A 114,737-nucleotide genomic window follows, 5' to 3' on the forward strand; every position below is an offset into this window, starting at 1 on the left:
AGAACCTGTCTCGGCGTCAGCGGATGCGTACTTTACGGATCTCCTCCGGCCTTGGCAAGGGGAAATGTCGAAAAAGTGTCGCCGCGTTCCGGCGCCGGCGCTAGAGGCCACGTATGGCGGGAGTTACGCTGGCCAGGAGGAGACGTTGATTCACGTCCGAGCCAATGCGCGGCATAGTGGATGACATCGTTGTCACTCGAGGGAGTCGCCCGTGCCGCCATCGCCCCTGCGCCAGCCGCGCCTGGCCGACGTCATCACCCAGCGTCTGGAGACGCTGATTCTGGAAGGCAGCCTCAAGGCTGGCCATCGCCTTCCGTCGGAACGCGAGCTCGCCGAGCGTTTCGGTGTCTCGCGCCCATCGCTGCGCGAGGCCATTCAGAAGCTCGCGGCCCGCGGCTTGCTCACCAGCCGCCAGGGCGGCGGCACCTATGTCAGCGAACGGCTCAGCGACAGCTATGGCGACCCGATCATCGAGATGCTGTCGCGCCATGACGAGTTCTATCTCGATGTGCTCGAGTTCCGCGATGCCATGGAGGGAATCACCGCCTATCACGCGGCGATGCGCGCGACCCCGGCGGACAAGGAGATGCTGCAGCAGCGCTTCCAGGCCCTGCGCGACAGCTACGCCGACCCCGGCCAGCAGGGCGACGCCCTGCGCGAGGCCCGGGCGGATGCCGCATTCCACCTGGCGATCGCCGAGACGGCACACAATGTGCTGATGCTGCACACCATTCGCGGACTGTTCCAGCTCCTGGAGAAGAGCATCGTCGCCAACCTGGCGCGTCTGTTCGAGCGCCCCGACGCGCGCAGCCTGCTTCTGGATCAGCACCGGGCGCTGCTCGAGGCGATTCTGGAGGGTCGCGCCGAAGATGCCCGGCATCTCGCCCATGAGCATCTCGACTACGTCAAGGAGGGGCTGATGGAGATGCAGCGCGCCGAATTCCGTGCTCAGCGCGCCGAGCGCCGCACCCAGCTCCTCAAGGGCACGCCGCTACGCTGATCACTCGCCGCTGAGGTGGCGATCCTTGAGCTTGACGTAGTTGCCCGCGGTATAAGCAAAGAACTCGCGCTCCTCGGGCTTGAGCGGACGCAGGGGCTTGGCCGGGTTGCCGGCATAGACATGCCCGCTGGCCAGCGTCTTGCCCGGCGGCACCAGGGCGCCGGCGGCGATGATCACCTCGGACTCGACCACCGCGCCGTCGAGCACGATGGCGCCCATGCCGACCAGCACCCGATCGCCCACGTTGCAGCCGTGCAGCGTCGCCTGATGCCCGATGGTCACCTCGTCGCCGATGATCAGCGGATGCCCGCCGGGGTTGTAGTCGCTGGCATGGGTGCAGTGCAGCACGCAGCCGTCCTGCACGCTGGTGCGCGCGCCGATGCGGATGCGGTGGACATCGCCGCGAATCACCGCCATCGGCCACACCGAACTGTCGTCCCCCAGGGCTACATCGCCGAGCACCACACTGGTCTCGTCGACGAAAACCCGCTCACCCAGACTCGGGCTGATGCCCTGATAGCTTCTCATTGCCATGGATCGTACCCCCCTCTTCACTCGACTCGCTCGACGCCGCCCGGCGCCGATGGTCATGGATGATTTCTATATCAGGCTCGACAACAGCACCACCGCCGTCAACGGGATCGAGACATAGCGCACCACGCCGCGCCACAGCCGGAACCCAGCCGCGGGACCGCCCAGCGCCGAGGCGGCGGCTTCGGGCAACATGCGCCAGCCGGCGAAGATCGCGATCAGCAGCCCGCCGATGGGCAGGAAGATATCCGGCGGCACCGTGGAGACCAGGGCGAAGAAGTTCATCTCGCCGATCCAGTGCACGTCGGCCAGGGTCGAGAACGACAGCACCGAGAGCAGGCCCACGGCCCACACCAGCGCGCCGATCAGCAGCGCCGCCCGCCCGCGGCGCCAGCCGGCGCCGATCAGCATCGCCACCATCGGCTCGGCCAGATTGATCGAGGAGGTCCAGGTCGCCACCAGCAGTAGCAGAAAGAAGGCCCCCAGCCAGATCTGCCCACCCGGGAGCTCGCTGAAGGCGATCGGCAGCGTCACGAACATCAACCCCGGCCCCTCGGTGGGATCGAGGCCGTGGGTGAATACCACCGAGAAGATGGCGATACCCGAGAGCAGCGCCACTGCGATATCCAGCAGCGCCACCGCGCACACCGCCCGCGGCAGACTCTGCTCTTCGGGCATGTAGGCGCCGTAGGCCATCAGCGCGCAGGCCCCGACGGCGAGGGTGAAGAAGGCGTGCCCCATGGCATTGAGCACCACCTGGAGATCGATCGCCGCCGGATTGGGCGTGAACAGCCACGCCATCGCCGCGCCGAAGCCGGCGGTGGTGACGGCGTAGCCACCGAGCACGATCAGGATCACGTAGAGCAGCGGCATCATCACGTTGTTGAGCTTTTCCAGGCCGTTGCTGACCCCGGCGGCGACCACCGACATGGTCAGCAGCATGAACAGCGTGTGATTGAAGGTCATGCGTAGCGGATCGGCGAGAAAGGCATCGAAAGCCGAGCCGATCTGTGCCGGCGTACGCTCGACGAAGCTGCCGTTGACCGCATCGACCAGATACTCGATCGACCAGCCGGAAACCACCGAGTAGAACGAGAGGATGAAGAAGACGGTGAGCGCGCCGAACAACCCGATCCAGCGCCAGTGCGGGCTGGCGCCGGCCTCGTTGGCGAGATACGCCAGCGCCTGCATCGGGCTGCGCCGGCCGGCACGCCCGATCAGGATCTCCGCCATCATCATCGGCAGGCCCAGCACCACCACGAACAGGATATAGAGCAGCAGGAAGGCCGAGCCGCCGTTCTCCCCGGTCATGTAGGGGAAGCGCCAGATATTGCCCAGCCCCACCGCGGCGCCGGTCACCGCCAGAATGAAAGCACGGCGGGAGTGCCAGCGCTCCAGGGTTTCGTTCATCGTCTCGTCACCTTCTATCTTGGCGGGGCACCGTCGCTACAGGGCCGTCTTCACGCGGCCATCGTCACGGCGAAAGGAAGCGAGCCTATCAGGGCTCATCGTCCCGGCCAATCCTGGTATCGCACGGGCAAGGCCACGGCGATCGGCAGACTGGCCAGCGCGTTGAAAGGCACGGCCATCCCCCCCATATACTGTGGCATCGATTCTTCGTCCGAGGTGATCATGTCGCACAATCCGCTGCTCGACTCCAACACGCTGCCGCCGTTCGAGGCGATCCGCCCCGAGCATGCCGTTCCCGCAGTCGAGCGGATCATCGCCGACAACCGCGCCGCGATCGACACCCTGGCCAATCAGCAAGCGCCTACCTGGGACTCCCTCGCCGCACCGCTGGAGGCGCTCGACGACCGTCTCTCCCAGGCCTTTTCGCCGGTGTCGCACCTCAACTCGACGATGAACAGCGACGCCCTGCGCGACGCCTATCAGCAGTGCCTGGCGCTGCTCTCGGAGTACAGCACCTGGGTCGGCCAGCACACCGCGCTGTTCCAGGCCTTCGAACGCCTGGCCCAGAGCGAGGACTTCTCTGCGCTTGACGAAGCCCAGCGCAAGGCGGTCGACAACACCCTGCGCAACTTCCGCCTCGCCGGTGTCGACCTGCCGAGCGAGCAGAAGCGCCGCTACGGCGAGATCCAGGCACGCCTTTCCGAGCTGGGCAATATCTTCTCCAACCAGCTGCTCGATGCCACCCAGGCGTGGCACAAGACGCTGCCCGACGCCTCGCGCCTGGCCGGCCTGCCGGAAAGCGCACTGGAGATGCTGGCCGCCAACGCCGAGGCCAAGGGCGAAACGGGCTATCGCATCACCCTCGATGTGCCCTGCTTTCTGCCGATCATGACCTTCGCCGAGGATCGCGAACTGCGCCAGGAGGTCTACACCGCCTACGTCACCCGCGCCTCCGACCAGGGTCCCAACGCCGGGACCAACGACAATGCCCCGGTGATCGAAGAGATCCTGGCGCTGCGCCATGAGCTGGCTCAGCTACTCGGCTTCGCCACCTACGCCGACTACTCGCTGGAGACCAAGATGGCCGAGTCTCCCGATCAGGTCCTGGGCTTTCTCGACGATCTCGCCGAGCGTGCCCTGCCCCAGGCACGGCGGGATATCGGCGAACTGCAGACCTACGCCCGCGACACCCTCGGCATGGGCGAGCTGGCCCCGTGGGACATCGGCTTCGTCAGCGAAAGGCTGCGCCAGGCGCGCTATGACATCTCCCAAGAGCAGCTGCGCCCCTACTTCCCCGCGCCGCGGGCGGTGGACGGCCTGTTCCGCGTGGTCGGCAAGCTCTACGGCATCCGCATGACCGAGAACCCCGACGCTCCGCGCTATCACCCAGACGTGCGCTACTTCGACGTGCTCGACGGCGACACCCCGATCGCCGGCTTCTATCTCGATCTCTACGCCCGGGAAGGCAAGCGCGGCGGCGCCTGGATGGACGTCTGTCGCACCCGGCGCCAGCGCGAGGATGGTTCGCTGCAGCTGCCGGTCGCCTACCTGACCTGCAACTTCACCCCGCCCGTCGGCGGTAAGCCGGCGCTGCTGACCCATGACGAGGTGCTGACACTGTTCCACGAGTTCGGTCACGGCCTGCACCACATGCTGACCCGGCAGACGGTGGCCGACGTCTCCGGCATCAGCGGCGTGGCCTGGGACGCGGTCGAACTGCCTAGCCAGTTCATGGAGAACTTCTGCTGGGAGCGCGAGGGGCTCGACTTGATCGCCGGCCACGTCGACAGCGGCGACAAGCTGCCGGACGCGCTGCTCGACAAGCTGCAGGCGGCGCGCAACTTCCAGTCGGCGATGCAGATGATGCGCCAGCTGGAGTTCTCGATGTTCGATCTGCGCCTGCACCACGAGCTCGCCACCCCCAGCGCCGCCGACGTGCAGGCACTGCTCGATGGCGTGCGCGCCCAGGTCTCGGTGGTCCCCAGCGTCGACTTCAACCGCTTCCAGAACGGCTTCTCGCATATCTTCGCCGGCGGCTACGCTGCGGGTTACTACAGCTACAAGTGGGCCGAAGTGCTCTCGGCGGACGCCTACAGCGCCTTCGAGGAAGCCGGCATCTTCGACGCCGAGACCGGCCAGCGCTTCCGCAGCGAAATCCTCGAGCGCGGCGGCTCGCGCGATGCCGCCGAACTGTTCAAGGCGTTCCGCGGCCGCGAGCCGAGCATCGAGCCGCTGCTGCGCCATACCGGCATCGAACCGCGCGACGCCGCCTGACGGACGGCGCCGACACGCACCCAGGGGCGGGCAGGCGAACCCTGCCCGCCATCAGCGAGGTCAGCCATGACACACACACCCAAGCGCTTCATCGCCGGCGCCATCTGCCCGCGCTGCGCGGCCATGGATCGCATACGCAGCTGGGAGCAGAACGGTATCCGCTATCGCGACTGCGTCAGCTGCGACTTCTTCGAGCAGCTACCGGTGGAGGAGAGCGCGCAGGACGAACTGCCGACCCGGGTCAATCAGCCCCGCGAGACCCAGAAACCCGCGCGCGAAGAGATCAGTACCGTGAAGATCATCGATCCCGGTACCCGCCACTAGTCTCTATCGAATCCAAACCGCCTCATCCCGCCGCGACGACCTGGGCCATCAGCTGGCGCAGGTCGTCACCACGCCAGGTGGGTACCTGCTCCAGCGCCGGGTCCATCGCCTTGCCCGGGCGCGCCACGAAGGCGGTACGCATGCCCACCGCCTGGGCACCGATCAGATCCCAGCCGTGGGCCGCCACCATGATCATCGCCTCGGGCGCGACCGCCCAGTGCGCCGCCGCCGCACGATAGGGCTCCGGCGCCGGCTTGTAGCGCGCGACCCGATCGACGCTGAGAATGGCATCGAAATAAGCTGCCAGCCCCGCCTGGGAGAGCTGATGCTGCGCCGCCTCACTGGCGCTGTTGGTCAACGCGGTGAGGGTGTGGCCCTGCTGGCGCAGCCAGGCCAGCGCCTCGACGGCATCGGCGTGCGCCGGCATGGCGAGCACGCCGTCGACCAGCGCCTGCTCGTCGGCGGGGGTGATCGCAACCTCGTACTTGGCACCCAACTGGCGCAACGCACTCCTGGCCAGCTCGGCGAAGGGGGCGAAACGGCAGACCAGATTGGTGGTCATCCAGGTTTCCTGCAGGGTGAGGAACCACTCGCCGCGGCGCGCCTCGGTGCCGAACCAGCGCATGAACAGCGGATCCAGCGCGGCGGTGTCGAGTAGCGTTTCATTGACGTCGAAGACCAGATGCATGGGGCCTCTCCTTTGGGTGGTTGGCCCCTCAGTGTAGAACGCGATGCTCCAAAACGCGGGAGCTTAACGCCCCCAACCCAACCCCCATCCCAGTCCATGCGTCAGCACCTCCCGCAGCACTGCCAGCGGCGGCAGCCAGGCGATCAGATGCACCGAGGTGAGCAGCAGCATCAGCGAGCTGCCGGGAGCCTTCCAGTCGAACGGCTTGAGCGCGGTGCCGAAGGAGCGCTTGAGTCGCGCCCCGGTGAGATCGACGCTGTAGAGTTCGTCCAGCGCCAAATGGATGAGAAAGCCGAGTGTCAGCGCCAGGCCGTGCAGCCAGGCCAGACGCGCCGGCTGGCCGAGCAGGGTGAAACTCGCCGCCGCCGTCGCCAGCCCGCTGAGCGCGGCCGCCAGCAGCGAGTGCCACAGCCCGCGATGCACGGTGAAGCGGGCGAACAGCGCACTGGCCAGATAGCGCACCGCGAGATAGGTCGCGCCGCAGGCAGCGAACAGCTGCGCCGGCGTGACCCGATGCTGCAGCAGCAGCACCGCCACGACGATGGCGATCAGTGCCAGGATCTGGAAGATCAGACGCACCGCTCGGGAGTTGTCGGCATCGATGTCGGGCAGAATGCCGCCGAAGGTCACCAGACCGGCAATCGCCGCCGCCTGCCACAGCCCGTAGAGCGACGCCTGCCACCCCGCCTGGGAGGCTATCAGCCCGCCCACGCTGGCGACCCCGAAGTGGGTGCGAAAGTTGGCCATCGGTGCCGCCGCTCCAAGACTGGATAAATAGCCAGATTATGCGGCTTGCGACCTATGGAAAACAATAGCTTAGACAGCGGCGTTGCAAACATCGGCGTTATCCCGCGCGGATGCCGGCACTACCCTGGCGCCTCGCGCGATACCCCATGACGACACGGCCCCGCCGAAGCGGGGCCGTGTGGAGAGCCGAAGCCGCGTGACGCCACGCTACTCGATCACGCCGCAGGCAACGCGAGCCCCGCCGCCGCCCAGCTTGGGCTGATCGCTGTAGTTGTCGCCGCCTGCGTGGATGACGAAGGCGTGGCCGGAGAGATCGGCCTCGCTCAGGCGCGGCGCCAGCACCGGGGTGGTGGCATTGCCCTCGTCATCCACCGCCAACACCGGCAGATCCCCCAGATGGCCGGCATCGCTGTAGGGCCCCTGGTGGGAGTCGGTCTGCTCGGGGTCGAAGTGGCCGCCCGCGGCCCCCGCCGGCGTCACCTTGCCATCGCTCTCGCTGGGGTCGCAGCTGGGGTTGGTGTGCAGGTGGAAACCGTGGATGCCAGGTTCGAGACCGGCAAGCTCCGGCGTCAACAGCAGCCCATAATCGGTATCCCTGGCGGTAATCGTACCGATGGACTCCCCCACCCCCTGGGTGGAGACGCTGTGCATGTCGACCTGCGTATCGGCCTGTGCCAGCCCCGCCAGCGTCAGCAGCATACCGGCGCCCAGAGCGCTCGCTATCGTCCGTTGCATCGTTCACCTCCGTTTCGGCCATGCTGTCCGGCACGGGCCAGCCCATGGCTCGCCCATCGCCAACCCGTGGCTCTCACCCTAGTCGAAGTCGTGCAACGGCGCGACGTGAGCGCCTCAGGCCAGATTGTCGAGGATGCGCAGCGACGGGCCGGCCTGATTGAGCGTGTAGAAATGCAGCCCCGGCGCGCCGCCATCGAGCAGACGCTGGCAGAGCCGCGACACCATGTCGATGCCGAACGCCTGGATGCTCTGCTGGTCGTCGCCATAGGCTTCGAGCTGCTTGCGCACCCAGCGCGGAATATCGGCGCCGCAGGTTTCTGAGAAGCGTGCCAGCTTGCTGTAGTTGGTGATCGGCATGATGCCGGGCACGATCGGCGCCTCCACGCCCAGCGCGCGGGCCCGGTCGACGAAGTGGAAGTAGGCGTCGGCGTTGAAGAAGTACTGGGTGATGGCGAAGTCGGCGCCGGCCTTCACCTTGCGCGCGAAGTTCTCCAGATCGCGCTCGGCGCTCAGCGCCTGGGGATGCACTTCGGGGTAGGCGGCCACCGCGATATTGAAATGATCGCCGGTCTCGGCGCGCACGAACTCGACCAGCTCGTTGGCGTAGCGCAGCTCACCCGCCCCGCCCATGCCCGAGGGCAGATCGCCGCGCAGCGCGACCAGGCTGTCGATGCCCGAGTCGCGATAGCGTCCGAGCAGCTCGCGTATCGCGGCCTTCTCGCTGCCCACGCAGGAGAGGTGCGGCGCCGTGGCGACGCCGCCCTGGCGCAGCGCCTCGACGGTATCGAGGGTGCGCGCCTGGGTCGAACCGCCGGCACCGTAGGTGACCGAGAAGAAGCGCGGCGAACGCGCGCTCAGCGCATCCCGTGTGGCGTTGAGCTTCTCCCGCCCGGCCGCGGTATTGGGAGGAAAGAACTCGAAGCTGATGCCCAGGGGAAGATGCGTATTCATGCGCGCTTTTGTCTCGAAATCGGATCGGTAGGGAGAGGCGCTGGCTGGGGCCGTCGGACGCCCGTCGCGCCCCCTGTGTGCCTCTCTACGACATGGACCCATTGTGCCCGCCGCCTCCAGCTCCGGCCAATGAAACTTTCCGCGCCCGGGTATGAAAGCCGGTCACGTCAGCTCCCCGAGTGCATCGCGCCAGGTGCTGTCTGAAAAGTCGACGAGCGAAGGCCAGGCCGGGGCGCGCAGCTAAGGCAAAAATCGGCGAAAACGGACCGGGCTGGCGCTCCAGTTTACGGGGTGTAAATGAGCATTTTTGACCGGGCTGGCGTTCCAGCCGATTTTTAACGCCGCATGGGCGAGCGCAGCACTTTTCAGACAGTGCCTAGGTCTGCGCAGGCAATGCCAGGAGATGGGTTCAGGGATGGACGCCAGCGTGGCAGTCGCCACCGGTACGGCAGGCGGCGGTCTCGACCTGGAGGGTGGCATGGTGGATCGCGAAACGCGCCTGCAGCACACCATAGGCGCGCTCGATCACCGCATCGTGCTGGTCGGCCGCGACGATCACCAGATGCGCGCTGAGCAGCGGGTCCTGAGGCGTGAGCCCCCAGACGTGCATGTCGTGCAGCCCCTCGACCCCCTCGACCGCCAGCAGCGCCTGACGGATCTGGTCCACGTCGAGGCCCTCCGGGGTACCCTCGAGCAGGGTGTGGGTGGAGCGCCGCAGAATCGTCCAGGCCGCGCGCAGAATCAGCCCGGCAGCGAGCATCGAGAGCAGCGGATCGATCGGCGTCCAGCCGGTGAGCAGAATCACCACCGAGGCCACGATAGCCGCCACCGAGCCGAGCAGATCCCCCAGCACGTGAAGCAGCGCCCCGCGCAGATTGAGATTTTCCTGATCGCCACCGTGGAGAATCTTGAATACCACCAGATTGACCACCAGCCCGAGCACGGCGATGGTCATCATCGGCCCGGCCAGCACCTCCACCGGCTGGGTAAAGCGCTGGATCGCCGCGATGAAGATCCACACCGCGATGCCGAACAGGGTCAGCCCGTTGACGAAAGCGGCGAGCACCTGGAACCGCTGATAGCCGAAAGTGCGCCGGGTATCCGGCGCGCGACTGCCCATGGCGAAGGCGAACAGTGCCAGGCCGAGCGAGAAGCTGTCGCTGAACATGTGCCCGGCATCGGCCAGCAGTGCCAGCGAGCCCGAAATCCAGCCGCCCACCACCTCCGCCAGCATGAAACCCGCGGTCAGCAGCATCGCCCACTTGACCCGCTTGGCGCTGTCGGCGGTCACCTCGGGCGTATGGTCGTGATGATGATGGTGGCCGCCATGATCGTGATGATGATCATGGTGGTGGGCGTGGTCGTGATGAGCGGGCATGGCGCGCGTCCGTCTAGCGTGTCACTACAGGGTAGCGCACGCCCCCCACGCTATTGTATTACACCCCGACCCGACGGCGGCATCGCGGAGGGCCTACCCTGTGGGTCGCCTCAGAGGGTGTTTACAAATTCGACGAGCGAAGGCGAGACAAGGCGAAATCGGCCGAAAAGACGGAGTTTACGCGGTGTAAATGAGTACTTTGAGGTCGATTTCAACGCCGTATCGTCGAGCGCAGGCATTTTGTAAACACCCTCTCAGCGCCAGGGGCGCTGGCGCCAGAGATCCCAGGCGATGCCCACCGCGATACCGACCCCGATACCCCAGCCCCACTCGCCGCTGGCGAGCCATACCGCTACGCCGGCGACGATGCCGATGAGAGAGCCCTGCATATGACCTCCGTTGCGCTGAAAGGATCGACGCTTCCGCGACACGGAAAGCTGGCGCATGATGCCATGGGTAGCGCCAGGGAAGACAGTAAGGGCGCCGGCAGGAACACCTCTCGCACAGCGAAGCGCCCCGTCGCGAAGGGCTCCCAGCGCACGGCCACGGTTCGTGCCGATAGCGGCTATCGGGAAGAGGGAGTCAAAAAGAGAAAAAAGAAGCTAGAAGAGCGTAGGTAGATGAACGTAAGTAGCAGAGCGTAATGAGAAAAAGACGAGAAGCACTGGATGGGACCGATCGAAGGAGGACGTGAACCTTGCCCCCTCATCAGTGCTCACCCCGCAGTCCCTTGCGGTCTTGCCGCTTGGCTAAGTGAGCACGCTCAGCATGGACCGTTAGCCAGCCGTAACCAAGGCAAATATGATAATCCCCAAATCACTTTTGCTAATGGCAACACTTAAATTCCCTTAATCATGGAGTTATACCCGAACACACGTTCAATAACCCCTTGTCATTTTTTGTATCGCCGAAAAAGTCGCGAGAACAGCGACTTGCTACCCTTCCGAAAACGCTCTGCAGAGCATAGGCAGCGGCAGCTCGGACCTGTGACTCGCGCGAGATCGCGGAGACGGTAGCAGCCTGCAAGGAGGATGGCATGAGGGACGGCATGAAGGGTGGCGGAAGAGAGTGGGAGTCGAACCCACCAGGGACCGCTGGCAGCCCCTACAGGAGTTGAAGTCCTGGCGTCCCACCGGGGAACGATTCTCTTCCAGGCACGCAAGGTGTCGGACAGCGCCCAAGAGTATCAGGCGGAGCCAAAGCACCAGACGCGACCGACCGCGCAGGCGCGCGGTCAGGTGAACAGCATATCCTGTCGAATCACCTTGTGACCATCGCCGATGCGTCGGGTGAAGCCAATGCGGTCGAAGAACTCGAGAATCGCCACCGCCAGCTTGCGCCCGCAGCCGACCCGATCGCGGAACGCCGCCGCCGTGACCCCCGCCGGCGAGCACGCTGCGAGTTCGCGCACCCAGTCGGCCAGCTGGACCACATGCGGGGTGAGAAAGAAGTGATCGTGGCGCAGCTGGTAGACCTCGCCGAGCAGCGCCGTGCGCCGCAGCAAGGCCCGAGTCTCGCCCTCCTCCAGGCCCAGCGCCATGGCGATATCACGCACCCGCGGCGGTTCGAACGGCGTCTGCGCCAGCAGCGGCCGCACCGCTTGCCAGCGCGCGGCATCGGCCTCGCCCAGCGTCGCCCGGTGGTCGGCCAGGGCGATGAAGGGCCCGTGCTGGACGATCTCTCCCTCGGCCTTCCAGCGCTCCAGCAGCGGGCGGAACAGCGCCGGCGGCAGCGCCGGTGCACTCATCCGCCGCAGCCGGTCGATCTCCGCCCCGCGCATCGCCGGCTCCTCGGCATGGACCTGTGCCAGGCGCGCTACCACCGCAGCGTAGCGCGCGGCCAGATCGTCGACACGAAAGGCGTGGTGCGTGGCCGCATCGGCGGCGATCACCACCCATCCGGCCTGGGTGGCCGCCTCGTCGAGAACCGCCGCGGGTAGGTCGAGATTGGCCGCCAGGGCCACCAGGTCGACACTCTGGCCGCTGGCGAGGTGCGGCCAGAGTGCCGCCAGTTGCACTTCACCATCCGCCCCCGGGAGCATCGCCCTCAGTGCCTGCAGCCAGGTCAGGCGCGCCGGCTGGCGCGCACCACGCCGCGGTGGCGCCACGTCGAGCACGCGTGCACCGGCCAGGGTGCGGCTGGCGCCGTGGTCACGCACGATCAGCGCATCGCCATGGGTCGCATGTAGTGGCGCTGTCAGCACCAGCTGCGCCAGCATGGTCTGGCCCGGCGCCAGCGTCTCACCCTCCAGCAGCGAGACATGGCCGGTGACGTGGGCGCTGAGATGGTGCAGATGCACGGGGGTCCAGTGCTTGAGCGGCTCGGCCTCCGGCAGCAGTGTGAGGGAGACGTCGAGACGCTGACGCCCCTCGACCCTGGAGTCCGCGGCGACCACCCAGTCGCCGCGTGCCAGCGTGCCGCGCTCGACCTCGCTGCCGCTCAGATTGAGCGCGCAGCGCTCGCCGCGTCGGGCCAGCGCGACCTCGCGATTCTGTGCCCGCAGCGCGCGTATCCGCGCGCTGGCCCCGCCCGGCAGCAGGCGCACGCTATCGCCCTGACGCACCTCACCGCTGCGGATGGTGCCGGTGACCACCACTCCCGCGCCCTGCTTGACGAAGGCACGGTCCACCGCCAGCCGAAAGCCGCCGCTCGCAAGACGAGCCGTCTGCGCGCGCGCCGCGGCCCACAGCGCATCGCCCAGCGCCGCCTGACCCGCGCCGGACAGATTGGAGACGGCGAACAGCGGCGCACCGGCGAAGCGCGTCTTTGCCAGCCAGGCGGTGATCTCGGCACTCACCTGCTGCACCCGCGCGGTGTCCACGCGGTCGCACTTGGTCAGCGCGACCCAGGCGCGCTCGACCCCAAGCAGTTCCAGAATGCGCAGATGCTCGACGCTCTGCGGCATGATGCCGTCATCTGCCGCCACCACCAGCAGCATGGCGTCGATACCGGCCGCCCCCGCGAGCATGTTGGCAATGAAGCGCTCATGGCCGGGCACGTCGATGAAGCCGAGTACCGCCCCCTCGCTCCCCGGTGGCGGCGTGGGATAGGCGTACCCCGGCTCAATGGTCAGGCCGCGCGCCTGCTCCTCCTTCAAGCGGTCGGTGGCGATACCGGTGAGCCCGCGGATCAGCGCGGTCTTGCCGTGGTCGACGTGCCCCGCGGTGCCGACGATCATGCCGCCTCCCAGCACGCCGGCAGCGTCGCCAGCTGCGCCAGGAACGCCTGCTCGTCGGCGGGCTCGGCGAGACAGCGCAGATCGAGCCATAGCGCACCCTCGTGGGTACGTCCGATCACCGGTCGCGGCAGCGCGCGCAGCGCCCGCTCGAGACGGGCCAGATCGCGCCCGCGCGGCGCCCGCAGCACCAGCGCACGGCTCTCCAGGCGATCCACCGGCAGCGAACCGCTGCCGAGCTGACTGCGGCAGGCCTCATTCTCCACCGTGGCGATGCCGGCGAGTGCCGCCCGCAGTGGGTTCAGCAGACGCTCGGCCTGCTGTGCGATCTCATCCTCCGCACGGGTCAACAGCCGCAGCGTGGGCAGCTCGCGCGCCGGCGCCTCGCTATCGCGATAGATCCGCAGCGTGGCCTCGAGGGCGGCCAGGGTGAGCTTGTCGCAGCGCAGCGCGCGCTTGAGCGGGTGGCGCTTGAGACGCTCGACCAGCTCGCGCCGGCCGACCACGATCCCCGCCTGCGGCCCACCCAGCAGCTTGTCGCCGCTGAAGGTGACCAGATCGGCCCCGGCGGCGATCGCCTCCGCCGGCTGCGCCTCGTGGGGCAGCCCCAGGGCGCGGAAGTCGGTCAGCGCGCCACTGCCCAGATCGATCATGAAGGGAATACCGTGGGCGTGGGCGATCGCCGCCAGCTCCGCCTCCGGCACGCTGCTGGTGAAGCCGGCGATGGCGTAGTTGGAGGTGTGCGCCTTGACGATCAGACCGCTCTGCTCACCCAGCGCCTGGCGAAAGTCGCGCGCATGGGTGCGGTTGGTGGCCCCCACCTCGACCAGCCGGCAGCCGGCGGCGGTCATCACGTCGGGCATGCGGAAAGCGCCGCCGATCTCGATCATCTCGCCGCGCGAGATGATCGCCTCGCGGCCTGCCCCCAGGGCGCTCAACGCCAGCAGCACGGCGGCCGCGTTGTTGTTGACCACGGTCGCCGCCTCGGCCCCGGTGAGCTCGACCAGCAGCGCCTCGACCAGGCGATCACGGTCGCCACGCCGCCCACCTTCGAGATCGTACTCCAGCGCCGCCGGGTGGCGTGCCGCCTCGACCATCGCCGCAATCGCCGCCTCGGCCAACGGCGATCGCCCCAGATTGGTGTGGATCACCGTACCGGTTAGATTGAACACCGCGCGCAGGTTGGGCCGGGTCAGCCCGGCAAGACGCTCGTGTATGGCATCGATCAGCGCCTCCTCGTCGAGTGAAGTCGGCGCATCCGGCGCCGCCAGCCGGCGACGCCACTCGGTGAGCGTGTCGCGGACGGCCCGGGTGAGCACGCGCTCACCGTGCTGCACACGGGCGGGCTGCAGTGCGGCATGGGCAAGCAACACGTTGACGGCAGGCAGGTGGCGACGCAGATCGGTGCTCGCGGCAGAGGTCTCGGACATGAACGGCTCGACAGAACGGAGGATGGCCGGGGGCGACACCGGGCGTGCCCCCGATTTAAGCGTCGCCGCCACGCCAACACAAGTGACCCGGCGCCGCACGGCCCGGGTCGAGGGAGCAGCCACGGGTCGCCAGCCCCGCAGCGGCAGGCGAGCGTGGTATGTGAGAGAGGTAGGCGAGAGTGGCCGCGAACGTCGACACGCCCGCGCCACTGGCGCCATGAGCCGGTCTCAGCCGGCGTCGGGCGCGCCCAGCACCAGCAGTGGGTTGAAGGCCCGCCGCGCCAGCTCGCGGTCGGCGATCAGCATGTCCAGGGCCAGACTGGCGAGATCGTCGGCGAGCGGATCGGCATCGGCCTCCCACTCCTTCTGCACCACCTTGAGATAGCTCGCACAGTGATCGCAGGTCTCCGCCTGTACCGGCAGCACGCGCTGCCCGGCGTCGTCCTCGAGCCCGCAATAGTCGAGCGTCCGGCTATCGCCGCACTCGACGCAGCGCGCGCGCTCGGCGTACCACTCGGTGGCGCACAGCCCGCAGTGCAGGTAGCGCACCCGCGAGCGGGCCATGCCGATCTGGATCACGCTGGCCACCGCCGGCGCACCGCAGCAGGGGCACAGCGCACGCATGGCCTCGTCGGGGCGCCCCGGCGGCTTTGCCAGGGTGCGCGCCTGACGGGTCCAGGCGACCTGCAGCGCAGCACCCACCAGCGGCGCCAGCGCGGTCTGCTCGGGGTCGAGCGACTCACCGCCGAGCAAACGCGGCACCAGCGCCTCGCGGGCCGCGGCCGAGGCACCGCGCAGGGCCTCGAACCACTCGCGCTGCGCCGCCGGCACCTCGCCGTCGAGCTCGGCGATCAGCGCGTCGAGATCCTCGCGCCAGCTCATGTCGCGCCACAGCCCGTCGATCGCCAACGGCGGCACGCCGTGGGCGATCGCCACCTCGGCACTCGCGGTCACGCTCGCGCGGGGCTGCTGCAGCACCCGGTGCTGGGCGGCGACCACCTGCGCCATGAAGCGCAGGTAGTCGGCCATCGCCGGCACGCGTTCGGCCAGCCGCCGCAGGCGCTCGGCACGTTCGGCGAACAGCTTGCGGCCCGGCAGCACCACCATCGGCGGTGCCCCCGGCGAAGGGGGCGCCTGACCGAAAGCGTGACCGGGGTCACTGCCCGGAGGGCGTTCAGGGTTGCGGCTCACGGCGCTGCTTCTCCTCCTGTTCGCGGGCCCAGAGGCCATGGTGATGACGGGCCCAGGCGCGGGTCACCCAGCCCTGGGTCATCGAGCGGATCGAGCCCTTGACCCAGAGCGCGGCATAGACGTGGACCACGATGGTGACGATGGCAACGAACGCCGCCAGCGCGTGGACCAGACTCGCCAGCCGGATCAGCGGGATCGGGAAGTAGCCGGCGAACCACGGCCGCCACATGATCACGCCGCTGACCAACAGCGCCGCGATCGACACCACCAGCGCCCAGAACACCAGCTTCTGGCCCGGATTGTACTTGCCGATCGGCGGCAGCTTGTCGTCGCGATTGTCGAGCACGTCGCCGATCTGACGCATCCACTGCACGTCGTTCTCACCCAGCAGGTTACGGCTGACGTGGCGTACCGCCATGGCCACGAACAGCAGCACCAGCACCAGGCCGAGGAAGGGGTGCAGAATACGCGCCCACACCGGCCCGCCGAGGCTATGGCTGAGGAAGAAGAATGCCGGGTGGAAGAACGCCAGCCCCGACAGCGCCAGCAGCACGAACGCGATCACCATGGTCCAGTGATTGGCACGATCGAGCGGCGAGTAGCGTACGAGACGATCCTGGGAGCGCTTCATCGGTCACCTCCATGCGGGCGGTCGTCCGCGTCGTCGCGCCGGCGCGTGGCGTCGTAGCCGAGCGCGGTCGGGTCAGCGTCAGCGCTCTCCTCCGGCTCCTCCTTGGGCCCCTTGGTCACGTAGTGGATCACCCCGGCGAAGGCAGTGATGCCGATGATCGCCGCCATGATCGGTTTGGTCACCCCTTTCCAGGCGCCGACCAGCGGCGAGATACGTGGGTCCTTGGGCAGGCCGCTGTAGCGGTTGGGATCGTTGGCGTGATGCAGCACGTACATCACGTGGGTGCCGCCGACGCCGGCCGGGTCGTAGATGCCGGCATCGCGGAAACCCAGCGCCTTGAGATCGCCGACCCGCTTGGCGGCGCGGTCGAGCATGTCCGCCTTGGTGCCGAACTCGATGCAGTTGGTCGGGCAGGTCTTGACGCAGGCCGGCTCCATGCCGGCGTTGACCCGATCCGAGCACAGCGTGCACTTGTAGGACTTGCTGTCCTTCGGCGAGATGCGCGGAATATCGAACGGGCAGCCGGTGATGCAGTAGCCGCAGCCGATGCAGTGGTTGGAGTCGAAGTCGACGATCCCGTTGGCGTACTGCACGATCGCGCCGGGGGCCGGGCACGCCGTAAGGCAGCCCGGCTCGGCACAGTGCATGCAGCCATCCTTGCGAATCAGCCACTCGAGATTGCCATCGGCCGTCTCGTGCTCGCTGAAGCGCATCACCGTCCACGACTCGGCGGTGAGGTCGGTGGGGTTGTCGTAGGTGCCGTGGCACTCCCCCACCTCGTCACGCAGGTCGTTCCACTCCATGCACGCCACCTGGCACGCCTTGCAGCCGATGCACTTGGAGACATCGATCAGCTTGGCCACTTCCTCGACGTGGCTGCGTGCCTGCGGCGGCGGGGTCGTGGTGGCAGAGCGGGCAATGATGTTTTGCGAATTGATCATGGCGAGCTCCCTAAGCCTTCTCGACGCGAACGGTGAACGACTTGTACTCCGGCGTCTGGGTATTGGCATCACCGACGAACGGCGTCAGGGCGTTGACCAGATAGCCCTTCTTGGCCACGCCGGTGAAGCCCCAGTGCAGCGGAATGCCCACGTGGTGCACCTGACGGTCGCCGACCGTCATCGGCTTGAGCCGCTTGGTCACCACCGCCACCGCCTTGATGAAGCCGCGCTTGGAGGAGACCTTGACCCAGTCCCCCGCGGCCACGCCGATCTCCTCGGCCAGTTTCTCGCCGATCTCGACGAACTGCTGCGGCTGAACGATGGCGTTGAGCCGGGCGTGCTTGGTCCAGTAGTGGAAATGCTCGGTCAGGCGATAGGTCGTCGCCGCATGCGGGTACTCCTCCGGTGTGCCCAGAGCCGCGCGATCCTCGTCGAAGATGCGTGCCGCCGGGTTGTTGCGCACCTTGGGCTTGCCCGGATGCAGCAGGTTCTGCGGTACCGGCGACTCGAACGGCTCGTAGTGCTCGGGGAAGGGGCCATCGACCATGCTCTGCCCGGCGAACAGGTGTCCCACCCCTTCCGGCTGCATGATGAACGGCATCTGCCCTTCGGACGGCGCCGAGGTCGGCGGGAAGTCGGGCACGTCGGCACCGATCCAGCGCCCCTGCTCAGCGCTCCACCACACGAACGCCTTGTTGGCGCCCCACGGCCGCCCCTGCACGTCGGCACTGGCGCGGTTGTAGAGCACACGCCGGTTGGCCGGCCAGGCCCAGGCCCAGCCCAGGGTGTTGCCGGTACCATAGGGGTCGGCGTTGTCGCGCCGCGCCATCTGGTTGCCCGCTTCGGTCCAGCAGCCGGTGAAGATCCAGCAGCCGGCGGTGGTCTTGCCGTCGGCGGTCAGCTCACCGAAACCGGAGAGCTGCTCGCCGGCACGGCGCACCACCTGCCCCTGGGCGTCGGTCAGATCCTCCAGCGCATAGCCGTTGAACTCGCGCGCGAGTTCTTCCGACTTGGGCTCGTGGGGGATCTTGTAGTCCCAGGTCAGGTTGAGGATCGGCTCGGGGAAGACCCCGCCCTCCGTCTGGTAGAGCTGCTTCAGCCTGAGGAACAGCTCGCCCATGATGCGCGTGTCGGGGCGCGACTCGCCCGGCGGCGGCGCCGCGGCCCAGTGCCACTGCAGCCAGCGCGCGCTGTTGACGATCGAGCCGTCGTCCTCGGCGAAGCAGCAGGTCGGCAGCCGGAACACCTCGGTGTCGATCTGGCTGGGGTCGACGTCGTTGTACTCGCCGTAGGACTTCCAGAACTCGCTGGTCTCGGTGTTGAGCGGGTCCATCACCACCAGATACTTCAGCGACGACAGCGCGCGGGTGATCTTGGCCCGGTCGGGGAACGAGGCGAGCGGATTGAAACCCTGGCAGAAGTAGCCGGTCAGCTCGCCCTTGGACATGCGCTCGAAGGTATCGAGGATGTCGTAGAGCGGCCGTTCGAGCTTGGGCAACCAGTCGAAGCACCAGTCGTTGTCGGCGGTCGCGGCCTGGCCGTACCACGCCTTCATCAGGCTGACGTGGAACTTCTCGTAGTTCTTCCAGTAGGAGACCTGACCCGCCACCGTGGGCTGCTTGGTGCGCTTGTCGATATAGGCGCGGTACCCTTGCTCCTTGGCGTTGGCCAGGGTCATGTAGCCCGGAAGCAGCTGCGACAGCAGCCCCAGATCGGTCAGCCCCTGGATGTTGGAGTGCCCGCGCAGCGCGTTGACCCCGCCCCCCGGCATGCCCATGTTGCCCAGCAGCAGCTGGACCATGGCCGCGGCGCGGATGATCTGCGAGCCGATCGAGTGCTGCGTCCAGCCCAGCGCATAGAGGATGGTCATGGTCTTGTCGGGCACCGCCATCGCCGCGATCTTCTTCCAGATGCGCTGGATGTCGGCCACCGGGATGCCGCTGATGCTCGAGACCATGTCAGGGGTGTAGCGCGCATAGTGCCCGCGCAGCAGCTGGTAGACGCAGCGCGGATCGCTGAGCGAGTCATCCCGGCGCACGAAGCCGTCGGCGCCCTTCTCGTACATCCACGACTGCTTGTCGTAGCTGCGCGTGGCCTCGTCGTAGCCCGAGAACAGACCCTCCTCGAAGCCATAGCCGTCGCGCACGATCAGCGCCGCGTCGGTGTAGTTCAGCACGTACTCGCGCTGGATCTGATCGGTCTCGATCAGATAGCTGATCAGCCCGCCGAGGAAGGCGATATCGCTACCGGTGCGGATGAAGGCGCGATCCTGCGCCACCGCGCTGGTACGGGTAAAGCGCGGGTCGATCGTGATCAACTCGGCCTTGTTGTGCTCGATGGCCTCGGTGACCCAGCGGAAGCCCACGGGGTGTGCTTCGGCGGAGTTGCCGCCCATCGACAGAATCAGATTGGCATTGCGGATGTCGACCCAGTGATTGGTCATGGCACCGCGACCGAATGTTGGGGCAAGACCTGCCACCGTCGGTCCGTGTCAGACGCGTGCCTGGTTGTCGAACGCCACCATGCCCAGCGTACGCACCACCTTGTGGGTGATGTAGCCGGCTTCGTTGGAGGAGCCGGACGCCGCCAGGAAACCCGTCGTCGTCCAGTGGTTGACCGTCTGCCCCTGGGCGTTGCGCTGCACGAAGTTGGCGTCGCGATCATCCTTCATGTGCCGAGCGATGCGCCCGAGCGCCTCGTCCCAGCTGATCCGCTTCCACTCGTCGCTGCCGGCCTCGCGCACCTGCGGGTAGGCCAGACGGCCATCGCTGTGGACGAAGTCCAGCAGCCCTGCGCCCTTGGGGCACAGCGAGCCGCGGGAGACCGGGTGATCCGGGTCGCCCTCGATGTGGAAGACGTTCTGTTCGACGTTCTTCGCCCCATCGCCCTTGCTGTAGATCAGAATGCCGCAGCCCACCGAGCAGTAGGTGCAGGTGTTGCGGGTCTCCTTGGCGTGGGTCAGCTTGAACTGCCGGATCGAAGCTTCGGCGGGTTCCGGGGCGAACCCCATCACCGCCAGGCTCGACGTCGCCAGCCCCGCCCCGCCCAGTTTGAAAAACTGGCGCCGCGTGACGTTAATTGCCATGTGCCATCCTCATCGGATTGTGTCGTTACCACCGCCCTGGCGGTCCTTCCAGGGGAGCCTGCAGCGTCAGCCAGCACGCCCGGCGTTCAGGGGGTATACGGCGCTTTTGAGCAGCGCCTTAAGTCAACTTTATAGCAGGCTAGAAGCCAGGCGTCTCCCAGGTGCGACGAAAAGCCCAGACCAGACGCCGACGCCCGCGTGAGCGGGCGCCGGCGTGGCAAGCCCGTGCAGAGCAGGGGCAGAAAGGTATCGACGAAGCCTCGTCAGCCACCGCTCGGGGCAGGCTGCGCCGGCTTGGCCTTGGCCAGCAGGAACAGCACCACGGTGATCACCGCCCCCACGATGTCGCTGGCCAGCCCCGGGAAGATCAGCGCCAGCGCGCCGACTGCCGCCAGTATCCGCCAGAAGGGGTTGAGCGGCCGGCGCAGGTAGCCCTCCACCGCCACCGCCAGCAGCAGCACCCCGATCACCCCGGTGACGATCACCCACAGCGTGTTCCACAGGGTGGCGTCGATCATCAGCATGCTGTGCGCGAACACGAACATGTAGGGCACCACGAAACCGGCGATGGCGAGCTTCATCGCCTGGAAGCCGGTGGCATTGGGCGAGCCGCCGCTGATGCCGGCGCCGGCATAGGCGGCCAGCGCCACCGGCGGCGTCAGGTTGGCGAACAGACCGAAGTAGAACACGAACATGTGGGCGACGAAGATCGCGGTGTCGTTGCTCCCGGCCAGCTCGCGGAACAGCGGCAGGTTGAGCAGGATCGGCGCCGCCATGGTGCTGGTGATGATATAGGTGGGGATGCTCGGCAGCCCCATGCCGAGCACGATCGAGGCGACCATGGTCAGCACCAGGGTGACCAGCAGTTGAATCATCGGGATCGGAATCTGCTGGCCCAGCGTGACCACCGCGTCGGCGGCGTCCAGGGCGATGCCGGTCAGCGTGGCGATGCCCACGATGATCCCCACCGCACCACACGCCACGGCCACCGGAATGGCGTTGCGCACGCCATCGACCATGGCATCGCGGCAGTCGCCGACATCCATCTTCTCGGCCACCATGCCGAGCTTGGCACGCAGCGCATTGATCGCCACCGGCACCAGGATCACCAGGAACAGCGTCCAGCGGCTGGCCGGGAAGTTGGGCAGCGGGTTCCCGGCGAACAGCGCACGCAGCTGCGGCTCCAGGATCAGCAGCACCAGGATCAGGCCGAGCCCCACAGTGACCCGGCGGGTACCGCAGATCAGCACGGTGGCGGCGATCGACCAGAAGGCGGCGAAGAAAGGCGCGCGGCCGTCGAACAGCAGCCACAGCAGCACCGCCATCGGCACCAGCAGATGCCCGCGCTTGAGCATCACCGTCTTCAGCGGCGTCAGCTGGGAGCGCGGGATGCCCTCGAGACCGTTGCGCATGGCGCGCAGATGGACCTGGAACAGCACCCCGAGATAGTAGAGCAAGGCCGGAATGATGCCGGCCAGGATCACCTGGGTGTAGGGCACCGAGAGCACCTCGGCCATGATGAAGGCTGCCGCGCCCATGATCGGCGGCAGAATCTGACCGCCGACGCTGGCCGCCGCCTCCACCGCCCCGGCGAAGTTGGGCTTGTAGCCGGTCTTCTTCATCAGCGGGATGGTGAAGGCACCGGTGGTGACCACGTTGGCGATCGCCGAGCCGTTGATCGAGCCGAGAAAGCCGCTGGCGATCACCGCTACCTTGGCCGGGCCGCCGCGGGTATGCCCGGCGATCGCCAGCGCCAGATCGTTGAACAGCTGCCCCAACCCGGACTTGCCGAGAAAGGCGCCGAACAGGATGAACAGGATGATGTAGCTCGCCGAAACACCGATCGCAGTACCTAAGAGCCCCTCGGTGATGAACACCAGGTGCGAGACGATCTGGCGGCAGGTGGCGAGAATGATGTTCTCGTTGAGCGCCGGATAGAACGAGAGCTTGGCGTAGAAGCCATAGAGCAGAAACAGCGTGGCCAGAATGGTCAGTCCCCAGCCGGTAACCCGGCGAGTGGCGTCGAGCACCAGCAGGATCGCCACGAAGCCGACGATCATGTCGGTCTGATTGATACGCCCGGCAGAGGCGATCACCCGGTCCGACACCAGCAGCATGTAGACACCGATGGCGAACGCCGCCAGCGCCAGCAACGCATCGCCCCAGGGTACCCGGTCACGCGCGCCCTTGCGCGTCAGCGGGTAGAGGATGAAGGCCAGTCCCAGCAGCGTATACAGGTGGATGCTGCGCTGGGCCACGTCCACCAGCGGCCCCGAGAACGACGTATAGAGATGGAACAGCGCCAGCAGCACGCTGACCCCGGTGACGAACTGGAGCACCATTCGCGGCAGCCGGTCACGCACCAGGCTTTCACGATCGAACTTCTCCAGCGCCTCTTTGACCGAAGGGTCCTCGGGACCATCGGCGGACAGCACTACTTTTTGTTCTGACATACTCGATCCCCTAGGGCTGGTTGAGCCAGGGCAGCCACGGCCTCAGCAGCGCCGGGAGTACCTGCCACACAGGCGCTTTTACCATAGAAAAGGTCAGGATGGGGGGCGGATTGTGACGGGACAGCGGGATCACATGGCCGGCGAAGATCATCCGGTAGTGCTCCGCGACCGCCGCCTGGATCGCCAGCGGGTCGACCACCCGATCGATGCCGGTCATCACCACCCAGCCATCGGCGAGATGGGTCTCCTTGCCCGCATGGGCAGGCACGCCGGCACCAAAGGTCTTGAAGCGAGTGCCGGTGATCTCGATAGCGCCATCGGCAGTGATGCGGTACCACTCCTCCCAGTCTTCTTTCTCGACCGAGTGCATCCAGCGGATCTTGAAGGTGGTACCGGCCCAGCCCGGCAGCGCCAGACGCCACTCGGCGCCCTGCTTGACCGCCAGCCAGGGGAGCGGATACGCGACGGTGGCGATCCCGAGCAGGATCGCCACCGTCATCACTAGGCACCAGCACCAGCGCCGGCGGGTCATCCCCCGACCGCTGACGTCACGCCGCACGCGCTATCATCAGGACTGCGGTGCCTTGTCCTCGGCTTTGCCCTGGCCATCGTCGCTAGCCGAGGCTTCGCTGCCGGTGTTGTCGCTGCCCATGCCGTCGCTGGTCGACGCGTCGCTATCACTCTGCGACTTGGCGGCGTCACCGTTGTCGGCCAGGGTGGCGTAGTAGGCTTCGGCGCCCGGATGCAGCGGCACCACCAGGTTCTTGTTCATGCTGGCGGGGTCGAACTGCTTGAGCGCGCCGACGGAGACGTTGCCCGACTCGAGATAGTCGTGGAAGCGCTTGGTCAGATCCTCGGCGACATCGTTGCGCATGTCGCTGCCGACGATCATCACGTTGCGGATCGCCACGGTATCGACCGCACTGCCCAGGTCATAGCGCTCGGGAGCGCCGGCCGGAATCTCGTAGTTCTCGTAGTACGGGTACTTCTCCAGCAGCTTGCTGGCGACGTCGCCGCTCACCGGCACGAAGGTGATGTCGGTACTCTGCATCAGCCCGGTGATGCTGGAGTTGGGCACGCCGGAGGTGAAGAAGGCGGCATCGATGTTGCCGTTGCTCATGCCGGTGACGCTGTCGGCGTAACCGGTGTGGCTGACCTGGGCCAGATCGTCGTAGCTCAGACCGGCCGACTCGAGCACCTTGGACGCGCTTTGCTCGACCCCGGAGCCGACCTTGCCGACGCCGACACGCTTGCCCTTGAGATCGGCGATGCTGTGGATGCCGCTGTCCGCGGTCGCCACCACCTGCACCACGTTGGGGTACATGCCGGCCAGCGCCTTGATGTCGGCGGGGTTACCATCGAACTGGTTCTGGCCCTTGATCGCATCGTAGGCGACGTCGCTCATGACGATCGCGATCTGGTTGAGGCCGTCGGTGATGTTGTTGATGTTCTGCACCGAAGCGCCGGTGGAGACCACCTGAACGTTGTCGACCAGATCACTGGCTTCGAACACGCTCTTGAGTGCACCACCGATCGGATAGTAGCTGCCGCCGGTACCGCCGGTACCGAAGATCAGATTGACCGGCTGCGCCTGCTCCGCCGAGGCGGTGTCGCTGGAAGAGGACTGGCTGGTGCTGCCGTTCTCGCCCTGGGCGGGGGTCGACTCGCTCTGCTGCGAGGACGACGATGTCTGGCTCTCGCTGCTCGCCTTGTCGTCGGCATCATCGCCGCAGCCCGCCAGCAGCGCACCGGAAAGACCCAGTGCGGCAAACAGCATCCCTGTACGTAGCCTCATGGTATACCCCGTCTGTTGAGTGTGATCGCCTTGCATCCGCGCGTGATGCCGTCACTGGCCCACCCGCGGCGTTCATCCATGACCCGCGGGCCATGATTCATGCTTCGGACTCGGCAACCCCGGCCGTGAGCGACAGGCCCCAAGAGTAAGCAAGGCCCGCCCGCGATACCATGCCGGGCCCGGAGACTCCGACTAAAGTCTATATTCCCTACCGCTCCCCAGCCGCCAGTACCCGGCGCACCACCCGGCCGATGGTCAGCCCCTGTGAGACGATCGAGACCAGCACGATCAGGTAGGTGACGTTGAGCACCACGTCGCGCGCCTCACTGGGTGGCAGCGACAGCGCCAGTGCCACCGAGATGCCACCGCGCAGGCCGCCCCAGGCGAGCACCGGAATCGAGCCGCGCCGGAAATGGGTGTGCGCCAACGTCACCGGTACCGCCACCACCAGCCAGCGTACCGCCAGCAGCAGCAGGATCAACGGCACCGCGACCCACAGGTAGTCGACCCGGAACGGCAGCGCCAGCAGCTCGAGCCCGATGATCACGAACAGCAGCGCATTGAGAATCTCGTCGATCAGCTCCCAGAAATCGTTGAGATGCTGGCGCGTCTGCGGCGACATCGCATGGGTCCAGGCGTGGTTGCCCACCACCAGCCCGGCGACCACCATGGCGATGGGGCCGGAGACGTGCAGATGCGTGGCCAGGGTATAGCCCCCCAGCACCATCGCCAGCGACAGCAGCACCTCGACCTGATACTGGTCGACCCGCTTCATCAGCGCGTGCACGCCGTAACCGAGCAGCAGGCCGAACAGCGCGCCGCCGCCGGCCTCCTCGGCGAACAGCCAGATCGCGTGCCAGCCGAACAGCGACTCACCGCTCTCGGCCGCCGCCAGCAGCAGCGTGAACAGCACCACCGCGACGCCATCGTTGAACAGCGACTCGCCGACGATGCGCACCTCCATGTCCGCCGGCGCGCCGGCTCCGCGCATGATCCCCAGCACCGCCACCGGATCGGTGGGTGAGATCAGCGCGCCGAACACCAGGCACCAGGGCAGCGCCACCGGCGCCCCCAGGGCGGCCAGCAGCCAGTGCGAGGCAAAGCCGATCAGCAGCGTGCTGGCAAGCACCCCCAGGGTCGCCAGCACGCCGATCGAGACCCAGTAGTCGCGCAGCTTGGCGACATCGACGTGGAGCGCCCCGGCGAAGAGTAGAAACGACAGCATGCCGTTCATCAGCAGACTGTCGAAGTCGAGCGCTTCGACCCAGCCCCGTGCCAGCGATGCGGGGGCCTCCCAGCCCAGCGCTGCCAGCCCCTGCATCGCCAGCGACAGCAGTAGCGCGCTCAGCATCACGCCGATGGTGGCCGGCAGCCGGATGTAGCGTTCGTTGAACCAGGCGAGCCCGGCGGTCACGGTTAGAATGATCGCGGCGAGTTCGAGCACGAGGGTCTCCTAGTCATACGTAAATAGCCATGCGTGAATGGCCATACATGAATTGCCATGCGTGAAAAATGATAGCCGCGACGTAAACGGGCCCGCCGAAGCGGGCCCGTGGCTGCGTCACAAGAGTGAGTGTCTGACGCCCAAGGCTCAGAGCCCGGCGGCGGCGCGCAGCGCCTCGGCGCGGTCGGTCTTCTCCCACGGGAAGGCGGTGAAGGTCTCGGTCTGGCGCTCACCGTTGACGTCGGTCCAGGTATAGCTGGTCTCGAACGGCTCGCGCCCGAAGTGGCCATAGGCCGCGGTGAGGCGATACATCGGGTGCAGCAGGTCGAGCATGCGGGTGATCGCATAAGGGCGCAGATCGAAGTGCTCGCGCACCAGCTCGATGATCTTGGCCTCGGCGATCTTGCCGGTGCCGAAGGTGTTGATCGACACCGAGGTCGGCTCGGCCACGCCGATGGCGTAGGAGACCTGGATCTCGCACTTGTCGGCGAGCCCCGCGGCGACCACGTTCTTGGCCACATAGCGCCCGGCATAGGCGGCGCTGCGGTCGACCTTGGAGGGGTCCTTGCCGGAGAAGGCACCGCCACCGTGACGCGCCATGCCGCCATAGGTATCGACGATGATCTTGCGCCCGGTCAGGCCGCAGTCGCCCACCGGGCCACCGATCACGAACTTGCCGGTGGGGTTGATGTGAAAGCGGGTGCCGGCGTGGATCCAGGCTTCCGGGAGCACGTCGCGGATGATCAGCTCCTCCACCGCCTTGCGCAGCTCCTCCTGGGAGATCTCCGGGTCGTGCTGGGTCGAGAGCACCACCGCATCGACACCGTTGGGCTTGCCGTCGTCCCCATAGGTGAAGGTGATCTGGCTCTTGGCGTCCGGGCGCAGCCAGCCCAGGGTGCCGTTCTTGCGCAGCTCGGCCTGACGCTCCACCAGTCGGTGCGAATAGTGGATCGGCGCCGGCATGTAGGAGTCGGTCTCGTTGGTGGCGTAGCCGAACATCAGCCCCTGGTCGCCGGCGCCCTGGTCCTCCGGCTTGCTGCGGTCGACGCCCTGGGCGATGTCCACGCTCTGCTTGCCGATCAGGTTGATCACGCCGCAGGTCTCGCCGTCGAAGCCGACATCCGAGGAGGTGTAACCGATATCCAGAATCACCCGCCGCACCAGCTCTTCCAGGTCGACCCAGGCGGTGGTGGAGATCTCGCCGGCGACGATCGCCACGCCGGTCTTGACCAGCGTCTCACAGGCCACGCGCGCCTGCTTGTCACGGGCAATGATGGCATCGAGCACCGCGTCCGAGATCTGATCAGCGATCTTGTCGGGGTGGCCTTCGGAGACGGATTCGGAAGTAAATAGAGAGTATTCGCTCATGGCGTACAGTGATCCCTTCGTTCTCGGGTTGCGGCTCGCGGGCAAGGCCGCCTGACAACACAGCGGCGCCGTCGCTCGAATGAACGGATGGAAACGACGCACGGCATCCCCGCCCCGGCGCGCCGGGAGAGGGATCGAATGTTTGCACACAGAATAGCGACGCCCCGGGGATAAGCCAAGCGCGCGCCGCGGGGCGGTCATGACGCCGGCACTACGCCACCGCTACGCCTCCACTACGTTTCCACTACGCCGCCAGCGCTAGAGGGGTAAGACTCGATGGGTCAGGCCAGATGAGGCGGACTCGATGGGACGGATTAAATGTTCAGATCGTCCGCCGGCATCACGCGCCGCCATCACGGTCGTGGCCGGCGCCGTGCACCCGGGCCACCAGTGCGCGGATGCCACGCTCCGGGTCGTCGCGCTGCCAGGCGTTACGCCCGAAGATCACTCCGCGGGCACCACCCTCTAGCGCCTGGTCAGTGAAGCGCGCCAGCGCCGCGTCGTCGCCCATCGCCGCCCCGCCCAGGATCAGCACGGGTACCGGGCAGCTCGCCGCGAGCAGGCGCATGTCGGCGATCTCGCCGGTGAACTGCGCCTTGACCAGATCCGCCCCAAGCTCGGCGGCGATCCGCGCCACCCGCGCGATCCGCTGGGGGTCGAGACGGCCACCCTCGCGCTCGCCCCACACCACCGCCTCGACGATCAGCGGCAGCCCAAGCGCCTCGCAGCGGCGCGCGGTCTGCGCCACCCGGGCCAGATTGTCGGCCTCCCGCGCCGGATCGGCGTAGCCCGAGATCAGGCACATCACCACCGCATCGGCGCCCAGCGCCTGTGCCTCCTCGGGGGTCGCGAGCAGGCGCTGGTGCTCCTCGCCGGCGAGGGTGAAGTCGCCCACGCAGGGGTAGTCGATGCGCACCACCGCCGCCGGCGCCTCGCGGCAGGCGAACAGCGCCGCATTCTGCTTGAGCAGGCCCGGCGACAGCAGTACCGCATCGGGGCCGGCCGCCGTAATCGCCGCACATACGGCGTACGCATCCTGGGCGTGATCCACCGGCCCCGCCAGCAGGGTGCGATCGAAGGCGACCATGCAGCTGCGCCCGCTGGCGCGGCGGAACAGACGGCCACAGCGGAGCTGGGCCGCGCTCGACGTTGCGTTCATCGCGCTTCTCCTCTTTCAGACTCCGCTCCCGTTTCCACCTCCGACCCCGCCTGCGATACGCAAGCCGCAGACTCGGCGGCATCAGGCGAACCCAGACTCACGCCGTGGTGCTCCCAAGCGATGGCGTGGACCCGAGCGATCTCGGCCTCCCGCGCTGCCGCTGACCAGCCCAGCGCCGCGCCGCAGCGTGTCGCCACCTCCGCCACCACCGCGGCCGTCAACCGCGCCGACAGCGCGATGGGCAGGCGCCGGAACAGCACGTCGCCGAGCCGTTCGACACGCTCGAAGCGGCATACGAAGTCGATCTCTCCCGCCCGATAGTCGGGCAGCGAGGCCAGCGGCTGCTGACCCTCGGCGATGGCCTCGCAGTGCGCCGCCACCGCTTCGCCACGGCTGCCGTAGCGCTCGAGCAACGTGATCGCGCGGCGCCGGTCGCCGCCGCAGGCCGCCGCCACCCGGCCCAGCCACAGATCGCGGGCGGCCTCGTCCTGGGGATAGCCGTGGCCACCACCGATCGCCAGCTGCTCGGTGCTCAGGTCGCGCCGGCGTCCCAGCCGTGCCAGCACGTCGTCGGCCACCTCGGCGGCAAAGCCGCGGAAGGTGGTCCACTTGCCGCCCACCAGCGAGAGTAGCGGCACCTCGCCGAGGCGATCCTCGCGCACGGCGTGATCGCGGCTGATCTGGCCGGGGTCGTCGGCATCGCTGCGCGGCAGCGGGCGGACACCGCTGTAGCGGTAGCGCACCCGCTCGGGGCCGATATCCAGATCCGGAAACAGATAGCGCACCGCCTCCAGCATGTAGTCGCGCTCGTCGTCGTCGCACACCGCGTGGTCGGGGTCGTCGCAGCGGATATCGGTCGCTCCCACCAGCACGTGCTGCATGAACGGATAGATCAGGCAGATCCGCCCGTCGGGGGTGCCGAAGTAGATCATGCGGCCATCGAGCTGGCGCCGGATCTCGGGCACATCGACGATCAGATGGCCGCCCTTGGTGCCACCGATATAGGCCGTCTCGCGCCCCAGCAGCCGGTTGATCTCATCGATCCAGGCGCCGCCGGCGTTGATCACGATGCGCGGGCGCACCTCGAAGGCCTCACCCGCAGCATCGCTGAAGCGCAGGGTGGCACTCTCGGTACCGCCCTGCCCCACCTTCCCTGCCTGCTGGCCGGCCACGGGCTCGACGTTCTCGGAACTCAGGTTCACGGAGTCCAGGGTCGCGGAGTCCAGGGTCACGGAGTCCAGGGTCGTGTAGTTGAGCGCCAGCGCCCCGCGGTGGGCGCGGCAGCCGTCGTCGATCAGCTCGAAGCCGAGCCGCTCGGCCTGGGTGATCGCCGCGTCGTAATAGGTGTGCAGCGCCTTGACGTCGTTACGCACGTCCGGCAACGACTCGCGCACCCGCCGCCCGAAGAGCACCGAGTGGCGCGGCATGCTGCGAAAGTGCCGGCCGAAGAAATCATAGAGGGTGAGCCCCACCTCGCTGATCAGCACGCCGCGGTCGTCGATCTTGGCCGGACGCCGCAGGAAGCGCTTGAGCGACGGCCAGATGCCGCCGAACCAGCTGTGGGTCGGCATCGCCGTGCGCAGCGGGTGGACCACATGCGGGGCGTTGCGCAGCAGCAGGTTGCGCTCGCGGGTCGACTGCGCCACCAGCCGGAACTCACCGGTCTCCAGATACTTGAGCCCGCCGTGGATCAGCCGCGACGGCGCGGCGCTGGCACCGGCACAGAAGTCCTGCTTGTCGACGATCAGCACATCGACGCCCTGCAACGCCAGGTCGCGGAACAGCCCGGCACCGTTGATGCCGGCGCCGATGATCAGCACCTCGACGTTGGGGTCGTTCGCCAGGCGCTCCCGTGTGGCCTGGCGCGTATCAGCGTGATGGGATGTCATGGGTGCTCTCCCGGGGTGGGCGCAGAGGTAGCGGAAAGGGGGGCCGCGCCGTCCGGCGCGTCGGCACGCGTCGCGGCCTGGCTATCGAGCATGCCCCACAGCGGGCGCAGACACTCGACCAGACGCTGATAGCGCTCGAAACGCACCTGGCATGCCTGCTGGCGCTGCGGGTCGGGACGATAGCACTGCTGCGGCTCGCACAGCGCCGCCGCCGCGGCGATCGAGGGGAATACCCCGGCGCCGACACCGGCACAGATTGCCGCGCCCCAGGCGGCGGCCTCCTGGGTCCGCGCGGTCTCGATCTCGCGACCCAGGATGTCCGCGAACAGCTGCGCCAGACGCGGCGAATGGCTGCCGCCGCCGGTGATCCGCGTGCGTCGGATGGCAAAGCGCGAGGCCAGCGCATCCACGTGGACGCGATGGTTGCAGACCACGCCTTCGAGGATCGCGCGCAGCACATGGCCGCGCTGGTGCCAGCCCTGCAGCCCGAACAGCCCGGCGCTGGCCGGCTCCGCATACGGGGAGCCGTACAGGAAAGGGTGATAGACCAGCCGCGAGTCGCTGGCGAAGGCCTCTTCCAGGGCCTCCTCCATATCGGCCAGGAAGGCCGCGGTGCCGCCATCGCCGGGGCGCCCCCACTGGCGATGGAACCACTCGAGATTGCTCGACGACGCCGGCGAGATCGCCATGTTGAGCCACTGCCCCGGCCGCAGACCGTTGCGCGTGGCCCAGCGCGCATCGGGGCGCGGCACGTCGGAGAACACCTCGTTGATACTGAAGGTGCCGGCGGCGATGGTCAGGCTGTCGCTGTCGACGTTGCCCAGCCCCAGCGCGCTGGCGGTGACATCGTGCAGCCCGGCGGCCACCGGGGTGCCGGCGATAAGCCCGGTCTCGCGTGCCGCCGCCGCAGTGACCCGGCCGACGATCTCCTCCGGCATGCGAATCGGCGGCAGCGCCTCGGTGACCGGCTCGATGCCGAGCAGCGAAAGCCCCTCGCGGCTATAGCGCTGGGTGTGCACGTCGGTATAGCCGCTGCTCGCCTCGGTGAAATCGGTGGCGATCTCGCCGCACAGCTTGAACCGCAGCCAGTCCTTGCAGGTCAGCACGTGGCCGAGGGCGGCGAAACGCTCGGGCTGCTCGGCGCGCATCCACGCCAGCAGCGCCACCGGCGAGAACGCGAACGGCACCTGGCCGAGACGCGCCAGCGCCTGCTCGTGCACGCCTGCGTGGCACCAGCGCTCGACCACCCCGGCGGCGCGACTGTCGAGCGAGGTGATGCCCTTGCCCAGCGCCTCGCCGTGGCGGTCGACGGGGTAGAGCCCATCGCCGTGGGCGGTCACGCCGACAGCGAGAATCTCGCTGGCGCTCACCCCGGCCTGCGCCAGCGCGTCACGAATGGCCCCGGCCGCGCCGGCCCAGACCATCTCCATGTCGCGCTCGACCCAGTGCGCCTGGGGATGTTCCAGCGGTGAGGATTGCCGCCCCACGCCCACCACATCACCGGCAAGATCGAAGATCACCGCCTTGGTCGCGCTCGACCCGCCGTCGAGTCCCATCAGATAGCGTTGCGCCACGTCTGCCTCCTGCCCCGTAGAGACGCGTTGAGCACCGGCCGACGATCGACCGACTTCGGCATTTCTAACATCGAACTGTGAAGATAACGCCTTAGACAATGGTGTTAACGCCCGGAGGAAATAAAAATAATTTATTATTTTTCAAATACTTGAAAAAACACCCACTCCCCCTCTTCGAGTCTAGACCAAAGTCATGGCATCCAAAATCACGCCAAAATGTTATGAATGGACGTAGATTTTCAGGGTCGACTTCAAGGATCGACTTCAAGGAACGACCTCCAGGGTCCCTGCCCGTTCACTCATTCGGGAGAGCCGCATGCCAAGCCCCGCCTCCAGTACTGACGCCCGTCGCGCCGCCCCGCTGCCCGATACCATGCACGCCGTGGTCTGCCACGGCCCGGGGGACTACCGACTCGAGCAGGTGGCCACGCCGCGCCCGGGGCCACGGGAGCTGATCCTCAAGATTCATGCCTGCGGCATCTGCGGCAGCGATCTCAAGTGCCGCGACGGCGCCGCCATGTACTGGGGCGACGGCGAGCGTTTCGACGCTTTCGTCAAGCCGCCGATGATCGTCGGCCACGAATTCGCCGGCGAGATCGTGGCCCTCGGCGAGGGCGCCGCCGAACACTTCGGCGGCGTCACCCTGGGCCAGCGCGTGGTACCGGAGCAGATCATCCCCTGCCGCCAGTGCTTCTACTGCCAGCGCGGCCACTACTGGATGTGCGAGGTGCACCATATCTTCGGCTTTCAGGGCGGCGTCGCCGACGGCGGCATGGCCGAGTACCTGCGCGTACCCGAGCATGCCGTATTGCACCCGGTCGACCCGCGGCTGTCGGTGGAGGATGCCGCCTTTCTGGAACCCCTTGCCTGCGGCATCCATGCGGTGAACCGCGCCGAAATCCAGTTCGACGATACCGTGGTGATCGCCGGCGGCGGCCCGATCGGCCTGGCCATGGTCCAGCTCGCCCGGCTCAAGACGCCCAAGCGGCTGATCCTGGTCGACACCCACGACGACCGCCTCGAGCTGGCTCGGGAGTACGGCGCCGAACATCTCTTCAACCCGCATCGCGATGACATCGCCGGCGAGGTGCGTGCCCTCACCAACGGCTACGGCTGCGACGTCTATATCGACGCCACCGGCTCGCCCAGCGGCGTGATCCAGGGGCTGGAGGCGCTGCGCAAGCTGGGCCGCTTCGTCGAGTTCAGCGTGTTCAAGGAGCCGACCCAGGTCGACTGGTCGACCATCGGCGACCGCAAGGAGCTCGACATTCGCGGCTCGCACCTCTCGCCCCACACCTATCCGGTGGCGATCGACCTGCTCGCCCGCGGTCTGGTGACCACCCGCGGCATCGTCACCCATCGCGTGCCGCTCAGTGATTTCGAGCGCGGCTTCGAGATCGCCGCCCGGCGCGATTCGATCAAGGTGGTGCTGACCCAGGATGCCTGACACCCCCAAACGCCAACGGGACGCCACCGCGCGCCGCCAGGCACTGCTCGACTATGTGATCCAGACCGGCGCCGCACAGGTCGACGAGCTGGCCACCCGCTTCGGCGTCAGCCGCATGACGGTGCACCGCGATCTCGATGCCCTCGCTGCCCAGGGCATGGTCAACAAGCAGCACGGCGGCGTCACTACCCGCGCCTCCAGCGTGTTCGAGAGCAACTTCGCCCTGCGCACCCAGCTCGCCGCCGGCGAGAAGCGCGCCCTGGCCCGCGCCGCGCTGCAGGAGATCGCCGCCGGTGAGGCGCTGATCCTCGACGACTCCACCACCTGCGCCGCGCTCGCCACGCTGCTGCCGGAGCGCGCGCCGCTGACCGTGATCACCAACGGTCTGTCGAGCATCGAGCAGCTCAAGGCGACCAGTGACATCCGCCTGATCACCCTGGGCGGCGACTACCAGCCGCGCTTCAATGCCACCTTCGGCCTGCTCTGCGAGCAGACCCTGGCCAGCCTGCGCGCCAATGTGGCGGTACTCTCGGCGTCGGCGATCCTCGGCACCACCGCCTACGTGCAGGACCCGGCGGTGACCCAGGTCAAGCGCGCCCAGATGGCCGCCGCCGAGCGCCGCATCCTGCTGGTGCACAGCGCCAAGTTCGGCCACAGCGCGCTGCACCGGCTGGCCGATCTCAGCGAATTCGACCTGGTGCTGATCGACGCAGGTCTGGCAGCGCCACAGCGCGAGGCGCTGGACGAAGCGGGCATCCGCTATCGCTTGGTTCGACGCTAGCCCTCCCCCCAGCCTATCGAGTCGCAATCAGACATCCTTTCCCTAGTCAGCCTTTCACGCACCAACGCCAACGAACTCGCCGCGGGGGGATACCCGCGGCGAGAAGAGGTCACGACCGGCGGCCGGGCCGCCGGATAGTTACTGCTTGATGGTTACTGCTTGATAGTTACTGCTTGATAGTTACTGCTTGAGCACGAAGGGCGAGACGTACTTGTCGACGTTGTCCGGGGTGATCAGGATGCAGTCGAACAGGTGCTTTTCCCCTTTCAGGCCAGTGCTGCCGGTCTGGATGTACTTGTCGGCCATCTGCACCGCGGCCCGGGAGAAGATCGCCACCGGCTGCAGCACGGTATAGGCCAGCTCGCCGGACTTGATCGCATCCACCGCATCGGGGGAGCCGTCGAAACCGCCGACCACGACGTCCTTCAGCTTGCCCGCCTCCTTGAGTGCGGCGATCGCGCCGAGGGCCATCTCGTCGTTGCCGCTGATCACACCCTGAATGTCGGGGTGCGCCTGCAGCAGGCTCTGCATCTTGTTGTAGCCCTGGGTGCGATCCCAGTTGGCGACGTCTTCACCCACCTTCTGCAGGTCCGGATACTGGCTCAGCACGGTGCGGTAGCCGTTGGAGCGAGTCGCGGCGTTGTTGTCCGAGGGGGCACCCTTGAGCTCGACGTACTTGGCCGAATCGCCCACCGCCTGAACCCACTGCTGGGCGCCCACTGCCGCACCCTGGGCGTTGTTGGAGACCAGCTGCGCCTTGGCCAGACCCTGCTGGTTGATCTCGGCGTTGACCAGGAATACCGGGATGCCGGCGTCGACCGCCTTGCGCACCGCGCCCACCGAGCCATCGGCATTGGCCGGGTCGAGAATGATCGCCTTGGCCTTGTTGGTGATCGCGGTATCGATCTGGCGGCTCTCGGTGTTGGTATCGCCCTTGTGGGCACTGACGTTGGCCGAGTAGCCGAGCTCCTCGGCGGTCTGCTGAGCGATCTTGCCCTCGGTCAGCCAATAGGGGTTGGAGGGGTCGTTGACGATGATCGAGATCAGCCCCTTGTCCTGCGCCAGTGCGCTACCGGCGAGCAGCGGCGCACTCAGGGCGAGGGCTGCGATCAGCAGGCGTTTTCCTGTCTTGAGCATGATGGTCACCCTTCTTTTGCGGTTGTCTGTCGTTGTACGAGTCGTTGTCTGAGTCAGTGGCGTCGAGGGGTGCGGCCTGGCACCACCTCAATGCTGGGTTGCCGGCTTGGCGGCTGGGCTTTTCCCGTCGCCCGGGGCCTGCCCCGAAGACGCAGCGGGAGAAGAGGGCGTCGCGGACGTCTGCGCGGCTGTCTTGCGCCGTCCGCCGTACTGAATGCTGTTGAGCAGCACCGCCAGCACGATCACCGCGCCGGTGAACACGGTCTGCCAGTAGGAGGAGACCCCGATGATGACCAGGCCGTCGGACAGAAAGCCGATGACGAAGGCCCCCAGCAGCGTGCCGCGCACGCCGCCGCGACCGCCGGTCAGCGCCGCACCGCCGATCACCACCCCGGCGATCGCGGTCAGCTCGTAGGTGGTGCCCGCGGTGGGGCCAGCGGAGGTGAGCTGCGATGACAGCACCAGCCCGGCGATCGCCGCACAGATACCCGAGAGCACATAGACCGAGACCTGGACGCGCTTGACCGGCACCCCGGAGAGCTCCGCGGCGCGGGCGTTGCCGCCGGTGGAGTAGACCCAGCGTCCGAACGGCGTGCGCGCCAGCGCCAGCAGGGTGACCACCGCCACGATCGCCAGCACCCAGACCCCCACCGGCACGCCGAACAGGCGATTGAAACCGAGCCAGTCGAAGCCGGTGTTGCCGAGTGCCGGATCGCCGCCGAGGTTGTTGTAGGTCAGGCCGTCGGTCATCAGCAGGGCGACCCCGCGGGCGACGTAGAGCAGACCCAGGGTGGCGACGAACGCCGGCACCTTGAAGTAGGCGATCAGCACGCCGTTGATGGCGCCGATGAAGGCCCCTACCGCGCAGGTCAGAATCACCACCACCCACACCGGCGGATACAGCGTGACGCCGAACGCATCCAGCGTCACACCCTGCATCAGAAAGCCCGCGACCACGCCGCACAGGCCCAGGGTCGACCCCACCGAGAGGTCGATACCGCCGGTCAGGATCACCAGCAGCATGCCGATGGAGAGCAGCCCGAAGATCGCCACGTGGGACGACATGGTCAGGAAATTGCCGGTCGAGAAGTAGACCGGCGACAGCAGCGAGAAGATCACGATGATCGCGATCAGGGCGAAGAAGGCGCGCCCTTCGAGCAGCATGCGCCCCAGATCGAAGCCTCCGCCCTGACGCCGCGCTGTGTGACTGTGATTGGACATAAACGACTCCTTCATGAAATCCACAACGTCTGTCGGCGCGACCCGGCGCGTAACGCGCTCAGGCGGCCCTCGAGCGATCATCCGTTCAGGCGACCACCGACTCCCCGGAGGCGGCCATGATCTGCTCCTTGGAGACATCGGCGCCGAACTCGGCGGCGATGCGTCCCCGGCTCATCACCACGATGCGGTGGGCGATACTCAGGCACTCGCCGACTTCGGAAGTGGAGAAGATCACCGCCAGCCCCTGCCGGGCCGCGCCCTCGGCCAGCAGCTTGAACACCTCGGCCTTGGCCCCGATGTCGATGCCGCGGCTGGGCTCGTCGAGCAGCACCACCCTCGGGTGGGTCGCCAGCATCTTGCCGATCACCACCTTCTGCTGGTTGCCGCCGGAGAGTGAACCGATGTCGGCGCGCGGCCCATCGGTCTTGATGTGCACGCTGGCAATCGACTCGTCGATGACCCCGCGCTCGCGGCTGCCGGAGGTCAGAAGCCCCTTGGTGAACGCCTTGATGCTCGCCAGCGACAGGTTCTCGCCCACCGACATGGTCTGCACCAGGCCGTCGCGCTGGCGATCCTCGGGGACCAGCACCAGGCCGTTGTCGATGCGCTCGGCGATGCTCAGGCGGGAGACGTCGACGCCCTCCAGCAGCACCCGGCCGCCGCTCAGTGGCACGCGCCCGGCGATGCACTCCAGAAGCTCGGTGCGCCCCGCGCCCATCAGCCCGTAGATGCAGACGATCTCGCCGGCGCGCACCGTGAGAGACAGGCGGTCGACCACCGAGCGCTCGGGCACGTTGACGTCGGCCACGCTGACCTCCTCGATCGCCAGCGCCACCTCCCCGATGGTATGTCCGGTGGGCGGCGAGCCGAGGTCGAAGTTGTCGCCCACCATGTTGCGCACGATCCACTCAAGATCGATGTCGGCACGCTTGGCGTAGGCGGTCATCACCCCGTCGCGCAGCACCACGGCGTGATCGGTGATGGTCAGCGCCTCTTCCAGATGGTGGGAGATATAGACGATCGACACGCCGCGACTCTTGAGATCGCGAATGACCCGGAACAGCACCTCGACCTCGGAGGCCGAGAGCGCCGAGGTCGGCTCATCCATGATCAGAATGCGCGAGTTGACCGACAGCGCACGGGCAATCTCGACGATCTGCTGTTGGCCGAGACGCAGATCCTCCACTGGCGTGAGTGGATCGATCGGCTCGTCCAGCGCCTCCATCAGCGCCCGCGTCTGACGCGCCTCCTCGGCGAAGTCGATCCCCGTCGGGCCCTTGATCTCGCGGCCCATGAAGATGTTGTCGCGCACGCTCAAATTGGGCGCCAGGCTCAGCTCCTGGTGGATGATCGAGATGCCCAGCCGGGTGGCATCGGTGGTCGAGGCGAAGCGCACCGGCTCGCCGTCGAGCACGATCTCGCCGGAGGTCGGCTGGATCACCCCGGAGAGCACCTTCATCAGGGTCGACTTGCCCGCCCCGTTCTCGCCGAACAGGGTGGTCACCTGGCCGCGGAAGACATCGAAATTGACCGTCTTCAGCGCCTGCACGCTGCCGAAGGACTTGGCCACGTTGCGCGCCGAAAGCACCACTTCGTCGTCGCGCCGGGCGTCGCCGGCGGCAGCCGCGGGGGCCGGCGCGGTGCTGTCTAGGTGACTCATTCGACGTCCATCCTCACCGGCGTCACCAGCCAGTTCTTGGGATTGATCAGCTTGAACACGCCGGTCACCGTCACCGTCTTGCCACTCAGGTCGGCGGTGTCGATGTCCGCCAGCACGGCGGCCTTCATGGCATCGTTGATCGAGGCACCGGCGTTCTGGTACTCGATCTGGTTGGTGAACTCGCCGAAGCTGATCTCGCCGGTGGCATCGCGCAGGTCGGTGCCGTTGATCGCCGGGCCGGTCTGCACGCGAATGGTGATCGCCGCCGGCACACCCTCGACCGCCACCGTATAGATGCCCGAGCGCGCCTCGCCCACCACGCCGGTGAAGGTCACCGGCACCACCGGGCCGAAGCTGTCGCCGACGCCGTACTTCTGCCCGGCGGCGCTAGCATCCGCGAGCACCGCGGTGGCCAGCTCAGCGGCCGGCACCGCGCGCTGCTCCACGCTCTTCTGGATCGCCGGGAAATGCTCGCTGCCGTAGGTGGCGGCGGAGAAGCCGCCGGCCAGCTCCGCCTCGTGGCCGATCTCCACCACCGTGGTATCCCACGCCATGGCGGCGATGACCGCCACCACCACGGCCCCCAGGATCACCCGTCGGCGTGTCTTGCCGGGCCTGCGCGGCCGGGCTGCAACGGTTGCACTCATGACCAGAGCCCTCCTGTCAGGCGCTGTGCGCCGCCGCCCGCCGAGCCGGTGGGCGACGGTTCAGGTTCAAGGGATCAGCACGATCTTCAGCGACTTGGCCCCGCTCTTCATCAGCTCGAAGCCCTCTTCGTACTTCTCCAGCGGCAGCTTGTGAGTGACCACGCCTTCGGTGGGGAAGTCACCGTTGCGGATGCCCTCGATCACCAGCGGATAGCAGTAAGGGCCCAGGTGGGAGCCGAGCACATCGAGCTCCTTGCGGTCGGAGATGATGCTCCAGTCGACGCTGACGGGGTCCTTGAACACGCTGAACTCGACGAAGCGCCCCAGCTTGCGGATCATCGATAGCCCCTGCTCCACCGACTTGGGATGCCCGGTCGCCTCGATGTAGACGTCGCAGCCGTAGCCGCCGGTCATCTCCTTGATGATCGAGACCACGTCGTCGCGCTTGGGGTTGAGGGTGAGATCGGCACCGAAGCGCTTGGCCAGCTCCAGACGCTCGTCGAACAGATCGAGCACGATCAACTTCTCGGCACCGGCCTTCTTGGCCGCCCCGACCATGCCCAGCCCCAGGGTGCCGGCACCCGAGAGCACCACCACGTCGCCCAGCTCGATCCGGGCGCGCTGCACCGCATGCAGCGAGCAGGCGTAGGGCTCGATGAGAATCGCCTTCTCCAGCGGCAGCTCCTCGGGCACGTGGTAATTGATCGCTTCCTTGGTGAACTTCATGTACTCGGCCATGCCGCCGTTGACATTGTTCTGGAAGCCGTAGAGGTCGTGCTTCTCGCACATCCAGTACTGGCCGCGGTTGCAGAAGCGGCAGTTCCAGCACGGCACGATCTGCTCCGAGATCACCCGGTCGCCGGGCTGGTAGCCCTCGACCTGGGCACCGACCTTGACCACCCGGCCAATGAACTCGTGGCCCGGGATCATCGGCGCCTTGATGTAGGCGGGCTGGGTCTCGTCGCCCCAGAAGCTGGGCGCCCCGTCGTAGGACTTGATGTCACCGGCGCAGATACCGCACCCCTCGACCTTGACCAGAATCTCCTTGTCATCGATCTCGGGGACCGGCACCTCTTCATAGCGATAGTCGCCGGGGGCGTAGGCCACCACGGCTTTCATGGTCTTGGGAATCTCGCTGGCAGTCGCCTGCTGCGGGGAGGTGGTGGTGGATTCGGACATGATCGCCTCCGGGGCTTAAACACATGATCAATATTCGGTCATATGTTTTTAGCGCAATCGACGAAACCACATCAACGCGGAAGACCGCCATAGCGCCTAAGACTTTAGGCATACAATCATTAAGCTATTGTTATAAATGATATAAAAATAAGAATTCGACCGATGCATAGACCAAAGTTGCAGTTCCATGGCGTACTGCAGACACCCGCCTCAGTCCGTTTCCCAGCCGTACACAATGACCTATCACTGACCATATGTTCATCCGCAAACTTTGGACCATTGGCCCCGATATCGTCCCGTTATCTCAGATGGATAGCCATGGCCGCCGCCTCTCCGCAGACCGCCAGCGGGTTTTCGGTGAGCGCGAACGCAAGACAACAGGCAAGAAAAAGAGGCTGTCGGCATGCCGACAGCCTCTCTACCATGCGCCCCGAGGGCGCCATCCAAGCCTTACCCGATAGCACTGGATGCCTCTAGGTCACTTGGCGGTGTACCCCCCATCCACCAGCAGGTCGGCACCGTTGATCATCGCCGCAGCGTCGGTAGCCAGGAACAACGCCGCCGCCGCGACCTCTTCGGGTTCGGCGAAGCGCCCGCTAGGTATCTGTGCCTTCATGGCTTCCCCCTTCGGACCATCCCAGGCCTTGCGCCCCAGCTCGGTAAGGACGACGGTGGGCGAAATCGCGTTGACGGTAATGCCGTGCCGTCCCCACTCCAGAGCTAGCGTCTTGGTCATGCCGATGACACCGAACTTGGCAGCACAATAGGCCACATGCCCCTCGAGGGCGACCGATCCCGCCTGCGACGCGAGATTGATGATCCGCCCGCCGTGGCCGGACTCGATCATGCCTCGTCCGACCGCCTGAGCCATCAGAAAGCTGCCGGTCAGATTGACGTCGAGGGTCCGCGTCCAGGCATCTCTAGACAGCGCTTCAGCCGGCGCAAGATCGACGATACCCGCAGAGTTGACAAGAATGTCGACACTGCCGAAAGCCTCGATGGCAGCCTGCAGCGCAGTATCGATACTCGCCGGATCAGTCACGTCACACGCCAGAGCCAGCACCTCTGCACCCAAGGCGTGCGCCCGCTCCTTCGCGGCATCCAGGTTCATGTCGAGCAGCGCGACGCGCGCCCCCTGTGCCACATAGGCCGCAGCGATCGCCGCTCCGATGCCCGAAGCAGCGCCGGTAACGAGAGCGGTCTTGCCCGTCAGCGAAAACTCCCATAGCTTGCTCATCCTGCATCCTTCCCTTCAGGCACGTGAAGCCGCAGACTCGACGCCACCCGCGGGCCGCTCGCCCAGCGAGCGGCGTCGAGGCGCGACGCTACTGACGCTCGCTGAGCAGCGCATCGACGTTGTCCAAGGTTACCGGCGTCCAAGGCACGTCGTACTCCCGCTTGTCACCGTTGTCCCATGCCATGTCCGGGTACTTCTGCCAGACATTGGACATCGGCTGATAGCTCGGATCCACCGCCTTGATCGCAACATCGATGGCCCCCTGAGCCTGGGCCGCACCGTCCTGAAGGATAGTCGCCATCGAGCCCGCCTTGACCGCATGCAGCGCATCGGTGACACCATCCACGCCAGCAATGGCGAAATCGTCGACCTTCAGGCCGGCGGCCTTGATCGCCTCGATCGCACCCAACGCCATTTCGTCGTTCTGCGCGATCACCCCTTTGATGTCGGAACCGTGCGCGGTGAGCCAGTTCTCCATCAGGTTCTGGGCCTCGGCACGGGACCAGTTGGCGGTCTGCTTTTCGAGAACATCGACATCGGGGCACTCTGCCAGCGCCTTCTGGTTGCCCTCGCCCCGTTGCACCTGGGATGACTGACCGATCGGCCCCTCGATGATCACCACATCGCCCTGACAGCCCATCTTGTCGAGGACCGTCTTGGCTTCCATATAGCCCGCCTTGACGTCATCGGAGCCGACATAGGCAGTCAGCAGGTCGCTGTTCACGCGCGTATTGGAACCGACCACCGGGATACCGGCATCGTGCGCGAGCTGCACCGCGGTAGCCCCAGCATCGACATCGATCGGCACGAAGACGATGGCGTCGTAACCCTGAGTGATCATGGTCTCGAACTGATCCTGCTGAACCAGCGCGTCGTAGCGACCATCGAATACCGTGAGATCGACCTTGCCCGATGTCACCGCGGGATGCTTTTCGGCCGCATTGGCCCAGAGCTGCATGAATTCGGCGTTGAGACCGTAGACGGCTGCACCGATCTTGAGTTTGCCCTCTTGGGCATTGGCCGTGGGCACGGCCAATGCGCCGAAGGCGACGATACTGGCGACGGCTGTCAAAGTGCGAAGTCGCATGGCTCATTCCTCTCGTTGACTTGCTATTGGCTTGTTATTGGTATGTTGCTGAGTCGTGGTTGGTTTGCTGCTGGCTTAGCCACCTTCGGCCGTTCGATCCGACCGCCGGTAGAGAAAAGAGCGCGTCTCGAAACGCTAGGACTCGGTCTTGCGCGAGCGATCGAGCATGACGGCAGCCACGATCAGACCGCCCTTGATCACCTGCTGGTAGTAGGACTCGACGCCCAGCAGGTCGAGCCCGTTGTTCATCACGCCGATCAGCAACGCGCCAATGAGCGTGCCGCTTACCCGCCCCACGCCTCCCGCCAGACTGGTTCCGCCGATGACCACCGCGGCAATGGCATCCAGCTCGTAGGCAATGCCGGCCTGCGGCAGCGCGGAGCCGGTGCGCGCCGCCAGCACCATGCCGGCGACACCTGCCAACGCCCCGGAGATCATATAAACGTAGAGCCGTATCCGCCGAACCGAGAGACCCGACACCTTGGCGGCATGCGGATTTCCCCCCACGGCATAGACGTGACGACCAAAGCGAGTACGCGTGAGTACGAAGTGCGAGACGACGAACACCACGGCAAAGAGAATGACCGGCACTGGAATACCGGCGATGTCGCCGGTGCCGATCCAGCGATAGCCATCGGTGAGCGCCGGGATCGGGCGCCCACCGGAGTAGATCAGGGTCAGACCACGCGCCGCCGACAGCATACCGAGCGTAGCGACGAAAGCAGGAACGGCGTACCGCGCCACGGCCAGGCCAGAGAGCGACCCCACGGCAATGCCGGTGAGCAGGCCGACGGCGAGCGGCACCAGTGGCATATAAGGAGCGCCGGGAATGAACCCAGAGGCAGCGGTCGTGGCAAAACTCGCCGACACCACACCGGCCAATGCCACCACCGAGCCCACAGAGAGGTCGATCCCACGGGTCAGGATCACGAAAGTCATGCCGATCGCCAGAATGCCGTTGATGGACGTCTGGCGCAGCACGTTGATCACGTTGCGAGAACTGAGGAAATTATCGCTGACGATCGACAGCACGACACACAGCACGATCAGTGCGATCAAAATGCCGTAGCGCTGCGCCACCGGGCCCAGTCGGTCTGACAGCGTCTTCTTCTGCTCGGTGCCGGCACCGCCGGGCACGCGATCCTTGACTGACTGTTCCACGGCAGTGCTCCCCTTAGTTCGTCATGATAATGATCGATGTCACGAGCGCTCACCGATGACATCGGCGCCCGCTCGACTCCGCCTAGGCCGCCAGATGCAATAGCTTCTCCGCCGACATTTCGGCGCGCTCCAGCTCTCCCGCCAAGCGCCCGTCGCGCATGACCAGGGCGCGATCGGCCATTCCCAGAACCTCATCGGTTTCAGAAGAAATCATCACGATTGCGCCACCCTGCCGGGTGAAAGCTGCCATCACCTCGTAGATTTCGCGCTTGGCACCCACGTCGACACCACGCGTCGGCTCGTCGAGCAGCAGGACACGTGGCTGGGTCAGGAACCACTTGCCCAGCACCACCTTCTGTTGATTTCCGCCCGAGAGGTTGGAGACGCCGAGACGATCGGAGGCGGTTCTAATATTGAGACGGTCGATCATCTGCTCCGCCGCCCGACTTTCGGCCCGGACACTCATGACATTGGCGCGAGAAAGCTGTCCCAGCGTGGTGAGGCACAGGTTGTCGCGCACACTGGCGCTCAGCACCAACCCGGAACCCTTGCGATCCTCGGTCACGTAGGCGAGCCCAGCGGCGATTGCGTGCTTGGGATCACTGACATCCACCGACTCACCGAGGATCAAAATCTCCCCACCGCGCTCGTCGGAAAGGCCGAATAGACGATCCAGGATCTCCGTGCGCCCCGACCCCATCAGCCCATAGATCGCCAGGATCTCGCCTCGTCGCAGCGTGAAATCCACATCGCGCACGCCGCGATCGGCACACAGGCCACGCACCGTCAGCAGCGTTTCCTCCGCAATCTCCTGATCCTTGACCACGAACTCCTCGCCCAGCGGGCGACCTACGATCAGGTGGATCAGGCGCTCCTTGTCGATATCCGCCAAAGCGCCCGTCTCGACGAAGGCGCCATCCCGCAGCACCGTATAGCTATCGCAGATCGTGAATATCTCGGACAGGCGATGACTAACGTAGATCACCCCCTTACCCTGGCGTTTGAGCGTCTCCACCGCGGCGAACAGCTGGTCCGCCTCCGCCTCACCCAGCGCCGAGGTCGGCTCATCCATGATGATGATCTCGGAGTCGTAACTCAGCGCCTTGGCGATCTCGACCAGTTGGGTCTGTGCCACGCTGAGATCCATCATCAGCGTCTCGGCGCGAATACCGAAGTGGCAGCGGTCGAGCAGCGCCTGGGCACGAGCGTTGAGTGCTTTGAAGTCGATCCGTCCCAGCCAGCCGGTGGGCTCTCGCCCCAGATACATGTTCTCGGCCACTGTCATCGCCGGCACCGGACTGAGCTCCTGCTCGATGATGGCGATTCCGTTGGCCAACGCCGCCGAGGGGCTATCGAAGACCACCTCCTTGCCGTTGCGCTCGAGCACGCCGGCATCTCGCCGATGAATGCCCATCAGCAACTTGAGAAAAGTGGACTTACCGGCGCCATTACCCCCGCAAAGGGCGTGCACGGAACCCGCCGCGAGCGCAAAGCTGCCATCCGAAAGAGCAGGTACGCCGTTGAATGCCTTTTTGAACCCCTTGGCTTCCAGCAGTAGCGGACTTGCACTACCCGCTTCCCCACTCTCGCGAGAGACATCGGGAGCGACAGCTTGATCGGCAGTGAATTCACGCATCACGACCCCTCCATGCAACAGATGATCAACAACTGGTCACATGTTTTTATCCCAAGCTTCGCAAAGACTTCAACGGAAAGTAGCTGGGATACGCGTTCGACTTTAGCCAAAAAGGAATCAAACTATTGTATTTAATGACAATTAATAGAACACGGTGCGCGAGAACAAGACTAAAGTCGGCGAACTCGAGAGACCATCTCTGCCTTCAATGGCTCGCAGCATCACTGCATCCCGCCAAAAAGGCTGATCATATGAAATATAATGCGCACATTTGACCATCTGAAAGGCACGACGACAGGCGACCGCCTCAGCCGAGAACCTATCCATAGGAGAGACGGGACAGCGACTCCCGCTACCGAACCGCTCAGTCGCGTTTGAAATAGCGTCGAGAAATGGAGTCCAGCGAGATCGCGATCACCACGATGGCCCCGCTCACCATCGACTGCCAGTACGGGGAAATGCCCAGCAGCACGATCACGTTCTCGATCACGCCGATGATCGCCGCACCGAAGATCGCCCCCAAAGGCGTACCGATACCACCGGTGGTAGGCACCCCGCCAATCACCGAAGCGGCGATGGGCCCCAGTACCCACGAATCCCCGATGGAGGGCTGCGCCGAGCCCAGCCGGGCGACCATCAGCATGCCGGCCAGCGCAGCCAGAAAGCCCGCAAAGGCAAAGACACCCAAGCGGACACGATCGACGCGGATGCCCAACATCCTGGCGGCCGACAGATTACTGCCGACGGCATACATGTAGCGGCCGAACGGGGTCTTCAGCGTGATGAAACAGGCCACGACCAGAAACAGCAGCATGATCCAGAACGGCACCGGCAGGCCGGCCCACTTACCACTACCGAGAAACCCAATGTCGGCGGGAATACCGGTGATCGCCACCCCCTTGGTGATGACCAGGTTGAGTCCGCCGTAGACACCCGCCATGCCGATCGTCAGCACCAGCGAGGGGAGCCGGAGCAACGTCACCAGCAGACCATTGAGCAGCCCGAAAAGCGCCCCTATCACCAAGCAGAGCCCGAATGACAGCCACGGATTTAGCCCCAGCTTGACCATGAGGATACCCCCGATCACGCCACAGAAGCCGCCGATAGCGCCGAGCGACAGGTCCAACTCCCCCAGAATCATCAGCATCGACTGCGCGATGGTGATCATGCCGATAAAGGCCAGCGACCGGGCGATGATGACCAGGTTGTAGCTGTTCAGAAAGTTTTCCGACAGCAGCGACGCCACCACCACGATGAGTGCCAATACCCCTACAACGCCACTCAGGGGGTTGCTGACCATGAACCCCATTGCCTTACGCAGCATGCCCACTTCCCCCGTGACCGTGAATGGCTCCAACCAGCGCGTCTCCGCTGGCCTGGTCGATATGAAACGCTCCGCTGACTCGCCCTTCGTACAGCGTGATGATGCGATTGGCGCAGCGCCGCAACTCATCCATCTCCGAGGACACCAGGATGATTCCCACGCCACGCTCCGCCAGCGCCTTCATCAATCGATAGATTTCCATCTTGGTGCGGATGTCGATCCCTTTGGTTGGCTCGTCGAAAATCAGTACGCGAGGATTACAGGCCATGGCGCGCCCGATGATCGCTTTCTGTTGATTGCCCCCCGAAAGGAAAGTGATGTTCTTGTTGATGGTCGGGGTCTTGATGTCATAGTCGCGCACGATGTCGTCGATCCACGTCCGCTCCCGACGGTCATTGATCACCCCGCGGCAGGCCGTGGTGCCCAATAACGCCATACCGATATTGCGGCGCACGCTCTGACCAGGAAAGATGCCGTGATACTTGCGCTCTTCGGAGAGATAGAAGAGACCGTGGCGAATGGAATAGTGCGTATCCCCCAGCCGCCACACCTCCCCCTCTAGCTGGACCATCCCGGATCGGGCCGGCAAAAAGCCGAACAGCGTCTGCATCACCTCGGAGCGACCTGACCCGACCAGGCCGGCGAACCCCAATACCTCCCCACGCTGCAAGGTGAACGAGACATCCTCGAATCCTTTCCCGCTGAGCCCCTCGACTCGCAGCATCACTTCACCACTCCCGCCCTCCGGCTGCAGGCGGCTATCTGTCTTGACGTCCTGCCCCGACATCAGCGAGACCAGTTGACGGTCGTCCAACTGCGACACCGGCCGCGTCTCGATCTTGCGACCGTTACGCAAGACGCTGATGGTGTCGCTGATGGCGAACATCTCGTCGAACTTATGCGAAATGAAGACGACACCGCAGCCAGAGGCCACCACATCCCGCACCACGCGAAAGACGCGCTCGACCTCGGTCTCCGTCAGCGAAGAGGTCGGCTCGTCGAGGATCAGGATTTTCATCGACTCGTTGGTGCAGGCCCGTGCAATCTGCAGCAACTGCTGATCGGAAATCGAGATGTGGCGCACCTTGTCGCCAGGGCTGGCCGCGATCTTGAATCGATCGAGCCAGGTCTGTGCCGCACGCTCCAGCTCACGACGCCTGAACAGCCAGCCACCGCGCCGAGAGCGCGAGAACGGCATGAAAAGATTCTCGGCCACGGTCATGTTGCCGAATAAGTTGATCTCCTGGGGGACATAGGCAATGGTCTTGTGCAGGTGGTCGTGATTCGACGCATCCTGACCATCGATCATCACGCGCCCCTGGGATGGCTTCTCGGTCCCGGTCAAGATCTTGACCAGCGTCGACTTCCCCGCGCCATTTTCCCCCGCCAGCGTATGCACCCGGCCCATCTCGATCTCGAGCACGATGTCATCCAGCGCCTTGACGCCCGGGAAGCGCTTGCTGACATGGTCGACGTGCAAGTAAGCCATCCTCGCCTCCCGTGGACTCTCACGTGGAATCACCGCCACCGCCCCCGCCGGAGATATCGCTACCGACGGAGGCACTTGGGACCTCACTCCATGAAGGAGTCGACGTTATCGGGCGTGATCATGACGTTACCGGTGTCGATGTGATTGGGCGTGACCGCCCCGGTAGCCAGTTGCCACATGTTGATCACCGACCAGTACCCCTGCATGGTCGGGCGCGAAGCCGAAGAGGAGTCCGCCACGCCCTCTTTGATCAACACCAGCATCTGACTGAGATCATCAAGACCGACCAATTGGACCTTGCCGACCTTGTCGGCCTCCTTGATCGCTTGGCCGATACCGACCGGCCCGGCGGCGTCCGATGCCACCCAGCCATCGAGGTCGGGATTGGCCTGCATGATCGCGGAGGCCTGTTGCTGCGCGGTATTGATGTCATCGTTGTCGACGCCGGTCGCGACGACCTCGATACCCTTGTGCGCATCAAACACAGCCTGCGCACAGCGCGCCCGCTCGGCGTGATTGGGGGCCGTGGGCACCCCCATCATGATTGCCACCTTGCCCTTTCCATTCAGCAACTCGATCAGACGATTGGCCGCCATTTCGGCCTGCTCGCAGAAATCGCTGCCGACGGTGGTCAGGTTCATTCCCCCGGGGTTTATCGAATCGAACAGCGTGATCGGAATCCCCTGCTCCTGGGCCTCCTGCAGCACGGCACGGTTGCCGCTGGGATCGAGAAGATCGACGATGATCCCATCGGGACGCGTCGAAATGGCACGCTCGATGATCTCGTTCTGCTGGGCGACGTTGGCACTCTGAGGAGCCGAGTACTGGATCTCCACTTCGGAGCCGGTCTGCGCCTCGATCGCAGCAGCAGCCTGCTGAGCCCCCTGATTGACCTTGTCGAACCAGGGGTGGACGACCTTCGGCACCACCACGAAACGATAGCTATCGTGCTTCTCTGTCCCCGGACCATCGGCGGCGAGGGCCGATGCTGACATGCCCGTGGATGCCAGAATACCGAGCGCCATTATCAAACCAGCTTTGACGTTTTTCATGAACAACCCTCCGCAATGATCCAATCACCGTTCAGACCCAAACTGTCGCTCACATGAAACATATCGAGTCCATACGAACGTCTTTTATCAGCACCATTTATCGCTCTATCCGCTGGATAAACAAGACAGACTTTAGTGGTCATGGTGGACTTCAAACATCGTAAAACCCACCACCTTTATTCACTATCTTTTCGAGAAAAACGCATGAGACTGAGGCAATAATCGAAAAATCTCACCAAAGTTCCTCACACACCCCCTGCAACGACCTCTCGCCAACACCCGAGACATGTCGAGACCATTGGTCATCATGACCAGTCAATCGTTGAACGATGACTCTCGACGTCATGGAGCGGGCCATCCCACTCAGCGCCGCTCGCGCTCGTAGGCATCGATGCGGTCGATCTTGGGCTGTGAGCGCCCGCCCGGCTCGTACTCGCTGGAGAGAAAGGTCGTGGCGATCACCTTGGCCAACTCGACCCCGATCACCCGCGCCCCCATCGTCACGATCTGGGCGTCGTTGCTCTTGCGCGCACGCTCGGCCGAGTAGGTGTCATGGGCCTGGGCCGCGCGAATGCCCGCCACCTTGTTGGCCGAGATCGCCACGCCGATGCCGGTGCCACACATCAGCACGCCGCGATCGAAACGCCCCTCGGCGATTGCCTGGGCGATCTCGAAGGCGACATCCGGGTAGAGGATCGGCTTGCCGTCGTGGGTGCCGAAGTCCTCGACCTCGTGGCCGAGCCCACGCACGTGATCGATCATCGCCTGCTTCATCTCATAGGCGGCTTCGTCACAGCCCACCGCCACTCGCCACTGCTCTGCCATCGCTCACCTCCGGTTGCCGTCTTTGACGTCGGTTGTCTACGGCAACATCATAGACCGCACATGCTCATATGAACAAACAGTCTTCATATGATCGATTTGATTGGCCAAAAACGCCCCAAAAACCCCGCCTAGTCGAGCAAAATCAGTCCACTAGGCGTCTCGGGATTCTCCGAAGCGTCGCGCAAAGCCGTGCGGAGCCACCACCAAAGTCGCATATCCGCTGCCTTCATCGCCGCTATGATGAGGCTGAAACCGTGCGCAAAACCATATGCACAGTCAAAGAACAAAATATCACCCTTGATACCGCGGTCATGCCGGCCCGGCCAGCCGCAGCGTTATCCAGTCATCCAATTCGGGAGCGTCGGTCATGACACGCCTCTACAACGATCCAGTGAACTTCGTCGACGAAGCCACCGCGGGCTTCGTCGCCGCGCATGCGCAGCGGGTCTGTCAGGTACCCGGCGGGGTCATCCGCAGCACTCGCAGCGAGCCGGGCACCGTCGCCGTGGTCATTGGCGGCGGCTCCGGGCACTACCCGGCGTTCGCCGGCCTGGTGGGCCAGGGCTTGGCCCACGGTGCGGTGATGGGCAATCTGTTCGCCTCGCCCTCAGCGCAGCAGGTCTACAACGTGTGCAAGGCGGCCAACAACGGCGGCGGCGTGCTGCTGAGCTTCGGCAACTATGCCGGCGACGTGCTGCACTTCGGTCAGGCCCGCGAGCGGCTGATCCGTGAGGGCATCCCCTGCGAGATCGTCGCGGTGATCGACGACATCTCCAGTGCCAATCGCGAGGAGTTGCACAAACGCCGCGGCATCGCCGGCGACCTGACCGTATTCAAGGTGGCCGCTGCGGCGGCCGAGGCGGGCTACTCGCTGGAAGAGGTGGTGCGCATCTCGCGCAGCGCCAATCTGCGCACCCGCTCCATGGGCGTGGCGTTCGATGGCTGTACGCTGCCCGGCGCCGACGACGCGCTGTTCCACGTGCCTGCAGGCAAGATGGCGGTGGGCCTGGGCATCCACGGCGAACCGGGCATCAGCGAGCAGGACGTGCCCAGCGCGGACGCCCTGGCGGAGCTGCTGGTCTCGCACCTGCTCGAGGAGGTGCCCGACGGTGTCGAATCGGTGCGCGGCGCCCGTGCTGCGGTACTGCTCAACGGGCTCGGTTCGATCAAGTACGAAGAGCTGTTCGTGGTCTATCGCCGGGTCCACGCTCTGCTGGGGGAAGCCGGCATCGAGATCGTCGAGCCCGAGGTCGGCGAACTGGTCACCAGTCTCGACATGGCCGGCGCCTCGCTGACCCTGTTCTGGCTCGACGACGAGCTCGAACGGCTGTGGCGGGCGCCCGCCGATACTCCGGCCTATCGCAAGGGCAGCCTCAACCCGGCGCCGCCGATCGACACCGCGGCGCTCGACATCCCCGATGCCGATGAGATCCCCGCCGCCAGCCAGGCCTCACGGGATGCGGCGCGCTGCGTCGCACAGGCGCTGCGCGCCACCCGCGAAGTGATCGATGCCAACGTCGACAAGCTGGGCAAGCTGGACGCCATCGCCGGCGACGGCGACCACGGCATCGGCATGCAGCGCGGCGCGGTGGCCGCCGCCGAGGCGGCCGAACAGGCGCTGGCCCGCGGTGCCGGGGCCGGTACCCTGCTGCGGCTGGCCGCCGAGGCGTGGTCGGACCGCGCCGGCGGCACCTCCGGCGCGATCTGGGGCGTCATGCTCAACGCCCTGAGCCTGACCCTGGGCGACGACGCCGCGCCGCAGGCCGAGCACTACGCCCGCGGGGTGGCCAAGGCCAAGCAGGACGTGATGGAATTCGGCAAGGCCCAGCTCGGTGACAAGACGCTGGTCGATGCCCTGGTGCCGTTCAGCGACGCCTTGAACCAGCGCGTCGCCGCCGGTGACGACCTGGCCAGCGCCTGGGGTAGCGCAACCCAGGCCGCCCACACCGCCGCCGAGGAGACCCAGGCGTTGAAGCCCCGGCTCGGCCGCGCCCGGCCGCTGGCGGAGAAGAGTGTAGGTACGCCCGACCCAGGCGCCATTTCCCTGGCGATGATCCTCGATGCCGTACATCGGGTCATCGCCACCGCCGACTGAGAACGCCCCATGAGCGCACCTACGATCACCCTGGGCATCAGCTTCAAGATGTACTTCGGCTACGCCCAGACCCTCGCCTGGTGCCGACAGGTCGCGGCCTGCCTGCCACGCTACCCGGCCGTCGTCGACGGTCGGGTAGCGCTGTTCGTGCTGCCCAGCTTCCCGGCCATCGCCCCGGTGCTGGATATCTTCGCCGACACCCCGGTCAGCGTCGGCGGGCAAAACCTGTATCCAGCGCCAAACGGTGCTTATACTGGCGAAGTGAGCGGGGCCATGCTGGCCGAGATGGGCTGTCGCCATGTCGAGATCGGCCACGCCGAGCGCCAGCGCCTGTTCGGTGAGGATGCCGCGAGCATCGCTGCCAAGATGCAGGTGGCACTCGACCACGCGCTGACGCCGGTCTTGTGCATCGGTGAGGCCGAACGCGGCGCGCCGCAGGCCGCGGTCGAGGCGTGCCGTGCGCAGATCATGCAGGCGCTCGACCTGGCCACGCCGGAACAGCGCCAGCAGCCGCTGGTGATCGCCTATGAGCCACACTGGGCGATCGGTGCCGCCGAACCGGCGCCGCTTTCGCATATTGCAGCGGTGTGCCAGGGTCTGCGCGAGCAGCTCGCGACCCATCCGGCGGCCAGCGTGATCTATGGCGGCAGTGCCGGCCCGGACTTGCTGACGCGGCTCTCCGGGCGGGTCGATGGCCTCTTTCTGGGGCGCTTCGCCCACGACCCGGTCGCCTTCGAGGCCGTCGTCGGCGAAGCCTGCTCGCTGGTGGCGGCCCGCTGAATTCATCGCGCCACCATCCATTTACGATCTAGGGGATTCGATAGCCAATGCCATCTCGCCGTCAGCTAGCCAACGCCATCCGCGCGCTCTCCATGGACGCCGTGCAGCAGGCCAATTCCGGCCACCCCGGCATGCCGATGGGCATGGCCGACATCGCCGAAGTGCTGTGGAACGACCACCTGAAGCACAATCCCGCCAATCCCGACTGGGCCGACCGTGACCGCTTCATCCTCTCCAACGGCCACGGCTCCATGCTCCACTATTCTCTGCTTCACCTGACCGGCTACGACCTGCCGCTGGAAGAGCTCAAGAACTTCCGCCAGCTCGGCTCGAAGACGCCGGGCCACCCGGAGCACGGCCTCACCCCCGGCATCGAGACCACCACCGGGCCGCTGGGTCAGGGTCTGGCCAACGGTGTCGGCATGGCGATCGCCGAGCGCACCCTGGCAGCGCAGTTCAACCGCGACGGCCATGAGATCGTCAATCACCGGGTGTGGGTGTTCGCCGGCGACGGCTGTCTGATGGAGGGCATCAGCCACGAAGCGTGCTCGCTGGCCGGCACGCTGGGCCTGGGCAATCTCACCGTGTTCTATGACGACAACGGCATCTCCATCGATGGCGAAGTCAAAGGCTGGTTCACCGACGACACCGCCCAGCGCTTCGAGGCCTACGACTGGCACGTGGTGCGTGACGTCGACGGCCACGACGCCGAGCAGATCAACCGCGCCATCGAAGAGGCCAAGTCGGTCAGCGACAAGCCGACCCTGATCATCTGCAAGACCGTGATCGGCTTCGGCTCGCCCAACAAGGCGGGCAAGGAAGAGAGCCACGGCGCCGCGCTGGGCGAGGACGAAGTCGCACTGGCACGCAAGGAGCTGGGCTGGGAGTCGCCGGCGTTCGAGATCCCGGAAGAGTACTACCAGGCGTGGGATGCGCGTGAACGCGGCGCCAAGCTGGAGGCCGACTACGACGCCAAGCTGGCAGCCTACGAGCAGGCGCACCCGGCACTCGCCAAGGAGCTCAAGCGTCGCTACAGCGGTACGCTGCCCGAGGGCTTCGACGGCGATGCGCTGGTCAAGCGGGCCCAGGAGAAATCCGAGAAGCTCGCCTCGCGCAAGGCCTCGCTCGGCGTGCTCAACGAGCTCGGCCCGGACCTGCCGGAGCTGTTCGGCGGCAGTGCCGACCTCGCCCCGTCCAACCTGACGCTGTGGAAAGGCGCCAAGGCGATCAGCAAGGACGACTTCGACGGCGGCTACCTGCACTACGGCGTACGCGAGTTCGGCATGGGCGCGATCGCCAACGGCATCGCCACCCACGGCGGCTTCATCCCCTACGACGCCACCTTCCTGGTGTTCATGGAGTACATGCACAACGCCGTGCGCATGTCGGCGCTGTCGCACACGCGTGTCATCCATGTCTTCACCCACGACTCCATCGGGGTTGGCGAGGACGGCCCCACCCACCAGCCGATCGAGCAGTTGGCCGACCTGCGCAACCTGCCGGGCCTGGCCACCTGGCGCCCGTGCGACGCCACCGAGACGGCGGCGGCCTGGGTCGAGGGGCTCAAGCGCGAAAAAGGCCCCACCGCGCTGATCTTCTCGCGCCAGGACCTGCCGGCGCAGTCGCGTGACGACGCGCAGCTCAAGCAGATTCGCCGCGGCGGCTACGTGCTCAAGGAGGCCGAAGGCGGCCAGCCGGAGCTGATCCTGATCGCCACCGGCTCCGAAGTCGGCCTGGCGATGGACGCCGCTGCCGAACTCGAAGGCAAGGGCAAGCGCGTGCGCGTGGTGTCGATGCCCTGCACCACCGAGTTCGACGCCCAGGACGCCGCCTACCGTGAGTCGGTACTGCCGAGCGACGTGCGCAAGCGTCTGGCGATCGAGGCTGCCATCCCCTCCACCTGGTACAAGTACGTGGGCCTCGACGGCGACGTCATGGGCATGACCACCTACGGCGAATCCGGCAAGGGCGGGGATCTGTTCAAGCACTTCGGCTTCAGCGTCGATAACGTCGTCGCCCGCGCCGAGAAGCTGCTCGCCAACGCCTGAGCCCTCTGGCTCTCCCGTGCGGGGCGTCACCTCGCGCAAAGCGGGAAACGCCAGCGCAAACGCCCGGCCAAGGCCGGGCGTTTGCGTGTGTGGAAGGCCGAGATGAAAGCGGCATCAAGGCAGAGTTCGTCATTACCGGCAGGGATGATCAACCCTCATCGAAGGCCGCCACCACCTGCTGCGCCAGCACCTCGTCAACGTCGCCACCGTTGACGCGACGCACCAGCGCCACTTGATACTCGCCTAGCGGCGGCAGGTCGCGCTCGCCGATTCGCTGCAGCGGCGGGCGCACCAGACTGCGCGGAAACGGCAACACCGCCAGGTCCGCGACCGCGGCGGCCTGCTGTCCGGCGCATAGATCGCAGGAGTAGGCCACGCGATAGTCGATCCCGGCGCGGTCGAGCGCACTCAGCGCCATCGCCCGCCACGGGCAACCCTGCTGCGCCAGCGCCAGCGGCAACGGCGAGCGCTGCACGGCGAGCCCCCCTTCGCGCCCCGCCCATACCAACGCTTCGCGGTGAACGATCTCGCCCCGCGCCTCGGTGCCGGGATTGCCGGCCACGACCAGCACGATATCGAGGTCGCCCGCATCGAGGCGCCCCAGCAGCTCGACACTACGCGCAACCGACACCTCCACCTGCACGGCGGGGAACTCGCGCGCAAAGCGCGGCAGCACTCGGGAAAGGGTTCTTTCGAGCACATCATCGGTAACGCCGAGGCACACCCGCCCCTCGAGACCGGGCGACAGAAACTGGGTCACCGCCTCGGCGTTGAGCTTCAGCAGACGCCGCCCGTAGCCGAGCAGCAGCTCGCCCTCTGCGGTCAATCCGACATGCCGTGACTCGCGCACGAATAGCGTCTGCCCCAGCGTCTCCTCCAGACGTTTGATCTGCATGCTGAGGGCGGAAGGCGTGCGGAACAGCTGTCTGGCGGCGCGGGTGAAGCTTCCGCTCTCAGCGATGGTCACGAAGCTGCGTATCACTTCACTGTCGAGCAGGGGGAGCTTGTCCGGTAGCGCCGGAGCAGTGACCGCTTTCATCGCCGCGCACCTTTCAGAAAAAATGAAATCACAATGTAATTCTTTTCGATTTCCTGATCAAACCCTACCCGCCATACTGCGTTTCGAGGTCGCGACCCTCTCATCACATGCCGCCACCAACGGCGCCACAAGCCCGTCGGAAAGAGACCAAGACGAGCGCCCGCGGGTGCTCGCCGGGAGGAGTAGCGCGATGCAACCGCATGACTCGAGAAGTGCACGTCAGGCCATAGACGCCGCCAACCGTTTATCACCCCCTATCAAGCCGGTCCCCCCCAAGATCTATATGCCGGCGATGCCGCCGCTGGGGTGGATCCACGCCCTGGAGATGCAGTGGTGGCACTATCGCCGGCGCCGACTGTTCCAGCGCCACGTGCTGCCCATCGCGGCCTGCGACGATACCCTGCTGGCCGATCTCGGCTATCGTCGCGAGCAGATCTTGTGGGCCGCAGGGCTACCACTAAAGCGCGATGCGCTCAGCGAACTGGAACGTTTGCGCGCCGCCTCGCCAAGCAACGAATCCCAGCGCCGAGCCCAGCGCGCCAACGCTCGCGCTTGCTGCGCGGATTAGCGCTCGCCAACGACTGATCCTTAAGGCCCACCCCGCCCTGGGGTGGGCCTCTCCCGGCGGGCGGCCGCCATGCGACCGCCCGCTCGCCTTGCTTTCCCGCCTCGCTTTCGATCATTCTAAAACCGCTGCCGTCTCTGCCGATAAGCACATTGCCCTTAGCATCGGCACCGACACCTATACCAACAACAACACTCAACGTGGCAACCCTGGCCCCCTGCCAGATGCCACCCTAGCGAGAGCGATCGCATGACCTTTCACTATGGGCTCGATGACTTTCGTCACATCGTCACCGGCGCCGCGCTGATGGCCAGCGGAGGTGGCGGCAGTTACCACGACGCCATGCGGGTACTGGACCAACTCCAGGAAAGTGGCTGGTCCGGCAGTGTGGAGGTCAAGGACTACGACGGCGCCACCGAGGCCTGCGTGCTGGCCATGATGGGCTCACCCGACGCCGCCGAAGACCTCTCCCTCGCGGCGATCCAACGCTCGATGAACAACACCGTCGATGCCTTCCAGGCACTCTGCGGCACGCCACCGGTATGCGTGATTCCTGTCGAAATCGGGCCAATCAACTCGCTCGTGCCGCTGATCGCGGCCCTCGGCGACAACTCGGTCAAGTGGGTCATCAACGGCGATGGCAGCGGGCGGGCGGTGCCGGAACTGCCGCAAACGCTCTACAGCGGGGCAGCGAATCTCTCCGCCAGCCCTTGCATCCTGGCCGATAGTGCCGAGGATGCCGCGGCCACCCGCTCGGTGCGCCTGCAAGCCACCACGGCCGCCGATGTCGAGTCCCTGGCAGGCAGTGTCGTCGCCGCGTTCGGCAGCTACGCCGGCATCATGCTATGGCCTTCCACGGCGGCCAATGACTTCGCACTGGCTAATCACTATCTGCCCGGCACGCTCGAGCAGGTCAGACGGCTGGGTGACTATATGGATAGTGTCGACGGTCCGCGCACCACCGCCGAGGTCGCCGCCGAACTCGAGTCGCTCACCGGTCGAGACACCACGTGCGCCATCACCAACGGCTATATCACCGAGGTCACGCAGTCGACGAACGGCGCCTCTCTCGATGTCGGCATCATTCGCGTCGACGACACCCCCGATCCACGCAACAGCCGCCTCACGCACTATATCTACAACATGAATGAAAACCTGATCATGTACGCTGCCCAAGATGGCGCCCCCGTGATCATCGCCCCGGACTCCATCTGCTATTACTCGGAACACACCGGTCGCGGCTTTTCCAATGCCTTCGACGACCTGGCGCCTTACCATGATCGGCAAACCGGCAAGAGCACCGGCGTGCCGGTCAGCGTCATCGGTATCCGCGCCGCCAAGGCCTTCCGCGACGCCGCCGGCGTTCGCGACTCCTTCGCCGGTCTGCTGCGACGCATCGGTTACGCTGGCGGGTCAATCAACGGCCCAGAATGAGCGATCTTCCTGTGGACGAACAGGATCTCTACAAGAAACGCCTGCAATTGACGCTCGAGGCCAGCGGTCTCGACCTGTGGGAGAACAACCTCTCCACGGGAGAAGTCGTCTTCGGCCTGACCAAGATCTTCGCCGACCTCGGCTATGGCAAGGACGAGCAGGCCGGCGAGATCAGCGATATCTTCACACTCATGCATGCCGACGACGTGGCGATGGTCGAAAAGGCCATCGCCGATCACATCGAGGGGCGCACCGAGCGCTACTACAGCGAATTCCGTATCCGCGCCAAGTCCGGCCAGTGGGTGTGGTACGCCAATTACGGCAAGATCATCGACGATGCGGTCTTCGGTAGTCGCTTCATCGGGGTCAGCTTCAGTCTCGCCGACAAGAAGCGCCAGGAGGAGGAGCTGCTGGCGCTGAACACCCGCCTCTCAGAACAGAACGCCCAGCTCGAACGCCTCAACGCCGAGCTCCATACTCTGGCCACCCGCGACCCGCTGACCGGCATCTACAACCGCCGCCATCTACTGGAGGTCGGCGAGCGCGAATATCAGCGCTCGCGGCGCTTCGCGCATCCGCTGACGCTGCTGATCGTCGATATCGACTTCTTCAAGCGCATCAACGATACCTGGGGTCATGTCACCGGCGATCTGGTCATCCGCGCCGTCGCCGAGTGCTGCGTGAACGAGGCACGCGAAGCCATCGACACGGTGGGCCGGATCGGCGGTGAGGAGTTCGTCGTCTTACTGCCAGAGACCCCGCTAGCGGCGGGGCTGGCGTGCGCCGAGCGGCTACGTCAGTGCGTCGCCGAGATGCGCGTCACGACCCATGATGGCATTGACGAGGCAGCGGTCACCCTGAGTATCGGTGTCGCCGAGCTCACCGCCAACTGCCGCGACTTTCGCGACCTGGTGGCGCTCACCGATCACGCCCTGTACCGAGCCAAGCGCGGCGGACGCAACCGAATCCAAGGTCACGGCGTCTCATCCTCGGCGTCTTAGCGGGTCGCGACCTGGCGCCGGGTAGCGCGTAAGCGCGGGCGGCTGCGGTAAGGCTCAACCCTCGTCATCGACCCGTGTCGCCTCGTCCAGACGCAGGATGGTGTGGGCGTTGGTGACGCTGGTGGCCAGGGTGTCGATCACCCCGGTGCGCAGCGCGCCGAGGATACCGGCGGCCTTGGTGTTCTCGGCGGCGATGGCGATGACATCGGGAATCCGCGCCAGATCGGTGATGGTCAGGCCGATCACGCGGCCCTGCATCGGCGTCATCGACGGGCGTCCATAGATGTCGATGAAGTCGTAACCCATCATGTCGCCGACGGTACCCGAGAGGCGCGCCTCGGCGGTCTCCTGGGGCGAGAACCAGCCCATGCGCACCATGTTGCTGTTCTCGCTCAAGTCACCGATGCCGATCAGGGCGAAATCGGCACGTCGGGCGCGGTCGAGGGTCTGGCGGATGGTGGGGTTGTCGTACATGGCATCGCGCAGCTCGAGGTTCTGCACCAGCGCCGGGGCGTAGAGGGTTTCGCTGTCGCCGCCGAACTTCATCGCCAGGCGCCGGCAGATATGGTCCGGGTTCATGTACTCGCCGGCGCGCACCGAACCGCCGATGGCGCAGACGAAGGAGCAGTTGCGCTGGCCCTGCTCGAAGGCGTTGTCCGCCACCGCGCCGACGTTGCGCCCCATGCCCACGGCGACGATGGCACCTTCGCTCAAGCTGCGCGAGAGATGGTCGGCGACCAGGCTGGCGACATTGCCGCGCTGCACCTCGGGGTCGGCATGGTCGAGGGCGACCAGCGCGCGCTTGATGCCGAAGCGGCGGATCAGCGCCTGCTCGATCTCGGCGCTCACCGCCGGATGCTGGCGCACGCGCACGTCGACGATCCCCTCGCCCTGGGCGCGCTTGAGCAGGCGCCCGGCCTTGACCCGCGAGATGCCCAGGCGATTGGCAATCGCCTCCTGGGTCTCGCCCTCGATGTAATAGAGGGTAGCGATCTCGGTCATCAGCGCGATCTCGGCGGTGTCGTTGCGCTCGCTCATGCGGTCTCGGTCCGGGTGGCAGAAATAGGAAAAAGGGTCGGCTGGCCAGCGTCGCGTCGCGCACCGCCAAAGATCTAGCGCACGCGCGGTGGACGCCGCCACACGATACCACAGCAGCCCCCGGCGCCGGCCTTCCGTGCCCCGGGTGAAGGGCGTAGACTATGGGCGAATGTCGGCGGCTGTGTCTGCCGATATCGGTTCTCAGGGCGGGGTGGAAGTCCCCACCGGCGGTGATGGCGGCGCGCTGGCGCGCAGCCCAAGCCCGCGAGCGCCGAGCAGCGCCACACTGGCTGCCCGGGTCAGCAGATTCGGTGCGATTCCGAAGCCGACGGTCATAGTCCGGATGAAAGAGAACGGTGTCACTTGTCCATGTCGATTCGGTCCACCGACCGCCCCCGGCCAACCGGCCGAGTGCCGCGGTGCCTGCCGTCTTTCGCGTACGCCAAGCGCGCCGCAGCCCTGATTCTGGTTACCTCGACCATCACAGGAAACGACCATGAATCAGTCCACCTCCCCGCAGCTCTCCGCGCATACCCGCGCTCAGCGCATCGCCTTCATCCGTGCCGACTGGCATGGCGATATCGTCGGCAACTGCCATTCCGCCTTCGTCGAGCGCCTCAGTGAGCGCGGTTTCGACACCGCCCAGCTGGAGACCTTCAGCGTCCCCGGCGTGTTCGAGATTCCGCTGCAAGCCAAACTGCTGGCCAAGAGCGGCCGCTACGCGGCGATCGTCGCCTCGGGTTTCGTAGTCGACGGCGGCATCTATCGCCACGACTTCGTCTCCACCGCGGTCATCGACGCCCTGATGGCGCTGCAGATGGAACAGGAAGTTCCGGTGATCTCCGCGGTGCTGACCCCGCACCACTTCCATGAGCACGAAGCGCATACCAGCTTCTTCCGCGAGCACTTCCTGACCAAGGGCGCAGAGGCCGCCGAGGCGTGCCTGGCAACGCTTGAAAACCTCCATCAGGTGCGCAAGCTCTGCGTCGACTGAGCCCCGGCCGGCGACACGCGCCAGTGTCCCAGGCTCCGGCGCTTTGCCCCCCGGGCAAGCCACAAAAAAGCCCACGCCATCGGCGTGGGCTTTGTCGTTCGTGGGCTTTATCGTTCATGACTTTGTCGTCGTACGGCGGGGTAGTCGACCCGCTCACTCGACCAGACTGTTCGCCCCGCCGCGCCGGTTGCGCACGCGCAGATAGATCGCAAAGGCCACCGAGACCGCGATCAGCACCCACAGGAAAGCGGCGATCGGGCTCTTGGTGAAGAAGATCGTCAAGTTGCCGTAGGACTCGATGCTCTTGACGAAGTAGACCTCCGCCGACTTGCCGAGGATGAAGCCGATGATCAACGGTACCACCTCCAGCCCGATCTTCTGCGCCACGTAGCCGAACACGCCGAAGATCAGCAGCGTCCAGACATCGAACATGATGCCGTAGTTGATGGCATAGGCACCGACCACGCACATCATCACGATCAGCGGGTAGAGGATGTACTTGGGCACCTCGATCACCTTGGCGATATGGCGGATGGCGAAGTACATGATGCCGAACATCAGCACATTGGCCGCCACCAGGGCGATGATCATCAGATACCAGGTGTCCATGTTGTTGCCGATGAACAGCGGGCCGACCTGAATGCCCTGCAGGGTGAAGGCACCGATCAGGATCGCGGTGGTCGAGTCACCCGGAATCCCCAGCGACAAAAGCGGCACCAGGGCACCACCGGTGAGCGCATTGTTGGACGACTCCGAAGCGACGATGCCCTGGGGCGCGCCCTTGCCCATCTGTGACGAATCGCGGGAGAAGTTCTTCTCCTGGCTGTAGGCGAGCACCGAGGCGGCGCTGCCGCCGACCCCGGGGAGCATGCCGACGAAGGTGCCGATCCCGGAAGAGCGGATCAGATTGACCAGTTGCCCCTTGAAGATCGAGAACGAGAAACGCGCGCCGCCCTTGAGCTTGATCCGGCCCTGGCCGGGGGCGTCGGCGAAGCCGTTCTCGGCGTCGAGCAGGATGGTGCTCAGCCCGAAGATACCGATCAGCACCGGCAGCAGCGAGAAGCCGTCGATCAGGTAGTACTGCATGAAGTCGAACATCAGCCGCGGCTCGCCGTTGCCCCCCTCGGTGATCGAATAGGTACCGATCAGGCTCAGCCAGACACCGAGCACCCCGCTGAAGATACCCATCAGCATGTTCGAGCAGAGCGAGGCGATCACCGTCAGCGCCAGCAGGATGATCAGGAATTTCTCCACGTAGGAGAACTTGATCGCGAAATCCGCCAGCACCGGAGCGAAGAAGAACAGCACCGCGGCGCTGAACAGCCCGCCGAAGATCGATGCCACGATACCGGTCTTGAGCGCCCGCTCGCCCTCGCCGCGCTGGGCCATGGGGTAGCCGTCGAAGGTGGTGGTGATCGACGACGGCGTACCGGGAATATTGAGCAGTACCGCGGGCACCATGCCCCCCGAGATACCGCCGACATAGAGCCCGAGCAGCAGCGCGATGCCGTTGACCAGGCCGAAGGCGTAGGTCAGCGGTAGACATACCGCCACCGCCATGGTCGCGGTCATGCCGGGAATGGCGCCGAAGATGATGCCGATCAGCGTGCCAGCCGCGATCAGCGTGAAGAACATCGGTGTGAGGTGGGACAGAATGTCCATGGGTCGGATCTCCGGGTCAGGGCAGCGTGATACGGAACAGCTGCGCCAGCACGTACCAGGCGATGGCCGGGGCGATCAGCGCATTGAGCGTGATGATCAGCAGGATCCGGCGGGAGAGGCGCTCGGCGTAGAGCAGCGAGAGCGAGAACACAAACAGCACCGACATGATCAGAAAGCTGTAGCCGGTGTTGGGGAAGACGTCGCTCAGTACCCCCATGAGATAGAAGTAGAGCGTCACCAGCACCAGGGTGCCGAAGAAGCGCTTGCGGTCGAAGTTGCCCTCGCGCCCGCCTACCACGCGTCCGGCGTGCCGCAGCGCAGGCACGATGCGGCGATAGCGGGTCACCAGGATCATCACCAGCAGGATGCCCAGCAGCGTGGTCACGATACGCGGGAAGAAGAGATGGGATTGGCTGAAGTCGATGGTGACATCGAACAGCGATAGCCAGTGGCTGTCCATGGGAAGTGGCTCCTGGGCCGGGTTATGCGCCGGCGACATCCAGCGTGAGATCGACGTGAGATCGATAAGGGATCGAAGGCGCCGGCCGAGCCCGGCCGGCGCCGCAGAGCGAGCCTAACCCTTCAGGTCATCGATAATGGTCCGATACTCCTCGCTCTTCTTCTCGAGGTAAGTCGCCGCCTGCGCGGATGGCTTGAAGTCGGGAATGAAGAACGAACGCTTCTGCTGCTTCTGGATCTCGCCCTGGTCATAGATGTCGGCCAGCGCAGTATCGATGCACTTGACCGCGGCCGGGTCCATGTCCTTGTTGTAGAGGAAGAAGAACTCCTTATCGAAGGTGAAGTCCTGGCCGTCGCCCATCGGCACCTTGACGTTGGGCGTCACGTACTGGAGTAGCTGCTCGCGGGAGGTATCGCCCATGCCTGCGGCTTCGGTCTGGGCGATGGTGTCGTGGCGGGCAGTGATCCAGACGAAGCGCATCGCCTTCTGATCGTCCGCCGGCAGCTGAGTGTACTGCTCGTTGGCCTGCACCGATCCGTTGATCACGTCGGCGGCACCGTCGAACAGCAGCTGGTTCTTGTCCGCCTGGGAGCCGGTATTGACCGCGACGATGTTGCCTTCCTTGCCCGGATACTTCAGGCGCACCGCATTCTTGAGCGCCGAGAAGCCGATTTCGGAGACGCCGCCGGGCTGGATCGCCACCCGGATCTGCTTGCCGTTACCGGCCGCGGCCATGATGTCGTCGAGGGTCTGGTAGGGCGAATCCTTGGGCACCAGGTAGGCGTTGCCCGGGTTGATGGCGATGGTCGGCCCGATGATGTACTTGTCGAAGATGTCGCGGTAGCCGTTGACCCCGTAGAGATTCCCCAGATAGGCGCCATCGTGGAAGATCATGATGGTATTGCCGTGGCGGCTGCGTTCGAGCGCCTGAAAGGCCGGCATCACGCCGACGGCATCGACCTTGGCGTTGATGTCGAGCTTCTTGGCCAACTGGTCGACCACGATGCTCGAGTTCTGATAGGTATCACCCCCGGTCGAGGTCGAGCCGATCACCACACGCAGATTGCCCGGTAGCGGGCAGTCGTCGGCGGCTTGGGCCGAGGTCGTCAGGCCGATGGCGGCGCTGGCCAGCAGCGCCAGGCAGGCTTTGCTCCAGATCGGTGTCATGCTGCGTCTCCCCTTTCCCCGGCCGGCTCTCGCGGCGAAGCACCAGGCTGGGCGTCTCGCCAGCGGCGGGATATGAAAATGATAGCGTTATCATTCAACGCGACAGCCAAGGTAAAAGAGAGCGCCTTTGTCATACAATTCAACTTAGGTCGGCAGACCAAAGTCGATGAAAAGCCCCGAAAGACGGCGTTCAGAATGCAAAAAGCCCGGCCTGACGGGCCGGGCTAGTGCTTCTGACAGCGGCGTGAAGGCGCCCTGTCGGATCAGGCGATGCTGACATCCTTGGACAAATAGACGTCCTGGATGGCGTTGAGCAGCTCGATGCCCTCCTTGAGCGGCTTCTGGAACGCCTTGCGCCCGGAGATCAGGCCCATGCCGCCGGCACGCTTGTTGATGACCGCGGTGCGCACCGCTTCGCCCAGGTCGGACTGGCCCTTGGAGCCGCCGCCGGAGTTGATCAACCCGGCACGCCCCATGAAGGCGTTGGCGACCTGGAAGCGTGCCAGGTCGATCGGGTGATCGCTGGTCAGCTCGCTGTAGACTTTCTCATGGGTATGCCCGAAGCCGATCGCCTTGTAGCCGCCGTTGTTCTCGGGCAGCTTCTGCTTGACGATGTCGGCCTTGATGGTCGCCGCCAGGTGCACCGCCTGGCTGGTGAGGTCGGAAGCGACGTGGTAGTCGACCCCATCCTTCTTGAACGCCGGGTTGCGTAGGTAGGACCACAGCACGGTGACCATGCCCAGCTCGTGGGCGCGCTCGAACGCTTCGCTGATCTCCTGGATCTGGCGGCGGCAGTCCGGCGAGCCGAAGTAGACGGTCGCGCCGACCGCGATGCAGCCCATGTCATGAGCCTGCTCGACCTGGGCGAACAGGGTCTGGTCGTACATCGCCGGCAGGGTCAGGCTCTCGTTGTGGTTGAGCTTGAGCATCAGCGGGATCTTGTGCGCGTAGCGCCGCGCCACCGAGGAGAGCACGCCCAGGGTCGAACAGGCGCAGTTGCAGCCGCCCTGCAGCGCCAGCTCGAGGATGTTCTTGGGATCGAAGTAGGCCGGGTTGGGCGCGAAGGAGGCGCCGGCGGAGTGCTCGATACCCTGATCGACCGGGAGGATGCTGACGTAGCCGGTGCCGCCGAGACGGCCATGGTTGAACAGCGTCTGCAGGTTGCGCATCACGTGCGGGCTGCGGTCGCTGTCGGAGAAGACACGGTCGACGAAGTCCGGGCCGGGCAGGTACAGGTCCTCTTTCTTGAACCCGCTACAGGTGTAGCTCAGCAGGCTTTCGGCCTCGTCGCCCAGCAGCTTGGCAATATCGGTCATGATGCGTTTCCTCTGTCCTCAGATGGTACGTCGGGGAGTCTCGACGGGTACGGCTTCCCTGCCGCTGCCCCGGGGCAACGGCTCGCAAGACGATGCTGGCGACGCCGGGCTGCCGGGCCCCTCGCCCCGCCGGGTGCGTCCACCGCGCGGTCGAACGGGCCCCAGAATAAGCGACAACGCCGCTCAGTTCACGCCTTGCGCGCGAGTCTGTCGTGCCTTACTCACGAGTTGTCCCGGCTGTCGCCATTCGCTGACGCCCAGAAGGGGCTCGGCGGCCACGGCCACACAGCGTGTCACGAGTCGCACAGCGGCGCGGGCTGAAAATCGTCATGGGAAAGTGGGATCGCGACGCGATCTGCTACGCTAGCGGCTTTTCCGCCTTCTCGGAGACCTGCCATGTCCGTGCTGCGGGGCTTTCTATGGCTGCTCGCCTTCCTGCTGCTGGGCCAGGCCATCGTGCTGTGGCTACCCATCGCCCTGCCCGCGGGGGTGATCGGCATGCTGCTGCTGACGCTGTGGTTCTGCCAGCGCGGCGGCATGAACGCCGATGTGGTCGCCGTCAGCCAGCCGCTGATCGCCATGCTCGCGCTGCTGATCATGCCCGGGGTGGTCGAGATCTTCTTCGTCGCCGGGCGCTTCGCCGATCAGGCCGGGGCCATTCTCACCGCGCTGCTGCTGGGCACCCTGGCCAGCGTCGCCTCCAGCCTGTGGCTGATGCGCCGCTGCCTGCCGCCGGAGACCCCGCATGAGTGAGCTGGGCGCGACCCTGGCGGCCGTGCCGCAGACGTGGTTCGCCACCCCGATCGGCGCCATCGGGCTGACCCTGGCCGCCTACTTCCTCGGCGTGCGTCTGTTCAAGCTGATGCGCCACCCCAGCTGGTGCCCGCCGGTGATCATCGCCGCACTGCTGATCGCCGCGGTGATCGCGCTGCTGCCGATCGGCATCGATGATTACAACCGCGGCGCCGCCTGGCTGATGCTGCTGCTCGGGCCGGCCACGGTAGCGCTGGCGGTACCGCTCTACCAGCAACTGGGGCAGATCCGCGCGCTGTGGAAGCCGATCGTGCTGACGCTGCCGCTCTCGGCCACCCTGGCCGCCTGTTACGCGGTGCTGATCGCCTGGCTGCTCGGCGCCCCGCCCGAGGTGCTCGCCTCGCTGGCGCCGAAGTCGGTGACCTCACCGATCGCGCTGAGCCTGACTCAGGAACTGGGCGGCTCCACGGCGCTGCTGATGGGTGCGCTGATGACCACCGGGATCACCGCGATCTTCGGCGTCGAGTGGCTGAGCCGCTGGATGCGCATCCGCGACCCGCGCCTGATCGGCCTCGCCCTGGGCATCAACGGCCACGCCCTGGGCACCGTGCGCGCGTTCGAGATCAGCCACCAGGCCGGCGCCTTCGCCTCGCTGGGCATGAGCCTGACCGGCGCCTTTACCGCCATCGTGCTGCCGTTGGTATGGCATCTGTGGGCGTGAACCGACGCCGGCGCTGATACAGCGGCTAGTTGGAGATGACAGACGCCGTCGAGATGACGGGCGGTACTGGGGTGAGAGACTACGCCGAGGTGAGAGACTACGCCGAGGTGAGAGACTACGCTGGGGTGACACTCATGGCATGGAGGCCAGACGATGACACTCTCGAGCGATAGCGGGCAGGGGCGCCCGACCCTCGTGCTGATGCACTTCTTCGGCAGTTCCCACCGCGAGTGGCGCGAGGTGATCGGCCACCTCGACCCGTCGGCGCGCGTCGCCACCCTGGACATGCCGGGCTTCGGCGACGCCCGCGACCGCCCCGGCTATGACGTCGCCGCCATGACCCGCCACGTGATCACCGAGGTGGAGGCCGCAGGGCTCGACGAGGTGGTGCTGGTCGGCCACTCCTTCTCCGGGCGTATCGCGATGACCGTCGCCGCCGAGCGCCCGGCCTGGCTGCGCGCACTGGTGCTGATCGCGCCGTCGCCGCCTGGCACCCAGACGATCAGTGCCGAGGAGCACCGCTTCCAGCTCGATTTCGACTTCAGCGAGGCCCAGGCGCGGGCGTTCATCGACGGCGCCCGCGCGGTGGCGCTAGACCCGGCGACCTACCAGCGCGCGGTGGAGGATGCGATCAACGCCACCCCGGCGGCGTGGCGCGCCTGGCCCGAACACACCTACGCCGAGGACTGGCGCGAGCGCGTCGGGGTGCTCGACCTGCCCGCCTGGGTGTTGGTGGGTGATCGCGACCCCTCGCTGCCGCCGGCGGTGCAGCGCGAGTCGGTGATGCCGCACCTGAGCGCCGGCGAACTCGAAATTTTCCCCGGCTATGGCCACCTGCTGCCGATGGAGATGCCCGCCGCCCTGGCCGCGCGTCTCGATGCCATCGCTGCCGGTTGTCGCTGAGGCCGGGAGCAGGGCTCGGCCCCTGCGGCGGCGCAGTGGATGCGCTAACATGCCTGCCTTCGTGAATCTCTCGAACGGGCCCCGGCATGACGTATCGCATCGCCATCAACGGCTACGGGCGGATCGGCCAGAGCGTGCTGCGCGCCCTGGTGGAACGCCCCGAGCTGCCGTTCCAGGTGGTCGCCATCAACGAGCTTTCCGAGCTGGAAACGCTCGCCTATCTGACCCGCTACGACACCACCCACGGCCGCTTCCCCGGGCGCGTTGAGACGCGTGACGACGCGCTGGTGGTCAACGGCCAGGCGATCGCCATCCGCCGCGCCGCCGACCCCGAAGCGCTGGATTGGGGCGCCCTGGGGGTGGATCTGGTGCTCGAGTGCTCCGGCAGCTTCAAGGATCGCGCCACCGCCGAACGCCACCTTCAGGCCGGCGCCGCGCGGCTACTGTTCTCGCAGCCCGCCGAGGCGGACGTCGACGCCACCGTGGTCTACGGCGTCAACCAGTCGACGCTGACGGCGGATATGCGCGTGGTCTCCGCCGCCTCCTGTACCACCAACTGCCTGGTGCCGATCCTGCACGTGCTCGACCGCCACTTCGGGGTCGAGCACGGCGTCACCACCACCATCCACTCGGCGATGAACGACCAGCCGGTGATCGACGCCTACCACAACAGCGACCTGCGCCTGACGCGCTCGGCAATGCAGTCGATCGTGCCGGTGGACTCCGGCCTCGCCCGCGGCATCGGGCGTCTGATGCCGCACCTGGCGGAGCGCTTCGAGTGCCTGCACGTGCGCGTGCCGACGATCAACGTCTCGGCCATGGACATGGCGATCTCGCTCGCCCGCGAGACCGACGCCGCGGCGGTCAACGCCTGCCTGCGCGACGCCAGCCTCGGCTGCTATCAGGGCCTGCTCGGCTACACTGACGAGCCCATGGCCTCGGTCGACTTCAACCACGACCCGCGCTCGGGTATCGTGGACGCCACCCAGACCCGCGTCGCCGGGGGCCGCCTGCTCAAGGCGCTGTGCTGGTTTGACAACGAGTGGGGTTTCGCCAATCGCATGCTCGACGTTGCCCACCACTGGCTCGAGTGCCCATCCGCCGCTACCGCCTCTCCCCGCTAGGTTCTGTACGAAAAGTCGACGAGCGAAGGCAAGACAAGGCAAAAAGTGGCGAAAGAGCGGAGTTTATGGGCATAAATGAGCACCTTGAGCCAATTTTTAACGCGGTATTGCCGAGCGTAGGCAGTTTTCGTCCAAAACCTAAGGAAGGAACGCATGAACGTGCATAAGATGACTGAGCTGGATCTCTCGGGTAAGCGCGTCCTGATCCGCGAGGATCTCAACGTGCCGGTCAAGGACGGCAAGGTCACCAGCGACGCCCGCATCCGCGCCAGCCTGCCGACCATCCGCGCCGCCCTCGACGCCGGCGCCCGCGTGCTGCTGATGAGCCATCTGGGTCGCCCCACCGAAGGCGAGCCGGCCGACGAGTTCAGCCTCGCCCCGGTCGCCCGGCATCTCGGCGAGCTGCTGGGTCAGCCGGTGCGCCTGGAGAAGGACTATCTCGACGGTGAGGTCGAGATCGGCGACGGCGAAGTGGTCATGCTGGAGAACGTGCGCTACAACCCGGGCGAGAAAAAGGACGACGAGGCGCTGTCCAAGGCCTACGCCGCGCTCTGCGACGTCTACGTGATGGATGCCTTCGGCACCGCCCACCGCGCCCAGGCCTCGACCCACGGCGTCGCCCGTTTCGCCCCCCAGGCCTGCGCCGGCCCGCTGCTGGCGAGCGAGCTGGAAGCGCTGGAGCAGGCACTCAGCGCGCCCAAGCGGCCGATGGCGGCGATCGTCGGCGGCTCCAAGGTCTCGACCAAGCTCGAAGTGCTCTACGCCCTGGCCGAGAAGTGCGACCAGCTGATCGTCGGTGGCGGCATCGCCAACACCTTCATCGCCGCGGCCGGCCACAACGTCGGCAAGTCGCTCTACGAAGTCGACCTGATCGACAAGGCCAAGGCGCTGATGGCCAAGGTCGAGATCCCGCTGCCCAGCGACGTGGTGGTGGCCACCGAGTTCTCCGAATCCGCCACCGCCACGGTCAAGCCGGTGGATCAGGTCGGTGACGACGAGATGATCCTGGATATCGGCCCGGAGACCGCCGAGCGTCTGGCGGCGCTGCTTGGCAACGCCGGCACCATCCTCTGGAACGGCCCGGTGGGAGTGTTCGAGATCGACCAGTTCGGCAAGGGCACCGAGACCCTCTCCCACGCCATCGCCGACAGCCCGGCGTTCTCGATTGCCGGCGGCGGTGACACCCTGGCCGCCATCGACAAGTACGGCATCGCCGAGCGCGTCTCCTACATCTCCACCGGCGGCGGCGCCTTCCTCGAGTACGTCGAGGGCAAGACCCTGCCTGCCGTCGCCGCACTCGAAGCCGCCGCGCGCTAAGCGCGAATGGCTAGCCCGGAAACGTTCGCGCCGAACCCTGCGGCCGCCAGACGCACGCGTCTGGCGGCCGCAGGCATTCTATTCGCCGGCGCGCTGTGGGGGCTCTACTGGATTCCCATCCGCCGCCTCGAGGCGCTGGCCCTGGGCGGCGTCTGGGGCTCGCTGATCGTCGCCCTCGTCACCTGCTGCCTGCTCGCGCCCTGGGCCCTGGCCGGGCGCGCCCGGCTGCGCCGCTGTCATCCGCTGGGAATACTCGCGGTGCTGCTCGGCGGGGCGGCGTTCATGTGCTACTCGGTGGGCCTGGTCCAGGGCCAGGTCGCGGTGGTCATCCTGCTGTTCTATCTCACCCCGGTGTGGAGCTCGCTGATCGAGCGGCTGTGGTGGCGCTGGCCGCTCACCGGCCGGCGACTGGCCGTGATCGCGCTGGGGCTGGGTGGCCTGACGCTGGTGCTGGGCGCGGCCGGCTCGCCGCTGCCGCGCACCCTGGGCGACTGGCTGGGGCTGGTCTCCGGCGTGCTGTGGGCGGTCGCCTCCAGCGGCATGCGCGCGCGCAGCACCCTCGGCCCCGGCGAAGGCAGCTTCGTGTTCGCCCTGGGCGCCGTGCTCGGTGCGCTGGCACTGACACCGCTGCTCGGCCCCTGGCCCGGGCTGCCGCCGATGCCGGCGCTGGGTCAGGCCGTGGCCTGGATCGCCGTTTCCGCCACCCTGTGGTGGGCCATATCGCTGGCGATCGTGGTATGGGCGGCCAGCGTGCTGGCACCGGCGCGGCTGGGGATTCTGATGATGAGCGAAGTGCTGGTGGGCGTGCTCTCGGCGGCGCTGTTCGCCGGCGAGCCCCTCAGCGCGCTTCAGCTCGGCGGCGCGCTGCTGGTGATCGCCGCCGCGGTGCTGGAGGTGGCGCCGCTGCCCGGCCACCGTCTTTCGGGCACGGCCCGCTGAAGATGCTTCGATGGTGTAACTGAGAGGGTGTTTACAAATTAGGCGAGCGAAGGCAAGACAAGGCGAAAATGGCCGAAAAAGCGGAGTTTACAAGGGGTAAATGAGCATTTTGAGGTCAATTTCAACGCCGTATTGTCGAGCGCAGACATTTTGTAAACAGCCTCGGACGAGCGCCCACGAAAAAGCCGGCTACATAAGCCGGCTTTTTGCTGTTCGTGGCGGAGAGGGAGGGATTTGAACCCTCGATACCCGCGAAGGTATGCCGCATTTCGAGTGCGGTGCATTCGACCACTCTGCCACCTCTCCTGACGCAAAGGCCAACAACGCTCCAACAGCACACAGAGGGTGCCGCCCGACGTTCCCGGCGTTTCGCGGTGACGAAGCATAACAGAAAACACCCGCACCGTGTGAAGCCCCCGCGGCATTTTTCGGGGCAAAAACCGCCACCTGCGTGACCTACCCCCACTCAGGGGGCGACCTCCGCATCACCCTGCCCGCTCTCGCTCAGCGCACGCTGGACCATGCCCTCGTGCTTCATCCGCGCCAGGAACGCCTCGACGTAGTCGGCGACCTCGGCCTGGGCGCGGGGCAGCGCCATGCACTGCTCGATCGCGGTGAAGCGCCCCGGCAGCACCCGATAGCCGGCGTGGGCCTCGGCGTAGCGGGTCAGCGGCTGGCGCACCCCGGCGGCGGCGTCGAGCCCCTGCTCGACGAACAGCTCGATCGCCGCGGCCGAAGTGGGCGCGCGCACTAGCTCGGCGTGCTGGAGGTTGCGCGAGAGATAGAGGTCGTAGGCCGCGCCCTCGCCCACCGCGATGCGCACTCCGTCACGGTCGAGTTCCTCGACCTCGGCGAACGGCGCCGCCTCGGGCACCAGGTAGGTGCCTTCGATCAGCACATAGGGCGAGGTGAAGTGGATCGTCTCGGCGCGCTTGGGGTCGCGAGCCAGGAACGCCAGCCGCCAGTCGGCGTGTTCGAGATCGGCGACCACGGCCCCGGCGGCGTCATAGGTGACGAACCCCACCGCCACATCCAGCTCCGCCGCCAGCGCCCGGGCCAGCGCCGCGGAGACGCCGCCCGGCTCGCCATCCTCACGGCGCTGGGCCAGCACCGGATTGCCGTAGTTGATCGCCACCTTGAGCCGCCCTTCCGGCGCCAGCATGGCCCGCACCCGACACTTCGATGTCTGCATGATCACTCCCGGTGGCCGAGGCTCGGCGCGCTGTGGAAGATGGGCAGACAATAGCCCCCTCGCGGCATCAAGTCATCTTCGACATGAGTTCCACGAAAAAGCCCCGCCGAAGCGGGGCCAGAGGATCAGCGCAGTGGCGGCGCGCCGGCAAGTGCACCTCAAGCGGACCGGGCGGGCATGAACTTGGCCTTGAGCCTGCCCGCGAACAGCGGGATGAACGCCACCGCAGCAGCGGCGATCCATAGCCCGATCGAGAGCCCGGACTGCCACAGAATGGCGAGGTCGCCACCGCTGATCGACAGCGCCCGGCGCAGGTTCTCCTCCATCAGCCCGCCGAGCACGAAGCCCAGCACCACTGGCGCCAACGAGAAGCCGAACTTGCGCAGCAGATAGCCGAACACGCCGATGGCCAGCATCAGATAGATCGCCATCAGATCGGAGTGCAGCTGATAGACGCCGACGAAGGCGAGAATCGCCACGCTGGGCACCAGCAGCCAGCGCGGTACCTGCAGCACGCGGGCGAAGACCCCGGCCAGCGGCAGGTTGAGCAGCAGCAGCATGACGTTGCCGATGTAGAGCGAGGCGATCAGCCCGCCCACCACCATCGGCTGTTCGCGGAACATCATCGGCCCCGGGTTGATGTTGTAGAGCATCAGCGCGCCGAGCAGGATCGCGGTGGTACCGGAACCGGGGATGCCGAGGGTCAGCATGGGCACGAAAGAGCCCGCGGCAGAGGCGTTGTTGGCCGCTTCCGGCGCCGCCAGGCCACGCATGTTGCCGGTGCCGAAGCTGTTGTCGTGGTCACTGATGCGCTTCTCGGTGGTGTAGGCCACGGCGCTGGCGACGGAGGCGCCGGTGCCCGGCAGCACGCCGATGACGAAGCCGATCACGCTGGAACGCAGGATCGCCCACTTGCAGTAGAGCACCTCACTCATCTTGACCATGACACGGCCGATCGGCGCCATCTTGCCATCCTGGTCGTGACGGAAGGCGTGTTCGAGCATCAGCAGGATCTCGCTGACCGCGAACAGCCCAATGATCATGACCACGAAATCGATGCCGTCGTAGAGCTCGGGCATATCGAAGGTGAAACGCAGCACGCCGGTGCCGGAGTCGACCCCGACGGTGGAGATCAGCACGCCGAGCACGGCGCCGATCAGCGTCTTGAGCGGGTCCTTGCCCATCATCGCCGACATCGAGGCGAAGGCGAAGATCATCAGCGCGAAGAACTCGGCCGGGCCGAACTTGACCGCGACGATCGCCAGCAGCGGCGCGAACAGGGTCAGCCCCAGGATCGCTACCGTGGCGCCGATGAACGAGCTTACCGCGGAGAGCCCCAGCGCCGGGCCAGCGAGCCCCTTCTTGGCCAGCGGGTGGCCATCCAGCGTGGTCATCACCGCGCCGGCGTCGCCGGGCACGTTGAGCAGGATGCTCGACATGCGCCCGCCGTATTCGGAGCCGGTGTAGATACCCGCGAGCAGAATCAGCGACGACTCCGCCGGCAGGCCGAGGGTGTAGGCCAGCGGCATCAGGATGGCGATGCCGTTGATCGGGCCGATGCCCGGCAGCGCGCCGAACAGCGTGCCCAGCAGCGCGCCGAGGAAGGCGAGCCCGAGATTGAGCGGCGTCAGCGCGACGCCGAAGCCCTGGATCAGGAAATCGAACATCAGTTGGCTCCCAGCAGCGGTTCGATCCAGCTACCGGTGGGTAGCGAGATGCCCAACGCGTAGGTGAACAGCAGATAGCTGCCGAGGGCGAGTAGCACCCCGCCGACCAGGGCCTTGAGCGGCGAGGCGCCGAACAGCCAGGCGATCGCCACGCTGATCAACGCGGTGATCAGCAGGTAGCCGGCCTGGATGAACAGCGCGGCGTACACCACCAGCAGCCCCATTACCACCAGCAGGCGCAGCAGCAGCGCGCCGCTGGGCCATTCGCCACTGGGCCCCGGGCGCACGAACAGCACCACCGCGAGCAGCGCCAGCAGCCCCGCCAGCAGCAGCGGGAAGGCCTTCGGCCCCACCGGGTCATAGCTGAACGGCACCTCGAGATGCCAGGCCTGAACGGCGATGAACGCCGCCAGACCGAGCAACAGCAAACTCAGGATTCGGTCGGCGGCGTATCTCATCGGGTCAGACCCACTTCCTTGGCCAGGTCCGAGAAGCTGGCGACCTGCTGCTTGACGTACTGGTCGAAGTCATCGCCGAACTTGCTCATCGGGAACAGCCCACGACCTTCACGCAGCTTGGCGAAGCTCTCGGTCTGGCTCAGCTCGCGCAGACGCTCGACCCACGCCTGATAGGCTTCGTCGCTGACCTTCGGGCCCATGTAGTAGCCGCGCCAGATCGGCCACTCGACGTCGTAGCCCTGCTCCTTGGCGGTGGGGATATCGGCGTAGGGGCCGGCCTGGCGCTCTTCGGCGAGTGCCGCGAGGATGCGCACTTCACCGCTGTCGAGCTGCGGCTTGAGTTCGGCCAGATCGCCGGTGAACACCTGGATGTGCTCGCCCAGCAGTGCCGCCAGCGCCTCGCCGCCGCCCTCGAAGGAGACGTAGCGCAGCTTGCGCGGATCGATGTTGGCGGATTTCGCCATCAGCGCCGCCTTCATCCAGTCCTGGCTGCCGACCGTGCCGCCGGCGCCGATCACCACGCTGGAGGGATTCTTCTTCAGCGCCTGCATCAGCTCGTCGAGGTTCTGCCACGGGGCGTCGTTACGTACCACCACCGCACCGTAGTCGACCCCCAGCGCGCCCAGCCAGCGCACGTCGTCGACCGACTGCTTGGCACCGAACTTCTTCAGCGCCAGATTGAGCGCAGCACCGGTACTCGCGGCGACGATCAGGTTGGGGTCGTCGTTGCGCACGCCGGTGACGTGGTTATAGGCGACCGCGCCGATACCGCCAGGCATGTAGGTGACCAGCATCGGCTCGTCGATCAGCTTGGCTTCCTGCAGGCCGTTGGCGGCCAGGCGGCAGGTGAGATCGTAGCCACCGCCGGGCTTGGCCGGGGCGATACACTCGGGGGGCTTGGCCTGGGCCTGAACGGCACCGGCCAGCAGCGCGCCACCGGCCACGGCGGCGGCCAGCCAACGACGAAGGGAGGATGATTTCGGCATGCTCAGCGTCTCCTGGATTGTTATGCTCGCTATCCGCTCGGACTCTGATCGGGATCGGCCCGCAAGCGAGGGTTCATACAGCACCTGGGCGATGCTAGGCCGCCAACCTTTCATCAACCTGTCATCTAGACCTTTGGTCTAATTAAGACATTAGTCTTATACGGACTGATCGCACCGCCGAGTCGGCGCGCTCCGAGTGCGAACGGTCGGCCTCATGCGGTCGGTCTCATCCTGGCCATCTCACCCTGACGACACACTGGCGCGGAGAGCCGTCATGCATCTGCTGGTCATCGAAGACGATCCTCTGCTGTCGCGCTCGCTGGGCGAGGCGATGGCTCGTGCCGGCTATCGCATCGACGCGCTGAGCCGGGTCGATGACGCCTGGCAGGCGCTGCGCCAGCGCCGTTTCGATCTGATTCTGCTCGACCTGGGCCTGCCCGACGCCAGCGGGCTCGAGCTGCTGGCGCGCCTGCGCGACGCCGGCGACGCCACCCCGGTGATGATCCTCACCGCGCGTGACGGGCTCGAGGATCGCGTGCGCGGGCTCGACCTGGGCGCCGACGACTACCTGGCCAAACCGTTCTCGATCAGCGAGCTGGAAGCGCGGGTGCGTGCCCTGCTGCGACGCAGCCAGCAGCGTCTCGATGACCGCCTGCACTTCGCCGGCCTGACCCTGGACACCCACGCCGCCAGCGTTTGGCTGGCGGGCGAGCCGCTGGATCTGCCGCGGCGCGAGTTCCGCCTGCTCGAAGCGCTGATGCTCAACGCCGGGCGCATCGTGCCCCGGGAGACGCTGGAGGATCGCCTGTTCGGCTTCGAAGCGGTGGGCGCCAACGCCCTCGAGGTCTACGTCAGCCGGCTGCGCAAGCGGCTCCAGGACGCCCCGCTGGCGATCCGCACCCTGCGCGGGCTGGGCTATCGCCTGGAGGAGCGCCGCGAGTGAACGCCCGCCCGGTGTCGCTCAAGCGCCGTCTGGCGCTGTGGCTGACCGCGATCGTCGCCGGGCTCGGCACGCTGCTGCTGATCGAGGCCTACACCAGCGCCCACAAGGCCGCCGACCGCGCCCTCGACGGCCAGCTCGCCGCCGCCAGCCTGACCATGGCCGAATCGCTGCAGTGGCCCGACGGCCAGCCCACCCTGGAGATGCCCGCCTCGGCGCTGCAGATTCTCGCCACCCAGTGGCAGGAGCGGGTGTTCTACTGGCTCCAGGCCGATAACGGCCGTCTCATCACGCGCAACGCCGAACTGCCGATCAGCGCCGCCATGCGCGACGCCGCCAGCCACCACCCGGTGTTCTACGACGCCGACCTGGACGGCGTACCGATCCGCCTCCATGGCCGTGAGATCGACTCCGCCGGCTGGGACACCCAGGAGCCGGTACAGCTGTGGGTCGGCCACACCCGGCACGGGCGCGACCTGCTCGCCGGCGAGCTGTTCGAGAAGAGCGCCTCGCGATTCGCCGCCATGGTACTGATCACCGCAGCGCTGCTGATGATCGCCGTGCGCGCCCTGCTGGCACCGCTGGAGCGCCTGCGCCGGGCGCTGCGCGACCGCCACCCGGACGACGTCGAGCCGCTCGACCTCGAGGTGCCGCGGGAAATGCGCGAGTGGGTGGACACCCTGAACCGCCTGCTCGCCGACCAGCGCGACCGCCGCGCCGCCCTGCTGCGCTTCATCGCCGACGCCTCGCACCAGTTGAAGACCCCGCTGGCGGGACTGCAGAGCACCTCGGAGCTGGCCCTGGCCAGCCCCGATCCGGAAGCCTGGCGGCGCGCCCTGAACGAGGTCCACGACAGCGCCAGCCGCACCAGCCGGCTGGCCGGCCAGATGCTCAGCCTGACCCGGCTGCGTCATCTGGGCCCCGACCAGGAGCGCCAGCCGCTGGCGCTGGACACACTGCTGCGCGCGGTGGTGATGGAGTGGGCCGACCGCCAGGAGAGCCGCGATCACGATCTCGGCCTGGCGCTCGAATGCGCGCTGCCTGCCTGGGTCGCCGGCGAATCCTGGGCGCTGCACGAGCTGCTCAACAATCTGATCGACAACGCCTGCCGCTATACTCCGCACGGCAGCCAGATCACGGTGGCGCTGCGCGACCTGAGCCCGGACCGGCTGGAGCTGTCGATCGAGGATGACGGCCCCGGGGTGGAGGCGGCGGCGCGCGAGCGCCTGACGCGCCCCTTCGAGCGTGGCCAGCGTCAGGATACCGAGGGCTCGGGGCTGGGTCTGGCGATCGTCGACTCCATCGCCCGGCGTCACGGCAGCCCGCTGGAGCTGAGTGCGGTGAACCCGCATGGTCTGCGCCTGTCGCTGACGCTGGTGCGCCTGGCCCCGCCCGAAGCGGATTCCGATAGGCACACCCCAGATTCTGGAGAACGCGCATGAGCCGCCGATATCGCAAGCTCGCGGCCACACTTGCGCGAGTCTGTCTCTGCCTGGGAATGGGATTCGGGATGGGCCTGGGCGCCTCCACCGCCGTGGCCGAGCCGCTGATCGTCGAAGCCGCCCTGGATCGCCCGGTGTTCCAGCCGGTGCTCGACGCCTTCAGCGCCGAGTATCCGCAGATCACGCTGGACTACCGCGATAGCTCTTCGCTCAAGGTCGACCGCCGGGCACGCGACACCGAGGACCCGCCGGACGTGGTGATCAGCTCGGCGATGCCATGGCAACTGGCGCTGAGCAACGAAGGCCGGGCGCAGGCGCTCGACAGCGTCGAGGCGCGGCGCTGGCCGGCCTGGGCAAAATGGCGCAACGAGGTGTTCGGCTTCACTTTCGAGCCGGTGGTGATGGCCTATCGCCTGGAGCTGGCCTCGCACATGCCGCCACCGACCACTCACCGCGATCTGCTCGACCTGCTGACCGACTACCGCGACTGGCTGCGCGGGCGCGTGGTCACCTACTCACCGCGGGACAGCGGCGTCGGCTATACCCTGCTGCAACAGGATGCGCGCTATACGCCGCGTATCTGGGATCTGGTCGCGGCGATGGGCGCCGCCGACGTCGACCTGGCCCAGGATACCCAGGCGATGCTCGAGGGCCTGAGCGACGGCCGCTACTGGCTCGGCTACAACCTGCTCGGTTCCTACGCCATGGTCTGGGCGCAGAGCCACCCCGACATCATCGTGCAGGTGCCCAACGACTACTCGCTGGTGCTGATGCGCATGGCCTTCGTCCACCGCGACTCACCGCATCCGGAAGCCGCGCGGCGCTTCGTCGACTTCCTGCTCAGCCGGCGCGGCCAGCGCATCCTCGCCGGGCGCACACCGCTGTTCAGCGTCCGCGACGACGTCATCGGCCCCTACACCGCCCAGCGCCTGCGCGACCAGGTCGGCGACCACCTCTATCCGATTCCGATCAACGCCACCCTGCTCGCCTTCGTCGATCCGCTGCGGCGCCAGGCCTTTCTGCGCCGCTGGGACCGCGAGCTCAATATCTTGAGCGAATGAACCGCGCCCTAGGCACTGTCTGAAAAGTCGACAAGCTCAGGCGCGCGGCGGCGCGTCATCGTCGATCCGACACTGGCCGCTGTCACAGGGCGCGCAGCGCTGGCGCCCGGTCAGCCAGCCGGAAAGCAGGTAGCGGCGCGGTGCGAACCAGCGATAGACGCGATCCGCCAGCGGCTTGACCAGCGGCCAGCGCAGCGGCGCGGTGAGCCAGCCACGCCCCACCAGCGACCAGGCGCGATGGGTGACATCGAGCCCGCGCAGGCGCTCCCCACGGTAGTACCCGAGCAGGATCGCGCTCGCGTCCGCCGGGTCGACGTCGGGCCAGCGCTGGCTGAAATCGGCGGCGTGGATATCCTCGAAGCGAATGCGCCGGTGGCGGTCCAGCCGCCGCAGATGGGTGATCTCGTGGACACACAGGGGGCAGGCGCCATCATAGAACAGCGTCAGCTCGGCCATGGGGCTCTCCTTGTCGAAACGTTCTCGCTGCCGATCAGCGTAGCGGAAGCCGCGCGGCCTGACTCGCCTCCCACCGTCGCGACCCTCCACCAAGGTCGCATGCGTTCGCCCGACGCGAAGTCTCGCTTTGCCGAACGTCAATAGCCAGGGCGCGAGCGCGCTGGCTATAGTCCACGATCGACTTAGTCCACGGTCGAATTCGTCGTGCGCCGACGCACGCGCGCCATCGGGGGAACACATGAAAAAACGAATTACCGAACCGGTCAAAAAGCCCGCCGTCTGGATCGGCTTCGGCGTGCTCTTCACCCTGGTCACGCCCTGGTACTTCCCGGCCGGGTCCTGGTCGCCGCTGTTCTGGGGCATTCCCTACTGGGCGTTGATCATCATCGCAGTGTCGCTGGCGCTGTCGCTGTTCATCACCTGGGTCGTGCTCTATCAGTGGGATACCGGGGCCGACGAGACGGAGGATGAGCGATGAGCATGGATCTCGCGTTCGGCGGCTGGTCGGGGATTCTGGTCCTGGGGCTCTACGGCGGCCTGATGCTGGCGGTGGGGCTGTTCGCCTTTCTGCGCCACCGCGGCGTGCGCGAAAGCCTCGACGAGTACTACCTGGGCGGGCGCGGCCTCGGCGCCATGGTGCTGTTCTTCACCTTCTTCGCCACCCAGTACAGCGGCAACACCGTGGTCGGCTATCCGCCGACCGCCTACCGCCTGGGCTATCAATACCTGGTGTCGGTACCATTCTTCATCATGATCATCATGGTATATCTGTTCTTCGCCCCCCGGCTCTACTCGCTGGGCCGGCGCTTCAGTCTGCTCACGCCGGTGGACTGGATCGACCTGCGCTTCCGCTCCAAACGGGTCAGCGTGCTCGCCGCCATCCTTATGCTCTACGGTCTCGGCAACTATCTGCTGGAGCAGTTCGTGGCCATCGGCCAGGGGGTGTCGGGGCTCACCGGCGGCACCATTCCGTATCAGATCGGGGTGATCTTCTTCATCGTGATCATGGTCGCCTACAGCTGGCTCGGCGGCATGCGCTCGGTGGCCTATACCGACACCATCCAGGGGCTGGCGCTGCTGTTCGGGGTGTTCACGCTGCTGATCGGCTCGCTGATCTACATCGGCGGGCTGCCCAGCGCCGCCGAGACCATGGCCGCCAACGCGCCCCAGAAGCTGGGGGCACCCACGGGCAAGGCGTTGACCACCTGGTTCTGTCTTCTGGTGCTGGTGGGGATCGGCGCGGCGATCTATCCGCACGCCTTCCAGCGCATCTTCTCCGCGCGCAGCGAGCGCACCCTCAAGCGCTCGTTCATCCGCATGGCCTATATGCCGTTTCTGACCGCGGGCGTGGTGTTCATGGTCGGGATCATCGGCATCAGCGCCTTTCCCGATCTCACCACGGCGCAGTCGGAGCAGCTGGTGGGCATGCTCGCCAACGCCCTGGCCAACCAGAACACCTTCTTCTACTGGGCCATGGTGCTGCTGTTCGGCGGGGTGATCGCGGCGATCGTCTCCACCGCGGACTCGGTGCTGTTGACCTTCTCCTCGATCGTCTCACACGACCTCTACGGCCGCTATATCGCCCCCGACGCCAGCGAGTACCGCAAGATCCTGGTGGGCAAGCTGGTAGGGGTCGCCGCGGTGGTGGTACTGGTGCTGATCGCCTGGTACCCGCCGGGCACGCTCTATCAGATCTTCGTGCTCAAGTTCGAAGTGCTGATCCAAACCGCGCCGGCGCTGATTCTGGGCCTCTACTGGCGGCGTCTGAACGCCCAGGCGGTATTCGTGGGCATGCTCGCCGGCACCGTGCTGGCCGCCGCCTTCACCTTCGCCGGCTACCGCCCGCTGGGCGTGTTCAGCGGCCTCTGGGGGCTGTTGCTCAACCTGGTACTTTGCGTCGGCGGTTCGCTGCTGGTTGGCGCTTCCCCGGCCCAGCGCGAGCGCGCCGACGAGATCATCGCCTTCCCACCGCGGACTTCAGCAGTCCGCACGGGCTGAGCGCCAGGCGCGCTCCCTTCCGAGCGCCGCAACCGCTGCACACGCCTTCGCCAGTGGCGAAGGCGTGTGCATTTCTGCGCTATCTCATTCCAGCGACTCATAAGGCAGGCCGACGTAGTTCTCGGCGATCGTGGTCAGACCGGCCCGGGAGCCGAGGCTGTAGTCGAACTCGGCCTGGCGCACGCGCTCGTCGAAGTCGAGCGTCTGGCCGAAGTCGTGCAGATGGCGCGTCATCCACCAGGAGAAGCGTTCGGCCTTCCACACCCGGCGCAGGCAGGTGGGCGAGTAGCGTGGGATCAGATCGGTGCGCCCCTGGTGATAGATGGCGGCGAATAGTCGATGCAACACACCCACGTCGCCGGCGGCCAGATTGAGCCCCTTGGCACCCGTGGGCGGAACGATGTGTGCGGCATCGCCTGCCAGGAGCAGCCGCCCGTGCTGCATCGGCTCGGCGACGAAGCTGTGCAGTGGTGCGATGCTCTTCTCCAGCGACGGCCCGGTGACCAGATTCGCGGCCACCTCCCGCGGTATCCGGCGCGACAGCTCGTCCCAGAAGCGGTCGTCCGACCACGCCTCGACCCGCTCGCCGGCGGGCACCTGCAGGTAGTAGCGGCTGCGCTCGGCGGAGCGCATGCTGCACAGCGCAAAGCCGCGCTGGTGACGCGAATAGATCAGTTCGTGATGCACCGGCGGGGTATCGGCGAGCAGCCCCAGCCAGCCGAACGGATAGTCGCGCTCGAAGGTAGTGAGCGTGGTCGTGGGGATGGATTGACGCGAAACGCCGTGGAAACCGTCACAGCCGGCGATATAGTCGCAGTCGAGGCGCATCGACTCGCCGTTGTAACGGCATTCGAGATAGGGCGACTCGCTCTCGATGGCGTGCAGCGATACCTCTTCGGCTTGGTAGAGCGTGGTCAGTCCGGCCTCGCGTCGAGCCGCCATCAGATCGCGGGTGACCTCGGTCTGGCCGTAGACGGTGACCCGCTTGCCGCCGGTCAGCGCGGCCAGATCGACGCGTACCCGACGCTCGCCCAGGGCCATCTCGAAACCGTCGTGGGGAATGCCCTCGACGTCCACCCGCGCTCCGACCCCAGCCTCGTGCAGTAGATCGACCATCCCCTGTTCGAGCACCCCGGCGCGGATGCGCCCCAGAACGTAATCCGCCGAACGTCGCTCGACGATGACGTTATCGATGCCGTGGCGATGCAGCAGCTGCCCCAGCAGCAGGCCGGCGGGGCCGGCGCCGACGATCGCGACTTGCGTGCGCATGATGCCTCTCCTCCAATGGCGGGCCAGAGCCCGAAATGGCACTTTTCACCACCATTGTTCGCCATCGATTACCACTGGATAAGGCAAGATTCCTAGCCAAAATGATCATTTCCAAGGATAGGCACCTGACTTTAGTCTGATCCCAGCCCCCTACGACGCGAGAGCCATGCGCATGGTGACGCCCACGCCCGTTCCCACCTATCAGCTCTATGGCGAGACCCGCCACTGGCCCACCCCGGACCTGCTCCACTGCGAGACCATCGCCGAACGCAGCCGGCTCTACGCCTGGCATATCCGCCCACACCGCCATGCCGACCTGATGCACCTGCTGTTACTGCGCCAGGGCCAGGTCGAACTACGGCTGGGCGATCTGGAAACCGCCATCGACACACCGGCCATGATCTGCGTGCCGGCCACCGTGATTCATGGCTTTCGCTTCTCGCCCCAGACCCAAGGGCATATCGTCACCCTGGCGCAGCCGCTGGTGGCAGGTCTCCACGCGCGCCTGCCCCAGGCCGAAGTGCTCGACGCTGCCATGCACTATCCGCTGGCAGCGCAGCCGGAAGCCGCGCCGCTGACACAGCTGATCGCGCTGCTGGACAGCGAGTATCGGCGTGCGCCGGGCGGCGCGCAGGAGGATCGCGAGGCGATGTTGACGACCCTGATCGACGCGGTGACGCTACAGCTATGGCGCCGCGCGAGACGCCGCCAGCGCCAGCCCAGGTCGGGTCAGGCACGCGGCGAGCGCCATCTCGAGCGCTATCGGCAACTGATCGAGACCCGCTTCGCCGAGCAGCCCTCGATCCCCGACCTGGCGGCCGAGTTGGGTATCGGCGACGCCCATCTCAACGCGCTGTGCCGGCAGCTCACCGGTCACAGCGCCCTGCAGTTACTGCACGCGCGGCTGCTGCTGGAGGCCAAGCGTCAGCTCACCTATACCCAGCAGAGCATCGCCCAGGTCGGCGAGCGGCTGGGCTTCGCCGAACCCACCTACTTCACCCGCTTCTTCAAGCGCGGCACCGGCATGACGCCGCGCGCCTTTCGTCAGCGCGGCGCCGGGCTGAACGCTTAGTCTCGACCAGTGGCCCGCGTATCACCGTGCGCAGCGAGCCCTGCCCTCGAATGGCGCATGCACGAACCAGGATGGTGCATTAACCACAAGTGACACCCAACCCGACTAACCCCGCCGCGGGCCAATCCTGCAGATGGCATGCTTTCTCGACGCTCGAAAGCCGACAATAGTGCAGCGTCTTTTGGCATTCGGCGGAGAGTGGAACGCGCCTTGCTACAGGGTAGAGGTAGAGGGGAAATCCCCCGGTTCAGGCCAACGTCATGCGGAGAACGTCATGGAAACCTCGGATTACCCACTGAGCGAAGTGCCCGCCAGCGAACGCAAGGGGCTGCTCTCCACCTCGGCGGTCTTGCTCGGCTTCACCTTCTTCACCGCCACCATGTGGGCGGGCGGCTCCCTCGGCAGCGCCTTCTCGTTCGGCCAGCTGCTATGGGTGATCCTCATCGGCAACCTGCTGCTGGGCACCTACGCGGCGGCACTGGCCTATATCGCCTGCAAGAGCGGCCTCAACTCGGTGCTGATGGGGCGCTTCTGCTTCGGCGAGGTGGGCAGCAAGCTCTCCGACGCCCTCCTCGGCTTCACCCAAATCGGCTGGTACGCCTGGGGCACCGCCACCATCGCCGTGGTGCTGGTCAAGACGCTGGGCCTGTCGGCAGCGCTCGAGACGCCGCTGATGGTGCTGTTCGGCCTGGCCTTCTGCATCACCGCAATGATCGGCTTTCGCGGGCTCGACCTGCTGTCCCGGGTCGCCGTGCCAGCGATGCTGCTGTTCATCCTGATCAGCCTCTACACCGGCATGGTGGACGTGGGCGGGCTCTCCGGCCTGGCGGGCCAAACACCCAGCGAGCACATGAGCGTCGCCGCCGCCATCACCGTGGTGATCGGCACCTTCATCAGCGGCGGCACCCAGGCCACCAACTGGAGCCGTTTCGCGCGTACCCCCAGGATTGCAGTAATCGCGACGCTCGGCGCCTTCTTCGTCGGCAATGGCCTGATGGTGCTGACCGGAGCGCTGGGCGCGATGATCTACCAGCAGGCGGATATCGTCGATGTGCTGCTGGCACAGGGCTTCGTGACGCTGGCCGTGCTGATGCTGTTCCTCAACATCTGGACCACCCAGGACAACACCATCTACAACTTCGCCGTGGCCGGCTGCAACTTGCTGCGTACCGACAAGCGCCGGGTAGTCACCGTAGCCGGCGCCGCCATCGGCACCGTGCTGGCCGTGGGCGGCATGTACGATCTGCTGATTCCGTTTCTGGTGCTGCTCGGCACCTTCATCCCGCCGATCGGCGGCGTGATCATGGCGGACTTCTGGCTCCGGCATAAGGGCCGCTACCCGGCGCTGGCCGAGGTGCGCCTGCCCGCCTTCAACGGGACCGGGCTGGCCGCCTACGTGATCGCCTCGGCAACGGCCTACCTCTCCCCGGTACTGCCGCCGCTGGTGGGTGTCATCGTGGCGGCGGCGAGCTACGCCGTGCTGTTGAAACTGCCCCGCGTCGCCTCGCTGCCGGGCGCGGCCAGGGAGTAACCGGCGCTCACCCGCGCCGAGATACCGCATGGGGCCAGGCGTAAAACATGAGCGGGCGGCGATGATGCCGCTCGGGGCTCAGAAATCGAAGAACACCGTCTCACCTTCGCCCTGCAGGCGAATATCGAAGCGGTAGCAGGTACGTCCCTCGCGCGTCTCCCGGGTCGCGATCAGGGTCTGGCGCCGGGTCGGCGATTCGATCGCGTTGAGGATCGGGCAGGCGGCGTTGGCGTCCGTCTCGTCGTCGAAGTAGAGCCGGGTCTGGAGCTGGATGTTGATGCCGCGGGCGAAGATCGCCAGGTTGACGTGCGGTGCCATGCGCCGCCCGTCCGCCAGCGCCACCGCGCCGGGCTTGATGGTGGTGAATCGCCACTCGCCGTCGTTGTGCGCGGTGGCGGCACTGCGCCCGAAACTGTTGAAGGGTGCGGCGAGATCGAACTGGCACTGATATTCACCGTCGGCATCGGCCTGCCAGGCTTCGAGCAGCGCATCGCGCACGGTGTCACCATTACCGTCGATGACCCGGCCGACGAGCTCGATGGGCTCGCCCTGGGCGGCGTCGCCGGCGAGCTGCGGGCCGATCTCCTCATCACGCGGCGGCAGGCCGGCGAGTTCCAGGGCCAGGCCGATATGCACGTAGGGGCCAGCGGTCTGCGAGGCGGTCTCCTTGAGCAGCGTGTCGGCGAGCGGGCGCGAGTTGGGCTGATGCATGACGGTCTCCTTACCCCTGATTCTCGAAATAGGTCTGCACCGCGCCGCGCACCACCAGATCGAAGCGGTAGGCGAGGCAGTCCATGCTGCGGCTGCGCGCCATGTCGAGGCGCCCGGTCATGGTGGCGACCGCTTCCGGATCGCGCAGGGTGTTGACGATCGGACACCGCGGGATCAGCGGATCACCCTCGAAGTACACCTGCGTGATCAGCCGGGTAGAGATCGAGGGCCCCATCACCGAGACGTGGATATGCGCCGGGCGCCAGCTGTTGACGTCGTTGGGCCAGGGATAGGGGCCGGGCTTGATGGTGCGGAAACGGTACCAGCCGTCGGCGTCGGTCAGGCAGCGGCCGACACCGCCGAAGTTGGGGTCGAGCGGGGCCAGATAGCGATCCTTCTGATGGCGGTAGCGGCCGCCGGCATTGGCCTGCCACATCTCCACCAGGGTCTGCGGCACCGGCTTGCCGAACTGATCCACCACACGGCCGAACAGCAGGATACGCTCACCGATCGGCAAGCCGGCCGCGCCGCCCAGGGCGGGGTCTTCACGAAAGTTGAGCAGCAGATCGTTGTCGTGGGGGCCCAGGCGCAGGCGGGTGAAATCGGGGCCGGCGAGTTCCGAGCGAGTCGGCGCAACCAGGCTGACCAGCGCCTGGCGCGGCGAGCGTGCCACGCTGGTCTTGTATCCCGGCGCGTAGGCCGGGGGGTGCCACTCGCGGTCGCGGGGCACGAAGCGCGTGTCGTCGTTGTAGGGCATGGGGCCTCTCCAGCTCGTCGATGGCTCCATTCTCCCCCACCGCCGCCACCTGCCAAGTGAAAGCCTCGCGCCCGGGCATAACCGGGGGGCTATATCGGTCTAAGGTCGAAGATCGGTCAAAGCTCAAGGTTCGCTCAAAGATCGAAAGACACCTGTCCGTCGACGCTCACTCAAGCCTCGTCGACGTCAGCGCCGTTCACCTCGGCGGCGATCTCTCGCAGGCACGCCTGCAGCCGCTCGGCGCCGGCGCTCAACGGCAGCGACAGATTGGTACACAGCCCGAGCGCCCCGCCGTGAGCTTCCAGCGCCACCGGCAAGCGCATCAGCACGCCGCTGGCAAGATCCTCGCGCACCGCATCCAGCGGCGCCACCCACACGGCGTCGGTGGCCAGTACGTAGCGCCGGCTGAGTGACAGCGAGAGCGTCTCCAGCGCGATCGGCGGGCACCAGCCGCCCTGCTCGACCCAGAAGCGCTCGACCTGCTCGCGCAGCGTGGTGGCCGCGGGCGGAATCACCCAGGCGGCCGCGGCCAGCGCCGCGGCATCGGCATCCCCCGCCGCCAGCGCATGGCCGGCGCGGGCGACCAGCACCAGCGGCTCGTGGTAGAGCGGCTCGAAGTGCAGCCCGCGAATCTCGCGCGCCTCACTCATCCGCCCCACCACCATCTCCAGCTCGCCGAGCCCCAGCCGCGAGAGCAGATAGGCGCTGGAACCGGTGGTCACCTGCACCCGTACCCCGGGTAGCGTCTGGGCCAGCCGCACCAGCGCGCGCGGCAGCAGCCCCTGCTCGACGCTGGAAAGCGCACCGAGACGCACCACCGCCTGGGCGCTGGTCTGGTGCACCGCGCGAAAGCCGGCATCCAGGCTGCGCAGCGCCGGGCCGGCGTGGCGCAGCAGCGTCGCGCCCGCCGCGGTCAGCGTGACCCCCGAAGGGCTGCGCTCGAACAGCGTCGCGCCGACGATCTCCTCGAGTTCGCGGATGGTCTTCGACATCGCCGGCTGGGTGATCGAGAGGGTCTGCGCCGCCCGCGCCATGCTGTTGAGCCGGGCCACCTCCTGGAAGGCCATCAGATGGCGCAGCTTGACCCGGGCATTGAGCATCACGGCACTCCTAAGGCGAGTTTCACGCAGGCCACAGCGGGCCCGGATGGCGATCGCCCCCGATGAGAGCCCAGCCGCGCGGGGGCGTCAACCGTGCACGATGCGCGAGCGTTCAGACGCTCAGCAAGTAGGTGGACAGCACCGGGAACAGCAGCAACAGCGCCAGACGCACGAAGTCCGAGAGGATGAATGGCGCCACCCCACGAAAGATCTCACCCAACCCCACGTGGGGCGCCATCGCCTTGATGACGAAGACGTTCATGCCCACCGGCGGAGTGATCAGGCCGAGTTCGACGGTGAGCACGGTGATCACGCCGAACCACACCGGATCGATCCCCAGCGCCTGGACGATCGGAAAGACCACCGGCACGGTGATCACCAGCATGGCGATCGAATCCATGAACATTCCCAGCGCGAAGTAGAGCAGCAGGATGCACAGCACCACCGCCATCGGGGATAGCGCCAGACCCTGGATGACATCGCTGATCGAGAACGAGATACGCGATACCGAGATGAAGTAGCCCAGGGCCTCGGCCCCCACCAGCATGAAAAACACCACCGTCGACAGCGCCAGGGTCTCCTGCGTGGCAACCCACAGCGCTCGGCCGCGCAGCCCCTTGACCAGGGCATAGAGCAGCGTGACGAAGGCGCCGACACTGGCGCCTTCCGTAGGCGTGAACAGGCCGAAGTAGATCCCCAGCACGATCACCAGGAACACCGCGAAGAACGGCAGCAATCCGCCGAGCGAGGCGATTTTCTCACGCCACGAGGTCGGCTCGCCGGGTGCCGCTAGCGAGGGCTTGAGGTGGACCACGATGGTCACCGTCAGGGCGTAGAGCAACAGCCCCATCAGGCCGGGGACGAAGCCGGCGATGAACATGTCGCCCACCGACTGCTCGGTGAGGATGGCGTAGATCAGCAGGGCGATGCTCGGCGGGATCATGATCCCCAGGGTGCCGCCAGCGGCGAGCGCCCCGGTGGCCAGGCCGCGATGGTAGCCGAGACGCTCCATCTCCGGCAGGGCGACGCGGGTCATGGTGCTGGCGGTGGCCAGCGACGAGCCGGAGATCGCCGAGAACATGCCGCACGAGCCCACCGCAGCGATCGCCAGCCCGCCCTTCCAGCCCCCGCACAGGGTTCGTGTGGCATCGAACAGTTTGCCGGCCATACCGGAATGCGCGGCCAGTACCCCCATCAGAATGAACATCGGAATCGCGCTGAAGCTGTAGTTCGACAGCACCTCGACAGGCACCGACTTGACCATCGAGATCGCCGCGCTCCAGGAGATAACCTGCGCAAAACCGCCGACGCCGACGCACAGCATGCACAGCGCCACCGGCACACGCAGCACCATCATCACCAGCAGCAGGCCCAGGCCGACGGCACCGATCATCTCACTGCTCATTCGACGGCCTCCACGCGCTGGGCGAACACCGCGCCGAGCACGGCATGCAGCAGGCAGCGCACGCTGAGCAGCGCGCACAGCCCGGCGGCAAAGAAGTAGATGGGCGCCATGGGCAGGCGCAGGTCCTGGGTGGTCTCGCCATAGTCGGCGGCACTCGCCCCGGCATCCCATAGCCCCCAGCAGAGGACCGCCCCCAGCACGACGAAGCCCAGTAGATAGACGCCGGCGATACGCGCCTTGAGGACATCGCTCAGGCCATGACTGAATGCCTCGACCACCACCTGGGCCTTTTCGACACTGGCGGCCATGGCCGCCAGGATAGCGAACAGCATCAGGTAGCTGACCAGCTCGACGCTACCCACCACGCTCATCGACAGCGCACCGTCGCTCAAGCGGTAGAGATAACGCAGGGCCACATCGACCACCGTCACCCCGAGCATGGCCAGCAGCGCCACGCCGGCGATGACCCGGCCGACGAGGGCCAGCCAGCGGCTGATGCAAGACAAGGCGCGCATGGAGGTCACTCGGCGCAGGCGTGGCTGGCGTCCAGCGCCGCCTGATAGACATCGCGCGCCTGAGTCAGCCCACGCGCCTCGAGCGCGCCGAGATAGTCGTCGATCCCGTCGCGCAGCGGGGTCTGCCAGGCGGGATCGTCCAGCGGGTGATCGACGACGCGAATGGTATCGCCGGCCTGCTCGGCCTGCTGCTTGCCGGCCCGGTCCTGGGCGGCGAACACGGCGCCGGCCTTCTCGGCCCACTGCATGCCCGAGTTGTCGTCGATGACCTGCTTCTGCTCGGGGGTGAGCCGGTCGTAGGCACGCTGGTTCATCGTCGCGACGAAGATCAGCGTGTAGAACGGCACCTGGGTGTGGTAGTGGAGCTGCTCACCCAGTTGGAAGCTCTTGATGCCTTCCCAGGGGAAGCTCAGACCGTCGATCACGCCGCGCTGCAGCGAGGTGTAGATGTCCGGTGCCGGCATGCCCACCGGCTGCGCGCCCATGTTCTCGAGCATCTCGCCAGCCACCGCCGTCGGGCGCCGGATACGCAACCCCTCGAGATCGCTCGGCTTCTGCACGTCGGTGTCCTTGGTGTGGATATAGCCCGGTCCGGTGGTGAACAGGAACAGCACGTGCGAGTTGTCATACTCGCTGGCGATCTTGCCGTCGTCGTAGAGGGTCTGCAGCACGCAGGCCCCTTGCGGCGCGGACTCGGCCACACCCGGCAGTTCGACGATCTGGCTCAGCGGGAAGCGGCCGTTGGTATAGCCCTGGGCGGTGATGCCGATATCGGCGATGCCGTTGACCGTGGCGTCGTAGGTCTCGTCGGCCTGGCTCAATGTCTGTGAGGGAAAGTTCTGAATCTCGATCTCGCCGCCGGACTGCGCTTCGACCGCCTTGGCCCACTGCTCGAAGATCTGCTGATTGATGGCCGAGGCGCCCGGCCAGAAGTGCGACAGCCGCAGTGTGGTCGCGGCCTGGGCGGTAGCGCTGACACTCACGGCGAGTGTCGCGGTCAGGATGCCGGCGGTGAGGCGTCTATGCATGAGTCCCTCCGAGCGTTGCGTTGTCGTTATGGTTATCAGCGTCGCCGTGCTGACAGTGCGGCACCGGAGGTGCCTGCCAACAGCCATTCATCGGCAAAAAGTCCGTCATGCGAATAATCGTTCGCCATGAAGATCACGGTAGCGCAGCCGCGGTCGACGCGAAAAGCGACTTTAGTGGCGGGAACCGGGCTGCCGCCAGCGGCCCGGTGCCCACTCTCTGTCAGTCACCCCAGCCGTGCTGCTTGGCCAGGGCGAAGGCGTGGTTGGCCGCCGGCACTCCGGCGTAGACCGCCACGTGCATCAATACCTGGCGCAGTTCGGCTTCGCTCAGGCCGATCCGTCTGGCGGTCTTGAGATGCAGCGTCAGCTCCTCGCGCCCCAGCGCGGCGAGAATCGCGGTGGTGATCATGCTGCGCTCGCGATGGTCGAGATCCGGGTCGCTCCACAGCTCGCCCCAGGCCAGCCGGGTGATCATCTGCTGGAACGGCCGGTCCAGCGAGGACGCTTGCTGGGTGGCACGGGCAACATGGTCGGCGCCGAGCACCGCTCGGCGGGTTTCCATTCCGGTGGCAAGATCGACGCCCTGCTCCCTGGAGGCGGCCGGTGACAGCCGTGCCAGCAGCAGTTCCACCAGGCGTGCCGGGGCTTCCAGCGACGGCACGTGACCCACGCCCTCGAAAATCGTCGGTGCCTCGGCACCACACTCATCGGCCAGTGCGGCGAGGGTCGCCGGCGGCGTGGCGCCGTCTTCGCTGCCGCCGATCAGCGTGAGCGGCACCGCTTGCGTCGCCGCGCCGGCATTGGCGCCCAGCCGCCCGACGAAGGTGTGGCGGCCGAGCATCTCGCACAGCAGCGCGTAGGACTCATCCTCGTTGCGCGACATCGCCAGCCGCCAGCCGGCGGCCAGGGCGGGGTCGGCCTCGACGCTCGCCGGCGCGAACCAGCGCGGGACGATCTCCGCGCTCATGGCAGCCAGCCCCTCGCTGCGCACCCGGTCGGCACGGGTCTGCCACATCTCGGCACTGCCGATGACCGCGCCGGTATTGGTCAGGGTCGCCGAGTAGAGCCGCTCGGGATGCGCGCTCAGCAGTTGCTGGCCGATCACGCCGCCGATCGAGGTGCCGGCGAAATGGAAACGCTCGGCCCCGGCGAGATCGGCCAGGGCGAGGGCCTCGGCGGCCAGCGCCGCCGGGGTGATCTCGCCGCGCGCACGGTCCCAGCCGGCGCTGGCGCCGTGGCCCGGCAGGTCCCAGGTGAGCACGCGAAAGCGTCGAGTCAGTGGTGTGACGACGCTGTCCCACACCGCCTGGCTCATCCCCAGCGGATGGGCCAGCAGCAGCAGCGGCTGAGTGTCGCCGCCGAGCAGACGATAGGCGACGGTGCGGCCGTCGAGTGTGACGAAAGGCATGACCAGGCTCCTTGGTTCGAGTGCGCGACGCAGTTGGCGTAAAAGCCTAGGTGAAGGCTGCCAGGGCGACGAACGTCCCCGCAATGGCAACGCCCGAGATCACCAACCAGATCAGCAGATAGCCCATGATGTCGCGGGCCGACAGGCCGGCCACCCCGAGCAGCGGCAGCGCCCAAAACGGCTGAATCTGGTTGGTCCAGCCATCGCCCCAGGTGAACGCCATGATGGTGCGCGCAGGGTCGGCGCCGAGGGCGTAGGCCGCCTTCATCATGATCGGCCCCTGGATCGCCCACTGGCCACCCCCGGAGGGGATGAAGAAGTTGACCGCCCCGGCGGAGAGAAAGGTCCACAACGGGAAGGTCTCGCGGGAGGCCACCGAGATGATCGCTTCGGAGAACTGGGTGACCAGATCGGCGTGGGTCATCATCCCGGCGATGCCGGCGTAGAGCGGGAACTGCACGATGATCCCGCGGGCAGCACCCACCGCCTTCTCTACCGCGCCCAGATAGGCCGCCGCGCTGCGGTGCAACAGCAGGCCCAGGGTGAAGAAGATCAGGATGACCGTGTTGAGATTGATGCTGAAGTCACCCTTGGCCACTTCACCGAGCAGATAGGCGGCGGCGAGCAGCCCCAGGAACAGCGTCGGCAGCCGGCTGTGTTCGAGCCAGTCGGAGAAGCTGCCGTCGCCGCGCTGCGCCGGTGCGTCCGCCGCGGGGTCGTCGGCCGCCTCCAGGCGCACGATCTGCTCGGGCTGTTTCTGCAGCATGAAGAAGGCCACCAGCAGCGCCAGCAGGGCCAGGGTCAGGGCGATGTTCCAACTGGCGTAGAGGGTCTCGGAGACCGGTACGATGCCGATCGCATCCTCCATGAAGTGGCCCGGCGTGGCGATCACCAGCGGGATCGAGGTCGAGGGTCCGCGCACCAGCTCACCCCCGTAGGCGGCGGCCACGATCAGCGGAAAGTGCACCGCCACCCGGCGCCCCATCTCGCGCGCCAGGATCGCCCCGGCGACCATGCCGAAGCCCCAGTTGAGGTAGTAGCAGACGAAGCTGACCACGATGGTGATCGCCAGCGCCTGGCGCGGCGTCGAGGCCTGCCGGGTCAGTGCCCCGAGGAGCTGCTGCATCACCGGCGTCAGCGCCAGCACGTAGCCGGTCAGCAGCACCAGCACCATCTGCATGCCGAACTTGAACAGCGAGGAGAACCCCTCGCCCCAGTACTGCGCCATGTCCAGCGGCGTGCGCTCACCCAGCACGATGCCGAGGACGAAGACGATGGCGGTGAGAATCACCGCCAGCACGAAGGCGCTGGGCAGATAGCGCTGCACCAGCCGCACGGAGAATTGCGTCACCGCTTGCATCGAGGTTCCCTCTACCGAGTTATCGTTTGTCGTTGGGGTTGAAGTGGCCGCGGCTCACACCCGCTCGATCACCGTGGCGATGCCCTGGCCCACGCCGATGCACATGGTGCACAGCGCGAAGCGCTTGTGGCTGCGCGCCAGTTCGTAGGCCGCCGAGCTGATGATGCGCGCCCCCGACATGCCCAGCGGATGGCCCAGTGCGATGGCGCCGCCGTTGGGATTGAGCCGCGGGTCGTCGTCGGCTACGCCGAGTTCGCGCGCACACGCCAGCACCTGGGCGGCGAAGGCTTCGTTGAGCTCGAGCACGTCCATCTGATCGAGGCTCATGCCCAGCTTGTCGAGCAGCTTGCGCGTCGCCGGTACCGGGCCGACACCCATGATGCGCGGCTCGACCCCGGCGGTGGCCATGCCGTGAATGCGCGCGATGGGCTCGAGCCCGAAGCGCGTGAGCGCCGCCTCACTGGCCACCAGCATCGCCGCCGCGCCGTCGTTGACCCCGGAGGCGTTGCCGGCGGTGACGGTGCCATTCTCGCGGAACGGCGTGGGCAGCTTGGCCAGCGCCTCCAGCGTGGTCTCCGGGCGCGGATGCTCGTCGCGGTCGAAGATCAGCGGGGCCTGCTTGCGCCGCGCAATCTCGATCGGCACGACCCCCTCGCCCAGCCGACCGGCCTCCTGTGCCGCCTGGGTCAGCTGCTGCGAGCGATAGGCGTAGCGGTCCTGATCCTCGCGCGAGATCTTGAACTGCTCGGCGACGTTCTCGGCGGTCTCGGGCATCGAGTCGACCCCGTAGCGCTTCTCCATCAGCGGATTGACGAAGCGCCAGCCGATGGTGGTGTCCTCCATCTGCTGATTGCGCGCATAGGGCGAGCCGGCCTTGCCGATCACATAGGGCGCGCGCGACATCGACTCGACGCCGCCGGTCAGGATCAACTCGGCCTCGCCGGCACGGATCGCCCGCGCCGCGGTGCCGATGGCGTCCATGCTCGAGCCGCACAGACGGTTGATGGTGGAACCCGGCACGCTGCTGGGCAGCCCCGCCAGCAGCGCCGCCATGCGCGCCACGCTGCGGTTGTCCTCGCCGGCCTGGTTGGCACAGCCCATGATCACGTCGTCGATCGCCGCCGGGTCGAGCTGCGGGTGCTGCGCCAGCACCGCCTCGAACAGCCGCGCCGCCAGATCGTCGGGACGTACGCTGGCCAGCGCGCCACCGAAACGGCCCACCGCGGAGCGCAGCGGCCGGCACAGATAGACCTCGTTCATGCGTTCTCTCCCGTCTCGTTGCCGGCATGGTGGCGCGCGGTGCGCGCCTTGAGCTCGCGCAGCACCTCCAACTCCTTGGCGCCGGGTTCGGGGGTGGTCTCGAGCCGCTCGGCGAAGCGTATCTCCCAGCCGGTGGCCTCGCGCACTTGTTCGGCGGTCACCCCCGGATGCAGCGAGACCACCACCAGCTCCTTGGTCTCGGGGTCGGGCTTCATCACGCAAAGGTCGGTGATCACCCGGGTCGGGCCGCGGCCGATGTGGGGCACGCCGTCGCGGGCGGTGCCGTCACGGCCGAAGCCGACCGTAGTGACGAAGTCCACCGCCTCGACGAACGTGCGCTTGGAGTGCTTGACGGTGATGAACACCTCACCGGCATTGGTGGCGATCTCGGGCGCCCCGCCGCCGCCCGGCAGCCGCACCTTGGGCTCGCGGTAGTCACCGATCAGCGTGGTGTTGAGATTGCAGTAGCGGTCGATCTGCGCGGTGCCCAGAAAGCCGACGTCGACATGCCCGCCCTGCAGCCAATAGCGGAACATCTCCGGCACCGAGACGGTGGTCAGCGCGGTCTCGCACAGCTCGCCGTCGCCGATCGACAGCGGCAGCACATTGGGTTTGGTCTGCAGAGTGCCGGACTCGTAGATCAGCACCACGTCCGGGGCATGGGTCAGGCGTGCCAGGTTGGCCGCCTCGGAGGGCAGGCCGATCCCGACGAAACAGGTGGTGCCGTTCTCCAGCGCCCGGGCGGCGGTGACGGTCATCATTTCCGCAGCGGTGTAGTCGAGGCTCATCAGGCGGCTCCTCCAGCGTGGTAGACATGTTCCTCGAGCCAGGCGGCGAAGGCCTCGCGGTCGCGGGCGATCTCATCCCAGGCCTTGTAGAAGGCGTTGTCCCGCGGGTAGTAGCCGTGGGCGTAGGAGGGGTAGGCGCCCTGCTCGGCCACGGCGATGGCATCGATCGCCCAGCCAGGAATGACGCAGGCGTTGGGCCCCGCCTCGAGATCGTCGACCACCTCCTCGACGGTGACGATGCTGTGGCGCGCCGCCAGCACCACCTCCTTCTGCACGCCGATGATCCCCTCCACCAGCACGTTGCCGGCACGGTCCGCCTTCTGCGCGTGGACGATACCCACGTCAGGTCGCACCGCCGGCACCGCGGCCAGGCGCTCACCGGTGAACGGGCACTCGATGAACTTGATCTGCGGATTGACCTTGGGCAAGTCGCTGCCCACGTAGCCGCGCAGTACCGCCAGCGGCAGACCGGCGGCGCCGGCCTCGAAGGCGCAGGCCATGGCGGCGTGGCTGTGCTCGAAGATCTCCAGCGGCCGCGGATACCCCTTCTCCACGGCGTCGCGCAGGCGGTGCAGCGAGCCCACGCCGGGGTTGCCGCCCCAGGAGAAGATCAGGCGGCGGGCGCAGCCGGCGCCGATCATCTGATCGAATATCAGATCCGGGGTCATACGGATCAGGGTCAGCTCGCGCCGCCCCTGGCGAATGATCTCGTGCCCGGCGGCAAACGGAATGAGGTGGGTGAACCCTTCCATGGCGAGGGTTGCCCCATCCTCGACGTAACGCGCCACGGCGTCGTGGAGCGAGAGGAATTCGGCCATCGTGCGCGACTCCCTGTTAGGTGGTGGGCTATTGGGTGATGGGCTGTCATATGACGGGAAACCGGCGACCGCCAGCGCGGCCCTTGGTGGGTCTCGATCTTTCCGGTGCCATCACCATTTGTTCGCTTTGCGAACACTGGTTTGCATTACGAACACGCTATCGCCACCGTGGCCCGCGGTCAATCGCACAACGCGACGAGGCCTCCGTGGAGGCCTCGTCGAGATTGCTGCCGAATCGCTGGAGTGCGTCGGTGATGTCTTGTAGAACAGGATGTTAGGAGGGATCGAGACGCGCCAGCACGCGCGTGACCTGCGCCTCGCTACTACCAATGTATAAGTCGATCGCCAGCGCCGACCGTAGCGCCGCGGGGTCGATCGTCGCCGCCGCCACCGCCGCCGCCACCTCGGGCTGTGCCAGCACCACCTCGGCATAGTCGCGCTGCTCGCGGCGCGCCGTCTCGCCAGCCTCGCGGGCGATCCGCTGCGCCGCCGTGCTGGGTAGCGCTTCGGCCAGCAGGCGCGCCGCCGGTTCCGCCAGCACCGCCCCGCCGCTCAGGCGCAGGTTGCGCGCCATCGCCTCGACGTGGACCTCCAGCCCCGCCAGCAGCGGCGCCAGTGACCCCAGTGCGCCCTCCACCAGCAGCACGCCATCCAGCAGCGGCGCCCACTCCGCATGCCACTCGCCGAGCCCGCGCTCCAGCGGCTGGGCCCCGGCGTTGACCACGGTGGCGTGGGCCGCGTGCACCTGGCGTGCGGCGGCGCGGATGCGTGCGCAGACAACAGGATTGCGCTTGTGCGGCATCGATGACGAGCCGCCCACCCCTTCGGCGGCCGGCTCGCTGAGCTCGGCGACCTCGCTCTGGCACAGCAGGGCGATATCCAGCGCCACCTTCTCCGCCGCCACCGCGGCGGCGTCGAGCGCCCCCATCAGCGCCAGTAGCGGCTGGCGGTCGGTGTGCCACGGCAGCAACGGCGCCGCCAGCCCGAGCCGCGCGGCGAGCCCGGCCATGATCTCGAGCCCCTGGGCGTCGAGGCCCGAATGCACCCCCACCGCACCGCCGAACTGCACGGGGAGCCCACCATCTATCACCGCCGCCAGGCGCGCGTCGGCGCTCTCGAGCCCCCAGGCCCACTGCGCCACCTTGGCGCCGAAGGTGATCGGCAGCGCCTGCTGCATCAGCGTGCGCCCGATCATCGGCGTCGCGCGGTGGTCGCGCATCAGCGCACAGGCGGCACGCCGCGTGCGCGCCAGATGCTCGCGTAGGGCCACCAGCCGCGGGCGCAGCAGCAGCATCAGTGCGGAGTCGACGACATCCTGGCTGGTGGCGCCACGGTGGAAGTGGCGCCGCAGCGGCTCCGGCAGCCACGCCTTGGCCTGCTTGACGAAGGGAATGGCGGCGTTGCCGCCGTTCTCGACCTCGGCGGCCAGCGCCGCCAGGTCGAACGCCTCCAGCGGCAGCGCCGCGGTGAGCGCAGCCGCCGTGCCCGCCGGCAGCACGCCGCACGCCTCCTGCTCCGCCGCCAGCGCCAGCTCCACCTCGCGCATCGCCGCGACGACCTCACTGGCCTCGAGGGCGGCGAGACCGGCGGCACTCATGAAAGGGTGGCGAAACAGGGTGTCGTACATGGGGGGCGTTCTCCCGAAGCGCATCATATAGCGAACGAATGTTCGTGATACGCACCCATGCTAGGTCGACGCGCGTCGACAGGGCAAGCGCGGTGCCGCACTCACCCGCCGGCCCCACCCAGCAGCTGCTGATGATAGTGGCGATAGAGCGCCGACGTCTGGGCGTCGACCTCGGCCGCCCGTGCCGGTTCGCCCCAGAACAGCTTGAAGGCGTCGACGCCCTGGTACACGAACAGGCTGACCCCGCTGATCACCGCGGCGCCGGCGGCCTCGGCCTGGGCGATGAACTCGGTGAGCGCGGGCACGTAGACGGCATCGAAGATCCACTGGTCGGCGCGGATCAGCGCCCCGGACAGCGGGCAGCCGGGGCTCTTCTCGTGGCCGATCGGGGTGCAGTTGATCAGCCCGTCGCACTCGCCGGCCAACGCAGCTAGGGCCTCGGGCGCCACCGCGCGTGCCGCGACCCCGGCGGCTGTGAGCTGGTCCGCCAGGGTGTCGGCCTTGGCACGGTCGAGATCCAGCAGCAGAATCTCCTCGGCGCCGAGCTGCCCCAGGCCGAAGGCCACCGCCTTGCCCACGCCACCGCTGCCGAGCATCAGCACCCGCCCCGGTGCGCGCGCGCCCAGGGTGGCGCGATAGCCGGCCACGAAGCCGGTGAAGTCGGTATTCTCGGCGTGGACCCCGGTGGCGCCAAAGATCAGGGTGTTGGCGGCCCCCACCAGCCGGGCGCCGTCACCGGCGCTATCAGCCAGCGTCAGCGCCTGCTCCTTGTAGGGATAGGTGACATTGACCCCGCGCAGGCCCTGAGCACGCAGCTCGGCCACCTGTGCCGGGATCGAGACCGGCGGCGCGATCAACGCATCGAACAGCGTGTAGTCGACCGACATGCCGAGCAGCCGGCCGAGACGTCGGTGCAGGTCGGGCGCGCTGGAGTGTTGGATCGCCTGGCCGATCAAGCCTAACTGCATGTAAGAGTCTCCTTCGCCGAGAAGTGGTAGACGAAGGATCATGATAACCCGGCCACCCGAAAGCCGCGGCTTTCAGGCATAATCGCCCTCCGGTGGGTCCACCGAGCACCGCCACTCGCTTCGTACAACCCCTAACGAACCACCGTACGCTGACACACCCAAGACAATATCCAAAAGGCTTCTTGCATGCTCAAGCACACCCTCACGGCGCTGGCACTGGCCACTGGACTGACGGCAACCTCGCTGGCCGCGGCGGACTACCCCGAGCACAACATCCAGGGCATCATCCAGTGGGGCGCCGGCGGCGCCACGGACAACGTGGCCCGCAGCCTGACCCCGCACGTGGAAGAGGTGCTGGGCACCAAGATCATCCTCAACAACCGCCCCGGCGGTACCGGCGTGATCGGCATGAACGAGGTGATGCACAAACGCCCCGACGGCTACACCGTGCTCTACGGCGCCGAAAACCCGCAGCTCTATCCGATCATGGGCCTGGCCGACTTCACCTATGCCGACATGCAACCGATCAACGTCATCGCCCAGGGCCTGGTGGTGATCGCGGCTCCCGCTGACAGCCCGTTCGACAGTTTCCAGGACCTGCTCGACTACGCCCATCAGCATCCCGACGAGCTGCGCATGGGTGACACCGGAGCCGGCGGCCTGCCCAGCACGCTGCTGGCGATGATCAATGCGGTCGACAGCCTCGAGGTGCGCAGCGTCACCTTCGGCGGCGACGGCCCCGGCATCACCGCCATGCTCGGCGATCATATCGACTTCATGCCGCTGAGCCTCGCTGCGGCCAAGGAGCAGATCAAGGCCGGCCGGCTCAAGGGGCTGGCGGTGTTCACCCGCGAGCCGGTCGAGGGCCTGCCGAATACCCCGCCGATCACCCAGGCGCTGCCGAAGATCGCCGCCTACCTGCCGTGGGGGCCGTTCTGGGCCGTGGCGGTACGCAAGGATACCCCGCAGCCGATCGTCGATACCCTGAGCGACGCCTATGCCAAGGGCGTGGCCAACGAGCAGTTCCAGCGCTTCCTCTCCGACAACAGCGCCAAGTCGCTCAACCTGCGCGGTGAAAAGGCCGAGCAGTTCCTGAAACGCTGGCAGTCGGTGACCGCCTGGGCGCTGGAGAAGGCCGGCTCGGCCAAGGTCTCGCCGGAGAGCGTCGGCATTCCCAAGCCCTGATACGTGGCGTGAGCCACGCGAACCACGCGCGCCGCGCCGTCCGGTCCGCCACCGGCACGGCGCGGCCTCCCGCTGATCCCCGGCGGCGCCAGGCGCCGCCGATCTGGAGTGTCGCATGTCTCATCCTCCTTCACTGAAGGCCGGCGAGCGCGCCTTCAACCTGTTGCTGCTACTGCTCAGTGGCGGCGTGTTCTACGAGGCCTACCGCATCTCAGGCTTCGAGCTGCCCAACTCGGCGGGCGCCTTTCCGCTGCTGCTGGGGGCGATCATGATCGTCACCATGCTCTCGATCCTGCTCGGCCAGCGCCACCACCCGCGCCCCGCGGCCGGCGGTGCCCTCGGCGAGCTGCGTCAGTTCCTCGCCACCCACTTCCCGCTGCCGGTGGTGCTGTTTTCGCTGCTCGCCGTGGGCTATCTGCTGGCGCTGCCGGCGCTGGGTTTCATCGCCGCCACGGCGCTGTTCCTGCTCATCGCCCAGCTCTGCCTGCGGCGCGGCCACTGGATTAGCGCCGTGCTCGTCACCGTGCTGATCACCGCGGTGATCTATGCGCTGTTCACACTGCTATTCCAGGTCTATCTCCCCTGAGCCGCCAGCGTTTCGCCAACGAGGTTTCCCATGGGTGACACCCTCTCCTTCTTTCTGATGTCGTGGCTCGACCCGTCGCTGCTGATGCTGACCGCGGCGGGCACCCTGGCCGGTATCTACGTCGGCGCCATTCCCGGTCTCTCGGTCACCATGGCGACGTCGATTTTGATCTCCTTCACCTTCTCCTGGGACGTCAACGACGCCCTGGCGCTGATCGTCGGCATCTACACCGGCGGCGTCTACGGCGGTTCACGTACCGCGATCCTGCTCAACATTCCCGGCGCGCCCTCGTCGGTGGCCACCGCCTTCGACGGCTACCCACTGGCCCAGCAGGGCGAAGCCGGGCGCGCCATCGGCCTGAGTACGGTGATGTCGGTGATCGGCGGCCTGCTCGGCACCCTGGTGCTGGCCAGCGTCGCTCCCTATCTCTCCGACATGGCCCTCGAGTTCGCCCCGCGCGACTACTTCCTGATCGCCGCGCTGGGCCTGCTGCTGGTCGGCAGCCTGGCCGCCGAATCGCTCTCCCGCGGGATCTTCGCCGCCGCCCTGGGCGCGGTGATCGGCCTGGTCGGGCTCGATCCGGTGACCGCCGATCCGCGCTTCACCCTGGGCAGCATGCAACTGATGGGCGGTATTCACTACGTGGTGGTGATGATCGGCATGTTCGGGGTCGCCGAGGCGTTCTTCCAGCTGCACCAGCTCGACGCCACGCCGGTGCGCCAGAAGGTGGACAAAATCCTGCCGTCGCTGAGTCTGGTGCTGAAGTTTCTGCCGCTGTCGATACGCACCTCGCTGATCGGGGTGATCGTCGGCGCCCTGCCCGGCACCGGCGGCGATATCGCCTCGCTGTTCGCCTACGACCACGCCAAGCGTACGGTGAAGAAGCCGAGCAAGCCGTTCGGCGAAGGTGCCTACGAAGGTCTGGTGGCCCCGGAGACGGCCAACAATGCCGCCGTGGGTGGGGCCTATGTACCCATGCTGACGCTGGGCATGCCCGGCGACGCGGTGACCGCCATCATCATCGGGGCGCTGACCATCCACGGTCTCAACCCCGGCCCGATGCTGATGATCGAGACGCCTTACATCTTCTGGTTCACCGTGGGCAATCTGGTGCTGGCCAATCTGTTCCTGCTGCTGTTCGGGCTCACTGGCATCAAGCTCTTCGCCAAGGTGGTGGAGCTGCCCAAGGCGATCCTGATCCCGCTGATCCTGGTGCTCTGCGTGGTCGGCACCTACTCGCTCAACGGCAGCATGACCGAGGTCTACTGGATGCTCGGCTTTGGCCTGCTGGGCTACTTCATGAAGGTGTACCGCTTCCAGATGGGGCCGGTGATCCTGGGCGTGATCCTGGGCCCGCTGATGGACACCTCCTATCGCCAGGCGATGGCCTCGGTGGGCAACGACAGCGCCGCCTTCGTCAGCGGGCTGTTCACCCACCCGCTGTCACTGGTGCTGACCCTGGCGGTGCTCTTTCTGCTGCTCGGCCACTCGCCGCTCAAGCGTTTGCTGCGCCGAGAGAAGACCGCCTGACGAGACGCGACAGGTTAGAGGAGAAAGGTGTCAGCGTGCTGAACGGATGTTCGCCAGCCGAACCTTGCGTAAGATGGGGTCGTGGACACCGCCTCGCGAATAAAGGAAGAGATCGGCATGGACTCCAAGGACGAGACGCTCACCCCTGAGGATCGCGACTTCGTGACCGCCCTGGCCAGCGGGCTCGAGGTGATTCTCGCCTTCGACCAGCGCACCCCGCGCATGACGCTGAGCGAGGTCGCCGCCAAGACCGGCATGAACCGCGCCCGCGCACGGCGCTTTCTGCTCACGCTGCATGCGCTGGGCTATGTGCGCAAGCAGCAGCGCACCTTCGAGCTGGCGCCCAAGGCGCTGCAGCTGGGCTACGCCTTTCTCTCCTCCAACGGCTATCGCACGGTGATCCAGCAGCATCTGGAGGCGATCACCGAGGCCACCGGCGAGTCGTCGTCGATGGGCGTGCTCGATGGTGACGACGTGACCTACGTGGCACGCTCGGCGGCGCCGCACCGGCTGATGTCGATCTCACTGGCGGTGGGTACGCGGCTGCCGGCGGCCTACACCTCGATGGGGCGGGTGCTGCTGGCCCAGCTACCGGCGGCAGAGCGCGACGCCTTCCTGGCGCGGGTCGATCTCCAGCGCCATACCGAGCACAGCCTGATCGATAGCGCCGCGCTGCGCGATTGCCTGGCGCAGGTCCGCGAGCAGGGCTACTGCGTGGTCGACCAGGAGCTGGACTCCGGCCTGCGCTCGCTGGCGATCCCCGCCTTCGACGCCCACGGCGAGCTGATCGGCGCGCTCAACGTCAGCACCAACGCGGCGCGCGTCGAGCTATCCACGCTCACCGAGCGCTTTCTGCCGCTGCTGCGGGAGAAGGCGGCGCAGATCGCATCGCAGGTCAACTGACCCCGGCGCCGATCAGACTTGCCCCCGACGCCGCGCCGGATCATGATATTAGACTTAAGTCTAAAAACCGATCCTCTCCCCATTGTCGAGTCCTCGCCTTGAGCACCATCTTCGGCGCCATCGTACCCATCTTCATCCTGCTCGCGATCGGCTATCTGGCCGTGCTCAAGCGGGTCGTCGACAAGGCACACATCCAGGGCATGGGCCGCTACGTGATCAACATCGCGCTGCCCGCGCTGGTGATCCAGGCGCTGCTGCAGCGCCCGCTGGGCGAGGTCTTCAACGTTCCCTATCTGCTCGTCTACGGGCTGGGCTCGGGGCTCGCCTTTGCCCTCACCTTCGCTCTGGTGACACTGCGCGGCAACGCGCCGCTGGCGCGCCGGGCGATGTACGCGCTCGGCACCTCGGCCTCCAACAGCGGCTTCATCGGCTATCCGGTGGCGGTGCTGGTGGTCGGCCCCAGCGCGGGTATCGCCCTGGCGCTGAACATGCTGATCGAGAACCTGCTGGTGATTCCCACCGCGCTGGTGCTGGCGGAATTTGCGAGCCAGAATCGGGGCAGCCTGTGGGCGACCGTCCGCCCGGTGGCCCTGCGCGTTCTGCGCCATCCGCTGATTCTGGCCATCGCCGCCGGCAGCCTGCTCGCGGCGCTCGATCTGCATCCGCCGGCGCCGCTGGCGCGGGTGCTGGAGATGCTCGCGGCGTCATCGTCGCCGGTGGCGCTGTTCGTGATCGGCGGCACGCTCTGCGGGCTACGCGTACGCGGCATGGTCAAGCGGGTGACGCGCCTCGCCCTGGCCAAGCTGACCCTGCACCCGCTGTGCGTGGTGCTGATGGTGCTGCTGATACCGGGGCTCGATCCCGTGCTGGCCACCGCCGCGATCGTCTTCGCCTGCGCGCCGATGCTGTCGATGTATCCATTGCTGGGGCAGCGCTACGGCTTTGCCGAGATGGGCACCGCAGCGATGGTGATGGCCACGCTGCTCTCCGCCCTGACCCTGGCGCTGGGCATCTGGCTGTCGCATCAGTGGCTACTCGGCACGGCCTGAAACGTACCGCTCGCAATGTAACGATACCGACTGCACTCAGCCGGCTGCCTGCAGTGCGCGGTCGAGCCGCTCCCAGCCGGCCAGCGCGGTCATCCCGGTGGGCATCACCCCGAGCACGTCACTGAACACCTCCAGCGAGATCGGCCCGGCATAGCCGGTGCGCGCCAGCGCGGCGATGAAACGCTCCACCTCGAGCTCGCCCTCCCCGGGGAAGGCGCGCCGGTGGCGGCTCACCGTCTGCAGGTCCTCGCGCAGCGGCGCCGGCGCGTCGGCCAGCTGCACCAGCCCGATCCGCGATGCCGGCAGCCCGGCCAGGGTCTCCAGCGCCAGCCCCGGGGCCAGCACGTGGTAGCTGTCGAGCACCAGCGACAGCGCCGGATGATCGGCCAGTTTCACCACCTCCCACGCCTGGCGGTAGTCGTTGACATGTCGCCCCCAGCACAGCGCCTCGTAGGCGACGGTCATGCCGCGGGTGGCCGCCCGTTCGGCCAGCTCGCCCAGGCTATCGGCCGCCGCCATCAGCTCGGGGCGCGCCTCGGCCAGGGTGGTGCTGGCCGCCAGCAGCTGCGTGCCACCCAGGTCGGCAAGCGTGTCGAAGTGGCGCTCGGCGCGTTCGAGCATGCGTCGATGCGCCTCTCCGCTGAGCCCTTCGGCGTCGCGGAACGGCTGCAGGGCAACCACCGCGAGCCCGAGATCGCGGCAGTGTTCGCCGATCCGCCGCGCGCTGTGGGTGTCGCGCTGCAGATCGTCGACGAAGATCTCGACGCCGCCGAAACCCGCCCGAGCGATCGCCTCCAGCCGATTCATCAGTTCGCCGCTCAGGCACAGCGTGGCCATGGCGCGCATGCACTCTCCTCCCGTGACAGCTATTTCCAGTATTACGCAGGGCCTCCAACAGTGACACCGCCGGCACCCAGGCTATCAGCGTAGCCGCTAGCGCGGAGGTGGGCGCAAGAGTGGGCGCGGAGGTGGGCGCAGAGGCAAGCGCGGAGGTGGGCGCAAGAGTGGGCGCAGAGGCGAGCGTGGAGGTGAGCACGGTTCATACGCTGGGGGCTGATATACTGCCCGCCGCCTCGTGTCCGTACTGCCCAGGAGCCCCGCATGTCCCCTGCTCGTCCGTCGCTGGCGTGGCGTCACGCCGTCGCCGCACTCGCCGTTGTCGTCATCTTCGCGCTGCTGCTGGGCGCGGGGCTGGCGCCGCTGACCCGGGCGGCCATGGTGGTGGGCTTGGGGATCGGCCTGTGGGCCACCGGGTGGCTGCCGCAGTGGCTCACCGCGCTGGTGTTCTTCACCCTGTGCATGGCGGCCAAGGTCGCCCCCGCGGCGGTGGCCTTCTCCGGTTTCGAGTCGGCGGCGACCTGGCTGGTGTTCTCGGGCATGGTGATCGGCGCGGCGATCAATCACACCGGGCTGGGCGAGCGCGCGGCCCTGCGGCTCGGCCCCTATCTGGCTTCGGGCTATCCGCAGGCGGTGTTCGGTATCGGTCTCGCCGCACTGCTGGCGTCGTTCGTGATGCCCTCCTCGATGGGGCGCATCCTGCTGCTGACGCCGATCATGCTGACCCTGGTCGAGCGCCTGGGCTACGCGCCCGGTGATCCTGCACGCAGCGGCTTTCTACTCAGCGGTATCATGTCGAGCTTTCTGCCCGCCTTCGCCATCCTCCCGGCCAATGTGCCCAACAACGTGCTGATGGGCACCAGCGAGGCGGTTCTCGGCTTCTCGCCCAGCTACGGGCACTACTTCCTGCTCCACTTCCCGGTGCTGGGCCTGCTCAAGTGGCTACTGCTGATGGGATTGATCCTGCGCCTGTTCCCCGCCGCCGCACCGGACCCGCATCAGGCGTCATCGGCACCCGCGACAGCCCCCGAGGGGCGCCCCAATCTGATCATGATGGGGCTGCTGGCGTTCGCCGTGGTGATGTGGATGACCGACGCCTGGCACGGTATCTCGCCGGCCTGGATCGGCATGCTGGTAGCGCTGGTATGCCTCTACCCCGGTAGCGGCCTGCTGCCACCCAAGCCGCTGGCGCAGATGAACCTGGAACCGTTTCTGTATGTCGCCGGGATCGTCAGTCTCGGCGCCCTGGCCCACGCCAGCGGCGTCGGCGCCGCGCTCGCCGGCTACCTGCTGGACGTGCTGCCGCTGGCCCCCGGCGCGGATGCCGGCAACTTCGGCTGGCTTGCCGGTCTCACCACGCTGCTGGGGATGCTGGCGACGCTGCCGGGCATTCCCGCGGTGATGACCCCGCTGACACCGCAGCTGGCCGAGGTCACCGGCTGGTCGCCCCAGGCGGCGGTGATGATTCAGGTACTCGGCTTTTCGACCATCGTACTGCCGTATCAGTCGCCGCCGCTGATCGTCGGTCTGCTCGCCGCCCGGGTGAATCTGCGCCACGCCATCCGCGTCACGCTGCCGCTGGCGCTGATCACCGTCGTGCTGCTGTGGCCGCTGGACTATCTTTGGTGGCGGTGGCTGGGCGCTTTCTGACGGCGCTGACCCAACTGCACGCGGCTGCATCCAGGCGCCGCCAGCCTGCGTAAGCGCTTTCGAGGCTCGGCGAACGGCCGGCCAGCGCGAGTGATGCGCCAGAACAGGGAGAACCCGCGATGCTGATCAAGATTACCCGCCCCGGCGACCTGCGCGAGTCGGACGTCACCCCCGAGTCGGTCTACCTGTCGCGCCGGCGCTTTCTCGGCGGCCTGGCCGGGGTCGGCGCGGGCCTGGCGCTCTCCGGGCGCGCGCTGGCAGCGCCCGCGGACTACGCCGACGTGCCCGCCGGTGACCCGCCCGCCTGGCTCGCCGGCGAGATCGAGCGCGCCAAATGGGATGCAGTGGTGCCCCAGGACCCCAAGCTGGACAAGCTCACGCCCTACCAGGACGCCTCGACCTACAACAACTTCTACGAGTTCGGCACCGGCAAGGGCGACCCGTCGAAGCGCGCCGGCTCGCTCACCACCCAGCCGTGGAGCGTGGTGATCGACGGCGAGGTCGACAACGGCGGGCGCGTGGCGCTGGAGGACCTGATCACCCCGTCGCGGCTCGAAGAGCGCATCTATCGCCTGCGCTGCGTCGAGGCGTGGTCGATGGTGATCCCGTGGCTGGGGATTCCGCTGGGCGACGTGATCGCCCGCGCCAAGCCCACCGCCAAGGCCAAGTACGTGCGCTTCGAGACCCTGGTGCGGCCCCAGGAGATGCCGGGGCAGGACTCCGCCTTCGCGCTGATCGACTGGCCCTACACCGAGGGACTGCGTCTGGACGAGGCGATGCATCCGCTGACGCTGCTCGGTGTCGGCATGTACGGGCGCGAGCTGCCCAACCAGAACGGCGCCCCGCTGCGCCTGGTGGTGCCCTGGAAGTACGGCTTCAAGAGCATCAAGTCGATCGTGCGCATCTCGCTGGTGAGCGAGCAGCCGGTCAACTCGTGGCAGGCGATCGCCCCCGACGAGTACGGCTTCTATGCCAACGTCAATCCCCAGGTCGACCACCCGCGCTGGAGCCAGGCCACCGAACGGCGCCTGCCCAATAGCCTGTTCAACCCGAACATCATCGATACCCGGATGTTCAACGGCTACGCCGATCAGGTAGCGAGTCTGTATCGCGGCATGGACCTGAGGAAGCAGTTCTGATGGCCTCATCGCGCTCTACGCTGACGCTGTGGCGCGTCGCGGTCTTCTGCCTGGCCCTGGCGCCACTGCTCTACTGGAGCTATCAGGTCGCGCTCAATGCCGCCGGCCCGGAGCCCGGGCGCTACCTGCTGCTCAATATCGGCCAGGGCACACTGTGGATGCTGTTCGCCACCCTGAGCCTGACCCCGCTCGGCAAGCTCACCCGCTGGAAGGGCTTCACCCTGATCCGGCGCCAGCTGGGGCTGTGGACCCTGGCCTACGCGGTGGCTCACCTGCTCTGCTATGCGCTGTTCATTCTCGGCCTCGACCTCAGCCGGCTGGGCAGCGAGATCGTCCGCCGCCCCTATATCATCGTCGGCATGCTGGCGCTGCTGGGCCTGGTGGCGATGGGGGTGACCTCCAACCGCGCCTCGATGCGCAAGCTCGGCAAGCGCTGGAAGACACTGCACAAGGTCGTCTATCTGGTGCTGGCACTCGGCCTGCTGCACTTCTTCTGGGTGGTGCGTGCCGATCTTGGCGAGTGGAGCCTGTACGCCGCGATCGGCGCCGGCCTGATGCTGCTGCGCCTGCCGCCGGTGGCGCGCCAGCTGCCCAGGCTGCGCCAGCAGGTGAAGCGCGAGCACCGCCAGCCTGGCTGAGCCACCGTCCGCCGGCACGGCATTGCCCGGCGGCCGCGCTTGAGGCACGCTGCGTCCTGGCCGCTCGTCAGATCCCCGGACTCCCCATGCCCAGCGTCGATATCACGCTCTCTCTCAGCCTCGACCAGTGCCGAAGCTACTACGCCGGCGCGGTGGAGAGCATCCAGACCTACACCCTCGACGGGCGGCGGGTGCGCTTTCCTGCCCGCGCCCTGCATCGCCTGGTGAGCCACGACGGCGTGCACGGCCACTTTCGACTGTATTTCGATGGCCATGGGCGTTTCACCACCATCGTGCCGCTCTAATCGTACCGCTCTCGCACTGGCGGGCTCCGGTCGCCGAATGAAGCGCACAAAAAAGCCGGCCTGCCCTGAGGGCAAGCCGGCTTTTTCGCGTCGAGCGCGACGCGGGCGTGTGGGTTAGCCCACCCACACCCGCGCATTGCGGAACAGCCGCATCCAGGCGCCGTCCTGGGTCCACTCGGCGGGCCGCCAGGAGTTGGTGACCGCACGCGCGACCCGCTCCGGGTGGGGCATCATGATGGTGACGCGCCCGTCCGGCGTGGTCAGCCCGGTCACCCCGGAGGGCGAGCCGTTGGGGTTGGCCGGATAACGGGTGGTCACCTGGCCGTCGTTGTCGACGTAGCGCAGCGCGATCTGACCGCTGCCCTGCATGCCGCGCAGATGGCTGCTGTCGGCGAACAGCGCCCGGCCTTCGCCGTGGGCCACCGCCACCGGCAGGGTCGACCCGGCCATGCCGGCGAACAGGATCGAGGGGGTCTGCTCGACCTTGACCATCGACACCCGCGCCTCGAACTGCTCGGAGTGATTGCGCACGAAGCGCGGCCAGCGCTCAGCCCCGGGGATCAGCTCCTTGAGCTGCGAGAACATCTGGCAGCCGTTGCACACGCCGAGCCCAAAGGTGTCCTCGCGGGCGAAGAAGGCGGCGAACTGATCACGCGCCCGCGGGTTGTAGAGCGCCGACTTGGCCCAGCCGCCGCCGGCGCCGAGCACGTCGCCGTAGGAAAAGCCGCCACAGCCGACCAGCCCTTTCATCTCGTCGAGGGTAATGCGCCCGGCGAGGATGTCGCTCATGTGCACGTCGACCGCCTCGAAGCCGGCGCGGTCGAAGGCCGCCGCCATCTCGACGTGGCCGTTGACCCCCTGCTCGCGCAGGATGGCGACCCGCGGGCGCACGCCCTGGTTGATGAAGGGCGCGGCGACATCGTCGTCGACATCGAAGGTGGGGTTGGCGGAGAGCCCCGGATCGCGCAGATTGAGCAGGCCATCGAACTCGCTCTTGGCGCTCTCCGGGTTGTCGCGCAGCGCCTGCAGGCGGTAGCTGGTCTCCGCCCAGGTACGCTGGGCCATGGCCCGGGTGGTCTCGAGCAGCGGCTCCTCGAACAGCGTGATGCGCACCTGATCGTCGTAGCGCGGGCGCGCGATCACGCCGCAGGTGTCGATACCCGCAGCGGCGAACTGCGCCAGCACGAACTCGGTATCGCGGCGATTGACCTGGATCACCGCCCCCAGCTCCTCGGCGAACAGCGCATCCACCGCACCCACCGCGTCGTCGGTGAGCCAGTCGAGCTTGATCTCCAGCCCGCCGTGGCCGGCGAAGGCCATCTCCAGCAGGGTCACGATCAGCCCGCCGTCGCTGCGGTCGTGATAGGCCAGCAGCTTGCCGTCGGCGTTGAGGCCCTGGATGACGTTGAAGAACGCCACCAGATCCTCGGCCTCGTCGAGATCCGGGCAGACGTTGCCGACCTGGCCGTAGACCTGGGCCAGCGCCGAGCCGCCGAGGCGGTTCTGGCCACGGCCCAGATCGATCAGGATCAGATCGCTCTCGTCCTGATCGAGCCGCAGCTGCGGGGTCAGCGTCGCCAGCGCATCGGTGACCGGGGCGAAACCGGTGATATCCAGCGTCAGCGGCGCGGTGACGCTCTTGTCTTCGTCATCGGCCTGCCAGGCGGTGCGCATCGACATCGAGTCCTTGCCCACCGGCACGGCGATGCCGAGGGCCGGGCACAGCTCCATACCCACGGCATGCACGGCATCGTAGAGCGCCTGGTTCTCGCCGACATGGTCGGCGGCGCTCATCCAGTTGGCGGAGAGCTTGATATCGGAGAGCGCAGCGATCGGCGCCGCCGCCAGGTTGGTGATGGTCTCGGCCACCGCCAGACGGGCGCTCGCCGCCGGGTCGATCAGCGCCACCGGCGGGCGCTCGCCGGTGGCCATCGCCTCACCGGCGTGGGTGTCGAAGCTGGCGGTGGTGACCGCGCAGTCGGCCACCGGCACCTGCCACGGCCCGACCATCTGGTCGCGCGCCACCAGGCCGGTGATCGAGCGGTCGCCGATGGTGATCAGAAAGCTCTTCGAGGCCACCGTGGGCAGCCGCAGCACCCGGTCCAGCGCTTCGCGCAGGTCGAGATTGTCTAGCCCCAGGCCGGGCAGGTTGAGCGTGTGACGCTCGAAGCTGCGCTGCATCTTGGGCGGCTTGCCGAACAGCACGCTCATCGGCAGATCCACCGGGTCGGCCTCGAACTGGCCGTCGCGCACGCTCAGATGGTGCGCCTCGGTGGCCTCGCCGACCACCGCGTAGGGGCAGCGCTCACGCTGGCAGATGGCATCGAAAACCTCGAGCTGCTCCGGCGTCACCGCCAGCACATAGCGCTCCTGGGCTTCGTTGCACCAGATCTCCAGCGGGCTCATGCCGGGCTCGGCGTTGGGCACCGCGCGCAGATCGAACAGCCCGCCGCGGCCGCCATCCTTGACCAGCTCCGGCAGCGCATTGGAGAGCCCGCCGGCGCCGACGTCGTGGATGAAGGCGATGGGGTTGGCATCATCCAGCGCCCAGCAGCGGTCGATCACTTCCTGAGCACGGCGCTCGATCTCGGGGTTGTCGCGCTGCACCGAGGCGAAGTCGAGATCCTCGCTGGAGGACCCCGAGGCCATCGACGACGCCGCGCCGCCGCCGAGGCCGATCAGCATCGCCGGCCCGCCCATCACGATCAGCTTGGCACCGACAGGGATCTCGCCCTTGAGCACGTGGGCGTCACGCACGTTGCCGTAGCCGCCGGCCAGCATCACCGGCTTGTGGTAGCCGCGGCGTTCGATACCCGCCGCACCCACGGCGTCGAGCTCGAAGGTACGGAAGAAGCCGTTGAGGTTGGGGCGGCCGAACTCGTTGTTGAACGCCGCGCCGCCGATCGGCCCCTCGAGCATGATGTCGAGCGCCGACTGGATGCGCTCGGGCTTGCCGTAGTCGAAGGCTTCCCACGGCTGCACGAACTCAGGGATACGCAGGTTGGAGACGGTGAAGCCGGTCAGCCCCGCCTTGGGCTTGCCGCCGCGGCCGGTGGCGCCCTCGTCGCGGATCTCGCCGCCGGCACCGGTGGCCGCGCCCGGGTGCGGGGCGATCGCGGTGGGGTGATTGTGGGTCTCCACCTTCATCAGAATGTGAATCGGCTCCTGGGTCGCGGCGTAGACCTGGGTCTCGGGCGCGGGGAAGAAGCGCCCGGCGCGGCTGCCCTCGATGATGGCGGCATTGTCGCTGTAGGCCGAGAGCACCTTGTCGCTGGACTGCTCGAAGGTGTTCTTGATCATCTTGAACAGCGAGTGGCTCTGCGCCTCGCCGTCGATCACCCAGTCGGCATTGAAGATCTTGTGACGGCAGTGCTCGGAGTTGGCCTGAGCGAACATCATCAGTTCGACGTCGGTCGGGTTGCGCCCGAGCTCGCCGAAGGCCGTGACCAGATAGTCGATCTCATCGTCGGCCAGGGCCAGCCCCAGCTCGCCGTTGGCGGCGGCCAGCGCCGGGCGCCCGCCGCCGATCACGTCGACCGTGGCCAGCGGCACCGGTGCCTGCTGCGAGAACAGCTTGGCGGCATCGCTGGCATCCTGCAGCACGCTCTCGGTCATGCGGTCGTGCAGACACGCCACCAGCGCGGCAAAGGCCTCGGCCTGGGGCGCCTGGCGGAAGGTCACGCGATAGTCGATACCCCGCTCGAGACGGGCGACCTGGGTCAGACCGCAGTTGTGCGCGATATCGGTAGCCTTGGACGACCACGGCGAGATGGTGCCGATCCGCGGCACCACCAGGAAGCGATGGCCGTGGGCCGCGGCGTCGTTGCCCGCCGGCGTGGCGCGATCCGTCAGCGTGTCATGGCCATAGTCGAGCAGCCGCTCGAGGGTCTCGCGGGCGGCGGCGTCGAGATCGCCGCGATGGTCGACGAAGTGGACGTAGTGGGCTTCGAGGGTCTCGACTTCGGGCACCGCATCGCGCAGGTCGGCGAGCAGCTTGGCGTGACGGAATGCAGATAGCGCGGGAGCGCCTTGCAATTCGAGCATGGCGAGGAAAGCCTCCAGGACGGTCAGGGATCGCGTGGCTGTCTGAGCGCGGATCGATCGGGCGAATCGGGGCAGCGCGGCCGAATCAGGGCGCCATGATACTGGAAAGCGGCGCCGCTCGCTAAGCCCGCGCCGCGGGCGACGCCCAAAGCGCACACAGCGTGGCAAGCCTCTTGATTAGCGCCCGCCGAAGTCTCCGCCAGGAGATGACATCGACGCCGCAGGCGGCTATGGTGTGGCGTCACGCCGTGACCGATCCCTCCGCATGCTCCATCTCTCAAAGCGCCTGCTCTCAAAGCGCCCGCGCGCTGCGTTGACGGTACTGCTGGCACTGGCCACTCTCTTGTGTCCCGCCGAGCCGCTGCCACGCCTGGGTGACGGACTCGATCCGATCCGCCAGCGCGACTTCCTGCAGGTCGCCACCCGCAATGGGCCGATCACCTTCTATCAGGGCGGCCACGGCCCCACCGGCTTCGAGTACGAGCTGGTACGGCGCTTCGCCCATTCGCTGGGTGTCAGCCTGGCGGTCAAGAACGATAGCCGCATCAGTGATGTGCTCGACGATGTACGCCGGGGCGAGGCCGATCTCGGCGCAGCCGCGCTGACCCTCGATCAGCATCGCAGCGGGCTGCGTTACAGCCAGCCGATACTGACCCTGCAGCCACTGGTGGTCTATCGCCGCGGGCTGCCGCCGGTGCGCACCCTCGATGACCTGCTCGATCTGCGGATCGGGGTGATCGCCGGCTCCGGCAACGCCGCGGCGCTGCGCGCCCAGCAGCAGAATCTGCCCGGTCTGGGTTGGCGCGAGGCCGACGACCTGGCCATCGCCGATCTGCTGGAGATGGTCGAGCGCGACGACCTCGACGCCGCGGTGGTCTATACCCATCAGTTCAAGCTCAACCGGCTGTTCTTCCCCAACGTCGAGCGGGGCTTCGCCCTGGGCAAGCCGCTGACGCTGGCCTGGGCGTTCTCCGCCAGCCAACCCCTGGCGCTGCAGCAAGCGGCCAACCGCTTCATCGCCGCACAGCGCCGTAGCGGCGAGCTCGACGAGCTGATCGGACGCTACTTCGGCCACGACGACTATCTCGAATACGTCGGCGCACGCCTGTTCATTCGCCATGTCCGCAACCGCCTGCCGCGTTTCGTGCCCTATTTCAAGGAAGCCGCGCGGGATACCGGTTTCGACTGGCGCCTGCTCGCCGCACTCGGCTACCAGGAGTCGCACTGGCGGCCGGAAGCCACTTCGCCCACCGGGGTCCGTGGCCTGATGATGCTGACTCGCCCCACCGCCGACGAAATCGGCATCGACAACCGTCTCGACCCGCGTCAGAGCGTCGACGGCGGCGCGCGCTACCTTCGCCACGTGCGCGACCGGCTGGACGCGTCTATCCCCGAGCCCGACCGCACCTGGATGGCGCTGGCGGCCTACAACGTGGGGCTTGGCCACCTCTTCGATGCCCGTGACATCGCCGCCCAGCGCGGCGGCGATCCCGACCGCTGGATCGACGTACGCGAGGCACTGCCGCTGCTGCAACAGCGCGAGTGGTATTCGCAAGCCAACCATGGGTATGCTCGGGGCGGGGAGCCGGTGATCTACGTGCGTAACGTGCGCCGCTATTACGAGATATTGAAGTACGTCAAT

The 114,737-nt window shown here is 66.8% G+C and carries 97 protein-coding genes, 2 tRNA genes and 1 riboswitch (1 of these 100 running past the window's edge); of the genes, 35 read left to right on the forward strand and 64 right to left on the reverse strand.

The window, feature by feature from the left end:
• The first annotated feature begins 211 nt into the window (after positions 1-211).
• Positions 212-1,000, forward strand: a complete 789-nt coding sequence (locus J0A90_RS15380; RefSeq protein ID WP_207034030.1) for a GntR family transcriptional regulator — start codon at positions 212-214, stop codon at positions 998-1,000.
• Here J0A90_RS15380 and J0A90_RS15385 read toward each other — a convergent pair whose 3' ends face one another.
• The gene (locus J0A90_RS15385; protein ID WP_207034032.1) at positions 1,001-1,534 is read right to left on the reverse strand and encodes a gamma carbonic anhydrase family protein; all 534 of its coding nucleotides are present in this window, start codon (positions 1,532-1,534) and stop codon (positions 1,001-1,003) included.
• 66 nt (positions 1,535-1,600) lie between these two features.
• Positions 1,601-2,941: a sodium-dependent transporter gene (locus tag J0A90_RS15390; RefSeq protein WP_233076845.1), complete on the reverse strand. Its 1,341-nt coding sequence runs from the start codon at positions 2,939-2,941 to the stop codon at positions 1,601-1,603.
• A gap of 222 nt (positions 2,942-3,163) precedes the next feature.
• Here J0A90_RS15390 and prlC point away from each other — a divergent pair, with 222 nt between their 5' ends.
• A complete protein-coding gene (gene prlC / locus J0A90_RS15395; RefSeq protein WP_207034035.1) occupies positions 3,164-5,215 on the forward strand; it encodes an oligopeptidase A in 2,052 nt (683 codons plus the stop codon).
• A 66-nt stretch (positions 5,216-5,281) separates the two neighbouring features.
• Positions 5,282-5,539, forward strand: a complete 258-nt coding sequence (locus tag J0A90_RS15400; protein WP_207034038.1) for a YheV family putative zinc ribbon protein — start codon at positions 5,282-5,284, stop codon at positions 5,537-5,539.
• Positions 5,540-5,561: 22 nt separating this feature from the next.
• On the opposite strand, the gene J0A90_RS15405 is transcribed toward J0A90_RS15400, so the two are convergent.
• The 21 genes from J0A90_RS15405 to J0A90_RS15500 all read right to left on the reverse strand — a co-directional run bounded on the left by J0A90_RS15405 (position 5,562) and on the right by J0A90_RS15500 (position 32,173).
• The gene (locus J0A90_RS15405) at positions 5,562-6,227 is read right to left on the reverse strand and encodes a haloacid dehalogenase type II (RefSeq protein WP_207034041.1); all 666 of its coding nucleotides are present in this window, start codon (positions 6,225-6,227) and stop codon (positions 5,562-5,564) included.
• A gap of 63 nt (positions 6,228-6,290) precedes the next feature.
• On the reverse strand, positions 6,291-6,974 hold the full coding sequence (locus J0A90_RS15410; RefSeq protein WP_207034044.1) for a metal-dependent hydrolase: 684 nt from the start codon (positions 6,972-6,974) through the stop codon (positions 6,291-6,293).
• Positions 6,975-7,181: 207 nt separating this feature from the next.
• Positions 7,182-7,709: a superoxide dismutase family protein gene (gene sodC / locus J0A90_RS15415; protein WP_207034047.1), complete on the reverse strand. Its 528-nt coding sequence runs from the start codon at positions 7,707-7,709 to the stop codon at positions 7,182-7,184.
• Positions 7,710-7,823: 114 nt separating this feature from the next.
• Entirely contained in the window at positions 7,824-8,660 is an 837-nt protein-coding gene (gene metF / locus J0A90_RS15420; RefSeq protein WP_207034050.1) for a methylenetetrahydrofolate reductase [NAD(P)H], read from the reverse strand.
• A 409-nt stretch (positions 8,661-9,069) separates the two neighbouring features.
• Positions 9,070-10,038, reverse strand: a complete 969-nt coding sequence (locus J0A90_RS15425) for a cation diffusion facilitator family transporter (protein WP_207034053.1) — start codon at positions 10,036-10,038, stop codon at positions 9,070-9,072.
• 254 nt (positions 10,039-10,292) lie between these two features.
• Positions 10,293-10,427 (reverse strand): hypothetical protein, encoded by a 135-nt coding sequence (locus tag J0A90_RS18690; RefSeq protein WP_255702212.1) that lies wholly within the window; start codon positions 10,425-10,427, stop codon positions 10,293-10,295.
• 667 nt (positions 10,428-11,094) lie between these two features.
• Positions 11,095-11,190: transfer RNA gene (locus J0A90_RS15430), tRNA-Sec, on the reverse strand.
• Between the two features lie 82 nt (positions 11,191-11,272).
• Complete coding sequence (selB, locus tag J0A90_RS15435; protein ID WP_207034058.1) at positions 11,273-13,216, reverse strand: selenocysteine-specific translation elongation factor; 1,944 nt, start codon at positions 13,214-13,216, stop codon at positions 11,273-11,275.
• On the reverse strand, positions 13,213-14,643 hold the full coding sequence (gene selA, locus J0A90_RS15440) for an L-seryl-tRNA(Sec) selenium transferase (RefSeq protein WP_207034060.1): 1,431 nt from the start codon (positions 14,641-14,643) through the stop codon (positions 13,213-13,215). The genes selB and selA overlap by 4 nt, the downstream gene beginning before the upstream one ends.
• A gap of 228 nt (positions 14,644-14,871) precedes the next feature.
• On the reverse strand, positions 14,872-15,834 hold the full coding sequence (fdhE, locus tag J0A90_RS15445; RefSeq protein ID WP_207034063.1) for a formate dehydrogenase accessory protein FdhE: 963 nt from the start codon (positions 15,832-15,834) through the stop codon (positions 14,872-14,874).
• The gene (locus J0A90_RS15450) at positions 15,818-16,465 is read right to left on the reverse strand and encodes a formate dehydrogenase subunit gamma (RefSeq protein ID WP_207034066.1); all 648 of its coding nucleotides are present in this window, start codon (positions 16,463-16,465) and stop codon (positions 15,818-15,820) included. Before J0A90_RS15450 ends, fdhE begins: the two co-directional genes overlap by 17 nt.
• Positions 16,462-17,406, reverse strand: coding sequence for a formate dehydrogenase subunit beta (fdxH, locus tag J0A90_RS15455; RefSeq protein ID WP_035472251.1), 945 nt, complete (start codon positions 17,404-17,406; stop codon positions 16,462-16,464). The genes J0A90_RS15450 and fdxH overlap by 4 nt, the downstream gene beginning before the upstream one ends.
• A 10-nt stretch (positions 17,407-17,416) precedes the next feature.
• Positions 17,417-20,491, reverse strand: coding sequence for a formate dehydrogenase-N subunit alpha (fdnG, locus tag J0A90_RS15460; RefSeq protein WP_255702214.1), 3,075 nt, complete (start codon positions 20,489-20,491; stop codon positions 17,417-17,419).
• 263 nt (positions 20,492-20,754) lie between these two features.
• Entirely contained in the window at positions 20,755-22,944 is a 2,190-nt protein-coding gene (locus J0A90_RS15465) for a TRAP transporter permease (protein ID WP_207034073.1), read from the reverse strand.
• A 10-nt stretch (positions 22,945-22,954) separates the two neighbouring features.
• The gene (locus J0A90_RS15470) at positions 22,955-23,503 is read right to left on the reverse strand and encodes a DUF1850 domain-containing protein (protein ID WP_233076846.1); all 549 of its coding nucleotides are present in this window, start codon (positions 23,501-23,503) and stop codon (positions 22,955-22,957) included.
• Between the two features lie 9 nt (positions 23,504-23,512).
• On the reverse strand, positions 23,513-24,739 hold the full coding sequence (locus J0A90_RS15475) for a TAXI family TRAP transporter solute-binding subunit (RefSeq protein WP_207034076.1): 1,227 nt from the start codon (positions 24,737-24,739) through the stop codon (positions 23,513-23,515).
• Between the two features lie 208 nt (positions 24,740-24,947).
• Positions 24,948-26,183 carry a sodium:proton antiporter gene (locus J0A90_RS15480; RefSeq protein WP_207034078.1) on the reverse strand — a complete coding sequence of 412 codons (1,236 nt, stop codon included), beginning with the start codon at positions 26,181-26,183 and terminating at the stop codon, positions 24,948-24,950.
• A 147-nt stretch (positions 26,184-26,330) separates the two neighbouring features.
• Entirely contained in the window at positions 26,331-27,551 is a 1,221-nt protein-coding gene (gene metK, locus J0A90_RS15485; protein WP_035472237.1) for a methionine adenosyltransferase, read from the reverse strand.
• Between the two features lie 340 nt (positions 27,552-27,891).
• The gene (locus J0A90_RS15490; protein ID WP_207034079.1) at positions 27,892-28,710 is read right to left on the reverse strand and encodes a class I fructose-bisphosphate aldolase; all 819 of its coding nucleotides are present in this window, start codon (positions 28,708-28,710) and stop codon (positions 27,892-27,894) included.
• Complete coding sequence (locus tag J0A90_RS15495) at positions 28,707-30,599, reverse strand: glycerol-3-phosphate dehydrogenase/oxidase (protein WP_207034082.1); 1,893 nt, start codon at positions 30,597-30,599, stop codon at positions 28,707-28,709. Before J0A90_RS15495 ends, J0A90_RS15490 begins: the two co-directional genes overlap by 4 nt.
• A complete protein-coding gene (locus J0A90_RS15500) occupies positions 30,596-32,173 on the reverse strand; it encodes an FGGY-family carbohydrate kinase (protein ID WP_207034085.1) in 1,578 nt (525 codons plus the stop codon). The genes J0A90_RS15495 and J0A90_RS15500 overlap by 4 nt, the downstream gene beginning before the upstream one ends.
• 316 nt (positions 32,174-32,489) lie before the next feature.
• Here J0A90_RS15500 and J0A90_RS15505 point away from each other — a divergent pair, with 316 nt between their 5' ends.
• Together J0A90_RS15505 and J0A90_RS15510 are read left to right on the forward strand one after the other, a co-directional pair.
• On the forward strand, positions 32,490-33,620 hold the full coding sequence (locus tag J0A90_RS15505; RefSeq protein WP_207034089.1) for an alcohol dehydrogenase catalytic domain-containing protein: 1,131 nt from the start codon (positions 32,490-32,492) through the stop codon (positions 33,618-33,620).
• Positions 33,613-34,401, forward strand: coding sequence for a DeoR/GlpR family DNA-binding transcription regulator (locus J0A90_RS15510; protein WP_207034092.1), 789 nt, complete (start codon positions 33,613-33,615; stop codon positions 34,399-34,401). Before J0A90_RS15505 ends, J0A90_RS15510 begins: the two co-directional genes overlap by 8 nt.
• 180 nt (positions 34,402-34,581) lie before the next feature.
• Here J0A90_RS15510 and J0A90_RS15515 read toward each other — a convergent pair whose 3' ends face one another.
• The 13 genes from J0A90_RS15515 to rpiB all read right to left on the reverse strand — a co-directional run bounded on the left by J0A90_RS15515 (position 34,582) and on the right by rpiB (position 50,056).
• Entirely contained in the window at positions 34,582-35,538 is a 957-nt protein-coding gene (locus tag J0A90_RS15515) for a D-ribose ABC transporter substrate-binding protein (RefSeq protein WP_207034095.1), read from the reverse strand.
• Positions 35,539-35,625: 87 nt separating this feature from the next.
• The gene (locus J0A90_RS15520; RefSeq protein WP_035472231.1) at positions 35,626-36,759 is read right to left on the reverse strand and encodes an ABC transporter permease; all 1,134 of its coding nucleotides are present in this window, start codon (positions 36,757-36,759) and stop codon (positions 35,626-35,628) included.
• A gap of 85 nt (positions 36,760-36,844) precedes the next feature.
• The gene (locus J0A90_RS15525) at positions 36,845-38,419 is read right to left on the reverse strand and encodes a sugar ABC transporter ATP-binding protein (RefSeq protein ID WP_207034097.1); all 1,575 of its coding nucleotides are present in this window, start codon (positions 38,417-38,419) and stop codon (positions 36,845-36,847) included.
• Positions 38,416-39,066 carry a DUF2291 family protein gene (locus J0A90_RS15530; protein WP_035472228.1) on the reverse strand — a complete coding sequence of 217 codons (651 nt, stop codon included), beginning with the start codon at positions 39,064-39,066 and terminating at the stop codon, positions 38,416-38,418. The genes J0A90_RS15525 and J0A90_RS15530 overlap by 4 nt, the downstream gene beginning before the upstream one ends.
• 66 nt (positions 39,067-39,132) lie before the next feature.
• Entirely contained in the window at positions 39,133-40,245 is a 1,113-nt protein-coding gene (locus J0A90_RS15535) for an alcohol dehydrogenase catalytic domain-containing protein (RefSeq protein WP_207034100.1), read from the reverse strand.
• A 478-nt stretch (positions 40,246-40,723) separates the two neighbouring features.
• The gene (locus J0A90_RS15540; RefSeq protein WP_207034101.1) at positions 40,724-41,482 is read right to left on the reverse strand and encodes a GolD/DthD family dehydrogenase; all 759 of its coding nucleotides are present in this window, start codon (positions 41,480-41,482) and stop codon (positions 40,724-40,726) included.
• Positions 41,483-41,570: 88 nt separating this feature from the next.
• The gene (locus tag J0A90_RS15545) at positions 41,571-42,569 is read right to left on the reverse strand and encodes a substrate-binding domain-containing protein (protein ID WP_207034103.1); all 999 of its coding nucleotides are present in this window, start codon (positions 42,567-42,569) and stop codon (positions 41,571-41,573) included.
• A gap of 135 nt (positions 42,570-42,704) precedes the next feature.
• On the reverse strand, positions 42,705-43,730 hold the full coding sequence (locus tag J0A90_RS15550) for an ABC transporter permease (RefSeq protein WP_207034105.1): 1,026 nt from the start codon (positions 43,728-43,730) through the stop codon (positions 42,705-42,707).
• Between the two features lie 82 nt (positions 43,731-43,812).
• Positions 43,813-45,366 (reverse strand): sugar ABC transporter ATP-binding protein, encoded by a 1,554-nt coding sequence (locus tag J0A90_RS15555; protein ID WP_207034107.1) that lies wholly within the window; start codon positions 45,364-45,366, stop codon positions 43,813-43,815.
• A 364-nt stretch (positions 45,367-45,730) separates the two neighbouring features.
• Positions 45,731-46,690 (reverse strand): ABC transporter permease, encoded by a 960-nt coding sequence (locus J0A90_RS15560; protein ID WP_207034109.1) that lies wholly within the window; start codon positions 46,688-46,690, stop codon positions 45,731-45,733.
• A complete protein-coding gene (locus J0A90_RS15565) occupies positions 46,680-48,179 on the reverse strand; it encodes a sugar ABC transporter ATP-binding protein (RefSeq protein WP_207034112.1) in 1,500 nt (499 codons plus the stop codon). The genes J0A90_RS15560 and J0A90_RS15565 overlap by 11 nt, the downstream gene beginning before the upstream one ends.
• A gap of 83 nt (positions 48,180-48,262) precedes the next feature.
• The gene (locus J0A90_RS15570) at positions 48,263-49,231 is read right to left on the reverse strand and encodes a substrate-binding domain-containing protein (RefSeq protein ID WP_207034114.1); all 969 of its coding nucleotides are present in this window, start codon (positions 49,229-49,231) and stop codon (positions 48,263-48,265) included.
• Between the two features lie 363 nt (positions 49,232-49,594).
• Entirely contained in the window at positions 49,595-50,056 is a 462-nt protein-coding gene (gene rpiB, locus J0A90_RS15575; RefSeq protein ID WP_207034117.1) for a ribose 5-phosphate isomerase B, read from the reverse strand.
• Positions 50,057-50,423: 367 nt separating this feature from the next.
• Here rpiB and J0A90_RS15580 point away from each other — a divergent pair, with 367 nt between their 5' ends.
• The 3 genes from J0A90_RS15580 to tkt are packed head-to-tail and all read left to right on the forward strand — an operon-like array spanning position 50,424 to position 54,979.
• Complete coding sequence (locus tag J0A90_RS15580) at positions 50,424-52,151, forward strand: dihydroxyacetone kinase family protein (protein WP_233076847.1); 1,728 nt, start codon at positions 50,424-50,426, stop codon at positions 52,149-52,151.
• Positions 52,152-52,160: 9 nt separating this feature from the next.
• Entirely contained in the window at positions 52,161-52,931 is a 771-nt protein-coding gene (locus J0A90_RS15585; RefSeq protein WP_207034123.1) for a triose-phosphate isomerase family protein, read from the forward strand.
• A 47-nt stretch (positions 52,932-52,978) separates the two neighbouring features.
• Positions 52,979-54,979, forward strand: a complete 2,001-nt coding sequence (gene tkt / locus J0A90_RS15590; RefSeq protein WP_207034126.1) for a transketolase — start codon at positions 52,979-52,981, stop codon at positions 54,977-54,979.
• 148 nt (positions 54,980-55,127) lie between these two features.
• On the opposite strand, the gene J0A90_RS15595 is transcribed toward tkt, so the two are convergent.
• Positions 55,128-56,018, reverse strand: coding sequence for a LysR family transcriptional regulator (locus J0A90_RS15595; RefSeq protein WP_207034129.1), 891 nt, complete (start codon positions 56,016-56,018; stop codon positions 55,128-55,130).
• 190 nt (positions 56,019-56,208) lie between these two features.
• Here J0A90_RS15595 and J0A90_RS15600 point away from each other — a divergent pair, with 190 nt between their 5' ends.
• The 3 genes from J0A90_RS15600 to J0A90_RS15610 all read left to right on the forward strand — a co-directional run bounded on the left by J0A90_RS15600 (position 56,209) and on the right by J0A90_RS15610 (position 59,018).
• On the forward strand, positions 56,209-56,586 hold the full coding sequence (locus J0A90_RS15600; protein ID WP_233076848.1) for a DUF1127 domain-containing protein: 378 nt from the start codon (positions 56,209-56,211) through the stop codon (positions 56,584-56,586).
• Between the two features lie 246 nt (positions 56,587-56,832).
• The gene (locus tag J0A90_RS15605) at positions 56,833-58,017 is read left to right on the forward strand and encodes a DUF917 family protein (RefSeq protein WP_207034134.1); all 1,185 of its coding nucleotides are present in this window, start codon (positions 56,833-56,835) and stop codon (positions 58,015-58,017) included.
• Positions 58,014-59,018: a sensor domain-containing diguanylate cyclase gene (locus J0A90_RS15610; RefSeq protein WP_207034137.1), complete on the forward strand. Its 1,005-nt coding sequence runs from the start codon at positions 58,014-58,016 to the stop codon at positions 59,016-59,018. Before J0A90_RS15605 ends, J0A90_RS15610 begins: the two co-directional genes overlap by 4 nt.
• A 54-nt stretch (positions 59,019-59,072) precedes the next feature.
• Here the strand turns inward: J0A90_RS15610 and J0A90_RS15615 are convergent, their stop codons facing one another.
• Positions 59,073-60,056 (reverse strand): sugar-binding transcriptional regulator, encoded by a 984-nt coding sequence (locus tag J0A90_RS15615; protein WP_207034139.1) that lies wholly within the window; start codon positions 60,054-60,056, stop codon positions 59,073-59,075.
• A gap of 193 nt (positions 60,057-60,249) precedes the next feature.
• Positions 60,250-60,415: riboswitch (FMN riboswitch) on the forward strand.
• Positions 60,416-60,552: 137 nt separating this feature from the next.
• Here J0A90_RS15615 and J0A90_RS15620 point away from each other — a divergent pair.
• Positions 60,553-61,050 carry a 6,7-dimethyl-8-ribityllumazine synthase gene (locus tag J0A90_RS15620; protein ID WP_207034142.1) on the forward strand — a complete coding sequence of 166 codons (498 nt, stop codon included), beginning with the start codon at positions 60,553-60,555 and terminating at the stop codon, positions 61,048-61,050.
• Between the two features lie 153 nt (positions 61,051-61,203).
• On the opposite strand, the gene J0A90_RS15625 is transcribed toward J0A90_RS15620, so the two are convergent.
• The 4 genes from J0A90_RS15625 to J0A90_RS15640 form a co-directional block, all read right to left on the reverse strand.
• Positions 61,204-62,712 carry a tripartite tricarboxylate transporter permease gene (locus J0A90_RS15625; protein WP_207034146.1) on the reverse strand — a complete coding sequence of 503 codons (1,509 nt, stop codon included), beginning with the start codon at positions 62,710-62,712 and terminating at the stop codon, positions 61,204-61,206.
• A gap of 16 nt (positions 62,713-62,728) precedes the next feature.
• Entirely contained in the window at positions 62,729-63,172 is a 444-nt protein-coding gene (locus J0A90_RS15630) for a tripartite tricarboxylate transporter TctB family protein (RefSeq protein WP_035472198.1), read from the reverse strand.
• Positions 63,173-63,286: 114 nt separating this feature from the next.
• Complete coding sequence (locus J0A90_RS15635; RefSeq protein WP_207034148.1) at positions 63,287-64,339, reverse strand: ABC transporter substrate-binding protein; 1,053 nt, start codon at positions 64,337-64,339, stop codon at positions 63,287-63,289.
• A gap of 263 nt (positions 64,340-64,602) precedes the next feature.
• The gene (locus J0A90_RS15640; RefSeq protein WP_207034151.1) at positions 64,603-65,655 is read right to left on the reverse strand and encodes a class I fructose-bisphosphate aldolase; all 1,053 of its coding nucleotides are present in this window, start codon (positions 65,653-65,655) and stop codon (positions 64,603-64,605) included.
• 396 nt (positions 65,656-66,051) lie between these two features.
• On the opposite strand from J0A90_RS15640, the gene J0A90_RS15645 reads away from it, so the two are divergent.
• From J0A90_RS15645 to J0A90_RS15670, 6 genes are all read left to right on the forward strand, one after another.
• Positions 66,052-66,408 carry a CidA/LrgA family protein gene (locus J0A90_RS15645; RefSeq protein WP_207034153.1) on the forward strand — a complete coding sequence of 119 codons (357 nt, stop codon included), beginning with the start codon at positions 66,052-66,054 and terminating at the stop codon, positions 66,406-66,408.
• A complete protein-coding gene (locus tag J0A90_RS15650) occupies positions 66,401-67,129 on the forward strand; it encodes an LrgB family protein (protein ID WP_035472187.1) in 729 nt (242 codons plus the stop codon). The genes J0A90_RS15645 and J0A90_RS15650 overlap by 8 nt, the downstream gene beginning before the upstream one ends.
• A gap of 153 nt (positions 67,130-67,282) precedes the next feature.
• Positions 67,283-68,032 carry an alpha/beta fold hydrolase gene (locus J0A90_RS15655; protein ID WP_207034156.1) on the forward strand — a complete coding sequence of 250 codons (750 nt, stop codon included), beginning with the start codon at positions 67,283-67,285 and terminating at the stop codon, positions 68,030-68,032.
• Between the two features lie 86 nt (positions 68,033-68,118).
• On the forward strand, positions 68,119-69,156 hold the full coding sequence (locus J0A90_RS15660) for a type I glyceraldehyde-3-phosphate dehydrogenase (protein WP_207034159.1): 1,038 nt from the start codon (positions 68,119-68,121) through the stop codon (positions 69,154-69,156).
• Between the two features lie 153 nt (positions 69,157-69,309).
• The gene (locus J0A90_RS15665; RefSeq protein WP_207034162.1) at positions 69,310-70,473 is read left to right on the forward strand and encodes a phosphoglycerate kinase; all 1,164 of its coding nucleotides are present in this window, start codon (positions 69,310-69,312) and stop codon (positions 70,471-70,473) included.
• 6 nt (positions 70,474-70,479) lie between these two features.
• Entirely contained in the window at positions 70,480-71,412 is a 933-nt protein-coding gene (locus J0A90_RS15670; RefSeq protein ID WP_233076850.1) for a DMT family transporter, read from the forward strand.
• A 216-nt stretch (positions 71,413-71,628) separates the two neighbouring features.
• On the opposite strand, the gene J0A90_RS15675 is transcribed toward J0A90_RS15670, so the two are convergent.
• The 5 genes from J0A90_RS15675 to J0A90_RS15695 form a co-directional block, all read right to left on the reverse strand.
• Positions 71,629-71,718, reverse strand: a tRNA-Ser gene (locus tag J0A90_RS15675).
• 160 nt (positions 71,719-71,878) lie between these two features.
• Positions 71,879-72,604: a transporter substrate-binding domain-containing protein gene (locus J0A90_RS15680; protein ID WP_207034167.1), complete on the reverse strand. Its 726-nt coding sequence runs from the start codon at positions 72,602-72,604 to the stop codon at positions 71,879-71,881.
• A 158-nt stretch (positions 72,605-72,762) separates the two neighbouring features.
• A complete protein-coding gene (locus J0A90_RS15685) occupies positions 72,763-74,271 on the reverse strand; it encodes a tripartite tricarboxylate transporter permease (RefSeq protein WP_207034170.1) in 1,509 nt (502 codons plus the stop codon).
• Entirely contained in the window at positions 74,271-74,729 is a 459-nt protein-coding gene (locus J0A90_RS15690; protein ID WP_207034172.1) for a tripartite tricarboxylate transporter TctB family protein, read from the reverse strand. Before J0A90_RS15690 ends, J0A90_RS15685 begins: the two co-directional genes overlap by 1 nt.
• A complete protein-coding gene (locus J0A90_RS15695) occupies positions 74,726-75,715 on the reverse strand; it encodes a tripartite tricarboxylate transporter substrate binding protein (RefSeq protein WP_207034175.1) in 990 nt (329 codons plus the stop codon). Before J0A90_RS15695 ends, J0A90_RS15690 begins: the two co-directional genes overlap by 4 nt.
• Before the next feature lie 274 nt (positions 75,716-75,989).
• Here J0A90_RS15695 and J0A90_RS15700 point away from each other — a divergent pair, with 274 nt between their 5' ends.
• Genes J0A90_RS15700 through J0A90_RS15710 form a run of 3 tightly spaced genes read left to right on the forward strand, consistent with a single transcriptional unit; the run spans position 75,990 to position 79,158 of the window.
• Positions 75,990-76,658: a response regulator transcription factor gene (locus J0A90_RS15700; RefSeq protein WP_207034178.1), complete on the forward strand. Its 669-nt coding sequence runs from the start codon at positions 75,990-75,992 to the stop codon at positions 76,656-76,658.
• Positions 76,655-78,097, forward strand: a complete 1,443-nt coding sequence (locus J0A90_RS15705) for a sensor histidine kinase (protein ID WP_207034181.1) — start codon at positions 76,655-76,657, stop codon at positions 78,095-78,097. The genes J0A90_RS15700 and J0A90_RS15705 overlap by 4 nt, the downstream gene beginning before the upstream one ends.
• Complete coding sequence (locus tag J0A90_RS15710) at positions 78,094-79,158, forward strand: ABC transporter substrate-binding protein (RefSeq protein WP_233076852.1); 1,065 nt, start codon at positions 78,094-78,096, stop codon at positions 79,156-79,158. The genes J0A90_RS15705 and J0A90_RS15710 overlap by 4 nt, the downstream gene beginning before the upstream one ends.
• Positions 79,159-79,194: 36 nt before the next feature.
• On the opposite strand, the gene J0A90_RS15715 is transcribed toward J0A90_RS15710, so the two are convergent.
• Positions 79,195-79,614 (reverse strand): thiol-disulfide oxidoreductase DCC family protein, encoded by a 420-nt coding sequence (locus tag J0A90_RS15715; protein ID WP_207034184.1) that lies wholly within the window; start codon positions 79,612-79,614, stop codon positions 79,195-79,197.
• A gap of 238 nt (positions 79,615-79,852) precedes the next feature.
• Between J0A90_RS15715 and J0A90_RS15720 the strand changes: the two genes are divergently transcribed.
• Together J0A90_RS15720 and J0A90_RS15725 are read left to right on the forward strand one after the other, a co-directional pair.
• Positions 79,853-80,092 carry a hypothetical protein gene (locus J0A90_RS15720; RefSeq protein WP_035472128.1) on the forward strand — a complete coding sequence of 80 codons (240 nt, stop codon included), beginning with the start codon at positions 79,853-79,855 and terminating at the stop codon, positions 80,090-80,092.
• Positions 80,089-81,612, forward strand: a complete 1,524-nt coding sequence (locus tag J0A90_RS15725) for a sodium:solute symporter (RefSeq protein WP_207034189.1) — start codon at positions 80,089-80,091, stop codon at positions 81,610-81,612. The genes J0A90_RS15720 and J0A90_RS15725 overlap by 4 nt, the downstream gene beginning before the upstream one ends.
• Positions 81,613-81,696: 84 nt before the next feature.
• On the opposite strand, the gene pobA is transcribed toward J0A90_RS15725, so the two are convergent.
• Entirely contained in the window at positions 81,697-82,881 is a 1,185-nt protein-coding gene (pobA, locus tag J0A90_RS15730; RefSeq protein WP_207034192.1) for a 4-hydroxybenzoate 3-monooxygenase, read from the reverse strand.
• 172 nt (positions 82,882-83,053) lie between these two features.
• Here pobA and J0A90_RS15735 point away from each other — a divergent pair, with 172 nt between their 5' ends.
• Together J0A90_RS15735 and codB are read left to right on the forward strand one after the other, a co-directional pair.
• A complete protein-coding gene (locus J0A90_RS15735) occupies positions 83,054-83,953 on the forward strand; it encodes a helix-turn-helix domain-containing protein (protein ID WP_233076854.1) in 900 nt (299 codons plus the stop codon).
• 274 nt (positions 83,954-84,227) lie between these two features.
• Complete coding sequence (codB, locus tag J0A90_RS15740) at positions 84,228-85,484, forward strand: cytosine permease (RefSeq protein WP_207034198.1); 1,257 nt, start codon at positions 84,228-84,230, stop codon at positions 85,482-85,484.
• A gap of 78 nt (positions 85,485-85,562) precedes the next feature.
• Here the strand turns inward: codB and pcaG are convergent, their stop codons facing one another.
• The 13 genes from pcaG to J0A90_RS15805 form a co-directional block, all read right to left on the reverse strand.
• Positions 85,563-86,195 (reverse strand): protocatechuate 3,4-dioxygenase subunit alpha, encoded by a 633-nt coding sequence (pcaG, locus tag J0A90_RS15745; protein ID WP_207034200.1) that lies wholly within the window; start codon positions 86,193-86,195, stop codon positions 85,563-85,565.
• Between the two features lie 10 nt (positions 86,196-86,205).
• Positions 86,206-86,952 carry a protocatechuate 3,4-dioxygenase subunit beta gene (pcaH, locus tag J0A90_RS15750; RefSeq protein ID WP_207034203.1) on the reverse strand — a complete coding sequence of 249 codons (747 nt, stop codon included), beginning with the start codon at positions 86,950-86,952 and terminating at the stop codon, positions 86,206-86,208.
• Positions 86,953-87,122: 170 nt separating this feature from the next.
• Positions 87,123-88,052 (reverse strand): pca operon transcription factor PcaQ, encoded by a 930-nt coding sequence (gene pcaQ, locus J0A90_RS15755; RefSeq protein WP_207034206.1) that lies wholly within the window; start codon positions 88,050-88,052, stop codon positions 87,123-87,125.
• Between the two features lie 112 nt (positions 88,053-88,164).
• The gene (locus J0A90_RS15760; protein ID WP_207034208.1) at positions 88,165-89,457 is read right to left on the reverse strand and encodes a TRAP transporter large permease; all 1,293 of its coding nucleotides are present in this window, start codon (positions 89,455-89,457) and stop codon (positions 88,165-88,167) included.
• A complete protein-coding gene (locus tag J0A90_RS15765) occupies positions 89,454-89,972 on the reverse strand; it encodes a TRAP transporter small permease (protein WP_207034211.1) in 519 nt (172 codons plus the stop codon). Before J0A90_RS15765 ends, J0A90_RS15760 begins: the two co-directional genes overlap by 4 nt.
• 5 nt (positions 89,973-89,977) lie before the next feature.
• Positions 89,978-91,000, reverse strand: coding sequence for a TRAP transporter substrate-binding protein (locus J0A90_RS15770; protein ID WP_233076855.1), 1,023 nt, complete (start codon positions 90,998-91,000; stop codon positions 89,978-89,980).
• A 220-nt stretch (positions 91,001-91,220) separates the two neighbouring features.
• The gene (locus J0A90_RS15775) at positions 91,221-92,408 is read right to left on the reverse strand and encodes an alpha/beta fold hydrolase (protein ID WP_207034214.1); all 1,188 of its coding nucleotides are present in this window, start codon (positions 92,406-92,408) and stop codon (positions 91,221-91,223) included.
• A 46-nt stretch (positions 92,409-92,454) separates the two neighbouring features.
• Positions 92,455-93,768, reverse strand: a complete 1,314-nt coding sequence (locus J0A90_RS15780; protein WP_207034216.1) for a short-chain fatty acid transporter — start codon at positions 93,766-93,768, stop codon at positions 92,455-92,457.
• Between the two features lie 54 nt (positions 93,769-93,822).
• Positions 93,823-95,028, reverse strand: coding sequence for a 3-oxoadipyl-CoA thiolase (pcaF, locus tag J0A90_RS15785; protein ID WP_207034219.1), 1,206 nt, complete (start codon positions 95,026-95,028; stop codon positions 93,823-93,825).
• A complete protein-coding gene (locus tag J0A90_RS15790) occupies positions 95,025-95,816 on the reverse strand; it encodes a CoA-transferase subunit beta (RefSeq protein WP_207034222.1) in 792 nt (263 codons plus the stop codon). Before J0A90_RS15790 ends, pcaF begins: the two co-directional genes overlap by 4 nt.
• Positions 95,816-96,634: a CoA transferase subunit A gene (locus J0A90_RS15795; RefSeq protein ID WP_207034225.1), complete on the reverse strand. Its 819-nt coding sequence runs from the start codon at positions 96,632-96,634 to the stop codon at positions 95,816-95,818. Before J0A90_RS15795 ends, J0A90_RS15790 begins: the two co-directional genes overlap by 1 nt.
• Before the next feature lie 274 nt (positions 96,635-96,908).
• Positions 96,909-98,261 carry a lyase family protein gene (locus tag J0A90_RS15800; RefSeq protein WP_207034228.1) on the reverse strand — a complete coding sequence of 451 codons (1,353 nt, stop codon included), beginning with the start codon at positions 98,259-98,261 and terminating at the stop codon, positions 96,909-96,911.
• A gap of 101 nt (positions 98,262-98,362) precedes the next feature.
• Entirely contained in the window at positions 98,363-99,229 is an 867-nt protein-coding gene (locus J0A90_RS15805) for a shikimate dehydrogenase (protein WP_207034231.1), read from the reverse strand.
• A gap of 186 nt (positions 99,230-99,415) precedes the next feature.
• Here J0A90_RS15805 and J0A90_RS15810 point away from each other — a divergent pair, with 186 nt between their 5' ends.
• The 5 genes from J0A90_RS15810 to J0A90_RS15830 all read left to right on the forward strand — a co-directional run bounded on the left by J0A90_RS15810 (position 99,416) and on the right by J0A90_RS15830 (position 104,482).
• A complete protein-coding gene (locus J0A90_RS15810) occupies positions 99,416-100,414 on the forward strand; it encodes a tripartite tricarboxylate transporter substrate binding protein (protein ID WP_207034234.1) in 999 nt (332 codons plus the stop codon).
• A 115-nt stretch (positions 100,415-100,529) separates the two neighbouring features.
• Positions 100,530-101,000 carry a tripartite tricarboxylate transporter TctB family protein gene (locus tag J0A90_RS15815; RefSeq protein WP_207034236.1) on the forward strand — a complete coding sequence of 157 codons (471 nt, stop codon included), beginning with the start codon at positions 100,530-100,532 and terminating at the stop codon, positions 100,998-101,000.
• Positions 101,001-101,030: 30 nt separating this feature from the next.
• Positions 101,031-102,530 carry a tripartite tricarboxylate transporter permease gene (locus J0A90_RS15820; protein WP_207034239.1) on the forward strand — a complete coding sequence of 500 codons (1,500 nt, stop codon included), beginning with the start codon at positions 101,031-101,033 and terminating at the stop codon, positions 102,528-102,530.
• A 117-nt stretch (positions 102,531-102,647) separates the two neighbouring features.
• The gene (locus tag J0A90_RS15825) at positions 102,648-103,433 is read left to right on the forward strand and encodes an IclR family transcriptional regulator C-terminal domain-containing protein (RefSeq protein ID WP_207034241.1); all 786 of its coding nucleotides are present in this window, start codon (positions 102,648-102,650) and stop codon (positions 103,431-103,433) included.
• A 98-nt stretch (positions 103,434-103,531) separates the two neighbouring features.
• Positions 103,532-104,482, forward strand: coding sequence for an AEC family transporter (locus J0A90_RS15830; protein WP_207034244.1), 951 nt, complete (start codon positions 103,532-103,534; stop codon positions 104,480-104,482).
• Between the two features lie 36 nt (positions 104,483-104,518).
• On the opposite strand, the gene J0A90_RS15835 is transcribed toward J0A90_RS15830, so the two are convergent.
• A complete protein-coding gene (locus J0A90_RS15835; RefSeq protein WP_207034246.1) occupies positions 104,519-105,328 on the reverse strand; it encodes a sugar phosphate isomerase/epimerase in 810 nt (269 codons plus the stop codon).
• A gap of 255 nt (positions 105,329-105,583) precedes the next feature.
• Here J0A90_RS15835 and J0A90_RS15840 point away from each other — a divergent pair, with 255 nt between their 5' ends.
• The 4 genes from J0A90_RS15840 (at position 105,584) to J0A90_RS15855 (ending at position 109,051) form a co-directional block, all read left to right on the forward strand.
• The gene (locus J0A90_RS15840; protein WP_207034249.1) at positions 105,584-106,969 is read left to right on the forward strand and encodes an SLC13 family permease; all 1,386 of its coding nucleotides are present in this window, start codon (positions 105,584-105,586) and stop codon (positions 106,967-106,969) included.
• Between the two features lie 119 nt (positions 106,970-107,088).
• Positions 107,089-108,108 carry a protein-methionine-sulfoxide reductase catalytic subunit MsrP gene (msrP, locus tag J0A90_RS15845; protein WP_207034251.1) on the forward strand — a complete coding sequence of 340 codons (1,020 nt, stop codon included), beginning with the start codon at positions 107,089-107,091 and terminating at the stop codon, positions 108,106-108,108.
• Positions 108,108-108,746 carry a protein-methionine-sulfoxide reductase heme-binding subunit MsrQ gene (gene msrQ, locus J0A90_RS15850; protein WP_207034254.1) on the forward strand — a complete coding sequence of 213 codons (639 nt, stop codon included), beginning with the start codon at positions 108,108-108,110 and terminating at the stop codon, positions 108,744-108,746. The genes msrP and msrQ overlap by 1 nt, the downstream gene beginning before the upstream one ends.
• A gap of 86 nt (positions 108,747-108,832) precedes the next feature.
• Positions 108,833-109,051 carry a DUF2835 family protein gene (locus J0A90_RS15855; RefSeq protein WP_035475858.1) on the forward strand — a complete coding sequence of 73 codons (219 nt, stop codon included), beginning with the start codon at positions 108,833-108,835 and terminating at the stop codon, positions 109,049-109,051.
• A gap of 114 nt (positions 109,052-109,165) precedes the next feature.
• Here the strand turns inward: J0A90_RS15855 and purL are convergent, their stop codons facing one another.
• Complete coding sequence (purL, locus tag J0A90_RS15860; protein WP_207034258.1) at positions 109,166-113,095, reverse strand: phosphoribosylformylglycinamidine synthase; 3,930 nt, start codon at positions 113,093-113,095, stop codon at positions 109,166-109,168.
• A 265-nt stretch (positions 113,096-113,360) separates the two neighbouring features.
• On the opposite strand from purL, the gene mltF reads away from it, so the two are divergent.
• Positions 113,361-114,737, forward strand: the 5' portion of a protein-coding gene (gene mltF, locus J0A90_RS15865) for a membrane-bound lytic murein transglycosylase MltF (RefSeq protein ID WP_207034262.1). It continues 90 nt past the right edge of the window; 1,377 of the gene's 1,467 nt are visible here — the first part of the coding sequence; its start codon is at positions 113,361-113,363; the stop codon falls past the right edge of the window.

It is taken from the genome of Salinicola sp. DM10 (assembly GCF_017306975.2).
Classification (GTDB): domain Bacteria; phylum Pseudomonadota; class Gammaproteobacteria; order Pseudomonadales; family Halomonadaceae; genus Salinicola.

What these genes read in the sequence shown, in the direction of transcription:
- J0A90_RS15385 (WP_207034032.1), bottom strand. Translation starts at nt 1,534, where the DNA reads ATGGCAATGAGAAGCTATCAGGGCATCAGCCCGAGTCTGGGTGAGCGG.
- J0A90_RS15390 (WP_233076845.1), bottom strand. Translation starts at nt 2,941, where the DNA reads ATGAACGAAACCCTGGAGCGCTGGCACTCCCGCCGTGCTTTCATTCTG.
- prlC (WP_207034035.1), top strand. Translation starts at nt 3,164, where the DNA reads ATGTCGCACAATCCGCTGCTCGACTCCAACACGCTGCCGCCGTTCGAG.
- J0A90_RS15400 (WP_207034038.1), top strand. Translation starts at nt 5,282, where the DNA reads ATGACACACACACCCAAGCGCTTCATCGCCGGCGCCATCTGCCCGCGC.
- J0A90_RS15405 (WP_207034041.1), bottom strand. Translation starts at nt 6,227, where the DNA reads ATGCATCTGGTCTTCGACGTCAATGAAACGCTACTCGACACCGCCGCG.
- J0A90_RS15410 (WP_207034044.1), bottom strand. Translation starts at nt 6,974, where the DNA reads ATGGCCAACTTTCGCACCCACTTCGGGGTCGCCAGCGTGGGCGGGCTG.
- sodC (WP_207034047.1), bottom strand. Translation starts at nt 7,709, where the DNA reads ATGCAACGGACGATAGCGAGCGCTCTGGGCGCCGGTATGCTGCTGACG.
- metF (WP_207034050.1), bottom strand. Translation starts at nt 8,660, where the DNA reads ATGAATACGCATCTTCCCCTGGGCATCAGCTTCGAGTTCTTTCCTCCC.
- J0A90_RS15425 (WP_207034053.1), bottom strand. Translation starts at nt 10,038, where the DNA reads ATGCCCGCTCATCACGACCACGCCCACCACCATGATCATCATCACGAT.
- J0A90_RS18690 (WP_255702212.1), bottom strand. Translation starts at nt 10,427, where the DNA reads ATGCAGGGCTCTCTCATCGGCATCGTCGCCGGCGTAGCGGTATGGCTC.
- selB (WP_207034058.1), bottom strand. Translation starts at nt 13,216, where the DNA reads ATGATCGTCGGCACCGCGGGGCACGTCGACCACGGCAAGACCGCGCTG.
- selA (WP_207034060.1), bottom strand. Translation starts at nt 14,643, where the DNA reads ATGTCCGAGACCTCTGCCGCGAGCACCGATCTGCGTCGCCACCTGCCT.
- J0A90_RS15450 (WP_207034066.1), bottom strand. Translation starts at nt 16,465, where the DNA reads ATGAAGCGCTCCCAGGATCGTCTCGTACGCTACTCGCCGCTCGATCGT.
- fdxH (WP_035472251.1), bottom strand. Translation starts at nt 17,406, where the DNA reads ATGATCAATTCGCAAAACATCATTGCCCGCTCTGCCACCACGACCCCG.
- J0A90_RS15465 (WP_207034073.1), bottom strand. Translation starts at nt 22,944, where the DNA reads ATGTCAGAACAAAAAGTAGTGCTGTCCGCCGATGGTCCCGAGGACCCT.
- J0A90_RS15475 (WP_207034076.1), bottom strand. Translation starts at nt 24,739, where the DNA reads ATGAGGCTACGTACAGGGATGCTGTTTGCCGCACTGGGTCTTTCCGGT.
- metK (WP_035472237.1), bottom strand. Translation starts at nt 27,551, where the DNA reads ATGAGCGAATACTCTCTATTTACTTCCGAATCCGTCTCCGAAGGCCAC.
- J0A90_RS15490 (WP_207034079.1), bottom strand. Translation starts at nt 28,710, where the DNA reads ATGAACGCAACGTCGAGCGCGGCCCAGCTCCGCTGTGGCCGTCTGTTC.
- J0A90_RS15495 (WP_207034082.1), bottom strand. Translation starts at nt 30,599, where the DNA reads ATGACATCCCATCACGCTGATACGCGCCAGGCCACACGGGAGCGCCTG.
- J0A90_RS15505 (WP_207034089.1), top strand. Translation starts at nt 32,490, where the DNA reads ATGCCAAGCCCCGCCTCCAGTACTGACGCCCGTCGCGCCGCCCCGCTG.
- J0A90_RS15510 (WP_207034092.1), top strand. Translation starts at nt 33,613, where the DNA reads ATGCCTGACACCCCCAAACGCCAACGGGACGCCACCGCGCGCCGCCAG.
- J0A90_RS15515 (WP_207034095.1), bottom strand. Translation starts at nt 35,538, where the DNA reads ATGCTCAAGACAGGAAAACGCCTGCTGATCGCAGCCCTCGCCCTGAGT.
- J0A90_RS15520 (WP_035472231.1), bottom strand. Translation starts at nt 36,759, where the DNA reads ATGTCCAATCACAGTCACACAGCGCGGCGTCAGGGCGGAGGCTTCGAT.
- J0A90_RS15525 (WP_207034097.1), bottom strand. Translation starts at nt 38,419, where the DNA reads ATGAGTCACCTAGACAGCACCGCGCCGGCCCCCGCGGCTGCCGCCGGC.
- J0A90_RS15530 (WP_035472228.1), bottom strand. Translation starts at nt 39,066, where the DNA reads ATGAGTGCAACCGTTGCAGCCCGGCCGCGCAGGCCCGGCAAGACACGC.
- J0A90_RS15535 (WP_207034100.1), bottom strand. Translation starts at nt 40,245, where the DNA reads ATGTCCGAATCCACCACCACCTCCCCGCAGCAGGCGACTGCCAGCGAG.
- J0A90_RS15540 (WP_207034101.1), bottom strand. Translation starts at nt 41,482, where the DNA reads ATGAGCAAGCTATGGGAGTTTTCGCTGACGGGCAAGACCGCTCTCGTT.
- J0A90_RS15545 (WP_207034103.1), bottom strand. Translation starts at nt 42,569, where the DNA reads ATGCGACTTCGCACTTTGACAGCCGTCGCCAGTATCGTCGCCTTCGGC.
- J0A90_RS15555 (WP_207034107.1), bottom strand. Translation starts at nt 45,366, where the DNA reads ATGCGTGAATTCACTGCCGATCAAGCTGTCGCTCCCGATGTCTCTCGC.
- J0A90_RS15560 (WP_207034109.1), bottom strand. Translation starts at nt 46,690, where the DNA reads ATGCTGCGTAAGGCAATGGGGTTCATGGTCAGCAACCCCCTGAGTGGC.
- J0A90_RS15565 (WP_207034112.1), bottom strand. Translation starts at nt 48,179, where the DNA reads ATGGCTTACTTGCACGTCGACCATGTCAGCAAGCGCTTCCCGGGCGTC.
- J0A90_RS15570 (WP_207034114.1), bottom strand. Translation starts at nt 49,231, where the DNA reads ATGAAAAACGTCAAAGCTGGTTTGATAATGGCGCTCGGTATTCTGGCA.
- rpiB (WP_207034117.1), bottom strand. Translation starts at nt 50,056, where the DNA reads ATGGCAGAGCAGTGGCGAGTGGCGGTGGGCTGTGACGAAGCCGCCTAT.
- J0A90_RS15580 (WP_233076847.1), top strand. Translation starts at nt 50,424, where the DNA reads ATGACACGCCTCTACAACGATCCAGTGAACTTCGTCGACGAAGCCACC.
- J0A90_RS15585 (WP_207034123.1), top strand. Translation starts at nt 52,161, where the DNA reads ATGAGCGCACCTACGATCACCCTGGGCATCAGCTTCAAGATGTACTTC.
- tkt (WP_207034126.1), top strand. Translation starts at nt 52,979, where the DNA reads ATGCCATCTCGCCGTCAGCTAGCCAACGCCATCCGCGCGCTCTCCATG.
- J0A90_RS15595 (WP_207034129.1), bottom strand. Translation starts at nt 56,018, where the DNA reads ATGAAAGCGGTCACTGCTCCGGCGCTACCGGACAAGCTCCCCCTGCTC.
- J0A90_RS15600 (WP_233076848.1), top strand. Translation starts at nt 56,209, where the DNA reads ATGCAACCGCATGACTCGAGAAGTGCACGTCAGGCCATAGACGCCGCC.
- J0A90_RS15605 (WP_207034134.1), top strand. Translation starts at nt 56,833, where the DNA reads ATGACCTTTCACTATGGGCTCGATGACTTTCGTCACATCGTCACCGGC.
- J0A90_RS15610 (WP_207034137.1), top strand. Translation starts at nt 58,014, where the DNA reads ATGAGCGATCTTCCTGTGGACGAACAGGATCTCTACAAGAAACGCCTG.
- J0A90_RS15615 (WP_207034139.1), bottom strand. Translation starts at nt 60,056, where the DNA reads ATGAGCGAGCGCAACGACACCGCCGAGATCGCGCTGATGACCGAGATC.
- J0A90_RS15620 (WP_207034142.1), top strand. Translation starts at nt 60,553, where the DNA reads ATGAATCAGTCCACCTCCCCGCAGCTCTCCGCGCATACCCGCGCTCAG.
- J0A90_RS15625 (WP_207034146.1), bottom strand. Translation starts at nt 62,712, where the DNA reads ATGGACATTCTGTCCCACCTCACACCGATGTTCTTCACGCTGATCGCG.
- J0A90_RS15630 (WP_035472198.1), bottom strand. Translation starts at nt 63,172, where the DNA reads ATGGACAGCCACTGGCTATCGCTGTTCGATGTCACCATCGACTTCAGC.
- J0A90_RS15635 (WP_207034148.1), bottom strand. Translation starts at nt 64,339, where the DNA reads ATGACACCGATCTGGAGCAAAGCCTGCCTGGCGCTGCTGGCCAGCGCC.
- J0A90_RS15640 (WP_207034151.1), bottom strand. Translation starts at nt 65,655, where the DNA reads ATGACCGATATTGCCAAGCTGCTGGGCGACGAGGCCGAAAGCCTGCTG.
- J0A90_RS15645 (WP_207034153.1), top strand. Translation starts at nt 66,052, where the DNA reads ATGTCCGTGCTGCGGGGCTTTCTATGGCTGCTCGCCTTCCTGCTGCTG.
- J0A90_RS15650 (WP_035472187.1), top strand. Translation starts at nt 66,401, where the DNA reads ATGAGTGAGCTGGGCGCGACCCTGGCGGCCGTGCCGCAGACGTGGTTC.
- J0A90_RS15655 (WP_207034156.1), top strand. Translation starts at nt 67,283, where the DNA reads ATGACACTCTCGAGCGATAGCGGGCAGGGGCGCCCGACCCTCGTGCTG.
- J0A90_RS15660 (WP_207034159.1), top strand. Translation starts at nt 68,119, where the DNA reads ATGACGTATCGCATCGCCATCAACGGCTACGGGCGGATCGGCCAGAGC.
- J0A90_RS15665 (WP_207034162.1), top strand. Translation starts at nt 69,310, where the DNA reads ATGAACGTGCATAAGATGACTGAGCTGGATCTCTCGGGTAAGCGCGTC.
- J0A90_RS15670 (WP_233076850.1), top strand. Translation starts at nt 70,480, where the DNA reads ATGGCTAGCCCGGAAACGTTCGCGCCGAACCCTGCGGCCGCCAGACGC.
- J0A90_RS15680 (WP_207034167.1), bottom strand. Translation starts at nt 72,604, where the DNA reads ATGCAGACATCGAAGTGTCGGGTGCGGGCCATGCTGGCGCCGGAAGGG.
- J0A90_RS15685 (WP_207034170.1), bottom strand. Translation starts at nt 74,271, where the DNA reads ATGTTCGATTTCCTGATCCAGGGCTTCGGCGTCGCGCTGACGCCGCTC.
- J0A90_RS15690 (WP_207034172.1), bottom strand. Translation starts at nt 74,729, where the DNA reads ATGAGATACGCCGCCGACCGAATCCTGAGTTTGCTGTTGCTCGGTCTG.
- J0A90_RS15695 (WP_207034175.1), bottom strand. Translation starts at nt 75,715, where the DNA reads ATGCCGAAATCATCCTCCCTTCGTCGTTGGCTGGCCGCCGCCGTGGCC.
- J0A90_RS15700 (WP_207034178.1), top strand. Translation starts at nt 75,990, where the DNA reads ATGCATCTGCTGGTCATCGAAGACGATCCTCTGCTGTCGCGCTCGCTG.
- J0A90_RS15710 (WP_233076852.1), top strand. Translation starts at nt 78,094, where the DNA reads ATGAGCCGCCGATATCGCAAGCTCGCGGCCACACTTGCGCGAGTCTGT.
- J0A90_RS15715 (WP_207034184.1), bottom strand. Translation starts at nt 79,614, where the DNA reads ATGGCCGAGCTGACGCTGTTCTATGATGGCGCCTGCCCCCTGTGTGTC.
- J0A90_RS15720 (WP_035472128.1), top strand. Translation starts at nt 79,853, where the DNA reads ATGAAAAAACGAATTACCGAACCGGTCAAAAAGCCCGCCGTCTGGATC.
- J0A90_RS15725 (WP_207034189.1), top strand. Translation starts at nt 80,089, where the DNA reads ATGAGCATGGATCTCGCGTTCGGCGGCTGGTCGGGGATTCTGGTCCTG.
- pobA (WP_207034192.1), bottom strand. Translation starts at nt 82,881, where the DNA reads ATGCGCACGCAAGTCGCGATCGTCGGCGCCGGCCCCGCCGGCCTGCTG.
- J0A90_RS15735 (WP_233076854.1), top strand. Translation starts at nt 83,054, where the DNA reads ATGGTGACGCCCACGCCCGTTCCCACCTATCAGCTCTATGGCGAGACC.
- codB (WP_207034198.1), top strand. Translation starts at nt 84,228, where the DNA reads ATGGAAACCTCGGATTACCCACTGAGCGAAGTGCCCGCCAGCGAACGC.
- pcaG (WP_207034200.1), bottom strand. Translation starts at nt 86,195, where the DNA reads ATGCATCAGCCCAACTCGCGCCCGCTCGCCGACACGCTGCTCAAGGAG.
- pcaH (WP_207034203.1), bottom strand. Translation starts at nt 86,952, where the DNA reads ATGCCCTACAACGACGACACGCGCTTCGTGCCCCGCGACCGCGAGTGG.
- pcaQ (WP_207034206.1), bottom strand. Translation starts at nt 88,052, where the DNA reads ATGCTCAATGCCCGGGTCAAGCTGCGCCATCTGATGGCCTTCCAGGAG.
- J0A90_RS15760 (WP_207034208.1), bottom strand. Translation starts at nt 89,457, where the DNA reads ATGAGCAGTGAGATGATCGGTGCCGTCGGCCTGGGCCTGCTGCTGGTG.
- J0A90_RS15765 (WP_207034211.1), bottom strand. Translation starts at nt 89,972, where the DNA reads ATGCGCGCCTTGTCTTGCATCAGCCGCTGGCTGGCCCTCGTCGGCCGG.
- J0A90_RS15770 (WP_233076855.1), bottom strand. Translation starts at nt 91,000, where the DNA reads ATGCATAGACGCCTCACCGCCGGCATCCTGACCGCGACACTCGCCGTG.
- J0A90_RS15775 (WP_207034214.1), bottom strand. Translation starts at nt 92,408, where the DNA reads ATGCCTTTCGTCACACTCGACGGCCGCACCGTCGCCTATCGTCTGCTC.
- J0A90_RS15780 (WP_207034216.1), bottom strand. Translation starts at nt 93,768, where the DNA reads ATGCAAGCGGTGACGCAATTCTCCGTGCGGCTGGTGCAGCGCTATCTG.
- pcaF (WP_207034219.1), bottom strand. Translation starts at nt 95,028, where the DNA reads ATGAACGAGGTCTATCTGTGCCGGCCGCTGCGCTCCGCGGTGGGCCGT.
- J0A90_RS15790 (WP_207034222.1), bottom strand. Translation starts at nt 95,816, where the DNA reads ATGAGCCTCGACTACACCGCTGCGGAAATGATGACCGTCACCGCCGCC.
- J0A90_RS15795 (WP_207034225.1), bottom strand. Translation starts at nt 96,634, where the DNA reads ATGGCCGAATTCCTCTCGCTCCACGACGCCGTGGCGCGTTACGTCGAG.
- J0A90_RS15800 (WP_207034228.1), bottom strand. Translation starts at nt 98,261, where the DNA reads ATGTACGACACCCTGTTTCGCCACCCTTTCATGAGTGCCGCCGGTCTC.
- J0A90_RS15805 (WP_207034231.1), bottom strand. Translation starts at nt 99,229, where the DNA reads ATGCAGTTAGGCTTGATCGGCCAGGCGATCCAACACTCCAGCGCGCCC.
- J0A90_RS15810 (WP_207034234.1), top strand. Translation starts at nt 99,416, where the DNA reads ATGCTCAAGCACACCCTCACGGCGCTGGCACTGGCCACTGGACTGACG.
- J0A90_RS15815 (WP_207034236.1), top strand. Translation starts at nt 100,530, where the DNA reads ATGTCTCATCCTCCTTCACTGAAGGCCGGCGAGCGCGCCTTCAACCTG.
- J0A90_RS15820 (WP_207034239.1), top strand. Translation starts at nt 101,031, where the DNA reads ATGGGTGACACCCTCTCCTTCTTTCTGATGTCGTGGCTCGACCCGTCG.
- J0A90_RS15825 (WP_207034241.1), top strand. Translation starts at nt 102,648, where the DNA reads ATGGACTCCAAGGACGAGACGCTCACCCCTGAGGATCGCGACTTCGTG.
- J0A90_RS15835 (WP_207034246.1), bottom strand. Translation starts at nt 105,328, where the DNA reads ATGCGCGCCATGGCCACGCTGTGCCTGAGCGGCGAACTGATGAATCGG.
- J0A90_RS15840 (WP_207034249.1), top strand. Translation starts at nt 105,584, where the DNA reads ATGTCCCCTGCTCGTCCGTCGCTGGCGTGGCGTCACGCCGTCGCCGCA.
- msrP (WP_207034251.1), top strand. Translation starts at nt 107,089, where the DNA reads ATGCTGATCAAGATTACCCGCCCCGGCGACCTGCGCGAGTCGGACGTC.
- msrQ (WP_207034254.1), top strand. Translation starts at nt 108,108, where the DNA reads ATGGCCTCATCGCGCTCTACGCTGACGCTGTGGCGCGTCGCGGTCTTC.
- J0A90_RS15855 (WP_035475858.1), top strand. Translation starts at nt 108,833, where the DNA reads ATGCCCAGCGTCGATATCACGCTCTCTCTCAGCCTCGACCAGTGCCGA.
- purL (WP_207034258.1), bottom strand. Translation starts at nt 113,095, where the DNA reads ATGCTCGAATTGCAAGGCGCTCCCGCGCTATCTGCATTCCGTCACGCC.